Here is a 115343-nt window from a genome sequence, read left to right on the forward strand (position 1 = left end):
GCGGCACCATCCGCTAAGGCTAAATACTCCTGGAAGACCGATAGCGTACGAGTACCGTGAGGGAAAGGTGAAAAGTACTCCGAACAGGAGGGTGCAATAGTACCTGAAACTGTGCGCCTACAAGCGGTCGGAGCCCATACGTTGGGTGACGGCGTGCCTTTTGCATAATGAGCCTACGAGTTGCCCTTATCTGGCAAGGTTAAGTGGTCAAGCCACGGAGCCGTAGCGAAAGCGAGTCCGAACAGGGCGCCATAGTCAGAGGGGGCAGACGCGAAACCTAGTGATCTACCCTTGGCCAGGTTGAAGTTGCGGTAACACGCAATGGAGGACCGAACCAGTATACGTTGAAAAGTGTTTGGATGAGCTGAGGGTAGGGGTGAAAGGCCAATCAAACTAGGAAATAGCTCGTACTCCCCGAAATGTTTTTAGGAACAGCCTCGGGCGAGTTTGGCGGAGGTAGAGCTACCGATTGGACTAGGGGGTGTCACAACCTACCGAATCCAGACGAACTCCGAATGCCGCCAAATGATGTCCGGGAGTGAGGGCAAGGGTGCTAAGGTCCTTGTCCGAGAGGGAAAGAACCCAGACCGTCGGCTAAGGTCCCCAAGTATATGCTAAGTTGAACTAAGGGGGTCCAGTCACAGAGACAGCCAGGATGTTGGCTTGGAAGCAGCCATTCATTTAAAGAGTGCGTAACAGCTCACTGGTCGAGTGACAGGGCATCGATGATAATCGGGCATAAGCATATCACCGAAGCCACGGACTCGAAAGAGTGGTAGGGGAGCATTCCAAGGGCGTCGAAGCCGTCCCGCGAGGGCTGGTGGAGCGCTTGGAAAAGCAAATGTAGGCATAAGTAACGATAAGGCGGGTGCGAAACCCGCCCACCGATAGACTAAGGTTTCCCTGGCAATGCTAATCATCCAGGGGTCAGTCGGGACCTAAGGCGAACCCGAAGGGGGCAGTCGATGGACAACTGGTCAACATTCCAGTACCCGCCATGGGCTAAAAAGTGACGAAGGAGGTTAAGGTACGCGCACTGACGGAATAGTGCGTTGAAGCCCTCGGGCGAGAGTACCGCGAAGCTACGGCGGAGCGGATAGCGACCTGGACTCCTTCCGAGAAAAGCGAACCATGGCGGCCCGTACCGCAAACCGACACAGGTAGTCAAGGAGAGGATCCTGAGGTGCTCGGAAGATTCATGGCTAAGGAACTAGGCAAAATAACCCCGTAACTTCGGGAGAAGGGGTGCTTACCTCATTTATGAGGAAGCCGCAGTGAAAAGGCCCAGGCGACTGTTTAACAAAAACACATGGCTTTGCGAACTCGCAAGAGGAAGTATAAGGCCTGACACCTGCCCGGTGCTGGAAGGTTAAGGGGGGACGTTAGCCTCGGCGAAGCGTTGAACCGAAGCCCCAGTAAACGGCGGCCGTAACTATAACGGTCCTAAGGTAGCGAAATTCCTTGTCGGGTAAGTTCCGACCTGCACGAATGGTGCAACGATCTGGGCACTGTCTCGGCCATGACTCCGGTGAAATTGTAGTTCCGGTGAAGATGCCGGATACCCGCAACGGGACGGAAAGACCCCATGAACCTTTACTATAGCTTAACGTTGGTATTGGGCAAATAATGTGTAGGATAGGCGGGAGGCTTTGAAGCGGTGTCGCCAGGCATCGTGGAGCCAATGTTGAAATACCGCCCTTTGTTTGTCTGGTGCCTAACCCCTTGCCGGGGACAGCGTTTGGTGGGTAGTTTGACTGGGGTGGTCGCCTCCAAAAGAGTAACGGAGGCTTTCAAAGGTACCCTCAGCACGGTCGGTAATCGTGCGCGGAGTGCAATGGCACAAGGGTGCTTGACTGTGAGGCCTACAAGCCGAGCAGGCAGGAAACTGGGACATAGTGATCCGGTGGTTCCGCATGGAAGGGCCATCGCTCAAAGGATAAAAGGTACTCTGGGGATAACAGGCTGATCTCCCCCAAGAGCTCATATCGACGGGGAGGTTTGGCACCTCGATGTCGGCTCGTCACATCCTGGGGCTGGAGAAGGTCCCAAGGGTTGGGCTGTTCGCCCATTAAAGTGGCACGCGAGCTGGGTTCAGAACGTCGTGAGACAGTTCGGTCCCTATCTGTTGTGGGCGCTAGAAGCTTGAGAGATCCTGACCTTAGTACGAGAGGACCGGGTTGGACGAACCTCTGGTGTACCTGTTGTGGCGCCAGCCGCACCGCAGGGTAGCTATGTTCGGAAGGGATAAGCACTGAAAGCATCTAAGTGCGAAACCCGTCTCGAGATGAGGCTTCTTTTAAGGGCCGTGGTAGACGACCACGTCGATAGGCCGCAGGTGTAAAGCCAGAGATGGCAAAGCCGAGCGGTACTAATTGCCCGTCAGCTTCCTTCACGCCGGCAGACCGTTGGCCGAGGGATACCCTTTCTTATCTGAGACATGCCAGGACTAAAGACATATAAAGACAAAATGGCGACGACAGCGCGGGTGCCCACCTCTTCCCATTCCGAACAGAGAAGTTAAGACCCGATGCGCCGATGGTACTGCGGTAACACGTGGGAGAGTAGGAGATCGCCAGCCCACCATGCGGGGGCGCCCGAAGGGCGTCCCCCTTTTTTTTGCCCCTGCCAAACCGCCCCACAGGCAGGCAATGCTCCAGGCGGAACATATGCTTTTTAACAATATAATATGCCTTGCATAGGCACACCGGATATGGTTTTAAGCATAAAAAGCACCTGTCCACGCCCCCCTTTTCCCAGCCTTTACTATCTTTACCTCCCATTCAATAATTTATATAAAATGCATTTAGAAAAATTAAAAGTAGGCGTGATAGGAGGTAGAAGGGGTCTTGGTAGCTGGCTTGTAAAATACTTTGCTGATAAAGGTTTTGAAGTATATTTTTCTTCAAGGAGCGATACATCAATCATAAAAAACAATATAGATCTTGTCCAAAAAACAGACTTGATTTTTCTTAGTGTCCCAATCCAAAACATGGAAGGGGTATTGGAAGAGATATTCCCATACCTTGATGGAAAACACTTAGTGGAAGTCTGTAGTGTGAAAAAGTTTTTAGTGGATAAATATCAATCCTTAAAAGGAGATTACCCTGATATTAATACTCATTTTTATTCTATCCACCCTATGTTCTCTCAGAGAATACGCACATTAAAGGGACAGGTAATCTTATTTAATTACGCAAGTAAAGATGATGGTTCATTGATGCCTGAATTGTGGGATATATTTGCCAGTAATGAAGCTACTTTATATGACCTCGATTATATTACACATGATAAAGTAATGGGGGTTGTACAAGGGCTAAATCATTTTAATATTTTCGTAAGTGCCAAGACGTTGGCTCGAATGAGTCCCCAAATTGGAAAGATTAAAGATTATTCTTCGCCTCCTTATCGTATTTTCTTGATATTTTTTTCCCGATATGTATTGCAAGACCCAGGATTATATGCAGACATACAAATGTACAATGAGTTTGTACCAGAGGTGTTAGGTATTTTTAAAGAGGAGGTCGATAAGTTGTTTGATGTAATTCAAACAAAGGATAGAGATACTTTTATAAAGTATGTTGAAAGCTCTCGTTTTTATTTTGAAGAAAATGAAGAAGACATGGGCATTTCTAATCACTTGATAGAGCAATTAGGTAGATACATCAATAAGTTGAAGAAAGAAAAAGAGTAAACTTAGCCTCTATAAATTAGGTAAATCATATAAGCGATATATAAAAGGACGAATAAAAAACCGTCCCAACGTTCAACTGTATTTCTTTTACTTGTAGCCATTGCAAAAATAAGGAGGCTGCTTGAGAAGATAAGAACGAGTATATCGGTATTATTGATTACGTCGAAGTGCAGAGGTTTAATGACAGAGCTCAGACCTAAAATCCAAAGAACATTGAAAATATTGGATCCTATTACATTGCCAACAGCAATGTCTGTATTTCTTTTATAAGCTGCTATTGCCGAAGTAACTAATTCAGGCAAAGAAGTTCCTATAGCGACTACGGTTAAACCGATAAATGATTCGGAAAGCCCAAAAGATGCTGCCATTTCTTTAGCGCCTTCTACTACCCATTTTCCTCCCAAAAAAAGTCCTGTCATTCCTATTAATATCCATAATATGGATTTCCCCATAGGCATAATTGAAATAACATCCATAGGAACCACATCTTTTCTTTCTTGTGAAATTCTGACGATGTAAACCATGAAAAGAATAAAGAAAAATAGGAGTATAGCACCATCGGCTCTAGTGAGCATTTGGCTTTCAGACTTGTCAAATAGTGCCGCATTAGCAAGAAAGCCGACTAAAATTGCCCCAGTTAGTGAAAAGGGAATTTCAGAGAGCATAGTGTTTTTATGGATCGGGAGAGGGTAAATAATTGCAGCAATGCCTAGAATAAGAAGTACATTGGAAATGTTTGAACCTATGATATTTCCTACTGCTATTTCGGAACTTCCTTGTAAGCTTGAGTAAACATTGACAATAAGCTCGGGCATAGATGTGCCGAAAGAAACAATGGTAAGTCCAACAATTAAATCGGGTATATTATAACGCTTTGCAAGCGAAGAAGACCCTTCTACTAAAAGATCAGCTCCCTTGATCAATATTACAAACCCAATTACAAATAGCACATAAATCAGCATCCTGTATGTTTAAAAGTAAGGTTATTTGTTTTCTAATGCATAGTAGCGAATATAGTCCCTTCAAAAAACGCAAGATTCTTGTCTGATTACACTGTTTCGCTAAAAACTTTTCGAACACTCTATTTCATTTATTAGGGATACTGGTATGGTAGTCTTAATTTTACCATTTCAGTTGGCTTCCATAACTTTTTGGTAGCCTTAGCTTTTAACTATGCAGTTGTTTTTTAAAGAAGTTTGGGTGCTAGTTCAAAAAGAGTTCAAACTAGAATGGCGGCAAAAATACGCATTTAATGGTATTTTGCTCTATGTAGTGGGTGTTGTTTTTGTCTGTTATCTTAGTTTTAACCTTCGTATGGGAGAGCTTACACCTATTACGTGGAATACCCTTTTCTGGATCATCATCCTTTTTTCCGCAATCAATGGTGTTTCAAAAAGCTTTCAGCAAGAGCGGGAAGGAAGATATATTTTCTATTATCAAATAGTAGGGCCAGAGGCTATCATTTGCTCTAAGATCATATATAATACCATTCTTATGTTGGCTGTGTCATTTGCCGGCCTCCTTGTGTTTTCAGTTGTAATGGGTAATCCTGTACAAGATTTAGGACTTTATATTTTGGTGCTTTTTTTAGGGGCAATCGGCTTTTCCTCAGGGCTTACGCTTGTATCTGGAATTGCCGCCAAGGCAAGTAATAGCGGAACTGCAATGTCGATCTTGGGGCTGCCTGTAATTTTACCCATGCTACTTATGCTCATCAAAGTTTCTAAAAATGCCATGGATGGTCTTGATAGGACTGTGAGTTATGACGAAATTTTAACGATATTTGCAATCAATTTAATCGTAATTGTTGTTTCAATTATTCTGTTCCCTTATTTGTGGAGAACATAACCGATTGCCTAATTAATAAATTATTATGCCTTTAAAAATTAAAGGGCTTTGGTGGAAATTGTTGACCATCGCTTTACTCTTATTCACGGTTATTTGGGGTTTTTTCCAAGAAGTCCCTCGTATGTATCCGCTCCAAGAAACTATCCGAAACTTGTACTTCCATGTTCCTATGTGGTTTGGGATGATTATTATTTTAGGAGCGTCGGTGGTTTACTCCATAAAGTATCTCAAGAATCCGTTGCCAAAATATGATAACCTAGCGGTTTCTTGTGTAAATGTGGGAGTGATGTTTGGCGTGTTAGGAATGATTACGGGAATGTTTTGGGCTCAATTTACTTGGGGCTATTTTTGGAGTGGTGACCCTAAGCAAAATGCTGCTGCGGTGGGTTTGCTCATCTACTTTGCTTATGGTATTTTAAGAGGTCTTTTTGAAGACGACTCTCAAAAAAAGCGTATAAGTGCTATATATAATATTTTTGCCTACGCCACGCTTATTCCCCTCATGTTCATTTTACCAAGGCTTACCGATTCTTTGCACCCAGGTAATGGAGGAAACCCTGGTTTTAATGCCTATGACCTTGATTCTAAGTTGAGAATGGTGTTTTATCCAGCGGTAATTGGCTGGACTCTTTTGGGAGCATGGATAGTAGATATAAATGCTCGGATGAAAAATTCGAACGACCAGCTTGATGAAATACAATTTGCCAACGATAAAGTAGGGCAAGTTCAGTAGCAATAAATTTAAAGCTCAATTATAAAATGTCATTTAAAAAAACAGTTGCCTCATTTTTAATCGCTTTCAGTACTATTATTTTAGTACCTAAAAGTGAGATATTTGCACAAGACAAAATTGCTATTACCGAACAAGATTACAATAATGGTGAAGTAGAAATGGCTGACAAGCTAAGAGAAAATGGGAAGATTTATGTAGTAGTTGGATCGCTTACAGCAGTGTTGATAGGCGTTTTTGTCTATTTGTTTAGCTTGGAAAAAAAACTTGGGAAGGTTGAAAAAGAACTTGCCCAGAAATAATAATTACTAGTTGATATTTATCTAAACCGATATTTACTAATGAAAACTACACATATAATAGGCATAGTAGTAATAGCCGTAGCTATTGGAATCATTGTTTCTACAGCAGGAGATGCCAGTCAATATGTTACCTTCGATACAGCCTTCAAAATGGCAAAAAATGGCGATGATTCTAAAATCCATGTGATTGGAGAACTTAAAAAGGATGCAAGCAACCAAGTGGTTGGAGTGAATTACAATCCGTTGAAAGACCCTAATTATTTGTCTTTTAAGTTGGTAGATGATAATAAAGAAGAGCATGAAGTGGTGTGTTTTAACCCTCCTGCGTCTATGCGAGACTTCGAGCATTCCGAAAAAGTAGTCATCATTGGAAATGTACAGGAAGGCAAGTTTGTAGCCAGCCAGATCCTAATGAAATGTCCTTCCAAATACGAGGACAAAGAAGTACAAGCCAATGCTGTAAGCAAACTTTAAATTTTCAGGGCTTCTAGTATTTTGGGGAATTTCACTTCAAAAATTTCCCCACTCAAGTCCAACGTCAACGATTCCCGCAACCTCCTCACTATTTCGAGAAGGTTGTTTTGCAACTGTGAATAGTGAGAGTGTTCATTTTATAAGTCCTCAATTCCCCTTCTTTTAGCTACTCACTGCTTATCAGGGAATCCAACTCCTATCCTATATGGTCGAGTGCATTGTACACAAAATATCTCTCAAAAAATGAGGAATCAATGGTACAAGGGGTAAACCTCGTCTTCTTAAGCTTTTCATCAAAAAAGGAAAGCATCGATCCCATCGCTACCCATGCAGAAAGCAAGCTATTCCGAGAAACTAGCGAAAGGATAAAATCACTTTTTCTCACACATTTCTCAATAAAGCTTTTAATATCTTTTCCTGCTACCATTATTTCAGCATCTATCATTACATAAAAACCTGCTTCTACTAACTTGTTTTTAATCAAGTGTACAACTTCTTTATCTTGGTGATTGTAAGAGATAAAAACAGTCTTACCACTTACTGGTCTAAGTTCTGCCAGAGAAGGTCTGGCAATTCGATGACATACCCAAAAAGATCTTCTTTCCTCTCTGCTCTACATGTAATGAAACCCTTATTTTGAAGTTTAGATAAAGAAATAGTCATACTAGTAGTATCCATTTTTAGTACTTCTGCTTCTTTCGCCAAGTCTATTCGAAAGATGGGATCATCTAATGGTATTTAACTTTGGCGCTTTTCCAAAAGCTATTCAAGCATTTTTTTCTGTTCGGAAAGCATACGCACGATATTTGGGAGAGAAGAAAAGAGTAAATCAGGAGTTTTTACGTTAAGAGAATGCTAAAATGTAAGCAAGCTCTAGTATTCAATATTGGAAAAAGCCCTACAAGGGGCAAGTTTTTTTGAGGGGGCGAGAAAGGGTCGCCCATAACCCAACAAGAAAATGCAACAATTTAAATTGTCGAATAAGAATAAAGCCTATATTTTTCTGTTTGCCCTCACGCTCATGATTTGCGGAGTAGTCACAAGACTTCCCATTGCTTTTTTTGTTGTTAGTATTCCTATTTTGCTTTTTGCGCTATTTTCCAAAGGGGCAATTGTTTCTGTGGAAAAATCAAAGTTAATCATCGATGAAAAACTTGTTTTCCCATTTAATAGCATAGCGATGTTGTGTTATATTTCAAAAGAACATAAATCAGAAATAGAAGATGATCCCACGGCATTGGAAGGAAACGAGTCGCTAGTACAATCTTTCAGAATAGATAATTATAAGGATGATAGTTATTTTTTTGTGGGTCAGAAATATGGAAATAAGGAGGAATTACTAACCTTTTTGTTGAAAAAAATGCCTCCATCCAGAATAGAAATCAAATATTATAGCGAAACCTCTGCTCTTTTTGGGGAAAGTTTTGTAATGGAAAATAATACCAAAGAGCGGTACAAGGTTTAAAAAATTAAATTGAAAATGGTGCCTTCCCCAGGTGCTGAAGAAGCCGTGATACTCCCTTTGTGTTGACGCATAATTTGCCTAGAAAGGCTTAATCCAATTCCAGAACCCAATTTTTTGGTGGTGAAAAAAGGAATGAAAATCCTGTCGAGAGCATCCTTGTCAATACCAGGACCATTATCCTTTACCGAAATCATAGGGCGGTTGTCCTTATTTTGGACTCCAGACAGAATAATTACCTTATCCGAATTTTCCTCTTCGCTCATTTCTTGAAGTGCCTGCACCGCATTTTTGATCATATTGATCAGTACTTGTTCAATTTGTGCTTGGTCGGCGGTCACAATCAATGAGTCTGGCTCTAACTTGGTGAGCAACTTTACCTGATGTTGCTCACATTCGTGCGTCATCAAGATTTTTGTGTGTTGGAACAGTTCGCTCACTTTCACATGCTCAAAGTTAGGCTCGGGCATGTGCGTAAGGTTTCGGAAATCGTTCACAAAGTGGATCAGCGCATCACTTCGCCTCATAATGGTCTGCACTGCTAAATTGATATCTTCCAAATCTTCTTTGGGGACAGTATCCCCCTCCTGCTCTTGGTAATAATCTACTTCCCCTTTTATAGTAGAAGCTAAAGAAGAAATAGGGGCAACGGAGTTCATTATTTCGTGGGTAAGAACCCTGATAAGGTTTTGCCAAGCTTCCATTTCCTGGTCTTCCAGTTCCGAATGGATGTTTTGAACGGTGACCAACTTAAACTCTTCTCCCTTTAGGTAAAGCTCAATGGCATAAATGGCTATTTGGACTACTTCTCCATTATCTCGCACCCTCACCAAAGCTTTTGCGCCCGTGCGTAGCTTGTGCAAATGATCTACTAATTCAGGGCTGTATTCTGCTAAGCGGGAAATGTTTTTGAGGCGGTTTACCTTAAAAAGCCGCTTTGCCGCCGTGTTGATAATTTGGACATCACCATTTCTATCGAAAGAAACAATGCCGATCCCTATATGGTGGATAATATTTTTGAGATATTGATATTCGGCTTCTTTTTCGGAGCGAATGTTTTTAAAGTTTTGGATTACCTTGTTGAACTCGCTGCTAAGCTCATCAAAGCTTCCTCCTTTTCCGCTGAGCTTATAAGTTTGGGAGAAATCATCGTAGCGGATAGACCCCAAAAAATCTAGCAGTTCGCGGTTAGTATTTTCCAATAAGTTGATCATGGTAATCACCTGATAAATGATTACTCCGCCAACAAAGCCCATAGTAATGAAATAGGATTCCGATTGTAGCAAGTACATAAAAAGGAAAATCGAAAACCCTAAACCCAATACACGTGAAATGACTTTTAGGCGAAAATCCTTAAAGCCCATGCTTTTCTAATCGTCTATAAAGTGATGCCCTTGTAAGGCCCAATGATTTTGCTGCTTTCGAAATATTACCCGAATGTTTGCTGATCGCTTTTTGGATCATCATTTTTTCTACAGTGTCCAAATCGTATTCCGAAAAGTCCATGTCGTCCGATTCGCTTTTTTCTACCAGAAAGAGAAAATCATGAGGCTGGAGCAAATCTTCATCGCTCATGATCACCGCTCTTTCCAGAGCATGTTGTAGTTCCCGCACATTGCCAGGCCAGTGGTATTTCTCAAATTTTTTGAGGGTGGAGGGGGATAGGCGTTTTTTCGGTTTGCGATACTTTTGGCAATACATTTCAATAAAATGATCGGCAAGCTTTGGTAAATCTTCAGCCCTGTCTCGTAGCGGAGGGAGGTGGATTTCTACCGTATTTATCCTGTAAAGTAAATCTTGCCTAAAGTCATTGTCGCCCACCATTTCGTAAAGCGGCATATTGGTAGCGCAAACTAAGCGGATATCAATCGGGGTCGATTTATTGGCACCTACCCGTGTAATTTCCCTCCGTTGAAGCACAGTAAGCAGCTTCGATTGTAAGGATAAGGAAAGGTTTCCTATCTCATCCAAAAATAGCGTACCGCCACTGGCAACTTCAAATCGACCAGCTCTGTCTTCTTTGGCATCGGTAAAAGCCCCTTTTTTGTGCCCAAAAAGCTCGCTTTCAAAAAGGCTTTCGGTAATCGTACCCATATCCACTCCTATAAATACATTATCGTTTCTGAGCGACTGTTGGTGAATGGCACGGGCTATTACTTCTTTTCCCGTTCCGTTCTCGCCCAGAATAAGGATGTTAGCATCTGTAGATGCGACTTTTTCGATGATCTTGAACACTTCCTGCATAGGTTGGCTACTTCCTATTATCTCACCAAAGTGCCCTTTTTTATTTATTTCCGAAGCAAGGCTATTTCGCTGTTGCTTTAGCGTGTTCACCTCATTTTTAGCCTGCTTTAACCGTACAGCAGTTGTAAGCGTGGCAATTAATTTTTCATTTTGCCAAGGTTTCAATACAAAATCGGTTGCCCCAGAGCGTAAGGCCCTCACTGCCATTTCCACGTCTCCATAAGCCGTAATCAAGATCACTACCGCATCGGGGTCGATCTCCAAAATTTGCTCTAGCCAATGGAAGCCCTCTTTGCCGCTTGTGATATCCTTGCTGAAGTTCATATCCAGCAAGATTACATCATACGAATCATTGTTGAGAAGGAAAGGGATCTTTTTAGGATTGCTTTCAATCTGCACCAAATCTGCATGCTTTTTAAGTAAAAGTTTTGCAGCTAAGAGTATATCTTCATTATCGTCAATTACTAATATCTTACCTAATGGTTTGCCCATCTATCTCTCAGGTTAAATTGTTTGAGTTATCCAAAGCTATGTGTTTTGCACAGGCTCTAGCCAAAGTTATAAAAAGTTGTGCAATTTCGGACACTTTTCATTTGCTATTCCTCTTTTTCTATCAAACTAAAATCAATGTTTTTGTTAAAAGAAAAAAGGAATATTCCATGCGGAACGCCAAGCTTATAACAGCGGAAGATTTCTTTTTTGGAAATTGTTTTGTGGCGAAAAGTTTAAAAAACGAGTCATTCCTGCGAACGCTGGAATCGCCTTCTTAGGCTCAGTCAAGTAAAAACTAGCGGAAAATTTCAATAGTTATTTCCCTCCCCACGTATTTTTTCCCTCCTAGCCCTTCATTAACAAATTGTAATTTTATATTTGTTCAATGGCATTTTCGAACCTAAACGGCTACTGTGCAGCATACTCTTAAAATATATCAGAAACGGCTGACCAACTTGACGGCAAAAAACAGGGCATTGCTCTTGCTCAAATTGGCAAAGCGACAGTTTATCGACCTGCACGAGCTTGATTATTTGAGTGGAGACCCTTCTTTTCGGATTATTGAGGACTTGATTGCCAGAAAGCCTAAAACGGTTCTTTGCGACACGGTCGATAGCCGAGACGAGCACACCAACCGAGCCAGCCAGCAATTGGGCAAAATAGCCCGAATGGACAAGTTTATTTTTGATGAGCAAGGTGCAAGGGATTTGTACGTAGGCTACCCGTTTGTGCAAGGCAGGATGATGGACGATACGCCTATTCGCTGTCCGCTGTTGTTTTTCCCAGTAAAATTATCGGCTGTCAATAACACATGGGAACTGGAACTGAGGCAAGATGTTGGAGTTTCTTTCAACAAAACACTCTTGCTCGCTTATTCTCATTACAATGGTATTCAGTTTGAAGAAGCTTTTCTCGACCAAGATTTTTCCGAGTTCCCCACCGATAGCCTTGAGTTTCGCACCGAACTTTATGATTTCCTGAAAGCTTCCCCTTTTGAAATCAACTTTGGGCAAGAAACTTTTGAAGATACGCTGTTGCCTTTTTCCGAGTTCAATCGAAGCACTTTTTCGGAAGAAACCTCCACGGGCGAGCTGAAAATTATTCGGGAAGCGGTGTTGGGAATTTTCCCGCAAGCGGGTTCGTACCTCATGCCCGACTACGAGTATTTGCTCAGCCGACCAACTACCCGAGAGCTGGAAAGTTTCTTTGGTTCAAGTGAAACGGAAGAGGATACCATGCACAGCACGGTGCTTTCCAAGGCGGAAAAAGAGGAGGAAATGATCACGCCCTACGCCCTGGATGCTTCCCAAGAAAAGGTGGTAAAAAGTGTGAAAGGTGGCAATTCTGTGGTGGTGCAAGGTCCTCCTGGCAGTGGTAAATCGCAGATGATCTGCAACATGATCATCGATTACATAGCGAGGGGGAAAAATGTGCTGGTGGTCTGCCAGAAGAAGGCAGCGCTTGATGTGGTGTATAAGCGCTTGGGCGAAAAGAACTTTGAGAATTTTGCCGCATTGGTGCACGATTTCAAAAATGATAGAAAAGAAATTTATGATAAAATAGCCAAGCAAATTGATGGGATTGAGGCGTTCCAGCGGGAAAACAATAGTTTGGATGCCATTTATTTGGAAAGGCGTTTCCTGAAACTGAGTAGGGAAATCGACCAAATTACCGAGGAACTTTCCGAGTTCAAAACTGCCCTTTATGATAACCAAGAATGCGGGCTGAGTGCCAAGGAATTGTACCTTTCCAGCAAACTTTCTGACGATGCGCTTAACTTGAAAGAGGAATACCAGCATTTCCACTTTCGTGAACACGAGGATTTGCTCCGAAAATTCCGATCCTATTTCAAATATGCCAACTCGCTCGACAAGTCCTCGCATCCGTGGGCTAGCCGAGTTTCTTTCAAAGATTTTGGGATAGAGGACCTGCAAGAAGCCAAGAGGAATGTAGCGGAAGTGATTCCTTATTTTGAGAAAGTGTCGAGGGAAATTGCCGAGCAGTGGGGGTTCCATCCTTCGTACGACGAGTGCGAGTGGATTTTGGACAGGGAAGAAGCGTTTTACAAGTTTCTTGAGTTGTTGGGGGAGGAATCGGTGTTCAGGTATTTCAAAAATAGTTTGCCACACAGCGAAGCGGATTATTTGTGGCTTGCCAACAAAAAGAAAAACTTGCTCAATGCCTATGGGGTAGAGGGGGTTGAATCAACTATTCCGAAAGAGAAGTTGGGCGAATGCCAAAAGATTTTGAAAGAGGCGCTTGAAGCTCATGAAGTTTGGTATCATCGGCTTAAGTGGAAATACTTTTCCAAAGAAAAAGCCTTTGTAGATGAGCTGATAGCCAAAAATGGGCTGGAAAACGAGGAAGAACCGCTAATGATGCTTTTGCAAAAGTTGGACAACAGGCTAAATCTAGAGCATCATCTTACCATCCTTTCCAAGTCCCCGTTTATTACCGAGCAACCCAATAGTTACGATCCTGAAGTGTTGCGTGACTGGCTCGACTTGCACCTGAAAGCCCTCGATGCCAAAAATATTTATGAGAAGCTTCGGAATATCATAAAGTACATAAAGCTGGATGATCTGAGCTACGACGAGCTGAGCAAAAAAGTAACAAGCTTGCTCCAAACGCTTCAAGATATTCCCGCCAAAAGTGCAGTTTGGAAAAAGTACCTTACGACCAAGCAAATCAAAAGTTTGCTCGATAAAAATGTACTTCCCGAAACACTGGAAAAATCGCTCGACAAAGACTTCGATTCCCTTTGCGAGTTTGACAGGCTAAAAGATACGTTTATGCCCCACGAGCTAGTGGTCGCCAAAAAAGTGAAGGAAAAAGTGGAGAAGGTTCCTGAAGTGGAGGAAGGAATTTACCTGATAGATAACAGCATTCGCTTGGCTTGGCTCAACCATTTGGAATCGAAATATCCAGTGCTTCGCATTGTTTCATCGCTCAAGCTCAGCGATATGGAAAGCCATTTGCAAGAAGCAATGAGCGAAAAAAGGAATATTAGCAGGGAAATAGCTCTGATAAAGTTGCGGGAGCGGACTTACCAAGAGGTGGAGTTCAACCGTCTCAAAAACATGGTCACCTACCGTGATCTTAAGCATCAGGTAAATAAAAAACGCAGCATCTGGCCTCTCAGAAAGTTGATTTCCAACTTCTCTCATGAGCTGCTCAACCTTGTGCCTTGTTGGATGGCTTCACCCGAGTCTGTTTCTACCATTTTCCCAATGGAAGAGTTTTTTGACCTGGTCATTTTTGATGAAGCGTCTCAGTGTTTTGCAGAGAAGGGGATTCCTGCTATGTACCGTGGCAAGCAAGTGGTGATTGCGGGAGATAGCCAGCAGCTCGCCCCGTTCGATTTGTACCAACCTAGATGGGAAGAAGACATGGAAGGGGAAACTGCCCTAGAGGTAGATTCGCTGCTCGACCTTGGCGCACATTATCTGCAAGAAATTCCCCTCACGGGGCACTATCGTAGTAAATCACTCGATCTCATTGGTTTCTCTAACCGACACTTCTACGATAATCGCTTGCAGCTTATTCCGGACTTCCAAAACTTTGTGGGAAGCGGGCCTGCCATTTCGTACCTAAAAGTAGATGGGGTTTGGGAGAAAAACCAAAACTACTTAGAAGCGCAGGAAGTGGTCAGATTGGTTGAAAAACTGATAGGAGAGGGAAAAGACGATATTGGTATCATTACCTTCAACTTCAAGCAACAAGACCTTATTTTGGACTTGTTGGAAGAAAGTGGCATTGCTATTCCTCCTCGCTTATTCGTGAAAAACATTGAAAACGTGCAGGGAGATGAGCGGGATATCATCATCTTTTCCATTGCTTACGCCCCTTCGCCTTCTGGCGTAATGCGGGTGCAGTTTGGTAGCCTGAGCCAAGCCAAGGGGGAAAACCGGTTGAATGTTGCCGTTACGAGGGCTCGCTCTGCGGTGTATGTGGTAAGCAGTATTTTGCCCCACCAGCTCAGAGTGGAAGAGACCAAAAACCAAGGACCTAAGCTGCTCCAGCAGTATTTGCAATATGCACTGGAAGTGTCGGAAGGAAATTTCAAGCCCAATTTGCCAGCTTTGCCTCTCACCAACTCTACTCAGTACCTCAAAGATAAAGTGAAGGAGGAAATGGATGGGAAGCTGGAGATGGATGAGTTTTTGCCTTTTTCTGATCTTACCTTCAAAAAAGAGACGTGGGAAGGGTTGGTGCTTACCGATGATAACCAGTATTTCCAAGGGATTTCTCCCAAAGAAGCACATGCTTATGCTCCCGTTTTGCTGAAAGAAAAAGGGTGGAGGTTTCGTCGTTTTTACAGTCGCCAGTTCTGGATAGACCCGGCAGGTTTCAAAGAAGCCCTGTTCAAATTTACCCAGCTTCCGATGAACGAAGGAGCTGCGGAGGAGTAAGGTTTTTAGTCACTAACTGAACTGACAATTGAACTTGGGGTCAATTCAAGCGAGACGCTTGAATGCATGTTTCGGCACGACAATTCCATTGTGGATCAGACGCTCGCACCAGGTTTTTTCTTTTTATTGAGAAAATATTTTTGACCCCAAGTTAGCGTGTCAGTTCAACTAGCAACCAGAAACTCTCCCTTACCTCACCAACTCCTTCTCTTTCATCCTCTTGATATAATCCTTGGTAGCGGCTACTACTTTTGGAGAAAGCAGTACTGCCGAGGTTACCGTTGGGACTACCATAATGGCGTACATTCCATCAATCAGACCAATAACCGCTGGAAGTGAAGCCGTAGCTCCAAAAACGATGGTACTCACGTAGAAGTAATTGTAGTATTTCTGGTACTTCGCACCAAATAGGAAGCCTGTACATTTTGTGCCGTAATAAGAGTAGGAAAATAGGGTAGAAAAGGCAAATACCAATACACAGAGCACTAAGATATAAGCGCCTACACCAGGCATAGAATCGTTGAAAGCTTGTGCTGTGAGTGAAATTCCATTGTCGCTTCCAGTTGTCCACACGCCAGAGACTAGAATGGCGAGAGCTGTCATTGTACAAACAACCAAAGTATCGATTGCGGGTTCGAGCATCGCTACCAACCCTTCTCTAATAGGCTCATTAGTTTGGGCTGCGCCGTGCATCATGGGTGAAGTTCCCAAGCCCGCTTCGTTAGAGAAAGCAGCTCTTCTAGCACCAGCTACCATTACCGCACCTATAGAACCACCTACTACGGCATTTCCTGTAAAGGCATCTTCAAAAATTAAGAGGAAAGAGGCTGGCACACTTTCTATATTGACGATGAGGATATACACCACTACTGCAACATACAAAACGACCATTACAGGTACCATTTTACCCGCTACATTTCCTATTCGCTTTATCCCTCCAAAAATGACGGTTGAAACGATAAGCACCGTGATAATTCCTGTAGCCAAATCGGTGTTGAACGAGGAAGTTTCACCTACCCAGCCGTTAGGCCTTAAGATTACATCCCGTATTATTTGCGTAAGCTGATTGGCCTGAAAAATAGGTAAACACCCAAATAAACAGGCGACGCAAAACATGATTGCTAAGGGTTTCCACTTTTTTCCCAATCCTTCGGTGATGACGTACATAGGGCCGCCTTGCACATCGCCCGCCGAATCTTTTCCTCGGTACATCACCGCAAGCGAAGAGGTAAAAAATTTGGTGGTCATCCCTAAAAAAGCACTCACCCACATCCAAAAGAGTGCGCCAGGTCCGCCCATGGTAATGGCTACCGCTACCCCTGAAATATTACCCATACCCACCGTGGCGGCAATGGCACTGGAGAGTGCTTGGTATTGATTAATCTCGCCAGGAGCATCAGGATCATCATATTTCCCTCTAAGTACATCTATAGCATGGAAAAAATATCGGTAGGGTAGCAGCCTTGAAAAAAGTGTGAAAAATAACCCTCCTCCAAGGAGAATTATCAATAAGGGCATGCCCCATGCGTAGTTGCCAAACGCTACTAATGCTGTTTCTAAATAATTGCCTATTTCAGTCATATAATGTGATTGTTTTCTAAGAAGTTTCTGCTTTTTCTTCGTCAGGTTGCCTAGCCGCGCATGTATGGAAAATTGCCTAACATTAACTGTGAATGTATTGCTTGGATTGGAAGGGTGAAGGAGTTTGGCGGGTTAACTGCCTGTAATTAATGATGAAGATATGTGCTAAAATAAAGAATTATACTTAGTTCAAAATTCCTTTGAAGTTTTTTTATTTGCCCACCATCGAAATGTTCCCCATATTCGAGCCGTTTTTGAGGAGAATTTCCAAGAAAAATATGAAACTAAGATATCCAATCAGTTTATTGTTTTTTGCCTTGCTTCACCGTTTTGCATTGGCACAAACCCAGCAACAGCCTTTGGAATATGGCTTTACGCCAACCTATGGGGCGGTTTTTCGCTATCAGCCCGATGAGCCAAAAGTCCAAAATAATAATGCTTACGGCTTTGAATTGTACACTGCCAAGGTAACTACAGGGAAAAAATATTGGGAGAAAATTTACAATTACCCCAAAGTAGGCTTTCGCCTTTCCTACTTCGATTACCAAAGAGAGGAGTTGGACAAGGTGATCTCCTTTGCTCCCTATTTGGATTTCACTCCATTTAAAATCAAACGGAATTTTCGAATAATTGTAGGAATGGGAGCGTCTTACTCACCTACAATTTACGATCCGGTGGACAACCCAACGAATGTGGCGATAAGTAGCCATATTAGTTTTGTGGGAGAACTTGATCTCCAATATGATTTTTGGTTAGCTGAAAAGTGGCAGCTTACGGCAAAGGCAGGCTTTCGGCACCATTCCAATGGGCGGGTGAAAACTCCGAATAACGGGATTAATTATTTGGTTTTTGGCCCTGGGATTCGTTATGTTCCGAGTAAAAAGCCGATCTTGAATAGAGAAGTTGAGCCTCAGGAGTTTGATAAGAAAATCCATTTTAATCTACTTGTTTCTGGGGCTATTCGCCAGGTTCGCCCTGAGGAAGACGGCTCGCACAAGGTTGGGGTCGTTTCTGCCTATATAAACAAACAAGTCGGTCGGGTGAGTAACTTGGTTTTGGGATTTGACGGGTATTTTTTTGAGGAAAAAGGAGTGATAGAAGAGCTAGAGTTTACGAATATGCCTTACGATGAAAATGACATTGATACTCGCCAATTCGGGATTTCCTTTGGTCATGAACTACTGGTAGGCGACCTTTCCTTGGCGGTGATTGCTGGGTATCATTTGCATTTGCCCTACAACTTTGAGGGCAAATTCTACCAACGAGTAGGCTTAAGGTACTACCTCTCCGACCACATTTTCATCAATGGGACCATCAAAGCCTATGTCCGCAAAGCCGATATGTTGGATCTGGGGGTTGGGTTTAGGATCTAAGCCTCCCCAAACACATGCCCCAAAATCAGGTCGGCTACCTCTACTGCTTCGTAATTCTCTTTCCCCAAAGCTCCTTTTTTAGAAGAATAGAAAATGGGATGATGGGCTATATCTTCAGTCAGCCTTCCGTGCGAGCCTTTTACCAAACTTGCGTCTAGGGGAATGATGTCGAGCAATTGCCTAAAACCAAGCTTTTTCTTTACCAGCTTGTAACCAATGAGCGGCATGGGCATTTTTATCTTTGGGTCGATGAACATTTCCACGGGGTCGTACCCAGGCTTTCTATGGATATCTACTGTTCGGGCAAAGTCTGGCGCTTTGTCATCGTCTAGCCAATAATAGTAGGTGAACCAAGAATCTTTATCGGCAACCGCAACCAGTTCGCCCGCCCGTTCATGGGCTATGTGGTGTTGCTTTTTTCCCTCTTCATCCAACACCAGCTCAATTCCTTCCATGTTTTCTAGTAGGGATTTTACTTTGTCTTTTACCGAAAGGTCATTTATATAAATATGAGCCAGTTGGTGGTCGGCGAGGGCAAAAGCTTTGCTTGCCCCGGCATCAAACACTTCCAAGCCCATTTCATCTCGCACGGCAATAAGCCCATTTTCTCTTAGCAACCTATTGATATGAATGGGTTGGTTCACATCGGTAATCCCATATTCTGAAAGGAAAATCACTTCCGCACCTTTATTTTCATAATAAGAAACCAAGTCGGCGCACACCTTGTCTATTTCGTTCAAATCCTTAGAAATGATGTCAAAATTCAGTCCGTGCCTTTGGAGATTATAATCAAGGTGGGGGAGGTAAATCAAGGTCAAGGTCGGGTCATGCCATTCATCTACCTTTATGGAAGCATCGGCTATCCATCGGCTGGATTTGATGCTGGTGTTTGGCCCCCAAAAGTTGAAGAGGGGAAATTGCCCAAGCTCTTTTTGTAGCCGTTGGCGCAAGGCTTCGGGCTGTGCATACACATCGGGGAGTTTGCGCCCATCGGCAGGGTACATGGGGCGGGGAGTCACCGAAAAATCGACAGAAGAATACATGTTGTACCACCAAAACATGTTGGAACAGGTGAAGTTGGGGTCTTTCTTTTTTGCCATATCCCACACCTTTTCGCCCTGTACCAGCTTGTTCGATTGCCGCCAAAGCTTCACTTCGCATTCCTCACGGAAATACCAACCATTGGCTACTACCCCATGTTCGGTGGGCCACTTTCCTGTAAGGTAGGTGGTTTGTGCAGAGCAAGTCACTGCAGGCAGTACAGGTTCAACGGTAGCTTTTTCCTTTCCCTCCCTCCATTTTTGCAGAAAAGGAGTGTGTTTCCCTATAAGGGCACTCGTCAGCCCAACCACATTTATGACAACAGTTTTTTGCATTTACTTACTTGTCTAAAGTCTCTTTTACCCATTTCAATTCCCTCACAATGGAGTCCTTCAAGTCGAGCCGAATATCTTTTGGCAGTACTTCCCAAGTGTAAGTTTCCACTTCCAAGTGGTTGGTAACTTCTTCCAGTTTGATGTATTCCAACACTTTTTTAATGTCTTCTTGGGTGGAATAAAGCTTGGAATATTTTTCGAGGAAAACAGGGACATGGAAATGCGTTCGCCACTCGGTTACCTCAGTATTGCCAATGTCGGCTAGGGCAGGGGGCAAATCATTATAATGAAGCAGAGTTTTGTCTTTGGTAAGAGCCACCACTTGGTGCAAATATGTAGACTCTACAAAAGGGCTGAATTCTTTTTCTATCTCTTTCCTATCGGCAGGGTTTTCGGGCAACTGGGCTTTGAGGGCTGCACTTATTTGGATTTTCCCAATCCCAATCCCCTCTTCTTTCATTTTAAGAAATACCTCTGAAGGTTCTTCGTAGCCTACGGCATAGTGGCAAACATCGTAGCAAAGCTGGATATGTTTTCGGATAGCTGCTTCGGCTTGGGCATCGCTTATTCCAAGTTCTTTTTCCAAATAGGGAATTCCTTTGGGCAAAAGCCAGTTGTTGAAATAATCAATTACTTCGGGCGTGTTTTCAATCAACCCATCTGGTTCGGGCTCAATATCGAGATGGAGTATTTTCCCTGTTTGTTGCTCAATTTTGTACAAGTGAGCCACTACTTTAAGAATATTCTTGTTCGATTCATCAAAAGCCTTTTGGGTTTCCGCATCTGTTTTGTGCCAATATTTATAAGAAAGTGGGGAAGTGGAAATTCCTCCGTCCATGCCGTCGGGGAGCAACTCGGCGAGGATGTCAAAAAGCTGTAAGGTATATCGAAGCCTTTCGGACGTAGTCCAATCAGGCTTGTGTACGTCATCCTTCACCACTTGATGGTGAAAACCTCCATAGGGGAAGCCATTCATGGTGAATACATACAGGTTTTCACTTATAAGCCAAGCTTTAAATTCATCCAACTGTTCTTGGTTTGCTAGCTTCTTTCCCGCCTCTCCCGAAAGCCTCAAGCCTATTCCCAAGGGAGCATCTAGTTCAAGGTCTTTTTTAATGGAAGGCAAGTATTCTTTTAGACTTTTCTTTATATCTTGCCAGCTTTCGCCTGCGTGTATATTTGTACAATAGGTAAGGTGGTGTTTATGGTGAAGCATTTGTGAAAAGTTTTGTCGGTTTTAAAATATGGGGCTCAAAAATATAATTTTCAGGCTCAAATTAGCATAATAGCAGCTTAATAAGAAGCTGAACTGGGAAAGGTTCTCGTTTACAGTATGCTAAAGAATGTATTATACAGCTTTGCCCAAGTAAGCAATTGTTTTGTCCATAAGCAGTGAATAGATGAAGATTTGCAGAAAAACAGTTTTTAGAACAAAATAGGGTAGATTTAAGCTGCTATCTAAAAAAAAACACTGATAAAGTGTATTCAGTTTTGCATAAGAAATATTATATCCATATTTTTGCAGTCCTTTTTGGAGGGACATGATAATTATTATGCCCTTTTTATAATAGTTTGGGTTGATACCCAGATGGTTTAATCTTTAAGATAAAGTCAAGCTTTGGATACATTAAGTTATAAGACCCAGTCGCTTAACAAGAGCAACGTAAGTAAAGAGTGGGTTGTCGTAGATGCAGAAGACATGGTATTGGGCAGGTTGTGCACCGAAATCGCCATGCTGATCAGAGGCAAGAGAAAGCCGGGTTACACTCCTCACACAGACTGTGGTGATAACGTGATTGTGATCAATTCTGACAAAGTAAAGTTAACAGGAGATAAGTGGAATAAGAAAGAGTATATCTCTCACACTGGTTATCCTGGTGGTCAACGCATGATTTTGGCGAAAGACCTTAAGGCTAAAAATTCAATATTTTTGATAGAAAAAGCGGTGAAAGGCATGCTTCCAGGCAATCGTTTGGGTAGGGCATTGTTCAAAAACCTATATGTTTATCAAGGTGCGGAGCACCCACATCAAGCTCAAAACCCTAAAGAAATACAATTATAATGGCAGTCATTAACACAGTAGGCAGGAGAAAAACCTCTATTGCAAGAATCTATATGCAAGAGGGTTCAGGTAATATTACCGTAAACAAGAAGGATATCGAAACATATTTTCCTTCTGAGATTTTAAGGACAATCGTAAATCAACCGTTTGCTACAAGTAACAACATTGGTAAATTCGATCTTAAGGTTAATGTAACAGGTGGTGGTACAACTGGACAAGCAGAAGCTATCAGACTGGGGATTGCCAGAGCATTAGTTGAATTTGATGCGGAAATTCGTCCTATGCTTAAGCCAGAAGGTTTCCTTACTAGGGATCCACGTATGGTTGAGCGTAAGAAGTACGGTAGAAGAAAAGCCCGTAGGAAATTCCAATTCAGTAAACGTTAATATTTTCAGGTTGAAACCATTCATGATCAGCCACATTGGCTGGTCATTTGGTATTTATATTAATCTATCTATAATTCCATGCAAAAATTAGAATACAAAGACCTTTTGGATGCGGGTGTGCATTTTGGCCACCTTACAAGGAAATGGAATCCCAAGATGGCTCCCTATATATTTATGGAGCGAAATGGCATCCACATTATTGATTTGAACAAAACACTTGTTAGCCTTGACTCAGCTGCAAATGCGTTGAAAAACATCGTTAAGTCAGGTAGGAAAGTGATGTTTGTAGCTACAAAAAAGCAAGCAAAACAAGTTGTTGCTGCTGAAGCTGCTAGGTTGAAAATGCCTTTTGTAACTGAAAGATGGTTGGGCGGTATGCTTACCAACTTTGCTACAGTAAGGAAATCAATCAAGAAAATGTCGTCAATTGAGAAATTGATGAAAGATGAGGCTTTTAAAAACCTTGCTAAGAAGGAAAGGTTGATGAAGACTCGTGAAAAAGAGAAGCTTGAGCGTGTACTTGGAGGTATTGCCGATCAAAATAGGCTACCTGCTGCATTGTTCGTAGTTGATGTAAAAAGAGAGCATATTGCTATCAAAGAAGCTAATAAGCTTAACATCCCTGTATTTGCAATAGTTGATACAAACTCAGATCCTACATCTGTTGATTTTTCAATCCCTGCAAATGACGATGCGTTTAAGTCTGTAGCTATCATCACCCAATATATTGGACAAGCTATAGAAGAAGGACTCATGGAAAGAAAGAAAGAGCGTGACGAGTCTAAACTTAAAGAGGCTGAGAACGAGAAAAGAGCAGTTGATGAAGCACCTGCTAAGGCAGCAGCGCCAGCAGCTCCTGAAGCTGTAGCGGAAAAAGCTCCTGAAGCACCAGCTGCACCAACAGAAGAGGCAAGCGATGCTCCTGAAAAAGAATAAGGAATTCGCTAGTTTGTTTCTTTAGTTTTATCAAAAGCAGTTCAGGGTTATTTGAGCTGCTCATATTTAGATCAAAGCTTAATTTACCGAGAGCGGTAAAAAATATATATAACAATGACAAAGCTAGAAATTGAAAACAAATTAAAAGAACTAAAGGCTCAGCAGTCTGATGTTTTCAAAAAGAAAAAAGCCGATAGGGATGCAGATGCCTTGGCAGCAATTAGGAAAGAGCTCAATGAGCTAAAAGCACAAGCTAAAGAACTTAGCAAAGTAAAGAAGGTTGTAGCTTAATAATTTTCTTAGTTAGATGTTTAAGCATCGTGTTCAGAAATGGTAATACAAGGCAACTTTTCGAAGGGTCTTCTATTACCATTTTTTTCTACTTACTCTTTTATACTGAGTTTTATAATTAATTATAAATAATAACTTTATTAGAAATGGCCATAACAGCAAAGCAAGTTAATGAACTGAGACAAATCACAGGTGCAGGCATGATGGATTGCAAAAAAGCACTTGTAGAAGCCGATGGTGACCTAGAAGCAGCTATCGATATTCTTAGAAAAAAAGGTCAGAAAATTGCCGCTAAGCGTGCAGACAGAGAAGCAACTGAAGGTATCGCTCTCGCTTACACTAGCGAAGATGGTAGCGAAGGATTGGCTTTTGCCCTTAACTGTGAGACTGAGCCTGTATCTAACATCGATGACTTCAGGAATCTTGGTAACAGCATTTTGGAATTGGCAACTACTAATAAGCCTGCTGACTTGCAAGCATTGCTTTCTTTACCATTAGGAGGAAAGACAGTAAACGAAGTAATCACTGATCTTACAGGTAAAGTTGGTGAGAAAATAGAAGTTTCTAAATATGCTTATATGAAAGGTGAGCGTGTGGTTTCATACCTACACGGAAAGAGCATTGCTGTGCTTGTAAACCTTGAAAACACTGGTGGAGCTGACGTAGAAGAAGCTGGTAAAGATGTTGCTATGCAAATTGCAGCTATGAAACCTGTAGCAGTTGACCAGAGCGGTGTAGATACTTCTCTTATTGAAAAAGAAAAAGAAATAGGATTGGACAAGGCTCGCCAAGAAGGCAAACCTGAGCATATTCTTGAGAAAATTGCTGAAGGATTTGTTCGCAAATTTCTCCAAGAAAACACATTGCTTAGCCAAGCTTTTGTTAAAGACAACAAGCAGTCAGTTAAGCAATACTTGAACAGTGTTCAAAGTGGTATGACAGTTAAAGAATTCGCTCGTATTTCTACTGGCAGATAATTCTTTAGGTTTCTTTGAAAGCCTATAAATATTGTATGATGAGCAGCCTCTATATTGAGGCTGTTTTTTTTACCCCATTCTTTCCTTAGTTTTATTTTTTCTGATGGTATAATCATAGAATAATGAAAATAGACGCAAAACATATAACTGAAAAACAAGAGGTAGAAGCAGCCCTAAAGATTCGTTTTGAGGTATTTGTAGATGAGCAGGGCGTGCCAGCTGAAGATGAAAAAGATGAGTTTGAAGTAGAAGCGAGGCATTTTTTGGCTTTGGTAGAAGGAAAACCTGCAGGAACCGCTAGGTGGCGGTTTACCGATAAAGGGGTGAAATTAGAGCGATTTGCAGTTTTAAAGCCATACAGAGGGAGTGGAGTAGGAGCTTCGTTAGTTGAAGAGGTTCTCAAGGATGTAGCTCAACACAAGCGTATGTGTGACAAAATTACCTACTTAAATAGTCAGGTAAAAGCTGTTCCTTTTTATGCCAAATTTGGGTTCAAACAGACAGGAGAGCCATTTGACGAATGTGGTATTCAGCATTATACTATGCTATTAGATTTAGCCTAGCATATCAAACTGAATAATAATCATGGTGAGGGAAGTGATTCCATAGATCAGAAGTAGTGGAAATCCAGCCTTTGAATAATCTTTTGGGACATAACGACCAGGTGCATAAACCATCCAGTTGGTTTGGTAACCAATAGGTGAAATAAATGCAGCTGATGCGGCAAAGGCAATTGCAAGGTAAAATGGCGTTCCATCTAGCCCAAGTTGTTGTGTAATAGCATATGCTACAGGAAAGGTGATCGATAGGGCTGCAACGTTGGTAATGAAGGAGGTGAGCAAGGCTGTGGTAATGAATAGGCTAATTAACAACCCTATATTGCCAAGAGGTGCAACCGACTTAATAAATAAGCTAGAAATGAGTTCGGCAGTTCCAGTAGTTATCAGCGCATTTCCCAATGTAATTGCCGATACCAAAAGAATTACAAGTTCTATATCCAAGGTTTTGGAGATATCTCTGATGGTAAATAAGTTGAAAATAAAGATTAACCCCATCATGAAAATGAGGGCAGTAAATAAAGAAATAGCACCTGCTATTGCATAGCCAGTGGCTAATAAAATGCCTATTATTAGCAATGAAAACTTCCATTTTTTAGGATAAATTTCCCTGCGAAGCATTCCTCTCACAAGTTTTTCTCTCCTTTCTAAATGGGGGTATTCAAAAAATTGGTCGTCTATAGAAAGTAAAAGAAGATCTCCTTCAACCATAGAGTCTTCATCAAGTTTATTCTTTTTCCTGATTTTTGTCTCCTTGACTTTTACATTGGACGTTTCATTTTTAATTATAGCATCATTCTCTTGTATTTCCTCATCAATACTTGTAGCAGATTGTTTTTCGTGCTTTTTTGTAGGTACCCTTGCAGGGAGTAAGTTGTAGCCAAAAGTACAGAGATATAGCAGCCCTGTTATCAAAACAGCTATTCCTATATGGAAGAAATCGGAGAATACTAGATTGGTGATTCCATTTTTTGATAGAAAACCATTGAGAACAAGGTTGGTAGAAGTGCCAAATGCGGTCAGCATCCCTCCCAAAATAGTAGCATATGAAAGTGGGATTAGCAATTTGGAAGGAGAGACATTGTTTTTCTTCCCCCAGCGGTAAACGTATGGAGTCATCATAGACACGACAGGTGTGTTATTCATGCAAGAGGAAAGGAGAGCGACATATCCTGTCATTCGCCATAAAAAGCCTCTTCCAGTTGCCGCCTTTCTAAACATCCTATCAAAAATATATTCTAGCCCAAGGTTTTTTCTGACCGCCGCAGTCACTAAAATGAGCATGATGATAGTGGCAATATGCTGGTTAGAGCAGCTGACTAAAAATTCGGTAGGAGTAATGGTGCCAAATAGGAGTAAGAGAGCTATTCCAACAAAAAAAGTAATTGCTGGCTTTAGCAACTCAAAAAAAAGGGAGCATATGATAAAAGCTAGTACCAGTAGTACTATTGCTTGGTGAAAATCCATGGTGAAAAGAAGCCAGTTTTTAGCCTAAAAAATGAGAAGTTTCTTGGCAAAGTAATTAAAAACAAAAAATGGTTTTGAAAAGAAACTCCTAATGTTGAATTAAATCTAAAAAAATTAACAGTAAGTTCAATGAAAAAGCTTATTAATTAAAAATCAATATTTTATGCTGGTTGTTATAAAAGTTTTTGCTTAAAAGCTACGCCAAACAACAAGTTAGAGGTAATTCTTTTTGCCTTTTTATGCTCGGCTTGGTATCACTTTTTTAAATTTGTAAACTGTTCATCAGGAAATAAATTCAGCATCTTTTAAATCGTGAATATTATATGTCTTTAGAGCCTACCAAAGAGTTTTTAGAGGAAATAAAGCGGGCACTGGCAGATAAAGATGACGAATTTATCATACAGAACCTTTCCCCCATGCACGAGGCCGATATTTCGGTCTTGCTAGATCAACTTGATTCAGAAGAGAGTAAACACATTTTGGAGCTTCTCGATAAAGAGGTGGGGGCTGATATTATCAGTAATCTTGAAGAAGATACGAGGGAAGAGTTCTTGAAGATTTTTACTCCAAAAGAACTAGCTTCTTATATCGAGCATACTGATTCGGATGATGCTGCCGATATATTGAACGAGCAGCCGGCAAAAGTAAAAGAAGAGGTGCTTGCGCAAATGATAAATCAAGAAAAGGTAGCGCACGTACTTGAATTGCTAAAATATGATGAAGATTGTGCTGGTGGTTTGATGGCAAAAGAGCTTATCAAGGCCAATATTAACTGGACAATTAAGCAATGTATAGAGGAAATAAGAAGGCAAACCCAACAAGTTGAGAAAATTCTGACAGTTTATGTAGTAGATAATGAAGGGCGCCTTTTGGGAAGGGTTTCCCTCAAAAAAATAATCCTTTCCAACGACGATACGAAGGTCAAAGATATTTTCGTGTCCGACCTTCATAGCGTCCAGACTTTTCAGTCTGCGGAGGAAGTTGCCGATATTATGCAGAAATATGATTTGGAAGCAGTGCCTGTTGTAAGTCTACAAGGGAAGCTGGTAGGTAGGATTACCATTGATGATATTGTGGATGTGATTACCGAACAAGCCGAGATCAATCAGCAGATTATGTCTGGTCTGTCGGAAGATGTAGAGGAAGATGATAATATTTGGATGCTTTCTAGAGCAAGGCTGCCTTGGCTTTTGATTGGGATGATGGGAGGTTTGCTAGCGGCACAAATAATGGGCTTTTTTGAGGGCGATTTGGCTAATATTCCCGCAATGGCTCTTTTTGTCCCACTTATCACGGCAACAGGTGGGAACGTAGGTATCCAGTCTTCCACCATTATTGTACAAACTTTAGCGAATAGTTCGGCTATGCTCAATAGCAGCATGAGCCAGAGGCTTTTCAAAGTGTTTTTGGTTGCCATTATCAATGGTCTTGTGATTGCCGCCGTGGTTTTTTGCTTTAATTTATTTTTCTCGGAGTTATCCTTGGCAATAGTGGTGTCCATTGCTCTGTTTTCTGTGGTGCTTTTAGCCTCTTTTATGGGGACTATTACCCCCTTGGTGCTCAGCAGGTTTGGGGTTAATCCTGCAGTAGCTTCTGGTCCATTCATCACTACGGCAAATGACCTTTTGGGCTTGGCAGTTTATTTTATGGTTGCAAGAAGTATTCTTGGATAATCATATAAATCCAAAAAGCCTCCTTTGCATCAAGCAAAGGAGGCTTTTTAGCACCAATCGTAAAAATTATGTTCTAACTGGTAATTGTATCTTTTTTTGTGGTAGCTTTTTTAGCCCTCGATATCAAGTAGATACCTGCAAGTACCAATGGAATACTCAATATTTGCCCCATGTTAAGGGTTAGGTCATCTTCGAACCTAACTTGATTCACTTTGATGAATTCATAAAGAAACCTCAAGCCAAATACCCAAATGAGGAAGATACCTAACATCAAGCCTTCTTGAAGTTGAGCTTTCTTCTTGTTCCAAGTATTTAATAGCAAAAAGAAAAGGACGAGACAAGAAAGAGATTCATAAAGCTGAGCAGGGTGGCGGACAATACCATCGCCTAGTCTGGTGAAGATAAAGCCCCATGGCATATCAGTTTCCACTCCTACAATCTCCGAGTTCATGAGGTTGCCCATTCTGATGAAGAAGCCTCCAAGGGCAACTACGATCGCCATTCTGTCTAATAACCACAAATAGCTTTGCCCAGGTCTTTTTTCTTTCTTTACATCAAATTTATAAGGGATTACCCCAAGGAAAAATGTGCCTTTGATATTGTAATTTACATAGATATAAAGAGCAGTGAAGATTCCTACAGCGCCTCCATGGCTTGCAAGTCCGCCTTCCCATATTTTGAGAATCTGGATAGGGTTGCTTAGGTAGATCTCAGGTTGGTAAAAAAGGCAATGCCCAAGTCGGGCACCTATTATAGTTGCCAATACCATGTAAATAGTAAGGGTTTCAACATCCTGTTCGGGTTTGTCTTCTGCTTTGAAAATCTTAAAAAAGATCCATTGCCCTATCAAAAAAGCGAGGGCAAAAAACAAACCGTACCAACGTACGGTGACAAAGCCAAGAGGAAATATTTCGGGCTTAACATCCCAAGTAATGGCGGCTAACAAATCCATGAATTAGTATCTTTAGATATTTTACGGAAACTAGTTTATATAAAAGCACCTATATATTTGCAGGCTTTTCTGAAGTATAAAATGCATATGCTTTAATAAAGGAAAAACTTTTCAGCTTATTAACGTCAAAAAAGCAATTCCTAGTGGCACAAATATATGATCTTTTGGGGGCTAAAGAGTTTTTTTAATGCATAAAAAAATGGATACGCATTATTGCGTATCCATTAATAAAATCTTACCAATCTAAGATATAAGTTTTAATTTGAATTAGAGCTAGTATAAATCCATTTTCATATTTAGAAGACTAAGGATAAGTATTCTGCGAATTGAAATTGTAGTGTTATTAACATATGCAATCGTTTTAAATCCTTGCCAAATTTAAAAAAAAAATCACTAATAACAACTAAACTCTATGAATATTTAAAGAATTAGTATTGATAAAAGTGAGAATGTTATCGATATACCATTATGTAAGTAGCTTAAATACAATAGGATATATTAGTGGTGATTTTGTTTGGAAAAGCTTCTATACTAAAAAATTAACAAAAAACTTGACATAAATTATTTCATAGTAAACTATAGGTCAATTTTCATGTTGTGAAATGGTATAAATGGTACATAATTCAGTAACCTACACTACATAAAACGTAGTTGGCTAAGCTTTCCCATTTAGTATTATCCATCTATTCCCATACCAGCCGACCATCGGAGCGTAGCCAAAGACTTGGCATATTCGAAGCGCATTTTAAATAGCTTAATTTGAGTGTCGAGCAATTTCCCTTCCCGTACATTTACATAAAAAACAGAACTTTCACCATTTCTGAATTTTTCTCTTTCCCCATCCAAAAGTCGTTGGTAATTGCTCACCATGTCTTCTTGAAGTTGGAGCAGCTCTTTTAAGTTTTGTACTTCATTGTATTGCATCGTGATTTCATTCAATACTGTTCGGTTTAGGTAAAACCTATCGAGGTTGGCTTGGTCAATTTTTATATTCGTTTGCTGGACTTTTGCCCGTTCTTTCCTTAGGAAAATTGGAAAGACAAAGTCTACCCCGAACTTATAGTTTTCAGTAAAGAACTGAGAGTTAATTTCTTGTTTGTCTGAATCTACTGTGCGGGAAAGAAAATTATAATTGAGGTTGAGGACAGGTTTTAAATATTCCCTAGCTAGCCTTCTCTGGATATCGAGCTGGTCTAGCTTATAATTGATCTTTAATAATTCAGGATGATTCTCGTTGGCAAACTCATACAACTCTGCCAAAGTTGCATCTGCAAATTCAGTATCAAGCATTTCCATTGGGGTGAAAAGCGCTGAGAGTTCAAGGGGTTCGCCCTCTTCTCCCCATAGGTGGTTTGAAAGAAGAATGCGGGCATTTTTAGCTTGTACCTGTGCGCGTTTCAAATTTATTTCCCTCTCTTGCAAAATAGATAATGCTTCTACTGAGTCGATAGAGGCCAAGTCGCCTTGGTTGACTCTTATGCGTACTGCTTCAAACCTAAAAAGAGCTAGTTGGTAACCATTTTGTAGCAAAAGCTCTTGGTGGTAGTTGTAGTACCATTGCCAATAATCTTTTGCCACTTGTAAGAAAAGTTTGTTGAGCAGCTTGACCTGTTCGGCCTGTGCAAGGTTTTGGAAAATTTCCGCTTGGCGTAGTGTAGCCCTTCGCTGGTCTATAAAAAGCCCCTGGCCTATTGGTAAGCTAAGTCCGGCATATGCCAATCCATTTCCGCTATCGGTATCTGCTTCAGGGTTGAGGTAATCGCCATCGTTTCGTTCATAGCCAGCTTTCAAGTCCATTCCCGCAAACCATACGGGCACTTTCAATTCTGACTTCCACTTGCTATAATAATCCTTCCCTTTAAAAACCTTGCTGTTGTAGGAAGAAGAAATTTTGGGATCAAAAAAGCCTCTTGAAAGTCTCAGTTGTTGCTGGGCATTTTCTGAAAGTAGGCGAGCTTGCTTAGCCAATGGATGGTTTTGAACTACAATGGCATATAAATCATCCAAATGAAATACAGTGCTGCTATCGTTTTGGGCAAAGGTGTTGGATAGGTGTAGTAATAAGAATATCACTAGAAATGTCAACTGTTTTCCTGGGTATGGCATAAAAAGTGAGTTGTTCGGTAAGTTTTGTTTTGTAATAAAAATAGATATAGGGTTTCTACTTTTTAGGTTTTTCCTGCAAAGCTTCAGCTCCACCTTCATAAGCGTTGAGACTTGGTGGGAAGCCGTTGAGTTGTCTCCAAAGCTCAAAGTAAATAGGAACTTCATCGAGCATCACCCAACCATTTACTCCTGAACCAAGGCGAAGTTCCTCGGGCCAGCCTTCATCATCTCGTTTAGGGTCGGGGGTGATCAGTACCCTGTACTTTCCAGCGTTGCTATCCACCTTGTCAATCACTTCAACCTTTCCCCCAAAAGTACCTACTGAAACACTAGGCCATCCTGAAAACTGTAGCGCTGGCCATCCATCAAACTCAAGCCTAACGTGCCTACCTTCCGAAAGGAGGGGGACATCCATCGCTTTAACATAAAGAGCCACAGCCATTTCTGGTTGGTTGGGCATAATGGACATCAGTGCCTCGCCTTCTTTCACTGTTTGCCCAAGCCCTGTTTTGAGAGCCTGAACTATATACCCAGTTTGTGGCGCTACAATATGATATTGTTGGTTTCTGATTTCCATATTAGCAAGCTCATTTTTGAGCTTCGAAAGGCTTCCTTCCGAATCGTAGATTTCCGCTAAGGTGTTGCTAATATCAGATTCTGCTTTCGAGATTTTATCCAAAGCTGCTGCTTTTATGCCGTTCATATCTTGCATAGTAATGTATAGATCATATTTAGCTGCGTCGCATTTATTTTGGGCAGCCACTAGCTTTGCTTTACCTTGCTGAGCTTTTATTCTGGCTGCTTCTAGCTTGGTGAGCGCTACCAACCCGCTGTCGTATAGGTTTTGGTACATGCTTATTTGGCGTTCGGCTACGGCTATATCAACTTTTGCCGCATTTAGCCCATTGCTGTCAATTTCAACCTTTAGCTTTTTTTGCTCAATCTTGTTTTCCGTTTGCCTAAGCTTCACTTCCAGCCCCGATTTTTGAGCTGTTACTTGTCTTCTGAGGGCAGCTACTTTTTCTTCCTTGTTTTTGATGTTTTCCCGCTTAGCTTCAACTTGTTCGCGTAACCTTACCAAGAGCTCCGGGTCAAAAAACTTTTCCTTGATCTCAGATATGCGAACCAATGTGTCACCCTTCTGCACCATTTCACCCTCTTTTACTCTCCATTCTTCTATCCTGCCCGCAATAGCTGTTTCTACCGTTTGGGGGCGGTCTTGAGGCGATAAGGCAGTAAGGCTGCCATAAGCCCTAATGTTTTGTTGCCAAGGCAAAAAGAGGGTAATAAGCAAAATGAAAAAGATCCCCATCAGCCAGTAAGCCAAAATTCTACTGGCATCGGGTGTATGCAAGGTTTTCAGCGTATTGAGCCGTTCTTTATATGCACTATTATCTATTCTTTTCTGTGGAGAAAGCCTCAACATATATTTGTTACTTTATAATTATCCAAAAACTAAAATGCTTAGCCCTTTATTTCTAATTCAACTCTTGTTTGTAGGGATAAATTAATAAATCTTTAAAATGTTCATTTTCCATAAGAGAGTCGTAAGAACCATCTGCCATTGTTTTTCCCTCGTTGAGTATAATTACCCTATCGCAAGCAGACATCACCACGGGGTCATTCGACACGCATACAAGTGTCCATGGATTGCTGTGGTCTACCATAAAGCCCAACACGTTTAACCTATCTTTTTTCTCTAGTTTAAACAACACATCGTTGAGAATGAGCATTTGTGGGCGATCTACTATGCACCTTGCCAGAATCAGTTTGGTAGTAGTGCTACCAGAAAGCCCCTTTCCCCCTGCAACTATTTCAGTCATCAGCCCTTCAGGCATTGCGTTTATCTTATCCAATAGCCCTAAGTTTCTCAGTGCCCAAGTTACGTCTTCATAGCTCACGTTGCTCTTGCCCATGGTGATGTTGTCGTAGATACTTCCGTCAAAAAGTTCTTCTTCCGATACGTTTTTGGCAATATTATCGCGCAAGCTGCTCAAATTCATGTCTCTAATAGAAATATCGTTTAAGGACAAATACCCTTTGAAGTTGTCGAGCACGCCTGTTAAAATGCTGACTAGCGTATTTTTGCCAGAGTCATTAAATCCAGAGATACAAATTCGTTGGCCTGCCGGTATATGTAGGTCCAAGTTATTGATAGAAGTGGATTTACTGCCATTGTATTGATAAGTAAGGTTCTTTATACTAATATCCATGCCTTTGCAACCTTTTTCTTTACTGACATTTATTCCCCCATTTTTCTCTAAGTCCATATCGGTCACATACCCAATTTTTTCCACAGCGGTAAGTACATCGTAAATATCTGCCATGCTTACAATCAGTTTTTCCACCGCATTCATCACCAATACGATGACAAGCTCCGTAGCAACAAACTGACCTAAGGTAATTTGTCTATCTATCACCAACCAACTGCCTATAATTAGTAACCCGCCCGTAATGATGGTTTTGAAACCAACAAAATTGATGTATTGGATCATGAGTACACGGAAGTGCTTTTTGCGGTAATGGAGGTAGTTGTTCACATACGAATCCATTTTTTGCATGGGCAACGAGGTATGCCCAGCCAGTTTGAAAGAATAAAGCGTTCGGGCTAGTTCTTCCAGCCAATGCACCACTTTGTATTTGTATTTAGACTCTACTAAGCTCGATTTCAATCCTTTCGGCCCTGTTATGTAAAGTACCACCGTAAGAGTGAGGATGGTGAAAATGCCAAAAAAAACGAAGAAAGGGTGATAAAGAGAAAGTAAGAGTAAGCCAAAGAATATTTGCAGTCCTGAGCCTGTTATGTCGATCAACAGTTTGGGTAAGCCTTTTTGGATGGTAAGCACATCAAAAAAGCGGTTCATCAGTTCTGGTGGATAATAGTTTTGTAACGCTTCGTTCCTGATCTTGGGTAAGCGAAAGGTGAACTCCAAAGCTGCTTTCACAAATATTCTACGCTGCAAAATCTCTACAATAGTGTATTGCATTACTTGCAAAGCTCCTACTATGATTACCCCGCCTATTACTATGGCAATAAGCAATACTATTGAATTAAATATCACCCCACCAGTGATCAAGCCAATGATAGCTTGGATTCCAAGAGGTAAGGAAAGCCCGATGAGGGAAGTAATTATTGCATAAAAATAGATATAGAAGATATCTTTCTTTTCCGCGCCCAATAGGTTGAACAACCTAGAAACAGGTGTATTAGATTTCTTTTCTTGGTTATCATTTTCGCTCACCATCGAGTGTAGCGAGTAGGGGATGGCATAGGTGACCTGCCCTTCACCATCAGTATAGATTATTTCCAGAATAGGCTTTAGGTCATCCGTTTCTATTACCCCGTTTTGAGTAAAAAGATATATGCGTTTGAACCCTGGCTTTGAACCATCCATCAGCACAGGGCAGATAGCTCCTTCGTACAAGCAAAAGCTGAGGATAGGATAATTGGAAGCTCTTACAAAACGCTCGAGTTGCTCTTGAGCAATGGTATGCTTAACAATAGCCAAATCTATTTTTTGGGAAAAATCACTCAGTCTGTGTAAAAAATCGCGGTGGTCTTCTATTTCAAAATGTTGGTTGAAGACATCGGTTAAGTTTTCCGCCTTATACTCATGTTTTATTAGTTCTGCTATTTTACTTGCTATCTGCTTTAGCTGTTTATTATTCATACTTTGTTTAAGGAGTTTTTTAGACTGAACAAATCTAGTGTAAGGGAGGGAATAGTTAGTTATATCAGCCTTACAACATCTTTAAGGCTGTGCTTGTTTGACTAAGTTTTGTAAATTTAAATTCAAACCTTAAATATATTATATTCAAACCTGAGTTATATAGCCACTTATGGAGTGTAGTGTACTCATTTTTTGAATATATCATTAGCTTGAACTATCAGTGGACCTGTTAAATAAAACAAAAGAGGAGCTTATAGAAGAAGTACTGAAGCTTAGGCAACAGGCTTCGGTACTAGAGCATGAATTGCAACACGGCAAAGGTGGGCAACTTCCCGATATGGAAGGTATCGATTTGTCCGAATATTTTGTGTACAAACACCACCTTGACGGAAGGATTTTTTACGCTAGCAAAGAGGCAAGGAAGCTTCTTCAGCTTGAAAAAACAGACGGAACTCTCAAAAATGTAAAGGACGTCATTTCTAAGAAAGGCAAAGACACTTTCAAGCAACACATAGAAAAAGTACTTAAGTTCAAGCAGCAAAGAGGGTATCTCAAAACAAATGAAGAAGAAGGCGAATCAAAGGTGATAGAGTTTGTAAGCTCTTTGGTGGATGATGGTACTGGTGAAGCCTATGTTCGGGGGATAGGAAAGGATGTGACCTTTTTTTTTGAATCGAGAAAATGGTTGAGGGCCTCCCACGATTTTTATAAAAAGCTTTTCCAGCACAACAACAACATGATATTATTGCTGGAAGAAACAGGGACTATCATAGATGTGAATGAAACGGTACTGAAGCAATTTGACCTAAAAAGGGCAGATGTTGCTGGCCAAAACATTGCCAAAGTACTTGAAAAGTATGGTATAAAAATAAAGTACCCGCAAGAAAGTTTTTTAGAGGTAATAAAGGAAAAAGGAAAGATCTGGGTAGAAGGTATAAGCGTGAGGCAGAACAACCGCTATTTTGTACATGAATACATGAGCTCGCATGAATTCTATGAGAATCATCGGCTCATTGTGGTGTATGGAAGGGATATTACCGAACAGCAAAAAACAGAAACGGACAACAAGACTAGGTATGAAGAATTAAAGGTTTTTAATGATGCTATCCGGAACGTATTGCGTGGTTATGAGATCAATCATATTCTTATTCAGTCTTTAAAAATCCTTTCAAGGCTCAAGTATGTAGCAGCGGTAGGGCTTTGTACTATTGAGGAAACTGCAGCAGAACTTTTATTCCAATTTAATTTCCCCCAGCCGCTAGCGCAACTTATAAAAGAGTCAAAGCTAGAAGAGTATCAGGAGGCTATAGATAAAAAGGAGGCCTTTGAGGTCCCTTCCAATTTCTTTGGAGACCACCAAGAAGTTCCTTTATTGTTTGTCCCAGTAAATATAGAAGGTGCTATAAATTATTATTTCATCTTTCAACTTACAGATGCACTCGATAGAGCTGATTTGCACTTACAGGTACTTGTAACGGAAATCAGTAGTCACATTAGCCAGGCCAAGCTTAAGAATAAACTTTCGCAAAGTGAGATTAAGTTCAAGACCATGGCTAATAATGCTCCTGCATTGTTGAGAATGGCTACCTCCAAAGGAGAGTTCGAGTTTTACAGCGATCAGTGGATGCGGTTTACAGGGCAAAAAGATGCAGAAAAGTTGAAAAATGGATGGCTTGACAGTGTACATCCGCTCGATAAAGAAAAGGCTAATAAAATCTATGACTTTTTAAAAAGGCGACAAAAGTTTGAGCTGAGCTATAGGTTGCGTAAAAGCAATGGGCAGTATAGCTGGATATTAGAAACAGGAACTCCTTACTATGATGATTATGGTCTTTTCGATGGCTTTGTAGCTTCGGCTATTGATATTACCATAAGGAAGGAGCGAGAGAAAGAAAACAGCTACCGAGAAATGGTACGGTATTCGGAAGAACGCCTTCAGTTTGCCCTTAAAAATGCGTTGATGTTCGCCATTACCATCGACCACCACGGTATGATGATGTATTGTAACCAGTTTCTTCAAGATATTACAGGTTGGCAAGAAGAAGAACTGGTAGGAAAAAGCTTGTTCAATATTTTCAACCCTTCTCTCGAAAATGTCGGCAAGCTTAAAACTCCCGGCTTTTTGGAAACCTTTGAGGGAAAGTTAAAAACAAAAGATGGGGACAAGCTCTCTACAAGGTTCAACTCCATTGTGCTCAACGACCAAAAGGGGGACATCGTCTCAATGACCATTGTGGGGGAAGATATTAGTGAGCAGGTGAAGGTAACGAAGGCGCTCCACGAGACGAACCAACTATTGCAAGATTTGTTCGATAGTGCCAATGACCTTATCATGATTTTTGATGAGAGCGGTAAGTTTTTGTTCGTGAATAATTCTTGGAAATCGAAGTTAGAATTTGATGACGAAGACTTAAAAAAAATCAGAATAGATGATATTATTGATGCTGAAAACCACGAGGCTACTTTAGCCGAGCTACAAAAGGCTAAAATATTTGGTGAGCTACGCCAGTTTGATACAGTATTTAATAATAAGAGTGGCAAGAAGATTAACCTGAGAGGTAGTTTGAGTTGCAATAGAGAGCCAGACAAGCCTTACCTCTACCGAGCTATTCTCTACGATTATACCGATAGGCTGAGGGCAGAAAAAGCCGAACAGTTGTACTATCAGTTGGCTAAGCTGGTGGAGAAAGGAACTCCGCTCGATGAACTGTATTTTAATTTCTACGAGTTATTGAACAGGGCTATTGGAGTGGATAGTTTTGTGGTGGTACTGAGAGAAGAAAAAAGTAATAAAGTAACCTTTGCCTCCTCTTACAGGGGTGGGAAGGAAACAGAAGAGATTCCTTGCAAATATTTTGCTCAGTACGCAACATGGCACCTCGAACGACCCATGTTTTTGTACAACGATAATATATTGCACATTGTAGGGCAAAAAGGGCTTACCAAAGATAGCATGATACCCGAAGTGTGGTTGGGCGTTCCGCTAATGCTGAGAGAGAAGGTAGTGGGGATGTTGATTATCCAATCATTCAAAAATAAAAAACAGTACAACAAGCGTGATTTGGAACTGCTTACGTTCGTATCGGGGCAGCTGGCGGATGCCATTTTGAGGTATCAAAATGAGCTTGAAATCACAAGTCAGAAAGCTAGATTAGAGGCTATTTTAGAAAGTGGGTCACACCTCATGTGGTCCATTGATACGAGCTACAAAGTCACACGTTTCAACCAAAACTTTACCGACACTATTTGGCAATATTTCCATTTCTTGCCCATCCAAGGGGTGCCTGTTTTTAGGGCTTTTGGAGGGCAAGGCGAAGGGTTTTTAAGGTTTTGGTATGAGAAATATAGCGAAGCTTTTTCAGGGATTGCCCAGCAATTTGAAATGAAATTTTTGACCGAAAACGGTGAAGAACACTGGCGGGAGATATTCCTTAACCCGGTCTACGGCTCTGAGTTTGATATAGTGGAAATTTCTGGAGTAGCACATGATATTACCCAGAAAAAAGTGACCGAGCTTGGCTTGGCAGAAAGCGAAGAGAAGTTCAGAAATATTTTTGAATCGTTCCAAGATGTCTATTTCAGGATAGATATGAGCGGGGTCATTACGATGATAAGCCCATCAATTTCTGATTTGATAGGAGAGGGGCAGATTGAGGTATTGGGCAAGCCTATTACCAATTATATGTTGAGCGATTTTAAGCTCCACTACCTTATGAAAGAGTTGCTGAACAAAGGCAATGTGAGGAACTATGAAAGTGGTGTTCGGACGAAGAAAGGTGACCTGAAAATCACCATTTCAAACTTCCGACTTATTCGCTCTCCTGAAAATGGCGATCCGCATTATGTTGAGGGCGTGGCAAGGGATATTACCAGTTTAAAGCATGCTACGGAAGAGCTGAGGAAAGCCAAAGATATAGCTGAAAAGTCGTTGGAGGTGAAAAAACGCTTCTTGTCAAATATGAGCCATGAAATTCGGACTCCTATGAACGGAATCATCGGGATGATTGACCTGCTGAACGAGACTAGGCTTAATAATGAGCAGTCTGAATTTGTCCACACCATCAAAAAATCATCTGAAACCCTGCTCAATATTCTCAATGATATTCTTGATCTTTCCAAAATAGAAGCAGGGAAAATGGAGCTTCGACCGATGCCCCTATCCCTCGAAAAGTTGCTTGAAAAGCTGTATGCACTTTTTGTGCAACAGGCCATGGTACACGATACGCGCCTTACCTACGAAATATCGGAAGGGGTGCATAAGTTTGTAGAGGCTGACGAGACGCGCTTGCTGCAAGTACTATCCAACCTCACCTCGAATGCTATCAAGTTTACCCATGGCGGTACTATCCACATCCGTGTAGATTTGGTGGATACGAAAGAAAATGAGCAAGAACTGAGTTTTTGGGTGGTAGATACGGGTATAGGTATTTCAAAAGAAAACCTCGAATTGCTATTTAAGCAGTTTAGCCAAGTAGAAAATAGCTATACCAAATCGCATGGAGGAACAGGCTTGGGCTTGGCTATTTCGAGGCAGCTTTGCGTAATGATGGGCGGAGATATCCATGTAGAGTCGATATTAGGGAAAGGCAGTACTTTTTGGTTTACCATCAAAGTAGATAAGTGTAAAGAGTCCGACGTAGAGGAAAAAGAACAGGAAAGCCTCGAGTTGCCGGGCAAGGTAAATTTTGAAGTAATACCTAAGATCTTGTTGGTAGACGACAATATGGTGAACCTAAGTGTAGCTGGTAAAATCCTCAAAAAAGCAGGTTGTGATGTTTCTGTATCACTTAATGGGGCAGAGGCCATTGAGATGGTGAAGGCAAAGCAATACGACTTGGTGTTGATGGATATCCAGATGCCAGAAATGGATGGGGTGGCGGCTTCTAATATAATTCGTGGATTGGGACTGGACTATGAATTGCCGATTATCGCCATGACAGCCTTTAGCATGCAAGAGGAGCGTGAAGAATTTTTAGGGTCGGGTATGGACGATTATATTTCCAAGCCAATTAAAGCAAGTATTTTACTGTCAAAAGTGAGCAAGTGGTGTGGGAATAATCACGCAGAAAATGAAGAGGAGATCCCTGCTACAAACGGCATGGGGAATGAGGTGCTGAACGTAGCTACCGCCAACGAGCTGAGAAAGTATGGAGGAGATGAAATTTTGCTTGAGTCTTACCAAGAATTTGAACATAATACCAAAGAAATATTGGGAGACCTTGTAGATGCTATTCTTTCGGCCGACAGGAAAGAAACGCTGAGCCAGCTGCATACGCTGAAAGGAAATGCATCTACTTTAGGAGTAGAAAAGGTAGCAAATATGGCGGCGTTTGTGGAGGGGAAACTCAAGGCAGGTGAATATGTCGATCTTGTGCAATACCATAAAAAACTGACTGAAAATTTTACGGAATTTAAAAAAGTTTACAAAAATATTTTGAAAATTTAATTTTATTGGGCTAATTTATGGTTAGCTCATTTGCCTGTTTTGGGGTAGATGGGCACCACTTTTAACCTATACCTGATTATAAACTATCCTCCTTAGTTAAGACTAATATCATGGGAAATAAAAAAATACTAGTTGCTGAAGATAGCTCGGTAATACAAAATATAACCAAAAGGGTTCTTCAGTTTCAGAACTATCAAATTGTTTCTGTAAAAAATGGAAAGCAAGTGTTGGATAAGATAGAAAAAGATACCTATGCAGCTATTTTATTAGATATAAATATGCCTGTGATGGATGGGATGGAATGTGCTAAAGCTATTCGTTCAAATGCTAGTCCGGCAATAGCTAACATACCGATAATAGCCATTACTGGAAATGCGAAAAATTATTCGATGGAAGATTTCAAAGCCGTAGGCATAAACGAATATATCCCTAAACCGTTAGATTTTGACAAGCTTGTGACTACGGTGAATAAACTTACAGGAAATGAAGAATAAAGCCCTGTAACGGCTTTATTGACCCTCCAACTAACCGATAGCCTTCCTCTCAACGGGAAGGCTTTTTCAATTCCCTTCAAATACCACGTTGGTTGCCCTGGCAGGTAAAGCAGGATCAAAATCCATGGGCACGATCATATTTATACACTGTGGCTCTATATCTATATGTACAGCATGCTTGTCTCCCAGTATTTCCCCATCGGCTTGGAGAGGAAGGCGTTGCTTGTGGCGCAATTTGATAGTTGCCGACCTGCAGCGGATGATTTTGGCAAAGCGAGTGTGGTACAGGCTGCGGGCAAAAAAGCGGAGAAGAATGGAAAGTAGTAGTACTTTAAAGGAAATGTCTTTTATGATGCAAAGCTCAAAATAACCATCGTTGATCCTGCCTACGGGATTGAGCAAAGCCCCTGTTCCGTAGCGACGGGCATTGGCAAAAGCAACCATATGGGCAGATGTTTTGCGCTTGAGCGTATCGGTTTTGATGATGAACTTAGAACTTTGGGAAAATCTCAATTCTTTAAAAAAATGCTTTGCATAAGAGCGCAAACCTCTTTTTTTCTCACTTTCAAAGTGCTTCACCAGTTTTGCATTGAACCCCACATCGCCAATATGCATACAGCAGTGTTTTTTATTTATTCGCAGGTTATCAATGGGTAAAACGACTCCCTTCCTAAAAATAACCTCCATAGCTTGGTCCTTATTTATAGGGACTTCCAACTCTGCGGCCATCCCATTTGCCGAGCCAAAAGGGACAAGCCCAAGTTGCATGTCGGTATGCATCACTACTTTAGCAACCAGTCGCAATGTGCCATCACCACCTACGGCTACTATCACATCTGGCTTGTATTCTTTGGCAAGTTCTTTAATATTCCTTTTGTCGTGCCTGCCTATGGTAAGGTATACCCTATACACGAATTTGTACTTTTGGGCATAAAAATCTAGCTTTCTTCGGAAAGTAGTTTTTTTCTCTCCACCCGCTATAGGATTGATTACAAAAATAGCCTTCACAAGGTTGTTTTTTGGTTATAAAAAAATATAGTTGAAGCCGTCAATAACAAGCAATTGCCTGTTGTCCTATCTAATTCCGTCCTGTTGGAAAACTCTTGTTAAATTTAAAAATCTCCGACTACTTTGGGGCATATTTGCAAAAGAACTCTTACTCAACAAACCATATGAAGAATACAAAAAAATATTTTTTTAGATACCTAAGGCAAATCCTGTTATTAGCGGGAATAGCAACTGGTTTGTACGCTTGTTTCCCCAGTTATTCGGACAGGATCGATGATTTTGACATGGCTGCTACCACTCATGACGAAACGGTTGATTTCCAGTCGTTCAAGACCTATTATGTGCCCGATACCATTATCCATATCAAAGACACGATCAACGTAGGAACCAATGTAGATATTTCTCGTGAGAACGATGATTTTATCATACAGGAGTTTAAGCGGAATATGGAGGTCAACGGCTATACCGAGGTAACTGACCCCGACGATCCGAACCTTGATATTGCTGTGCTAATTTCTATTGCGGCAAGCCAAAATACCGGCATTACAAACTATTACCCATGGTATGGCACTTGGGGCTGGGCTTTCCCCGAATACGGTCCGTCTTTCAACTGGTTTTACCCTTGGGGCGGTGTAAGCCAAGTGTATAGTTTCACCACAGGCACTATCTATTTTGCCATGATCGATTATCAAAATATAGATTCTGGAGAGGAGGAGATCCCCGTAGTTTGGCTTGGGGGAATAGATGGAGTATTTGAAACTTCTACTGGGTTGAGCACCGAAGAACGTCTTACAAAAGGGATAGACCAATGTTTCCGCCAGTCACCTTACCTTAAGCTCAACTAGTCAACTTACCTACACCGAATTTCAACTATGAAATATATATATTCTATTTTATTGATGCTCTTGCTGGCATCCGTTTCTTTTGCCCAGCATAATTATTTTTCGGGAATTTCTTACGATGTAGCTGTCCCTATGGGAAATACGGCCGATTATATAGACAAGACCAGCTTCAGAGGTTTTGGGTTAGAGTTCAGGAAATATGTAAAAGAACATATTACTGTTGGGGGCACGGCCAGTTGGCAGGTGCTCGACCAAGTGCGCCGTGAGGAAAGCTATGAAGTAAATAATGTAGTGCTTACGGGAAATCAGCGTCGTTTCCTTAACTTCTTCCCCATTTTGGCCAATGCTCATTATTATTTTGGAGAGCGGGAAGATGAAGAAGGTAATGCCAAGTTTTTACCCTTTGCTGGCATAAATGCAGGTGTGATTTACAGTATCCAGCGTACAGAGTTGGGGACTTTGGAAGAAGAGAAAAGTGCTTGGCAACCAACCTTAGCACCCGAAGCCGGTTTTTTCCTTCCTATCAATAATTACCTCAACATCATGGTGAGTGCAAAATATAACTATTCTGTAGGAATGGGGGACATGGAGCAGCAGTCTTTTATAGGCTTGCGTCTAGGGTATTATGGTTATTTTTAGCAGCTTGTAGAACTTGAAAGAAGTAAGCATCCGCAATTCTTCAAAGGCTAGTTGCGGATGATTTTTTATGCCATCGTAATATCTTTCATCATCTTTTCCCTATCCATAAACTCCGAACAGGTTACCATAGCGCTGATGGTGACTCCGAGCACGCCGTGCAAGTTAAGGTTTTGCCCTGTTAGGAATAAGTTAGGAACTTTTGTTTTGGCAGAAATGAAAGATTTGATAGGGTTTTTATAGTCTTTAGCATAACCGTACATAGAACCTTCTACCGTGCCAATGTAGTCGCGCAAGGTGAGCGGACTTGAGGTATAGTACGATTTTGTCATACTTCTTATCCCAGATATTTTCTTTTCCAGTTCGGCAAACATCTTTTCCGCCTTCTCTTTTTTAAACGTCTCATAAGCTTCGCCCCTAAAATCCTTTTCCGCAGCGGTATTGAAGGTGTTTTCCCATTGTTTCACTTCATCGTAGTGCATGTAGCTCATCATGATAAGCCCTTCGGAATAATCCTCATTTTTGGAGGTGATTCCCGTGAAAAGGGCATAGTTGGCTGGCCAGCTTTTATCATCGTAAATAGCTCCGTCCCACACATTAAGATCTTTGAAATGATAATAATTATGGTTAAAATAAGGCAAGGCTTCGGGTTTGAGCACAATGTAAAGAATAAAAATGGAGATAGAATTTTCTATGGTTTGAAGCCGGTGCCTGTATGCTTTTCTTACCTTTCCTTGCTCCACCATATCCATTGTTGCGGCAGGGTGGATATTGGAAATAAAGTTTTTTCCTTCTATCTGCCTACCATCTTTTAGTTCTACAGAGCGGACGGACTCATTGTCAAAAATGAATTTTTTAGCCTCCGCATGGCCGATAACCTTTCCTCCATATTTCAAGATATTTCTTTTGAGCAAAATGGCAATTTGCGAAGCACCGTTTACGCAGCGCCACGAGCTTTCTATGTAGGTATTGGTAACTAGGGCATGCACATAAAGTGGCGTTTTGTCTCCTTCTCCGGCATAAAGAGCATTTGAGCCAGCCAGCACACTTTGGAGCTTTGGGTTACTGGTGCAAGAAGCTATGAATTCTTTTGCGCTCACATCGAGGTACTTAAAACTTACGGTAGTTCCTTCCGAGGCTTTCAGGTTGTACATGGGAAAGCTGGCGCATACTTCCTTTATTTTGGCGCAATATTGTCTTAGTGCGGCTTCTTCTTGGGGGAAACTTTTTAAAAGTTCATCGATAAAGCGTTCGTACGATTGGGCATATTTGTACTCGTTGGGGTCGTTGTCAAAAGTGATGATATCAAAACCATTTTCATCCATCTTTTTGAGCTTGAGCTCATCCATTATCCCCAAATACTTAAAATATTTATAAAGGTTTTGCCCTTCGTCCAGCCCACCTATATAATGGATTCCCGTATCGAAAATAGTTTTGTCTCGCGAGAAAATTTGTAGGTTTCCCCCTATTTGGTGATTTTTTTCCAGCACACATACACTATGGCCTTCTTTGCTTAGTACTGAAGCGCAAATCAGGCCACCTAGGCCGCTTCCTATTATCACAAAATCGTATTTGCTCATTTTATGCTTTTGTCAGAATAAAAATAGTGTTGGATGTCCGCTTGGTATTATCAATAACTTCAAAGCTTAACCCTTGTTTTTTTGCTATTTGGGCAAGCCAATCACCCGAAATATAATTCAATTTATTTCTCGATTTATTGAAACCCGAGTTGGTGGAGAATACCTCGGTAAGCACCGTGCCCGTATGCCGCTGTTTTTTAGAACTATCCCCATCTCGGATGATTATTTTTCCACCATCTTCAAGTTTATTAATCAGCAAACCTACTATTTTTTCTTGCTCCTCTTTCTTCAAATAATGGAGAATATCGCTGAGTATAAAGACGTTTGCATCAGGATAATCGAACGTAAGTGCATCGTGATGGAAGAATTTTAGATTTCTGAGTTGAGTAGGGCAGTTTTTTGCTATTTCAATTTTGTGGGCATCATAATCCAACGCTGTTATTTTTCGCCCCGAACCGCTAAAAGCTAGTGCATAGCCCAAAAATCCATAGCCGCAGCCAATATCTATTATATTTCCTTCCTTGGGAATCAGCTCATCAAATAGCTTGTAGTTATTTTCCAGCTTGATTTTTATCCGCATGTACCACTCCAATACAGGTCCTTTAAACAAGTAGTTTTTATGAATTGTTTCCATGAAAAAACTAGGTGTTTCTTGCTGCAACCTCGTTTTGGCAAACTCTTCTTTGAAATAGCGGCTGATCTTTTTCGTCCTTTCTCTGTAGCCTTCACCAAAGCTTTTGTCTGCCAAAGCTATTTTGGGTAAGAACTTTACATGGATAGTTCCTTTTCGGAAACAAAACCCATCTTTTTTGGGCATAAGGTAATGAGGGCCATGTGTAATGATAGGCTGAATATCCAACTGAAGCTCTTCGGCAAGGTAAAAAGCACCTTTGTGAAACCTGCCACAATCAGGCGTCTCAGAGCGAGTCCCTTCTGGAAAAATGACTATGGAATACCCTTGGGCTACCAAGCCTTTTATTTTATCCATCTGATTTTCTATTCCTTCGGTTGCTAAGATGAAATCGGCATAGCGAACCACTGACCCAAAGAAAGGGGAGTTGTATACCCAGTCGTTGGTCACCATCACCACTTTGGGGCTGAACATGAGCATGAGGAGGATGTCCAAAAACGAATGGTGATTGCTGATGATAACAGAAGGTTTGCTATAATCCGCATTTTCTCGCCCAACTACTTCTTTTTTAATGTTCTGCATGAAGTAGATGATAAATCGGCAATAGGCCATCACCAGTAAATGGTAAGTCCGTTTTTTCCACTTAGGGAAAACAGGAATGTAAAATAGGGTTCGTATCCCCATCAGTAGAAAGCAGCCTATCACGAAGATGGAAAAAGCAATGATGGAGCGGATAAAAGATGCCAAGTTATAAGGTATCAGCCCTTTGTCTTTTCTTTTTTGCACGAAAAGATTGAAAAGGAAATCTTGGATGAAAAACGTTAAGAAAATCACCGAAGAAATCCCGATGATGGCGAGTAGCGCAATGGACTTTAGTGCAGGATGCTGGGCAAAAACCAACACGCCTATTCCCACAATGGTGGTGATCCCCGAAAGGAAAATAGATACCCTAAACGATGTAGTATTTGCTCGTCCGTAAGTATATTTCTCGTTTAATCCTTTTAGGTTGAAAATGCTATAATCTACGCCCAAGCCAAAAATAAGAGAGCAAATAATGATGTTTACGATATTGAACGAAAGATCGAAAATACTCATGATTCCGAGCGTCCAGAGCCAGCCAATGGCAATAGGGGCAATAGTAGTCAATGCCATTTCTATGCGGCCATAAATAATGAGCAAAATGGCAAAAACGATGAGCAAAGACCAACTAATGAGTTTGTTGAAATCTTCCGAAAGTATTTCTATCAGTCGGTTGGTGATGTAGCCCCTGTCCAAAAGTTGGATGCCTTTTATCTTTTGCAGTTCTTCTACAACTGCAGCTTTTTTCTCACTTTCAAATTTGATGACGGTGATAAGGGATATTTCATCTTCAGATTCTACCACGAACTTTTCCCCCGCCAAAGCCATCATTTTTTGCATATCGGCAGCTTGGAGTGTTTGGTAGTTTTTGCCCAAATAGGTGTTCAGTCCAGTGTAAACTTTCGTGTTGAGCCCAAGTTTGGTTGCCGCTTCGTTCACGGTTTTGTTGAGGGAAGTAGTGTCTTTTTCTGCCCAAAACTGTTGCCATTTTTCCAGCCTTTTCTGCTGCGTAGCCAAGCTAGGGATAAGTGCATTTACCGAGTTGTAGCCGTTAATAGTACCTTCAGTTTTTAATTCTTCCAGTCGCTTATAGGCTGCTTCGCTTTTGCCCAGTGCTTCCCAAAAGTCCTTACCTGACGAGAGGACATACACTTCTTTTCCTGTATTTCCTAGTACTTCGTTGAGTCGGATTTCTGCTTTCGCAAGGTGCTCAGGCATGTAGTTTAGCGACATCATGTCCTTGTTGAAGTTCATGTTTCCCCAGTAGAAAACACCACCACTGGTCACCACGATGAAAAGCAAAACTGCCCACTTTTTTTTATGGAGTTTTACCGAGGATATCCGTTCAAACGATCGTTCAAAAACTCCTTTTTCTTTTGCAGAAAGGTTTTTAGGCAAAAGGTGGGGAAGGACTATCAAGGAAAATAAAGCCGAAGCAAGTACACTTCCTCCCACAAAAATACCCAAGTCCATCATAGCATTAGAGTTGATGAATACCAAGGCGAAAAATGCTGATGCGGTGGTACAACTACTCATCAGCAAGGGTTGGGTAATGCTCTTGAAAAGTTGTTTTATGGATGAATCCGAGCGATAGTGGGAAAGTAGGTGCAGGGCAAAATCCACGGTAATCCCTACCATTATCGAGCCTACTCCCAACGAGATTAGGGACATAGATTTACCCACAGTAGCCATGATTCCTAAAACAACCAAGACTCCAAAAACTCCAGGAAGTAACACCAAAGCAAATGTGCTAAGGTTCTTGAAATACAGCAAAATAAGGGCAAAAATCACCAGGATAGCGAGGGAAACCGAAATGATGATATCTGCTTTTATACGGTTGGCATTTGCCACAGCAATTGCGGGTGTACCGAAGTATTCGATGTCCATTCCCGAGCTTTGGTAGCGCATTATCAGCTCATCCAAATGGTCGATCAACTCTCCGTTTTTTGCCGTTTCGTTGGCTTGGGTTGCCAGCTCTAAGATGTAGAGCATGTGCTTTCTATCCTTGGAAAAAAGATGGTTTTTGTACAGTTGGAAATTGGTGTCAAACTGACTTTTTTGGAAGTTTTTGAGCGGGATTTGTGTAAGGCCAAAAGGATCTTTCATGACCATTTTCCCTCCAAAAATCCCAATAGGTGAAATTAGTGTTTTGAAATTCCCCTTCACCGTGTTCTTCAGTGCTTCCTCGCTAAGCTTGCTTTCTATCTCGGAATAGTCTTCGTTTTCTAAATAGAGCGGGAGGTATTGCCCAAAAAAATCATAGACTTGGGTGATAAGCGAATCGGGGTAGTCGAGTATCCGCTGTTGGATGAGGTCGCCGTATTGAGCTTGAAGGCAAGAATCGATTGAGTGCCCTGCTTGTATGATGCTGTCGGGCAGAGCTTGGTTTGAAATGGAAATGCTATCACCTATGTAAAAATGGACAACGAGGTTGCTATTGAGCTTCGAGTCGTTTAGGATTTTTTCTACTTGGCTTATCGATTCGCTTTCGGGTAAAATATCTGTGATGTTTTCACTGAAGTTTAGTTGCGAAGTCTGGAAGCCCAAAATGGCAACTAGTGTAGTTGTTACCCCAAAAAACAACGTTTTGTTTTTCGAACAAAACAGAAATATTTTATAGAAAAATGATGACATTCAATCTAAGACTGTAAAGGGAAAAATTGGATTGCTTGTAAAAAGAAGCGGTGTAAGTCATGTTTGGTCAGCTACTTCTTTTGGCAAAGATATCAAAGAAATATTCAGAAATCTGTATCCCTTTCCTTTCTGCCAAAATTATCAGAATTCTATTCTTCACTTTTGGATAAATGGCGTAATATTGAGAAAAAACCAACGATTTTATCTCGATGTCTAAAGAACTGTCCATTATCGAAGCCAAGTACGAAGCCCAAAAACTTGCTTTTGGTCCTATCTATTTTCAAGCGGTTATTACTATGAGGGAATTGGGAATCATGGAGCTGATAAGTAAAAAAAGAAAGGGGATTACGCCTGAGGAAATTACAAAAGTGCTGGATGTGAGCCTATATGGCGTGGAGGTGCTTATAGAAGCTGCGGCAAATGCTGGGGTGGTAGAGGTTTTGGAAAATGGTGCAGTTATTTTGACAAAAGTTGGCGTGATGCTCAATTCTGATGAGCTTACCAAAGTCAATCTCAATTTTGTGAACGACGTTTGCTACGATGCGGCAAAGTTTACTACAGAATCGATTAAAAAAGGAAAGCCAGAGGGCTTGAAAGTATTTGGCGAATGGCCTACGGTGTACGAAGGTTTGAGCCAGTTGCCTCCCAAAGTACAAAAATCTTGGTTTGAGTTTGACCATTTCTACTCTGATGGAGCATTTGGGACTGCTCTCAAAATTGTTTTCAAAGAGAAGCCAAAGCTCTTGTTCGACCTTGGTGGAAATACGGGAAAATGGGCGATGGAATGTTGCGCTTTTGACGAAGGTGTGAATATAAAAATATTGGACTTGGCAGGGCAGCTGAATGTAGCGAAGGAAAATATTAAAAAACGAGGTTTTGAAAACAGGATTTCCTTCCACCAAATAAACTTGCTCGATACTTCACAGCAAGTTCCAGCAGGTGCAGACGCTGTTTGGATGAGCCAGTTTTTAGATTGCTTTTCCGAAGAGGAAATCGTCGCCATCCTTCAAAATGTTCATGCTGCCATCGATGAAAATGCCTATGTATATATTTTAGAGCCGTTTATCAACAACCAAGATTACCCAGCGGCGGCTTATTCGCTTACGGGAACTTCCCTGTATTTTACCTCCGTAGCCAATGGTAACAGCAAAATGTACACGGAAGAGCGCATGCTGGAATTGACCGAAAAAGCAGGATTAAAATTGGTAGAATCTTATCCGCTAATAGGGCATAGCTATCATACAATTCTCAAATTACAAAAAGCATAGAAAGCTTTTTTTACACAGCTTCAATAGCCTTTTTTCGAGTAAAATGGATGATAAGGTAAGATAGCGCAGTTGTAACAATTCCTGCTAAGAAAGAGAAAGCGATGCTGCCAAAAAGGTATTGTTTCAGGTTGAGGTAGATGCTGTCCAAGTCTAAGCTTTTGTTCAAATCAAACTCCTGAACCAAGTGCTCGGGCATAAAAAAAGCACCCATCCTGAAGCTGATGTAAATGAGCAGAGGAATCATGGGCGGGATGGAAATATGCGCTGCCAAAATGAAAATGGCCTTGTTGAGCTTGAGTAAGTGAGCAAGGGAAATCCCTACTATTAGTTGGTAGCCCCAAATGGGGAAAATACCCATAAACACCCCAAATCCGATAGAAAGAGCTTTGATGTGGGTAGGCTCTTCTTGGTCAAGCAAGTTCTTCTTAAGAAAATTCTTTATTTTTTTTTTTGTAAGGTTTTTCAATAACCTTTTGGGCAAGTAATACAGCAAAGTGAGTGTGACCAAGTAAGTATTCAGCACGCTAATACGCGAAAAATCTTGGAAGGGGCGGAAATGCGTCACCCGTTCTTCGGGCGGGTCGTAGTGGATTTGGATGGGAATGTTCACTACATCAATATCTTTCCACGCAGCTTTTACAATTACCTCTACTTCAAACTCGAAGCGGTTGGTGAAATACTTGATTTTTTCCATCGCCTGTACGGGATAAAGCCGAAAGCCCGATTGGGTGTCGGTGAGTTTTATTCCCGTTTCCACCCAAAACCAGAAGTTGGAAAAATTATTCCCAAAATTGCTCTTTCCAGGCACATTCGTTTCGCTCATGTTTCGAGCTCCTATCACCAAAGAATTTGGATTCTCTTTTATCTGCTCCAAAAAAAGTGGGATATCGGATGCGAAATGTTGCCCATCGCTATCCATTGAAACTACATAGTCGAAACCGTGGGAAAGCGCCCATTTGAAAGAAGTGCGGAGGGCTTTTCCCTTTCCTTGGTTTTTGGGAAAGTTGATACAGTGTATTTGCCCATCAAAGGACTGGAGGATCTCTGAGGTGGAATCGGTAGAGCCATCGTTTACCACTAGTAAATCGGAAGTGTAGGGGAGGACATCTTTGATGATTTTCCCAATTTTATGCTCATTATTGTAGGTGGGGATTACCACGCAGCACTTCAATTCCTTTGTTATTTCCCCCCAATTTGTCTCCTCCATAATTATAGAAGCTATTTGAATTGTTTTTTTCGTAAAGAAAATGAGTTGTTTTGTTCTTGAACGAGGCATTTTTGAGAAGAATAGCAGAGCTATTTGCCGAAAAAATAACGAAGTTCTGGGGCAGAATAGCCATTTGAATAGAAACTAAAATAGTTCAAATAGCTTCTGAAAATATTCCGCTAAACTTAATGCAAACTTCGCCGCTTTCCAGTTTTCCAATAGCTTTTACCACCTTGTTTTTTCCATCCTCCTTCACTTGGAGCGAGAAGTTCAAAAGTTTGCTTTTTGTAGGGTCAACTACTGATAAAAACTTAATGTTTTGAGCTTTGTCTAAACGGAAGTTTTGTCCGTAGTTTTTACCTAAAAGCTCTCCAACCATCTCTACTTGGCATGCACCTGGCAACACGGGGTTTTCGGGGAAATGCCCTTCAAAAATGCTGTGCTCGGCATTTATTGCTAGCTCCGCCTCAATACTGCCCTCTTCGGCATTCCAAGTTTTTATTTGGTACAAATCGTCCAATAGCATTTAGTTTCTATTTAAAATTTGTCAGCTTCAAGCGAAGCCCAGCTATTTTATGTTCTACTACAATAGTTTTGGGAATCGCACTTGCTTCGTAAGTATAATCGACCATTACTTTGTCTACTCCTGTGCTTTTTCTTTCGGCTTTTAGAATTCTATTGCGTGTCTCATCTAGCCAAAAGCGGTGAGTTTCCTTGCCCTTTACTTTCGCTAAATGCATTTCCTCTTTTTTTCTTTTTTTGTAAATAACTTCGCCATTGTAGTACCTATTTGCCATAAGTAGCAGCCTAAAGTCATTTTCCAATTGGGTTAAAAATACATCTTTTTGAAGCTGTTCCAAAAGCTTAATCGCTTCCATTTTCTCTTCGGTGAGCCTGAAAGCCATCACCGTAGGCCCCAGTTCGCTCATGAAGCGGATATGGATGCCTTTTTGGTCGGGTTTTACCACCACAAGCCCACTGAAATGGTAGTCTTTAAAATCGACAGTAGTCCTAAAAATAACCCCTTTCGAAGCTTCGTCCAAAAAGCTTTTTGGTAATACTTTGTGGGTGTTTACCTGCTTGCTTGTAGAGCAGCTGGCGCAAAAAAGAAGCAGGCTAATGAAGAATAAACGAGGAGTCATCAATCGGTTTGTTCAGTTTTCTGTTGTGAAAATTGAGGCTTGTATAGTCGCCCGTAGGCTCAATTAGTTTGATGCTTACAACACCAAAATCTGCTTTATCAAAGTAAATTTCAATAGAATTGATGATTTCCTTCATCTGGCTGTTGGTGCTGTTTAGCTTTGCCATGTAGTTTGCCGCTGATTCAAAATACGAAATATCAAACCGCTCGCTATCGAGGATATTTCCCTGCACACTATTGACAATAATGTTGTTGATTTCCTTAAAGGTTTTGCTCGATTCAAGATCAAACGTATTGGTTTTTTCCTCGTCTTTGATGAACATTTTTTGTTGGTTTAGTACGATCATGTACTCAAATGGCTCGCTGTATTCCCACCTCAGTTTATCAGGAGCTTTGAATTTGATTTTCCCTTTGGAAGTCAATGCACTCGACAGGATTTCCATGTGCTTCACCTGCTCAAAATCTGCTTGAATGCTGCTGGTTTCTTTGGAAAGCTTGGTAATACCGGTTTTCAGCACCTCAGGGTTTTGCATAGGCTTTAGTGTTTCATCTTGCGCATGAAGTGCGAAAGAGAAAGAAAAGATCAGCAGTAAAAGCGTAAGTTTATTCATAAGGTTTAGATCAAATTTAAAGCCTAGGCTATGAAAACTGCCTTAGTGTTTAATGGAAACTAATTCATCAAGCCCTACACAAGTATAGCCTTTTTTGGTAGCGATGGTCAATATTTCTTCCAACAACCAATCGCTTTTTTCTACGTGGTCGTGAAATAGAAGAATCGCTCCTGGGCTGATTTTGGACTTGATTTGTTTTACCAATTTCTCATCCTTTTTCCTCAACGTATCGAGCGAGCGAATGTTCCAACCGATGGCTTTATGCCCCGTTTTTTTCAAAGCTTTAGCAATTGGCGGGTTGGTTACGCCATAGGGTGGGCGGAAAAATACAGGTTTTTCCCCTGTGATTTTCTCGATCGCTTCATCCGTATGGCTGATTTCTTTGATCATTCGTTTCTTCCCAAAAAAATCAATGAAAAAGTGATGGGAAAAGGAGTGGTTTCCAATCGTATGTCCCTGCTCGTGTATCGATTTTACAATTTCAGGATGCTTTTCCACATTTTTTCCTATACAAAAGAAGGTAGCCTTAGCCTTATGCTTTTGGAGAATTTCGAGCAGCTTTGGCGTATTTTCACAAGGCCCATCGTCAAACGTGATGGCTATTTTTTTTTCAAGTGTGTTTACTCTCGTTGTTGCATCTAAGAAATAATTGCATTGCATGTTGGCTGCGCCGAAGCCAATATCAGCCATAAAAACAATCACTAAGATGAGATAAGCCCAAAAAGGGGTAAAGAAGTAAAAGTCGCTAAGGGCAAGAGCCGCAAGCAATACAAAAAACATGGGCTTTGTATGAGAATATTTTAGCATTTTTTCAGTAGGATCAGGGAATGATACTTATTGTTAAAGTTGTTGTAGATCAACAAGTTGTCAATCTTGCTTGGGCCATCCCCCAAAATAAGTGTTTTTTGGAAAACCTGTTGGTTCTTCACCATATTTGCCCCAAGGTTTAACCCCAAGGCACTGGCGGTAAAATATTCCCCACTGATATTTTTAAAACTGACAAGGGCTATTTCTCCAAAAAGTTCTTCACTAAGCTTTTTATCAGCCCCTGTTACTACAGCATCAAGCCCAGAAGGCGTTATTTCTGCTTTTTCTAGGCTTGAGCTTATCCAAGCTTTTACTTCTTCGTCACTTTCAGGGTTATAAAGTGTTTCGAATGCACTTATTTGTGCATAAGAACTGGCAGAAGCTTGGTTTGAAAGTATAAAAAACGCCGAGCCTTCTCCCCAAAAAGGAGCTTTGGCAGAAGCTGGGGTGCATGCTAATTTGTTTAAAATACTCAAGCTCGTTGGGATAATTTCGTCCAAACCGCCTACGAGAACTTGTGCGTTTGCCTCCGAAGTTTTCGCAATCGCATCTTCTAAAGCATTTTCAAATGAGTGTCCTCGCTGTGAATAAGTGAAAGCGTAGGAATGAGATTTTAACAAAAGGGAAACCTGCCCTGCAATGGTGTTGTGGGTAGATTGGATGAACGGAGTAGGAGAGAGCAGCCCACCATCGTTTGTCGAAAAGGCATCCAAGAATTTTTCGGTATCGGCTAGGCAGCCAAGCCCTGTTCCCACCAAAATGGCACTCGGGTCTTCCACCTCTGCTTCTTCCAAGCTTTTGAGCGAGGTAGCTACGCCCATCTTTATGATCCTCGACATCCTTCTTAGCAAGCGGGCATTGATCACTTCCTTGTAGGTTGGTTCAAGGCATTTGAAGTACTCATTTTCTGGGGAAACCCATTCCGAGAGGTATTGATTACCATCAAAAGTTGCTTGTGAAGAAATGGCGGAAGTTCCGTTTATAAATACGTTCATGGCGCTAGCTTATTAGGCTTTTGAAAAAAGTAAAGAAGAGCAATTTCCCCCAAACCCAAAAGAGTTGGAAAGCACATGTTTGATGCCTGCTTTTTTCTGTATTTGTTGAAGCGGAGGAGCAGACAATACTTCCATTGGTTGAGTAATTTTTTGGTTGGCAAAAGCAATTCCTTGGCTGATTGCCAACACGCTAAAAACGGCTTCTATTCCTCCGGCAGCGCCCAACGTATGCCCCGTAAAAGATTTGGTGGAGCTATAAGGTGGAAGTGTATCTCCAAAGATATTTTTGATGGCGATGCTTTCGGAAAGGTCGTTGTTTTCCGTGCCGGTTCCATGCGCATTGATGTAGGAAATATCCTCAGCAGAAATTCCTGCCATATCAAGCGCATGCCGAATAGCAAGGGTTGCCCCTGTGCCTTCGGGCGAAGATGCTGTTTGGTGATAGGCATCGCTGGCGTTGGCATATCCTGCCACTTCTGCCAAAATGGTTGCCCCTCGTTTCAAAGCAGAGTTTTCAGATTCTAACACTAAAAAAGCAGCTCCTTCGCCTAGGTTCAAGCCTTTTCGCTGCTCGTCAAAGGGCTTGCACCGTTCTTTGTCCAAGATCATGAGGGAGTTGAACCCGTGGAAAGTGAAGTAAGAAAGGGCATCGGTTCCTCCTGCCAAAGCTCCGTCAACCTTACCTTGTTTGATCAAGTCGGCGGCAAAGGCGATGGAATTAGCCGAAGAGGAACAAGCAGTGCTGATGGTGGAAATATGTTTTTTTATCCCCAATGTGTCGGCTATTAGTTCTGCACTGAATCCGCAGTCATGCGTACCGAAAGCAGCTTGGAAATCAATAGATTCTCCTTTGGCAAATTGGCTGTAATGGATTTCGGAAACATCCATACCTCCTACGCTCGTTCCATTGACCAACCCAAAGTTGCCAAGCATTTCTGAGTTGAGCGAAGCGGATTTTAGTGCCTCGGAGGCTGCTTTAAGCCCAAGAAGTGCTGTTCTTGAATTATGGTGTTGAGAAGAAAGAAGTGTTGCCGCAAGTTGCTCATTGCTGGCTTTCACTTCACCAAAAAGGAATTCGGAAGGCAATCCTTCGACTAAGCGAGCCGAATGCCCAATTCCCGTTTTTTGGTTGGAAAGCGCAGCAAGGTTCTCTTGGGTATCTAGCCCAAGAGCCGAAATGATGCCGATGCCTGTGACAACTATCTTTTCTGCCATTATTTATTTCTCTGCGTGTTGTTCAATAAACTCGCTGATGGTTTTTACCGAATAAAAAACCTTTTTTCCTTCTTCGGCACTGGCTATTTTTATTCCATAGCCTCTTTCCAAAAGCACGATCAGTTCCAAGGCATCGATGGAATCGAGTCCAAGTCCTCCGCCAAATAGCTGCTCATCGTCTTTGATGTCTTCTACGCTCACATCTTCCAGATTGAGCTGTTCTATAATCTCCCCTTTTAGTTTTTCTATAAGTGCTGACATAGCTTGTAAAGTGTTAAAAATTCAAATTTAGTAAAAAAGTAGTGTTTGCTGTTTATTCGGTAGCCCTTTCCACCAACTGCAACTCTGCATGGTAGTCTTTCTCTGTGTAATCCACTTTTCCGGTGATGCAGGCTTGGTAGCCTTCGTCCTCAAAAAGAGCTTGGATGTACTTATCGATAAACTCGGGATCGTCGGAAGGCAAAAAGCAAGTGCCTTCCCCCGTGATGCCGTGGCGGATGCAAAGTTCGCCAATCATGATATTGGGCAGGGTATAAACAAATACCGAAGGGCTTGGGAAGTAATTTTCTTTGTCTTTTATCGAGTTGAAATGCTTGGTGTCGGAAACCAGCGAAGAATGCTGATTTTGTAGAATAATGGCAATTTTTTCAGGAGCATAAGTTGAGAGGGAATGTTGTTTTAGCAAAAATTCCGTCCCGATAAAACATAATTTGCACAGCCCATCCATTTTGAAAAATTTAGGGTAAGCCAGCTCCAATTGCTGGTAGCAAGCTTTCATGTACTTGCCGAAAGTTTCAAATTCGTTAGCCACCACCATTTTATCTTGGTGAAATGCTCCCTCAGCCGTAATGCTGCTTTTGCTTGTGGTGATCAGTTTCATGCTTTTTTGAAAATTACAGCTGCATTTCCCCCGCCAAAACCAGAGGCGGTCTTTAATATATATTCTATTCCTCCTTTGGGAAGGTTTTCTTCTAATATGTTGATGCTTTTCGAAACCCCCATTTCCTCAAATCCTTTGTTTTGAAGTAAAATCCCACTATTTAGCTGGCGAATAGCCAAAGAGGATTCCAGTACGCCTGCTGCGCCAAGTGTATGGCCAAAGTAGCCTTTCAAGCTGTTGAGTGGTGCTTTTTCCAAGCCAAGGCTGCTGAAGGCTATGGCTTCCATCTCATCATTATAAGGCGTGGCAGTTCCGTGGGCATTGATGTAGCCAATTTTTTCAGGAGTGATTTCCGCCTGTTCCATCGCTTTGCTCACAGCTATTTTCAGCCCTTTTCCTTCCCTCGAAGGGCCTGAAATATGGTTTGCATCGTTTGCCTGTCCACCTCCTACTAATTCGCCTAGGGTATTTTTATCTTTGCACAAACTTTTGTCTTTGCTCAACAGAATGCCCGTTACGGCTTCGCCCAAATTAATTCCATCTCGATTTTTATCGTAGGGAGCGCAAAAGCTGCTGCTCAGCGCCATGAACGACTGAAAACCAGCATAGACAAAATGGCTGAATGAATCGCCACCCAATACAAGTGCATGGTCGTAATGACCTTTTTTAATCATTTTTTGCCCAATCAAAAGTCCTGAAATTCCCGAGATACAGGCGTTGGAAACTACCATGGGACTATTGGGGAAATCAAAATACTGGCTGACAGCTTTTGCCATTTCAGGCATGAACAATCTTTTTTTTGGGATATGCGGATTTTCCTCTCCAAGTAATTCAATATTTCCTTTGGTGGAAGAAATGACCAACAGCAAGCGTGAAAAGTCGGATAGCAGTGTTTCTTCCAGTATTTTTTTAGTAGCGAGAATGAAGCAAAGCTCCAGTGAGGTGTAGGATTTTAATTCTTCTGAAGTGAAAAAAGGTTGAACGAGGTTGTTGGGGAAAGTAGCTGCAAAAACTGATTTTTCTTCGGGAATAGCAGGGATATTTTGCTGTTGGATAGCTGTACAGCCATTTTCCAACTGGTGCAAGTTCTCCTCAGCTCCTAGCCCCAGTGGGCTTATGATATAATCTGCTACTGAATAAATCTTCACTTTTTTGCTATTGGGTTAATCATTCAACTTTAAGCTTTTTTGTTGTTGGGTTTAATATTTAATCCCATTTTTTATTACCCTTTAGTTGCTTGTTTCTAGTTACTAGTTTTCAAAAAACGCTTCTTTTAGAATAAATTTGTATCAATGGTTTTAAGATGCAAGTATGTCAATTCTGCTGTACTGACTTTATTAAATATGATAACCAGCAACTCGAAACCAGCAACCACTAATTTAATCCATGCTTCTTTTTCCATTCCTCAAAAAATGGGGGAATGGTGAGATGGAGCTGTTTGTCTTCGGTGAGGAAAACCTGCTCGGAATATCCCGTAGCGTTGATTGCCCCCGTATCTTTGTTTTTTATAATATAGGTAAAAATAACCTTTGCCGCAGGGCTGTTTTGAAAAGTAGTTTCCACTACGATGTTGTCCTCGTACTGTACCGGAAGTTTATAATCACAAGTAACTTTTACTACGGGCATCAAAAAACCTTGAGCATACACTTGCATGTAGCTCAGCCCAAACTCTTTCCCAAAAGCCTCTCTCCCGGTTTCAAAATACTTTATGTAATGCCCGTGCCACACAATGCGCAGGCTATCCACTTCGTGAAATTGTACTTCTATCTTTTTCTCGCTCTTCAGCATAGTTGTTACCCTTTTTGTGTAAAAACTCTCAGCTCACAACGTGCCAAAAGCTCTTGTTTTTCGTCCCAAACCTTCCCTTCAAAAATCTTAAAATCCATCACTTCATTTACGAGGCTCACTTTGGTTGTAATGGTTTCTCCCACCAGTGGCAAGCGAGTTGTTTCCAATCCTTTTACCGAGGAAATAAAGCCAATGGGAATCTCTTGTCCATTTTTTTTGTAAGAATAACCTGCATAAAATGCTGCCGATTGAGCTATATTTTCAATAAGCCCACCTGCTTTTAGCGTTCCATTTTCCTCCAACACATGTCCTTCGGGCACTTCAAAAATAGTAGTGATGTTTTGCTCGTCCACTTCAGTTACGCCAGTTATCAATACAAAAGGCGGGCGCTGGGGTATATATTCGCTAATGTCAATGTCTAGCATGGGGAGTTTATCTTTTTCCACTTGGGGTATTTTCTTGAGCCCAAAAGTCATAGTAATTAAACCATTGTTCCGGGTATTGTTTTACTACTTCTTCCAAGCGAATTACATAATCGTCCATTATTTCGCTCACACTTTTCTCTGTATTTTCCAATGGAGTAGCGTAGAGTTGGTAATGGTCGGGAGTCTTTTTTACACAATAGACAAAAGAATAGGGTACTCGTAATTTTGCCGCCATGGTGAAAGGACCAATGGGAAAAAAAGCATCATTCCCAAAAAACTCCTTGCTTTGCGCCTTCGCCCCTTCTACAAACCTATCTCCATGAATACAGATTAGCTCGTTCCGTGCCAGTGCGCTATTGATGAGGAAAATGTGGCTCAAATCATTTTTGATAGGGATTACCTGCCATTTTTTTTCACCCATCACTTCGCCCAAAAGATCTTTTATTTTTTCATGCTCCGCTTCAAACATCACGATATTCACCTTGGTGTCTAGTCGTTTGAGGTAATGTCCTGCCACTTCCCAGTTTCCCACATGTGCGCTGATAAGAAATCCTCCTTTGTTGAGGTTTTTCATTTCTACCAAGTGTTCCTCACCTGTAAACGTGAAAGAGAAGGATGTTTCCACTCTAGAGATGAGGGCAATTTTATCGATAAGAATTTGCCCTAAAATGAAGTAATTTTTGAAAATGGAGAAAAAAGCCTTCAAAGGACTTGCCTTGTGGGCAGTTCTGAAGTAGCGGTAAATTGAAAGAGATGCCTTGGGAGCAAAAAAAATGTAGTAAAAAATAACAAATCTAAGAACGAAATATGCGGGCTTTATTCCAAGCGACTTTAGTATGAAAATGAAGATTTTATAGCCTAAAAGCCCGCCTCTCGTTTTACCTTTCCATTTAGGCATTCTGATTACTTTTCACCCTGTTTATGATATAAACATAGAAGTCGTCGAAGGTAATGATGCCTGTGAAATCTTCAGGCTTTACCTTGAAACCAAAGTTGTTTTCTATCTCTACTACCAAATCTACATAGTCTAAACTATCAAGATCAAGTGTGGTTTTTAGATCGGCTTCTGGGCTGATTTTTTCCTCATCTACCTCAAACTCGTCTACTATAAACCCGTTTATTTTTTCTATTATTTCTTCGTTGCTCATCTTAAAAAGTATGCTTAAATTTTCCGAACAATTAACGTTGAATTTGTTCCTCCAAACCCAAAACTATTAGAAAGGAACGTATCAATCCGCTTTTCGATTGTTTTCTGGGGCAAATTTAACCCTTTTATCTTTTCATCAGGATTTTCGAGATTTAAATTTTGGGCTATGAAATCGTTTTGCATCATCAAAATAGAATACACAATTTCACTAGCACCTGCCATCCACATCTCATGGCCTGTCATTGACTTGGTGGAACTTACCTCAGGTTTGTAGTCGCCAAATACACTGTCGATAGCCATGCCTTCTACCACATCTCCTATAGGTGTAGAGGTTGCATGTGCATTAATATAGTCGATTTCACTGGTTTTTACCCCACTCAGTCTCAAAGCCATTTCGAGTGATCTGGATGCGCCAGAAATGTTAGGTGATGAAATATGTTCTCCATTTGAAGAAAAACCATAACCTAATATTTCCGCCAAAATAGGTGCGCCTCTTCGCTGTGCCGATTCTAGACTTTCGATGATCACCGTGGCTGCTCCTCCGCTTGGGATAAGGCCATCTCTGTCTCTATCAAAAGGCCTAGATGCTTTTGTAGGCTCGCCTTCCCTTATGGAAAATGTGCCCAAGCCATCAAAGCTACCCATCGACTCGAAGTTTACTTCTTGGGCTCCTCCACAAACAATCATATCTTGGTAGCCATTTTTAATCAGCATATAGGCATTCCCTATGGCGTGTGAGCCGCTTGCACAAGCTGCGCTAATGGTGTAATTGACTCCTTTGAGCTTAAAAATGGTAGAAAGGTTCATGGTCACGGTCGAGTTCATCGACTGGAAAATAGAACCGCTGCCTATGAGTGTAGTGTCATGTTTTTTGCGCAAGGTATCCACCGCATCTATGGCGGGTTTTGCCGAGCTGTCGTTGCCAAAAATGATTCCTACTTCGTTTTCATCAAGGTACTCTTGCGAAATATTGGCATTTCCAAGTGCTTCTACGGTGGACAGGTAGGCAAATTCACCTTGTTGGGGCAAGCCCACTCTGGCCCTGCGGCTTATTTTCCCTTTGAGACTTGCCTCAGGTAAAATAGCTGTAAGAGCAGATCTGAAACCAAGTTCCTTTCTTATTGGGTCTATTCCGATGCCCGATTTTCCTTCGTACAATGATTTTTTTACCTCTTCGAGATTGGTGCCAATACTCGAATAGATTCCTAATCCGGTGATTACTACCCTGTGTTGCATAATAGTTTGTAGTTGTATATAAAGGGCAACGCCTTATCTTGTTAATAGTATTATAACCCTCCGCTTATGGTTATCACTTCTCCTGTGATATATGCAGAATTTTCGGAAGCCAAGAAGCTGACCAATGATGCAACTTCTTCGGGAGCACCAAATCGCTTGAGAGGAATAATCGACTTATGTTCTTTCTCGTCAATATCTTGGGTCATATCAGTTTTTATGAAGCCGGGGGCAACTGCATTTACAGTGATTTTCCTTCTCCCCACTTCTTGTGCGAGTGCTTTGGTAGCACCTATTACGGCTGCCTTTGAAGCAGAATAGTTGGTTTGCCCTGGTAAGCCTTTTATCCCCGAAAGGGAAACTATATTGATGATCCTACCCCATTTTTTGGACACCATGGTGGGCAAAACGGCTTTGGTTACATTATAGAATCCACCCAAACTGATGTTCAATACTTCATCCCAATCCTTGTCTTCCATCCAGATAAATAAATTATCTTTTCTGATTCCTGCATTGTTTACCAACACAGCTATTTGCTTATCAGGATTTGCCTCTACCCAGCCAGAAATTGCTTGGGAGCACTCAGCCCTTTCGGAAACATTGAAAGGAAGCAACTCGGCAACAACTCCATTTGCTTCTACTTCAGCTTTGGTTTCTAAGGCTGCGGCTTCATTGCTGTTGTAGTTTATCAGGATGTTATAACCGCTTTTCGCTAAGTCGATGCAAACTGCTCGGCCTATTCCTCTTGACCCTCCTGTCACTAAAGCATACTTCATGGATAGTTCAGTTTTTGTGTTTATATATGATAATGATTGGATTAATTCAATATAAGTTCTATGGGTTGTGTTCAAATAGATGTGCTTTAACACGCCCCAAATCCTTGTAAATAGGGTAATCTTTTTCAAATTTAGGAACAATCTTCCTCAAGTTGAAATATACCTTTTTTAATTGTTCTGAAAGCCCATCTACCTTATTTAAATGGTCTATTGCCTGCACAATAGTGATGAGTTCGATAGCCAACACCTCAAAGGTGTTATCGACTACTTTTTTAGTTATTAGCGCCGCATTTGTTCCCATACTTACAATGTCTTGGTTGTCATTGTTGTTAGGGATAGAGTGGACATACATAGGGTTTGAAAGAGTCTGGTTTTCTGCTGTGGTTGAAGTAGCTGTAAACTGCATGCCTTGGATCCCAAAGTTTAAACCTAGGATGCCTAGGTTTACAAAGGGTGGAAGCAAATTGTTTAAATTTGGGTTCAAAAGATAGTTTAATTGCCTTTCGGCCAGCATAGAAAGTTTGGTGATGGCAATTTTGAGTTTATCCATTTCAAAGGAAACATAATCCCCATGGAAGTTCCCTCCGTGCAGCACGTTCTGGTTTTCCACATCAACTATAGGGTTATCATTTGCCGAATTGACTTCTTCGAAAAGTAAATGCATGCACTCATCCACTGTTTCTAAGATAGTGCCCACTATCTGGGGTACGCACCTGATAGAGTAATATTCCTGCACTTTATCATCTATCACACCTTGGAGGTCATTACTGTTCCCGTAAAGGTGTTGGTCACGCTTTCTTATATGTTTGCTACCTGCCACATTGCTGCGAATCATGGCTGCTACTTCCTGCTGCCCACGGTGCTTTTTCGATTGGTTGAGCTCTTTGGAGAAATAATCGTCGTAAGCGCCAACAATTTCGCAGATCATGGAAGATGCCGTCACTGACCATTTGATAAGCCTTTGGGCATGAACAGTATTCACGATTCCTATGCCCGTCATCACGCTGGTACCGTTCATGATCGCCAGCCCTTCCCTTATTTTTATTTGGATAGGCTGAATATCCAATTTCTTGAAAACCTCACATGTTTTCTGCCTTTCTCCTTGGTAAAAAACTTCTCCTTCGCCTATTAGAACCAGACCTAAGTGGGCAAGCTGTACTAAATCACCGCTTGCCCCAACTCCACCGTGCTCAAAAATAAGAGGTGTGATATCGTGGTTGATGAGTTTTTGGAGGACATCAATTACGGAACGGTGAACGCCAGAATAGCCAAGTGCTAAGGTATTGAGTCTAGCCAACATCGATGATTTGACATAGATAGGGTCGAGCGGCTTGCCCATCCCCGATGAGTGACTTTTGATCAGGTTCACTTGAAGGTCGTAACGGTCACTGTCGTTTATTTTGTAAGGAGCCATGGGACCAAAGCCCGTATTTACACCGTATATCACCTTGTTTTCGATGAATTTAGATAAAAACGCATGACTCTTATCCACTCGGTCAAATACATTATCGGCAATATTCAGGGGAGCTCCCTCGAACACAACTGATATATAATCTTCCAGCTTCAAATCTTCTCTGCCAAATTCTTTCATAATAGACCGCAAAAGGGGTAAGAATGTGTAATGGATAAAAATTAAGCTCTAAAATTCATAATTTATTTTTTATCCAGTATCATTAAATATAAAAAAGCTTTTTATATAGCTTAATTTACCCTTTTAATTCTGGGATCTTCCAAAATTAAATCGCTGGCTTTCAATATAATCGAAAGCCAGCGATTTAATTAAGTGTTTTGCAGAAGTCTTGATATTATTTCCGCATTGATTTCAATGCTTTTTTATAGTCTTTTTCGCTTACTTTAATCGTTCTTCCTATAGCTCCTGCCCAATAGTTTCTTAATCCAAAACCACCAGGTGCTTCTGTGTATTTTTTGCTGTGAAGAATCTCGCCAGTAGCCAAGTCAAAGAATACAAGATAAATACTACTGGCTTCCTCAGTTTTGTTAAAAGACTCAATTACATAGATGAGCCCTGTACCATCGCCTTCTCCTATTCCTTTGTATTTGCTTACTATTTCCTCCAGCTCACCACTTGAAAAACTATAGTCTTCTTCTGTAACTAGCTCAGAAGCATCTACGGTAGCATTTTGTTCGGTTGCAACAGATAAATCATTGACGACTTTGTCCTTCTTATATGCCTCCCCAAAATTATATTTGCTGGCTTCGTTTACTATCAATTTATTCCATTTGTCAAAATAGTTGTCTGTGATGTCGTCAGGGTCGCTGAAGCCTTCAGAACCGATCATTTTGGCTTTAGAAAAGTCAAGGCCTCCCCAAGTAATAGAGCGGGCAGTCAAAACCTGAACGTTCGTTTGAGCGATGGTTTGAGATGCAAAAAGCAATGTACAAGCAAGAAATGCAATCTTTTTCATTTTAAAATGTAGTTAGGTTAAACTAATAGTTACAGTTAATGATGTTGGTTATTCAATCAAATTATAAAGGATTTGCATTAGTGCAAATTGGAGCTCATATTTTTTTCTTTTTTACCTTAAGTCAGCAAATTTTATAGGCTTACGAAGGCTTTCTTTGAAAATGAGTTTGTTTAGTTCGGAAGGCTGAAGTTGGACTATTTCGGGCGTAACCCTCAAAAGTGCAGCAAGTTGCTCCTTCAGTTCTTGTATTTTATTTTCCTCACTTAGGTTAATGTTCAATACAATTTTATCGTTGCCTACCTCGTCTGCCAGAAGCTGAACTTGATAGAGGCTTAGCCAGCTAAACCCGTCCAAAATATCGAAAATGGCGGGGGGGTAAATAGTCGTTCCTTTGAACTTGATCATTTGGTTTTTCCTGCCCACAATAGGTCCAAGGCGCAAAGTATTTCTCCCACAGCTACATTTGTCGGTATATTTAATGCAAATATCCCCAGTTTTGAACCTGAGCAAGGGAAAGGCCTCGAGCCCCAGCGGAGTGATTACCAATTCGCCTGCTTCTCCATTTCCAACTTCGTTCCCTTCTTCATCCACCACTTCGGCTACGATGAGGTCGGGCTGGAGGTGAGCGCCTTGCCCTGCTTCGCACTCGGTGAAAGCGGTTGCCATTTCCGTAGAGGCGTAGGTAGAAAACAGTTCAATGTCCCATTCTTCTTTGATTCTTTTGCCCAAGATGTTCAGATCCAACTGGCTGTTTCGGAGCGGTTCGCCTATGCAAATCGCTTTTTTCACTGCCGAATTTTTGTAGTCTATTCCATTTGCCTTGGCGTAGTCAACCATTCTTACCAAAAAAGAGGGGACAACGATCAGTGCAGTAGGCTTGAGCGACATGATATTTTGCCATTGCAAAGGAATTGCCCCTGAGCCTACCCGGATGATGCCTGCACCCAATTCTCTGACGCCTAAGAAATACGCTAACCCAGCCATAAATTGCTTGTTCATGGTGGTGGTGAGTTGGTAAATATCGTCTGGTGTTCCTCCCGTGCAGACTAGCGAGCGCATTTCGTTGTAAGCTAATCTTTGTAGGTCACCTTCTGTTTGGGGGATAACCACAGGTTTTCCCTGCGTGCCCGAGGTAGTGGAATAATCGACTATTTGCCGAGGGCTTGCGCAGATGAATTCATCGTGAAACTCTTGTAAATCATCTTTTTGGGTAAAAGGGATTTTTTTCAGATCCTCGGTAGTACGGATGCTTTTCGGGTCGAGGTTATTGGTCTTAAAAAGGTGTTGGTAAAATGCTGAATGTTCCAGCACATACTGTATTTGCTCGCCCAAGGCTTCATTCTGAAAGCGGGCTATTTCTTGTTCTGTTTGTTTTTCTAGCGATGTATGCGTTCTCATACTTCTTTTTCTATCGTTACCATCGCCACAGCATGGCAGCTGCAGTGGGAAATGGATAAGTGAATGGTTAGGTTTTCAAAAATGGGTAAAGTGGGCACGGTAAATTCGGGCTTGCCCTGCTCGTTGTTGGTTACTTCCACTTGGCTAGGTTCTACTTGGAAATAATAGGCTTCGCCCAAGGCTTTTACCAGTGCCTCTTTGGCGGCAAACCTTCCCGCAAAATGCTCATGTGGTCGGGCTTTTTCTTGGCAATAAGCAATTTCCTTTTCGGAAAAAACCTTTTCCACAAAGCCCTTTTTCTTTATAGATTTTTCTATACGAGCTGTTTCTACTATGTCAACTCCTATTCCCAAAATCATTTTTCCAACTGTTTAGTACATTCCAAAACGCCTTCTTCCATGTGTGCTTTTTCAGCGTTTCGAGCAATCTCTTTGGTAAGTCCTTTTTCAAGTAAATCCTTTGCTTTCGCAAATTGCTCTTTTTCCAAATAATAATCACCTAAGTAAAGGTAAGGAAGGTAGCTATTTGGGTTAGACGCTACGTAATGTTCGGCTTCGCTTTCACTAATCTCATCTGGTACACCTGCATGCAAAATTGTTCGTATTCGCTCTGTAGTCTGGGCAAAAAAGCGGTATTCTTCGTAGGCTTTTGTTCCCAAAAAGGCATCGGGCTGGATGCTTAGGGAGTCGTTGTGCAATTCGTGGGGGAGGTTTGTTTCTCTAGCTTGGGCAAATATACTATCGAGGTCGTAGCAAATCATTTTTCCAAGCTGGTAAGGTGGTGCGGAAACCCATGCTTTTCGCTCGTGAGGAGAGAAAATTACCGCATGGTGGGCGATGAGCTGGTTGACAGCTTTTTCATTTCCCAGCCCGATATCTTTTCCGCCTAAGCCGTCTTTATCTCTCAAAATACCGGCAGCTTTTTCGGGCGTCAAGGTATCGACTTTAGCTAGTAATTCTTCCACTCTTTTGTACCTGTACTGAGAAACTCCCTCTTCCAAATACTCTAAGTTTTGTTCGTTATTTTTTAGCTCTTTGCTTTGGAAATGGTTGGTGACCACGGTTTGTTGGTTGGGGCTTACATAGATTGCTGTAGCGTCGGGCGATTTTTCTATCACCGCTACTTTGTTGTCCTTGGCAGAGCTGATCAGGTAGGTTTCCGCCACAAAAGATTCATAGGAAGAAGCAATTTCATAGGCTTCGTCTATGGTGGAAGCGTATTGCAAAATGTGCCTTGCAATGATGGAAACAGGTGTTTTTGCCTTTGCCAGAATCCTTGTTTTGGCAGAGTTGAGCGTAACGGTGAGCCCGTGCTCGTTCATTCCCGAAACTACTCCGCTGAAATCTGCCCAAGTAACGGACATGAATTTGTAGCCCTCTTGAGGAGCTACGAAAGCGACAATTTTATCTTTAGCAAAGTCATCTCCAAAGTAGAAGTCGAAATTTCGTCCGACAATGATTTGGGGTTCATTTTTGCTGTTTTTTCCAACGGTAGCAAAAGAAGTGCAGCCCACCAAGTTCATGTTTTGGAGGGCATGACCAAGGTCGTGGGCAGCGTGGTAGTTGAGTGAGCGATGAAATTTTGGAGCGATGTAATCGAACTCATCGGACATGAACTGAGCCGATCCATATATTTCTTTAAGGTACTCTTCGGGAATGTACTTTTCCAAGTCGCGGTTGAACCAGCCTACAAAGTATTTTAAGAAGGAAATGTAGTTAGGGGAAGGAACCCTGTTGTTTATTTCCGCTACAAAAGCCGCTTCTTTTTGTTGGTGAAGTTGTTGGGTGAGCGCACCAAAAGCCAGCCCTCGCTCAAAGGGTTCACCTTCGAGGTACATTTCCCACAAGCCACTCTCATTTTTTTTGAGCCAGTTCTGTTTGTACCTGTTCAGCGTATCGGATTTAAAGGAAAGGGTTACTGTTTCCTTTAAAGATAAATCGACATTGGGAGCAGGAGTATTTACTTCATAGAAATAAACAACCGTGAGGAGAACAAGCGAGATGACAAATATTAAAAGGAGTTTATGTCTTTTTTTCATAAAGTGCTGGTGTTAAACTTTAAACCCCTCCTGATGCAACACCAGAAGGGGTTTAAAACAGTTGCTGCGAAGGCAAAGATACTGTTTAATGGGTAATGGTCAATATGCTTTTATTATGCCTCAGCTTTCCCTTTGCTTATGGTCACTGGGGTGTTTCTTTTGGCAGCTTCAGTTCTTATTTTGTCGAGGAAATAATCCTTTTTGGCAAAGCCAGCTTCTTGTTTTTCCCAACCAGAGTAAAAGTTGAAATTTACAGGCTCACCACTAGTGGTTTTCATGGTGATGTAGAAAGTTTGGGTAATTCCTTCGCCTTCTTCAGGAGTTTGGCCATTTTCACCAAAAGTGCTTTGGGGCACCATCACCGCCATTCCTAAGTTCTCCCCGTCAAATGCTTGGGCATCGTGTGTAGCTATAGAAACAAAACCAGGGGCATGTTCTTCAAAATGCATTTCTTCGCTATGAAGATTTACAATACCTGTTACCAGCTCAGCTTCACCTTCCATTCCTGTTACCGTTACCTTGCTTTCGTAGCAATATTGCCCAGCCCAAATAGAGATTTCTTCTTGGAGGTCATACATATTTTCGCCCACTGGCCAGTTTTTATAATCGAGTACAAAAATGGAGCGTACCGGACCTTCAATAATAGTTTTGAACTCTGCATCGGAGCAACCAGATAGGCGGTACAATTTATCGCCTTCTTTTATGGCCAAAGCACCTGCTCCAAGTGAATTGCCTACTTTTAGAATGTCCATTCCCCAATATTGCAATTCATGGTAGGTAGTATCAACTCCGGCTACATCAAGCGCTATTTCAGCTGTTTGCTTGCCAAAAATATCTTTCCCGTTTCTTGGATCAAAATACATCCTAAAAGCTACAAGGTCATTTTCCCAACCTGGTCCTTCCATTTGGTAATAAATAGTTTCAGCACCTTTAAAATGATCTTTTGGTCTGATTTCATGCTGTACTTCTTCCAAAGTTTTGTCCTCGCTATTTAATGGTCTTTTTGCAAAGCGGATGTTAGAGCGAACAGGGTAAGAAGGTAGCTCTTCTGGTTTTGCGTAGTCAACAGTGATGTCAATTTTCCTGTTTGCGGCAATTTCTACTACAAAAGCAAGTTCGTCCCAAGTGCCATCTCCATCGAGGTCATCGGCTTGGCTTGGAATATCTTTGCCAGCCTCGGTAAGCTTGGGCACAGTACCCGCTGGTATTTCACCAATGAGGCTTACTACTTTTTCGCGGCTGAGCAAGATAGGTTCGGCGCTGCGAACTAGGTCAGTATCGTTGCTAATTGTTAAAATATTGGCTGTAGGGGCTTTTCCTGATGATTCTTTTTTAGCCCCAGAGCAGCTTGCCACGGCAAAGGCAAAAAGCAAAAAGGTCAGTTTTGTAGGAAATAAATTTTTTTTCATTTTTCGGATTTCATTAAAATGTGAATAGTGATTAGAGCGATGAATATGGAGATATTGGGCACAATAGTGTACCAACATCCTTCATTTACTTGTGTAAAGACTCTCTTGTTTTTACTATAAAAAATCAAGCAATGCTAATGAACTGACTGATATACGCTTCGGCTATGATATGACTTACTCCTGTCCATTCTATTATTTTGGCTATGGCCTCCATTTTCCTGCCTTGGAAGACGAGGAGTTTTATTTCTTCCTCTTGTTCGGGGTGTAGTTGGATATTATCGTGCATGGTTATAGGTTTTGTTCGCATATGATTCTGAGTCCGTCCAGTGTGAGCATGGGGTCTATTTTATGAAACTCTGGTTGGAGGTCGTCAAGCACCGAAGAAAGTCCACCGGTGGCTATTACCATACAAGGTTGCCCTACTTCCTGCTTTATTTTATCTAACATGTGCCGCACAAGCCCTACGTATCCCTCTAAAATTCCAGCTTGCAGGGCATGGATGGTGTTTTTTCCCAAAACAGATTCGGGCACTTCCAAGGGGATTTCAGGCAGCTTGGCGGTATTGCTCGAAAGAGCTTTCATTGCGGTGCGGATACCCGGAGCGATGGCTACTCCTAATAATTCTCCTTTTTTGGTGAGGGGCGTGAAGGTCAGTGCCGTACCAAAATCTACGATAATGCAGTAGTCGAACTCCGTTTGGTCTTTACAGTACTGGTGGGCTGCAACAGCATTGCACACCAAATCTGCACCTATTTCATTAGGATTGTTTATGCTAATCGTCAAGCCCTTATAGGTTTTAGGACCTACCATAAGCGGTTCTACTCCTAGCAGGCTTTCAAGAGCATATTTTAAATTTTTATTGATGGAAGGTACCACGCTGCTAATGGCAGAGGCTGTGAGCTGACTGGTTTTTAGTCCATTTTCCAAAAATGAATTCCTAAGAAAAAGCTCGTAACGACCGGATTGCTGGACTGGGTGCGTCTCAAACCGCCATACATGAGCCCATTTTTCATTATCATAAATTCCGAATACTATATTGGTGTTTCCTATGTCTGCTACAAGTAACATTAAAAGTCTTTTTAGTGAAATCCTAAGCTATTTTAAGTGAACTTGTGGATAATGAAAAGGAAAGTATAGAAATAAATCAATAGAATTGGGAATTCGATCTAAAAACAAATTAATCTGATGGCAAAAACGATTCTTTGCTATGGCGATTCAAATACATGGGGTTACAATCCTCACACCAAAGGACGGTACTCTTTTGAGAAGCGCTGGTCTAGTGTTTTGCAAGCAAGCTTGGGCAGTTCTTTTCGGGTAATAGCTGAGGGGCTCAACGGACGCACAACTGTTTGGGACGACCCTATGGGAGCTTATAAAAATGGGAAAATATACCTGATTCCTTGCCTGCATAGTCATAAACCAATCGACGTGGTAATTATCAAACTGGGTACAAATGACCTGAAAAAGCAATTTTGCCTTACTGCTTCTGAAATTGCCAATGGAGCAAAAACACTGGTAGAAATGGTCATCGGCTCAGAGTGCGGACCGGAAAGCTTAGTTCCAAAAGTTTTACTGATAGCTCCTGCACCATTGGCTACGGTTTCAGGCTTTGCAGAGATGTTTGAAGGAGGAGAAAAAAAATCGAAGCTGTTTGGAAAAGCTTTTTCCAAGGTTGCTGAAGAGCTGGGTTGCTACTTTTTGGATGCGGGAAAACATATCCATAGCAGCGAAAAAGATGGGGTTCATTTGGACGAAGAAATGCAGCTAAAGCTGGGCAAGGCCGTTGCCGATAAGGTAAAAGTGATGCACTTTTAGCTGTTGGCATAAGAAAACTACAAGATAAGTGAGGTAGCGTATAAATACTGCGTTAATAACTCGGGCAGGGGTGTCGCTTTTATAGGTTAGTACTCAAATTGCTCGAAAAGTGTTATTTTTGTACGTTTTTATCATTTAGCTTATAAGATATGGAAAGAGAGGGAGATGTGTTGGAGGGAGTTAGGTTAGAATTCAATGATGGCAATTTGCTGTTGTTGAATTTGAGTATTGCACTCATTATGTTTGGGGTTGCGCTCAGCCTAAAAAAAGAAAACTTCTTAGATGTTGTAAAACATCCACGAGCTGTTTTGACAGGAATTGTTTCCCAGTTTATTTTATTGCCCATTGTCACCTTTCTACTCGTTTGGTTTTCCGACCCACTTCCAGGGCTCGCCTTGGGGATGATTTTGGTGGCAGCTTGTCCAGGAGGTAACCTTTCTAACTTCTTTTCCTTTTTGGGAAAGGGAAATGTGGCTCTTTCCATTAGCCTGACCACAGTTGCTTCTCTTGCTGCTATAATTTTCACCCCGCTCAATCTGCAGTTTTGGGGAAGCATTCTCGGTAGCACCAATTCGTTACTCCGCAAGGTAGATATCGAGTTTGTGGAAATGTTCCAGACTGTGGCAATGATTATCGCCGTTCCTTTGATTTTGGGAGTATTTGTTAACGAGAAATTTCCACGCATTTCAGCCCTTATCCAAAAACCTTTAAAATATATTTCTGTACTGATATTGGTAGCCATTCTTGTCATCGCCTTTACCAAGAACTACAATCTATTTTTGCAATATTATCATTACATCATCATGCTTGTAGTGTTCCACAACGGTTTGGCTTTAGCCACTGGCTACCTTTTTAGCAAGATAGTTGGAAATTCGAGCCAAGATACCCGCTCCATTACCATTGAAACAGGTATTCAAAATTCTGGGCTGGGCTTGGTTATTATTTTCACCTTTTTCGATGGGCAAGGTGGGATGGCGTTGATCACGGCATGGTGGGGAATTTGGCATATAATTTCAGGTTTTGCCATCTCCCAGTTTTTTGCCTACCGAGTAGCGCTTAAAGAGCAGAAGCTAGTAATTGGAAGCTAGAAATTAGATATAAAATAGAGAAACACAAGGCTTTTAGAGCCTAGAACTTGTAACCCGAAATCCGTAAATGAAATTAATTGGACGCATTTTTTATTACTTTTTAAAAGTACGGTTGTTTTTTGGCTATAGGCTCTACTACCGAAAATTTCAGATAGGTGGGATGAAAAACGTACCTACTGGTTGTCCCGTTCTTTTTGCACCCAACCATCAAAATGCCTTGGTAGACCCACTGGTGGCAGGAGGGCCAACCATCCGCTGTCCTTACTTCTTGACCAGAGGCGATATTTTTGAAAAAAAGTTGATTGGGGATTTTATGCGAGGGTTGAAAATGCTGCCGATTTTCCGCTTTCGCGACGGGCTGGTGAATGTGAAAAGGAACTCCGATTCGATGGGGATTTCCATCCAAAAACTGATAGATGGGAATTCGCTCTTGATTTTCCCCGAAGGCAACCACAACCTCCAGTACCGCCTGCGCCCCCTGCAAAAAGGTATAGCCCGAATTGCTTTTGATGTAGAAGAAAAAACAGGTTTTGCTTCTAACTTGAAAATAGTACCTGTGGGCATTCATTACGAAAACCACTTTAAAGGAGGGCAGCGAACGTTGGTGAACTTTGGTGAGCCCATTTCGGTGAAGGAATATCAAGAGATGTACGAGGAAAATGCAAGGGAAGCCTACGATGCTATTTTGGTAGAGCTGTCGGCAAGGATGAAGCCGCTGATGGTGGATATACCCATAAATGAGTATGGCGAAATAGAACGAAAATGGAAGGCAGCAAGGGTGTACCGCCGAGACTTGATGGAACAGCTTGCGGTAGATCAGGAAATCATTTCCCAGTTGGCAAAAGGCGAAGAAATAAAGCCAAGCCTACCTGCACAAAGTAAAGGGCTGAGGGTTTATGACATCTTGCACGTATTGCTTTACCCCTTCAATTTTCTGCCCTCATTGCTTATCAACATCATCATAAAAAAGAAAGTGAAAGACCCCCATTTTTACGGAACCTTCCACTTTACCCTATCGCTGTATCTGTTCCCTGTATTTTATGCGGTGTATGGGCTTATTGCTTGGTGGGTGTTTTTTTAGAAGCTGGGAGTTTCAGCTTACAACCTCCTCATCACCTGCTTCACCATGCTGTCTTTCCATTGGCGGAAGTCACCTGCTATGATGTGCTCCCTTGCTTGTTTTACTAGCCAGAGGTAGAAGCTGAGGTTGTGCACGCTGGAGATTTGTCCACCTAAGTATTCTTTGCTCACGGTCAAGTGCCTGAGGTATGCCTTGCTGTAAAAAGTGGAAACATAGCCGCCAAGCTCTTCATCTATCGGGCTGAAATCGTCTTGCCATTTGGCATTTTTGATGTTGATGATTCCCTGCGTGGTGAACAGCATCCCGTTGCGGGCGTTGCGGGTGGGCATCACGCAGTCGAACATATCTATGCCCAAAGCTATGCACTCCAAAATATTTTCAGGAGTGCCCACGCCCATGAGGTAGCGGGGCTTGTCTTGTGGCAAAATGTTGCAAACCAGCTCGGTGGAGCGGTACATTTCTTCGTGAGGCTCGCCTACGGAAAGCCCACCTATGGCATTTCCTTCTCGCTCAAAACTGGCAATGGTCTCGGCTGATTTTGTACGCAAATCGTCGTAAGTACTTCCTTGCACTATAGGGAAAAGCGTTTGGTAATACCCGTATTTCCCCTCGGTGCTGTCGAAGCGGTCGCAGCAGCGCTTGAGCCAGCGGTGGGTCAGCTCCATCGAATCTTTTGCGTAGTTGTAATCGCAAGGGTAGGGGGTGCATTCGTCAAAAGCCATCATGATATCTGCGCCAATGGTTCGCTGGATATCCATTACGTTTTCGGGTGTGAAAAAGAGCTTTTCCCCAGAAATGTGAGAGCGGAAAGTCACACCTTCTTGTACAATTTTTCTGCTTTCAGAAAGAGAATAAACTTGATAGCCGCCGCTATCGGTCAAGATAGGTTTGTCCCAGCCGTTGAACTTGTGCAGCCCACCTGCTTTTGCCAGTATTTCCAAACCGGGGCGGAGGTACAGGTGGTAGGTGTTTCCTAAGATGATTTGTGCTTTCACATCGTCGTGAAGCTCGCGTTGGTGTACTGCTTTTACCGTTCCAGCGGTGCCTACGGGCATAAAAATCGGTGTTTGGATTTTGCCGTGAGCGGTTTCTATCTCGCCAGCCCTCGCTTTCGATTGCGGATCGGTATGTTCTAATTTGAAGGTTAAACCCATTGTATATAGAAATTAATAGTTCTTTGTAAAGTCCTTTTTACTACAGCTCAATAATGTAGTAGAAAGAGAGGTTAGAAGCTGGATGCTAGAAATTAGTCTTCCTATAGCTGAGCTATAAAACTCGTTAGCTAACAACTTTTTCTGTAGTTCGATTTTCTAGGTAGAAAATTCAAAGTGTTGATCTACAGGTTTTTGTAAAAAGTGTTAGATGATATAAGAAACAGTTCATCACGGTTTAGTTTGTATAGACAGGTTTGTAGTTTAGGCTAAAGCCAAAAAAACTGTTGTGTCAAACGGGGCTTAAAAGCCCCGCCTATTGATTTTTTTATCACTAGCAACGGGCTTTAGCCCGTTGTTTAGTACGAAACCCAATCGGCTTTAGCCAAAATATTCTAGTCAATTGATATTCAGAAAATTCTTGTTGTCAAAACCGTGATATAGTCTATCAATCTGCAAAGGTAAAATTAAACTGAGGGTTACGGCAACTTGAATATCTTTTTTACGAGAGAGAGGGCGATATAGAGAAAAATGATGGCGGGAATGGCGGTGAATTTTATGAAAATGAGCAAGAGCAAAGAAGCGAGCAAAAATACATAGCGGATGGCGTTGTCTTGCAGGCTTATGTTTTTGAACTTGAGGGAAAAAAGAGGGAGTTCGACGACCATGAGGATGGAAAGCACAAAAATCATGGTAATGAGTGAGGGAAGGGAAAGTAAAAGATTGGAAACGAATGGGTTTTGTTGCTGGATGAGGGGCAACGAACCAATGAAAATGGCCATCGCTGGTGTGGGCATTCCCAAAAATGAATCGCTTTGCCTTGTGTCTATATTGAATTTGGCGAGCCTAAATGCTGCTGCTGCTGCCAACAAAAAGGCTAGGTAGAGCCCGGGCATTTGCTCGGGCCCATTGTACATCAATTTCATGATGATGATGGAAGGCAGTACGCCAAAAGTGACCATATCGGCAAGAGAATCGAGTTCTTTGCCTATGGGCGAACTGACTTTCAAGAGCCTTGCAACAAATCCATCTACAAAATCGAACAAGCCTCCGATGCCAATCATGTACGCTGCCATGATGAGGTCGCCGTGGTAAACCATATCGATACCGATGCAGCCTGAAATTAAATTGCCGAGGGTAAATAGGTTAGGAATTTGTTTTTTCATTTTGTGATTGGTGCTTACTTATGGAAAGTTTGGCTCTTCTGGCAAAAATAATCAGACTGTTGGGCTATTTATAAAATTCCTTTTTATCTTTTTTAAAAGGAGCATTTTTGAAAATAATTTACGAAATAGTATTGCTTTGTACAGTAAATGGACTGTGAGTCACAGTCCATTGGGGTTTAAACTTTAAATTGATTGTATTATCATGGCAAAATCGGAAATAGAAAATATAAAAGAAAGGCTTCAGAAAGCGATAAGCGTATTAGAAGCTCAAACTACGATGCTGAAAAAGGATTTGGCAAGGTTAAGTGAACTGGGTTTGGGAGAGGAAAGCGAGGAGGTCGCCCAGCAGGTGGAGGCTACAAAGGAGCAGATTGGGGCAAATGAAGAGGTGATTGAGAAGGTGAAAAGCACAAAAGCTGAAAGTTTGGTTTCTGACCTGGAGCGAGAAGCAGTGGGTATGCTAGAGCGAATGCAACAAAAAATTCAGGCACAGGAAATTCTTTCGGGTTTGTATGAGAAGGAAATAAAGGATGTAGAAGAAGTTGCCGAAAGCGAAAACTCTGGGGAAGCTGAAGCAGTGGAAGAAAAATCGCAGAAGGAAAGTGACGAGGAGTTTTTTAAAGATATAGAGATGGAATCGTTAGTAGATAAGCTCAAAAAGCAAGATGCGCTTGAAACGTTTAAGAAGAAGATGGGGTTGAAGTAGGAGAGGGGGACAGGTCTTTTTTAAAGTATCCTTTAATAAGTCTAGCTTTTGTCTTTGAGCCAGACGGGCTGATACTTTTTGTCTTGACACAAAAAGTATCCAAAAAAGTCAAGGCTGTATCCAAAAAGCTAAAATTCTATCCGTTACGCTGGAAAATCATAAACTCGCTATGCTCAAACAGTATGATTTTCTTAACCGCTTCACTTCTAGAATTTCTTAACGCTTTTTGTGTAAGGCCACATTTTTGGAGCGATAACAATACTTGATGTGCTGTGTGCTTTTTATAATTTTTTAATAATTGGATTAAAAGCTTTGGAGGCTACGAGGACTTTGTCGCCGAGGGAAAGTGCTTGGGCTTCCGCTTCATCGGCTACAACTTTGACCACCTCTTTTCCTATCAAAATGCTTAGGATGTAGATAAAATCTTGTTTTTCTATCCCCACTATTTCCCCTGTGAATTGAAACTTGCCGCTGACTTCATGATGGCCAAATATCTTTGCTGGGCTGCCTTGTTTTATGATTTCTCCATTTTCCAGTTCCATCAAGCTATCCGACATTTTTAGGATTTCTGAAATATCGTGGCTGACGAGCATTGTGGTGAGCTCAAATTCCCGATGTACTTGCAAAATATATTGCTGCAAGGTATGCCGCATCTGGTTGTCGAGCGCGGAAAGAGGTTCGTCGAGTAGCAATATTTCTGGCTTTTGTACCAGCGAACGGGCGAGGGCAACCCGCTGCTTTTGTCCACCCGAAAGTGTGTCTGGTCTTTGGTTTTGCAACTCGCCTAATTTCATGATTTCTATGAGTTCCTCTATAGGTTTTTTATTTCCCTTTTTACCCAAAGCAAACAGGAGGTTTTCCCTTACGGTCATGTTGGGGAAAAGGGCGTAGTCTTGGAAAAGAAACCCGATTCCTCGCTTTTGAGGAGGAAGGTTGAGGCGTTTTTTGGAATTGAACCAAGTTTGATCGTTTACGGAAATTTGCCCAGCATCAGGATGGAGCAAGCCTGCCAGCATTCTTAGCAAGGAAGTTTTTCCCGCTCCCGAATTGCCGTAAAGTGTCAAAAGACTGCCTTTTTGTATTTCTAGCTTTGCCCGAAGTAGCATTTCGCCGGAAGGCGCACCTAGTTTTTTTTCTATATCGATTTTTATGAAGGGGTTCATGTTTTTTTGTTCCGGAAGTAGCCTCCGTTTACCAAATAGACGAGTAATAAAATGGCAAAAGTTAGGGCAAATAAAATTAGGGAATAGGTATTGGCGGCGGCATAATTCAAAGATTCTACCTCATCGTAAATGGCGATGGAGGCTACTTTGGTTTTGCCAGGGATATTTCCACCTATCATGAGTACCACACCAAATTCGCCGACAGTGTGGGCAAAAGCGAGTACAATTCCGGTGAGTAGTGAAGGTTTGATGTTGGGCAATAGGACTTTGGAAAGTGTTTCAGTTTTGGATTTCCCCAATATAAATGCGGCTTCGGAGAGAGAAGGGGGCAAATTGGCCAAGCCAGACTGGATAGGGTGTACCATGAAGGGCAGGCTATAAATAATCGAGGCGAGCAGCAAGCCCTCGAAGGAAAACACTAGTTGAAGACCGAGCCACTGGTCGAGCCATTGCCCAAATGCATTGGAAGGGCTGAATGCGATGAGCAGGTAAAATCCCAATACGGTCGGGGGAAGTACCAACGGCATGCTTACCAAGGTTTCTACAACGGGCTTGAGCTTAGAGCGGGAAAATGCCAACCAATTTGCCAAGGGAATAGATACAAAAAACAGCAGCACCGTGGTGAGGAATGCCAACTGAAATGTCAATATGAGCGGTTGCCAATCCATCATTCTGCCAGCATTATTTCATTCGTTTTTACCATAGCAACTACCTCGCTGCCTATTGCTAATTCGAGTTGCCCCACCGCTCGGCTTGTGATGATGGAAATGAGTTTTCCCACTTCGGTTTGAAGTGTGAGTCTGCTCAGCAGCTCACCGTTTTCTATGCTTTCCACTGTTCCATTTATTTTGTTTTGTAGGCTGATTGTCAATGAATTTCCTTTGCCCAAAATCACCTCTGTTTCTTTGAAAATAACATTAATGGAACTTCCTTCTTGGAGATAAGGAGAATTTTCGGGAGTGTCTATTACAATGGCAGAAAGCCTGGTTTTCCCCACCATCACCGATACGAGGGATAGACTCCCGATGGTTTTTACTGCTGATATGTTGCCTTTTAACGTGTTCAAAAGTGAAGGGGAAGTTTAGTTGTCTACCGAATAGCCGAATTTATTTAATATTTCCTTTCCCTTTGCGGAAAATAAAAAATCATAGAATTTTTGAGCTTGTTCCTTTGAGGCTTTGCCATTTTTTAAGAGTACTATTCCTTGCGCTATGGGCGGATAAAGGCTCGGGTCTATGGCTATCCACTTCCCTTTTCCGAGTATTTGCGGAGAGACTACCACCGATTTGGCGGTGAAACCCATTTCGGCAGCTCCTGTGGAAATAAACTGGTTGGTTTGGGCGATACTTTCCCCAAAAACTAATTTGTCTTTTACTTTTTCCAATAGTGAAAAATGCATCAACACCGCTTCTGCGGCTGAACCATAAGGAGCAGTCTTGGGATTTGCCAAAGCAATATGTTTTACTTTTTCATCCGATAAGTTTTCGATGCTAGGAGGTATCTTGCCCATGCCCCAAAGAACCAACTCACCGTAAGCATAGATGCTTGGCTCGGATAGGCTGAGCTTATTTTCTTGTAGTTCTTGAGGGAACTTCATGTCTGCGGAAAGGAAAATATCGAAGGGTGCGCCTTCTTTTATTTGAGCAGTGAGCTTTCCAGAAGAGCTAATAGAAACTTGACAAGGAATGCTTGTTTCTGCCTCAAAAACTTGGGTGAGTTCTTTCATGACAAATTGCATATTTGCTGCCGTAGCTATCAACAACCCCTCTTTTTGAGGTTGGCAGGAAAGTGTAATGCTGAAAAATAATAGGAGGAGTAATGTCTTTTGCATAGTAGGTTGAAAAATGCTTGAACATGGTAATCGGGTATAAAAAAATTAGATAATCCGGAGTCAGTGGTTACTTTGAAAGTTGTTTTTTGAAACCGATTAAGAACTTCTTTATTTAAAATAAGGCGATAAACCTTGAATTAACTTCGAAACTATAATTTCCAGTTTGGGCTTAGGCGCTAAATAGTGTAAATTTAAGGGATCAATGCTTGAGTATGATTTATTTTTGCCAGTATTTTTATTTGGCTTATAATAAAGTGTTTTCTCAAGAAACAGCATTGCCTATTTGAGCTAAGGGTGCAACGTTTTTAGAGCCAGCTATTTAGTTGGTTTTGGATATCTGTGGAGGTTTGATGGCACCTGAACTTATTTTATTTATTTAACGTGGAAGAAGAAATGACGATCAGCATTTTGGGCTGTGGTTGGATAGGTTTGCCTTTGGGGGCATACTTAAGCAGCAAAGGCATAAAAGTGAAGGGGAGTGTGACTCGTACCCATAAATTAAAGAATTTGAACGAAAATGACATTGAGCCATTTTTGTTAAAATTAAGCCCAAAACCAGAGGGCGATTCGCTCGCTCACTTTTTAGATACGGATGTATTGATAGTGGATATTCCTCCATCGAGGGCTAAGTTTGGCGGGGTTAGTTTTTATCCTGAACAGATGAAAGTACTCACAGCTGCTTTGGCTTCATCTCCGTGTAAAAAAGTAATTTTTGTGAGCTCAACCTCTGTTTATTCCAATCCGAGTAGGGTAGTGACGGAAGAGGAACCGCTTGCTCCTGTGGAAAGAAATAAGCCTTTGATAGATGCGGAAAATCATTGGTTGGCGCAAACAGATCTTCGAGTAACAGTGCTTAGGGCAGGAGGACTAATGGGTTATGACCGTTATCCAGCCAAATATTTTGCTGGGAAAAAGGACTTGACCAAAGGGCATGTGCCTGTCAATTATATCCATAGGGATGATGTAATAGGTATTATAGAACAAGTGCTGGAACAGGAAAAGTGGGGTGAAATTTATAACCTTGTAGCCCCAGAGCATCCTTTTAGGGAAGATGTGTACGTGAAAAATTGTATAGATCTAGGGATGGAGCTTCCAACTTTTAACAAAAAAAACTCTGTAGGTTATAAAATAGTGAGTGGGAAGAAGGTGGTGAAAGACTTAGGTTATGAATTTCAATACCCCGATCCTCTCTATTTTTTGTATTTTAACTAAAGCACCTGAATGATTTTGAACGTGTTCCCATTGAAAGATGTGCTTTCGCCTACTTTCAAGCCTCTTAGTTGCTGGGCGATGGGTGAGGCAGGGGAGATAGCAAAAAAACTAAGTGATTCCGTTTCGATCTTTCCAAGACCTACAGCTAGGTAAAAGAAACCAGTAGTGGTTTGAAAAAGGGATCCTGGGCTTATTTGGGTACAAATCTTTTCGGGATTGAGTTGTATCAATACTTTTTTGAGCTTGGCAGCTTCTTCTAGCTGGGCAGCGTTTTTTTCCTTTTCCAGCATCATCATAGCCCTGCCCGTTTCGTATTTATCGCCTGCACTGCTTTTCGTATCTTCATTAGCGGCAGCTTGGGCAGCATCCATAGCAGACTTAGCCGTATCTACTCGTTCATTTACCATTTCCAAACAAGCAGCATGGGCTTGTTTTTTTAGCTCTATTGTCAGTTCCATTTTGCAAAATAACGAAAATGTGGGAGGAAAAATGATGCATGGCAAAAAACAAAACAGCCCCGCCAAGGCGGGGCTGTCGTTGTAGCTGGTGTAATTATGGTTCTTGTGATATTTTTATTCTAGCATATTAAAAACTAGAATTAGAAATTTTGTAAAACTCTAAAACTGATATCCTTGTGGGTTCCAGACCATTCTAGTGTGCTAGCACCTTCTAAGACATCTTTGCTGTCCTCAAATATTATTTTTCCAGAGGCATCAGTTGTGAATGTTCCAATTTCAGTGATATTGTTTATAAATACTTTGATTTCCATTCCGCTCAATGGGATAGAGTCGATACCCACGTTTTGGTCAAGAATTCCGCTTTTGTCAAGCTCATAGAAAGTAGCTTCTACAGTAAACTTGTCAGCTGCTGAAAAATCACTTCCGTCGAACAAGGCTAGTACAGGTGAGGCTGTTCTTTCAATGGCCATGTCCGATACATCTTCGCAAGAAGTGAAGAGTAAAAATAATGATAAAGGTATGATGATATATCTTGCTATTTTTTTCATCTTATTCTGAATTTTAATGTTCAAACTTAATTTATTCTACCCACCATAATTTGGTTTTCATGTCATCAGCGCCACCGTTTAGTGCAGCACCAGCACTCACGTTAGCACCATTCAAAGAATACTCTGTTGATGGGTAAGCCATACGAGTTGGCAATACACCATCATTCATGAAGATAGCTCTTGGGTCGTGCTCTGGCATTACAGGATAACCAGTTCTTCTAAGCTCAGTCCATGCCTCAATACCTTGCCCAAATAAAGCAAGCCATTTTTGAGTCATGATGTTTTCTTTGGTAGCAGTGCCCATTGCATAACCAGCAGGTACTTCTAGGCCATATTGCGAGAAAGACGCTTCGATACCAGCTTCATAGAAAGCTTGCGCATCTCCGTCGATATCGCCTTCGAGAGCAGCTTCTGCTTTGATGAAAAGAAGCTCTGCATATGTCATTAAGATTGCCGGAGAAGTTAATTGGGCAAAGTTGTCAACATTGATGATAGCACTGTAACCTAAATAAGTAGTTGCTATTTCACCAGGAAGCCCGTTTGGATGACCTAAGTACTCTCCGCCTGAAAGGCTACCAGGAGTTGCATAAATTTCAAGTCTTGTGTCATCTAGCTCCGTCATTTTGTCAACAAGTGTGCTGCTGATATTCCAGTCACTTCTACTTTGCTGAATCAAAACGTCATTCCAAGGGTTGTTGCTGGGAAGGCTTCCGTAAGTTAGTTTAGCAATTTCATCGTTACTATCTATCATAGGATAGGTAGCAGGGTCGGCAAGCATCGCTTTCATTTCTGCAGCAGAAGAAGCTACTTTGTGTGCTTGGCGGTTTAGCAATTTGAAACGAGTAGAGTTGAAAAATTTTTTCCACATCATTATATCGCCACCAAATAGAATGTCACCTGAGATTGAAGGTCCGTCTACGCTAAGTTTACTGTTTGCTATTTTCAAATCTTCAATAATTGCAGCATAAACATCTTCTTGTGAATCATATGCAGGAGAATAAATAGCCTCTTCGGCAGTTCCCGCTAATGCTTGTGAATAAGGAATAGCTCCCCACACATCGGTCATAATAGAATATGTCCAAGCTTTCATGCCCATCCCTATTCCTTCATAATTTGAGTTTGGGTCATCAGATAATTCGCCAGAAAACTGAACTACTTTGTCAAAGTTGATTAAGCCGTCAGTATAGAAAACTTCCCAGTTTGAGATGTTTACAGAAGGTTGCACATTGTAGTTGTCACCCTCAGACTCGTAGATGTTTCTTGTTAGATAACCTACCCAAGACATACCGTGGTCGAAATTAAGACGCTCGTTACGCGTTTTGTTACCCCAGTAATTGTTGAGGGTAGTTTCCAATGCCTGTGGTAGTAAATATTGAGGACCTACAACTGTTGGTTCGTTAGGGTTTGTATTCATTTCTTCAAACCCATCTGTACATGCACTGCTGAGCAAGAGTGACAGTACAAGTATGTATGAATATGTATATCTTATTAGTTTCATAATAAAAGCAATTCTTTTGTTGAAATAAAGAAGGACTAGATAGCATAGCGAAATCCAACTTTCGCTATGCATTCAATAAGTTTTATTAGAAGCTCACATTTAGGTTGAAACCTAAGCTTCTTGAGCTTGGAAGTTGACCGTAGTTGTAACCTAAGCTTGAACTACTAAGCTCAGGATCTGTATGGGTCATGTTTTTGTGTAAAAATGCAAGATTTCTGCCTACTACAGATATCCTAGCAGATTGTAGGAATATGTTAGAAAGCAAGCTAGATGGAAGTTGATATCCAATGGATAGTTCTCTTAGTTTGATGTAACTTCCGTCCATTACTGCAGCTTCGTGGTACTGGCGACCACTGTACCTTCCATAGAAAGTAGTTGCAGAAGCAACCACATCGTTGGTAACATATTCTGGATTCTCATCTGTGCCGATATTCTTGACACCTTGACCAATCACACCTTCTTCACGACCAATTTCTGTTTCTTCAAGTACACCAGTGATTCTAGCAACACTGGTACCCATGTCGTAAACATCTCCACCTTTTTTGATATCGATTAGAGCGTTTAAGGTGATGCCTTTAAAGCTGAAATTGTTGCTTATACCACCAGTCCAGTCTGGAGTGATATTTCCTATCACATGTTGACCGTCAATGTTATAAGGCAATCCATCTTTAAAGATCAACTCACCATCTTCGGTTCTGGCAAATTTATTTCCATATAGGTTACCATAAGCTTCGCCAACTCTAGCTTCAAGCGAAGCTCCCCTGATTGACCACAATGTCAGTGAAGTAAGACCATCTGCCAACTCAACTACTTCGTTTTGGTTTTTGGCAAAGTTGATTCCTAAGTCCCAAGTAAAACCACCGTTTGTTTCAAGAATAGTAGCATTTAACATTGCTTCTATACCTTTGTTAGTGATTTGTCCTGCGTTGAGCACCCTAGATCCATATCCACTAGCCCTTGATATATCTACAGCCAAAATCTGATCTTCAGTAGACTGATCGTAGTAAGTTACGTCCAAATTAACCCTTCCGTTGAAGAACCTGATATCGGCCCCAATCTCTAAGCCAGTTGTTTTCTCAGGCTTAAGAGCAGAGTTGGCGATTTCGCTACTTTCAGCAAATTTTGGAACGCTACCATCCCAAAGGCCTTGAGGAGAAAAAGTTTGACCAAGTAAGTAAGGGTCTGCGTCGTTACCTACTTCAGCCCAGCTACCTCGGATTTTAGCAAAAGATAATACTTTGCCAGAGCTGTTTGGAATGATGTCTGTCAAAACAGCACTCAACGATACTGATGGGTAGAAGAAGGAGTTGTTGGCTGCAGGTAAAGTACTAGACCAGTCATTTCTACCTGTGATATCAAGAAATAACATGTTTTGGAAACCAAACTGAGCTGCTCCAAATAAACTGTTGGTTTCTTTCTCATAAATAGAGCTTTCATCAGTATTTGGGCTAGCATTGTTTCCTGCATTATAGACGCCGTCAATAGTAAGTTGATTTACATCAGTATAGTTTCTCTTTTGGTAGTTTGAGCGGTTGATTCCACCTACTTGGGCATTGAAAGAGAATGCTTTAGAAATATCTTTGTTTATTGTGAAGATGAAATCGGAGTTTGTTTCCTGACGTCGTAATACCTCCTCATTGTAGCTGCCTTGTGCAAAGTTACCTCTTTTCACTCTTTCGTACCCTGTAACATTTATCCTAGTATCAGTCCACATATCAGTACCGCTTCTTACCATTAGGCTTAACCAGTCACTAAATTCATAGTTTAGTGAGATATTACCCAATAGACGGTCTTTGCTGTTCGAGTTTGTCAGTACATCTTCCATGAAGAATGGGTTTGTAAAATAAGTATGCTGCCAGTTAGGTGGCTCAGTGTCTCCATCAGGAGAAATATGAACATCCTCGTACGCTTCATAATTTTTTAGTTGTTCCCATGAGATGTGGCGATGATGCCAGATGAAATTACTAGAGCTTGTATAGCCCCTGTTGTCAGAGCCAGACTTGATATACTCACCCATTGCAGTGATTGTAAGCTTGTCGGTAAATTTTTGAGTAGCATTCAACCTGAAGTTGTTTCTTGTGTACCCATTATTGTGCATAATTCCTTTTTGGTCTACCCTTCCTAGCGCTAAGCGGAATGAACCTTTGTCGTTAGATCCAGAAATTGCAACACTGTTATTAAGAGTGGAACCAGTTTCCCAGTATTCTTCCCAGTTGTCAGGGTTAGGAGTCAAAGGAGCAGTTTCAGTGCCAGTCCACCATTGTCTTACTAACCTGCCGTCCATTGGTGCTCCCCAGCTTTCATCAGTACCAGCAGTACCTTTATATCCATCTACAGTACCACTAAAGCCATCTGCATACCAAGTGGTGTAACCGTTTCCACCTCCGTATGTGTTTTGGAAGCTAGGCTTAAGGGCAGGTCTTTCGAAAGTAGTAGTAGAGTTTATTTCTACGCCAATGCCTTCTTGACCAGAGCCATTTTTGGTCGTTATCAATATAACACCATTGGCAGCCCTAGATCCGTACAATGCGGCAGCATTCGGTCCTTTCAGCACGTTTACTTCAGCAATGTTATTAGGGTCTATTTCGGAAAGACCGCCACCATATGTTTGGTTGTCTGAACGCTCCCCAGATGTAGCATTCGTAGTTTGCTGCATGGGAACTCCATCCACTACTATAAGAGGTTGGTTATTTCCAGATACAGAAGAAAAACCTCTAATAACAAACTCAGGACTACCACCTGGTGTTCCAGCACTGGTTACTTGCAAGCCAGAAACACGACCAGATAGAGAGTTTACAACGTTAGGTGAAGGGGCATTTGCAATTGCCTGAGCATCTACGCCCTGAACTGCATAGCCCAATGCTTTTTTCTCTCTTTCAATACCAAAAGCGGTTACTACAACTTCACTGATCTGCCTTACATCTTCTGCTAAAGTGATATCGATAGACGTTTGAGAACCAATTTCCACTTCTTGAGGGGAAAACCCGATGTAGGAAAACACAAGAGTTGTTTGGTCTGCAGGTACTTTAAGTGTGTAAAGCCCATCCAAATCGGTTACAGTACCGATGGTGGTTCCTTTTACGATTACCGATACACCAGGAAGAGGCATCTTATCACTGCCTGAAATAATGGTGCCCGAAATAGTTTTGTCCTGGGCTGAAGCAGCTGTCCAGAAAAAAACTAATGCAATTAGCAATTGTAGTTTTGAACTCATAGTAAATTATAGGTTTATAAATAAATAATGTGGGTGTTCTGTGTTAAGAAAAGGCAAAACAATGCCACCCGACTTTTGTCGGTTTTTTGAAAAACCATAAATATTCAGATACTTATTAATCACTTTTTGCTGAGAACTAATGACTTATAGGTCTTAGCTATAAAAGCTGATCAATCAAATTAATATATATTGCTGTTTTATTACGTTTATGTATTGAAAATCAATAACATAGCAAATTCTTTTGATTCGCCTAAAAGCGATCTTTGCTTTGGTTTGGAAATGTTAACCCGTGTTTGCGGGTTTTGTAAGGTGAAGGGTGAAATTTTGAGTTGAAAAACTCTCTGGTTCGATAATTTTTGTTTGTGTATCTGTGCGGTTTATTGATTGGGGAGTGGCTTAGAAGTGTGCCTCTCTTATCGGTTATGTAATCAAAGTTAGTAAAATTTTAATAATACTCTAGTTTTGTTTCCTTTTTTTTAAAAAAACATTGGTTTGTTTGAAGATATATTTTTTTAGCCTTCCTGTTATGCTTTATTAACGACTTGAAATCGTGATATTTACAAATATGAGTTTTAACAAGCTCTATTTATATACATAGATATGTATTTGTTTTAGCGAATAATAACAGGGTTTGTGTATTCGGGTACGTGTTGCTAGGGAGGTGGGGAATAGGTATTGCTTCTTAAGCTGAACTTCATAAAAAAGAAAGATGCCTCAGGTAGTTGAAGAAAACAAGGTGAAAAAGAATTCTAGCTAAAAGATTTGCATTTATTCTTATAAACAGAAATAAAAACAGGTTGAAGAAAACATATAGGAAGTGTAAATGTTGTATATTTGTAATTTAGTATTATTCTAAATAAAATAGTTTATAAATGAGTGCCGACAAAGAAACAGAGTTCTTAGAACAAGTTACCTCCAAAGAGTACGAGCATGGATGGTCAGTCGATTTTGAAGCAGACGAAGCTCCAAAAGGGCTAAGTGAAGATATAGTAAGGTTCATCTCTGCTAAGAAGGGCGAGCCAGCGTGGTTGCTGGAATGGAGGCTTGAGGCTTTTAAGACTTGGCAAGAGATGGAGACTCCTGAATGGGCCAATGTCAAATTCCCAGAAATCAACTATCAAGACATTATATATTATTCTGCTCCTAAACAAAAGGTGACTCCTAAGTCTTTGGATGAGGTTGACCCCGAGCTGTTGGAGACTTTCGCAAAATTGGGAATTTCCCTTACAGAGCAAAAGCGTTTGACAGGGGTAGCAGTAGATGCGGTTATAGATAGTGTTTCTGTGGCTACTACTTTTAAGGAGACGCTTTCTGAGCTAGGTATCATTTTTTGCTCGTTTAGCGAGGCGGTAAAGGAGCATCCTGAGCTAGTGAGGCAATACATAGGCTCGGTAGTTCCTGTAAAGGACAACTACTTTGCGGCCTTGAACTCTGCTGTGTTTAGCGATGGATCGTTCTGTTACATTCCCAAAGGCGTTCGTTGCCCTATGGAGCTTTCTACCTATTTTAGGATAAACGCGGCAAATACAGGTCAGTTTGAAAGAACGTTGATCGTAGCCGAAGAAGGTTCGTATGTTAGCTACCTCGAAGGTTGCACCGCTCCTCAGCGTGATGAAAATCAATTGCATGCTGCGGTAGTAGAAATCTACGCTGCTAAAGATGCAGAGGTAAAATATTCTACCGTACAAAACTGGTATCCTGGCGATGAAAATGGCAAGGGCGGTATTTACAACTTCGTGACCAAAAGAGGGATTTGCTTTGGCGATAATTCAAAAATATCTTGGACACAGGTGGAGACAGGTTCTGCAGTTACGTGGAAATACCCTAGCTGTATATTGAAAGGTGATAACTCTATAGGCGAGTTTTATTCGGTAGCCGTAACTAATAATTACCAACAAGCCGATACGGGTACAAAAATGATTCACATTGGTAAAAATACCAAGAGTAGGATCGTTTCGAAAGGTATTTCTGCAGGAAAGAGCCAAAACAGCTACCGTGGCTTGGTAAAAGTGATGAAGCGTGCTGAAAATGCAAGGAACTTCTCGCAATGTGACTCGTTGCTTTTGGGCGACCGGTGCGGAGCGCATACTTTCCCTTATATAGAGGTAGAGAACAAATCTTCTACTGTGGAGCATGAGGCTACTACTTCAAAAATTGGTGAGGATCAGATTTTCTACTGTAACCAACGAGGAATAGGTACAGAGGCTGCTGTTGCACTCATTGTAAATGGCTATGCGAAAGAAGTATTGAACAAGCTCCCGATGGAATTTGCCGTAGAGGCACAAAAACTATTGGCTATCAGCTTAGAAGGAAGTGTAGGGTAATTCTTAACTTTCAAGATAAATATTCAAGGCGATTCCCTAAAGAATCGCCTTTTTTTGTGCTTATTGGTTTTCGGTGAAACTTGATGTGCTCCCGTCCCAATAGCACTTTTTGCACCTGCCATCTACAAAAACATGCTCACAGTTTTCATATCCATATAAATCTTGTGCGCACTGGGGGCAAAGTTCGTTCATCTGAGACGTTCCCAAATAAAACAAGCTTTCGCATTCAACACATTGTATTAGATCTTTTTTTTTCATTTTTAATATCAAATTAAACCTTCATTTCTTTTTCTCATCAAACAGAGCAAATAACCAAATTTACTGATGAAACTCAATCAACAACAAATCCAACATCTTTTTTTGCGAGCAGGTTTTGGTATAAACTATGACTTGCTGCAAAAGTATGATGGGCTTGAAGCAGAGGTGCTTGTGGAAAAGCTGTTTGAAAAGTCAGCGCAGTCAACTTACCTCGACTTGGCAGAAAAAGAGGCTTTTCGCCCACCTATGAACGGCGACCCTGGAGCAAAGAAGGTCTTTCAGAAAAAGTCGAGAGAGATGGTGATAAAGTTGAATGTTGCTTGGCTAAAAAGCATGGCTACAAGTGAGGGAAGCCTTCGGGAAAAAATGACTTTCTTTTGGCAAGGGCATTTTGCCTCGTCTGCCAAAAACCCTTATCTGGTACAACAGCAGCATAACTTGATAAAGAAACATGCGCTCGGCAGCTTTGGCGATCTGCTAAAAGCGGTTTCGAAAGATGCGGTGATGTTGCAGTACCTCAATAACCAGCAAAATAAGAAAAATGCACCCAATGAAAACTTCGCCCGCGAGGTGATGGAGCTGTTTACCTTGGGCAGGGGCAATTATACCGAAAATGATATAAAAGAAGCAGCTAGGGCTTTTACGGGCTGGGGTTTCAACAAAGAAGGAGAGTTCTTTTTTCGAAAAAGGATTCATGATTATGGAGAAAAAACAGTCTTAGGGAAAACGGGAAATTTTGATGGAGATGAGGTGTTGGACATACTCTTGGAGCAAAAACAAACAGCGAAATATCTGACAGGGAAGATATATGCCTTTTTTGTGAATGATCAAGTTGATGAGACAAAAGTGGAGAAGCTAGCGGATAGTTTTTACGCGTCGGGTTATGACATAAGTGCTTTGCTTAAAGAGGTTTTTACTTCAAACTGGTTCTACGATCCCAAAAATATTGGTTCGAAAATAAAAAGCCCTGTAGAACTTTTGGTAGGCAATATGCAGTATTTCTACATGGATTTTGGGAATGAAAAAGCCTTGGTTGGCATCCAGCGGATGTTGGGGCAAATCCTGTTCAAGCCGCCTAATGTGGCAGGCTGGCCAAATGGTGAAGAATGGATCGATGCTTCTACATTGATGTTTCGCCTAAAGCTCACAGAAGCTTCTTTGGCTGCATCCTTAGTTGGTGGAAACGAAGAGCTTTGGGATAAAAAGGCTGGAAAAGGATGGGGCAATCGGTTGAAGAAAATGCATGTTTCTTCCGATTTGGAGGCATTTCAACGACAATTTGGAACCATCCCTGCAAAAGACCTTATAGATAGACTTTGCGCTTATTTCATCCAACTCCCACTTTCCGACGAGAAAAAAAAATTAGTTGGGGTGAGAGGCGACCTTCCTGAAGAGGAAAGATTACTGAGGACAGTTGCCAAAATAAGTAAGCTTCCCGAGTTTCAAATGTGTTAGTTCTTAGCCTTTTTCAAAGGCATCAAAATGAAAAATATTAACCATGCATAAAAGAAGAGATTTTCTTAAAAGATCGGCTTTAGTGACAGCAGGGTCGCTGCTGGCTCCCCAATTCCTTTCGGCAGGTAAAATGCTGTTGGGTACTAATTATCAAGGGAAAAAGTTGGTGGTGGTGCAGCTTGGAGGGGGGAATGATGGGTTAAATACGATAGTGCCTTTCCGAAATGATATTTACTACAAGCTTCGTCCAAATTTATCTATCCCTGCTTCGGAAGTATTGCCACTCAATGATGAACTGGGCCTCAACCCTAGCTTGAAAGCTTTGAAGAAGTTCTACGATAATGGTGAATTGGCGGTGTTGAATAATGTCGGTTACCCAAACCCCGACCGGTCACATTTCCGCTCCATGGATATTTGGCAGTCGGCAAGTGATTCGGACAAGTATTTAAAAACAGGATGGCTAGGACGGATGTTGGATGCTACTTGCCCATCTGATGCAGGAGCATATTTTGGTTTGGAAGCTGGTGAGCAACTAAGCTTGGCCATGAAAGGAGAGCGCATGAAAGGAATGGCGGTGGATGATGTGAATCGTTTGTACCAAAGCACCAGAGATCAATTTTTGGTAGGGGCTAGCCATGCTCACGAACATCATGAACATCAGGTAGATTACCTGTATAAAACGCTGCAAGATGTAAAAAGCTCTGCCGCTTATTTGAAGGAAAAGTCAGGTTTGTATTCTTCTAAAATAGATTATCCTAAAAATCCACTGGCAAAAGAGCTAAGAGGAGTAGCCCAATTGATAAATGCAGGTGCGGAGAGTAAGATTTACTATACATCTATTTCTGGCTTCGATACGCACGCCAGACAGAAAGGTAAACAAGGTAATCTGCTGAAAAGTGTAGCTGAATCTTTGGATGCATTTGTGACCGATTTGAAAGTTGGAGGGCAGTTTGAAAACTCCTTGGTAATGGTATTTTCCGAATTTGGTAGAAGGGTGGAGGAAAACGGCAGCGAAGGTACGGATCATGGTACGGCAAACAACGTATGGCTGATTGGGGGTAAGTTAAAGAAAGCCGGTGTATTAAATACAGCTCCCGATTTGGTAAAGCTGAATAATGATGACCTTATTTATACTGAAGATTTTCGAAGTGTGTATGCCACTATTCTTAACGGGTGGCTGGCAACCAATAGCAATGATGTGCTGGGTGGAGAGTTTAGTAATTTAGGGTTTGTTTAGATGAAATAGTATTCAAGAAAAAATCCCCCGTGCTGCTGCGTGGGGGATTTTTTCTTTCTGCTAGAACCTCTGTTTAGGTATTCCACCATTCCTTCAATTCGTTGTCCATTTCATCTTTCCAAGTAAATATATTATGATCCTCATTGAAAGGGAGCGGCTTGTCCCAATAGTCCCTGATTAACAAGTACCTTAAGTATTCTCCATAGTTTGGTGCTTCTATGTCAATATTCAAATGCATGAGAAACAACTCAAAAGTTTGAGAGAGTTCGATCACATGTTCTGGAATCAGTTTTTCTTTAGGTGGGAGGTATGCCTTGTCTATTCCTGTTAGTTCCTGTAGACTTGTGGTAAAAGGTGTATCATCATCTTCTTCATCGGAATTTTCCAACAAGTCGTCGTCATACGTATGGAAATAATCCCAACCAAGGCTTTCTTTAAAATGGTAGTCGTCAAAATATCCTAACCTATCGAGTAAATCTTCCAGTGTGTATTTTTTCGACATTTCATTTAGGTCATCACAAAATTGGTAGACATATTTTCCTAAAGGATGTCTTTTTGGGTAATCACTATAATATAACTCTAAGTTATAGTGTTCTCCATCTCCCCAATATTCTTTCCAAAGCCCAAAGTCTGTACTTACCATATCGAAGACCAGTTGCATGTCTTCAAATGATGGGACATATTCTTCTTCGGTTTCTTTTTCTGCCATTTTCTCAATGTTTTAATGTTCGGATTCGGTTGAGCTGGTCAGTTAAAAAATCATATTCTAGTATAGGTGGTGTAATAATGTTTGTAACGACAAGGATTGACTTTTCATATTAATAAAACCCCTCATGTAATACATGAAGGGTTTTTGCCTTATAATTTATAACCAGAAATTTAAAGCTCTATGACTTACCAATTGTCGACATTCTCGTCTATTTCGTCTTCTAATAAAATATCATTAAAGCCATCTGCAATAGGTAGTGGCTTATCCCAATTTTCTCTTATAACCAAGTAGTTGAATTCTGCAATGCAGTTTGGTGTATAGATAAAAACGTCAAAATGGCCTAGAAACCGATCTAATGCGGATGATAGGTCTACAACATGGTCGGGACAAATCCTATCTTTGGGAGGAAAGCAAGCTTTATCTATACTGGTAAGTTTTTCCAATGAGATGAAAAACTCATCTTCTTCACTATTGTTTAAATCATGGTAGTAACCAAACCTATCAAGAAGGTCTTCTAATTTGTACTTTTCGGTCAGCTCATATAAATCTTCAATTAAAAGATTGACATATCTAGCTAGTGGATGCCTTTCTGGATGTGCATAATAATACATGTCGATTGTATACTCTTTACCCCAATATTCTCGCCATAGTTCAAAGTCGGTGCTTACCATTTGGTGAACGAGTTTGGTTTCTTCAGTAGAGATTAAATTGTCGGTATTTTGATCTTTTTCTACCATGTTTCCCTTTTGATTGTTTGTATAATTGTAGAAGCTAGTTGAGGATTAAAGAAAAGAGAGGATAACTGAGGGGTTCGTTTATAAATACAAAGGAGGAAATTAATAGCTTTATTCTTTATATAAAAATCCCCCACGTATTTTTTTACGAGGGGCATATGTCTGAGTTTTGGTTTTTGTGTTCTAGCCTGCTTTTTTTTCCATGCTTTCTTCCATTTTATCCATCCAAGTAACATAGTTTCCGAGGTCACTGATGGCGATTGGGCGGTTGTCCCAATGTTTCCTAAGAAGTACATAAATATAATCGTCGCGGTAGCTAGGTGCCATAAAATCGATTCCGAGGCTATTCAAGAGCTTCTGGAAAATGAATGAAAGCTTTTGGATTTGGCTTTCACAAAGTTTTTCCATTGGAGGAAAGGCTATTTTTTCAATCCCAATAAGGTTTTCGAATGTTGTGTCGATGAGTTTTTCCTCAAAAAAACTTTCCTCGTCAAGGAATTCTTCTTCCTCTTCCGCAGGCAAAGAAGAAAGTGTATTCTCGTTATCGTAGTAGCCAAGTTTTTCTAATAGATCGGGGAGGACATAGTTTTTGCGAATATGTTCCAAGTCGTTGACCAATTGGTTTACATACCTATTCAGCGGATGTTTTTCAGGGTGCATTTCATAGAATGTATCAAGGGAGAAACCCTCGCCCCAAAAGCTTTTGGCAAGTTTGTAATCTGTGCTGATCATTTTTAGTACCAGCTCTATTTCTTTTCTTCGAAGAGTTGCGTCTGGTTTCTTTTCTAAATTCTTTGCTCCCACCTCTGTTCTCGTTTTGTTAGTTTGAAGTTTGTCGTACATTATAGCTATGAAGTATGTTCATTTAATAAATGAACTTATGCAAAAAAGATTGTTTGTGTAGGTATACAGGGTTTAGTATGAGGAAGTAAGTTTTTTGTTTAAAAAGTGAAGGTTTCTCAATCTAATGCTTTGCATGCTTCAAAATGGGAAATGTATTGTTTGAAGATGTGCTCGTGGTTTTCGAGTACGAGTAGTACTTCAAAGTTATACCTCAACGACCTTTTGGTAAGATTGGGCGAGCCCGTCAGAATCAATTGTGTCTGTTCCCCATTTACTATTCCATCGATGAGGATATAACGGGTGTGCATGCGGGCTTCTTTTTTATTGAGTACGTTCACTTCGTCTGCCGCATCCTTTATCAATTCTCTCATTTCCTTATCGTCCAACTTACTTATTATTATTTTCATCTCAGTGCCCTTTTTTTGTAGTTGTTCAAGTTTTTCAAGCACTTTGTCTCTTCCTTCGTCCCATTTCGTAATCGATGCAAAAATTTTAGTTTTTGTAGGGTTGTCTATCTGTTTCAATATATCTAAAACCACATCTTTTTTTTCGCTCTTATCTTTTTTTTGTAGTGGTAAAAAATTCGCCGAATAGCCTGATTTATCATCTGAAGCTGTGAAAAAAGCATAAGAGTCCCAGTTGTTGTTTTTTCCAAGTTTTTCCATGATTTTCCAGTATTTCAGATAGCCATCATATATTTTTTTGTTTTGGATGATAAGCAGGTCTTGTAATTTTTCTGCATCTTTTTTCTGAAAATTTGCACTTGTTTGCAAAATTATGTTTGGGATTTTCCCCTTGGTAGTCACTATTTTAGAGCAAATCAAAAATTTATTATGGATGATGGATTTCTTAGAAATATCATTATCAAATGCATAAAATGTATTGATTTTTTCTTCGAGCATGGGGATGGTTGGCAGGTTTGTCTCATTGCTGGTAGAGCCTTCATCTATAATTACATTGACACTAACCCCTCTTTTTTCTGCTTGTAGAAGAGCTCTGATGATGAGGGGCTCATTGAGTTTAAACACCGCCACATGAATAGTTTCTCCAGAAGGAACGGCATTTATCAATTGGCTTATCTCTTCAAAAAGAGAAGGGTCTTTTTTGCCCTCACCTATAATGCTAGGATTGGTAAATGCTACGTGGGGAATTGAAATTGAAATGGGTTGAAGAGTGCTTTGCCCCAAGGCTGTTTCGAGGAAAAGCCCAAAAAACAGAATGATGATTATAAAGCCTTTGAGGACTTTGGTATTCTTGATAATTCGATAAACTGTTTTCATAAATCCAAGCTAAAGAATTTCTTGTTATTAAAAAAGAAGATTAAGTAGATCTATAAAGTCGTATCGGTTGCTTTTTTAGATGTTGGGCTTGATTTGACAAGATACACCTGTATTTAGAGAATCAAACACATGTTTTAATGTCAAAAATAGCTCAAAAGTGCTGTTTTTGGTATGTGTATATAAATACTATTATAGGGTTGTGGCCGTTCTGACCTTGAATTTGATAAACTAATTTATTCAGTTTAGAACTGAACACCTACTATTAATTTAGATGAAAACTAAAGGATTCCCATTTAAGCTTGTTAAAAAACAGGAGCTGATAGATTTAAACAATCGTTATGAAAGTATTTCGGAAGAAATAAGTCAGGCAACTGAATTTATTAAAGGTATAGAAGAAGGCAAGCTAGATAAAGAGTATGATGAAATTAATACTGATAGCCAACTCACAGTAGCTTTGCTGAGCATGCGCGACCAGCTCAAAAAGATAGCAGAAGAAGAAAGAGAGAGAAATTGGGCTACAGAAGGATTGGCAAGGTTTGTTGATATCTTAAGAAATAATACAACGAATATAAATGAGCTGGGTGACCTGATTATTTCCCATGTGGTAAAATACCTAGGAGCAAACCAAGGAGGCTTATTCACTATCAGTGAAGACCAAGTTCAAGAAGAAGATGTAGTGCTCGAAATGGTTGCTTGCTATGCTTATGAGCGTAAAAAGCACATGAACAAAAAAGTAGGTGTGGGCGAAGGTTTGCTTGGGCAGGCTTATTTGGAAAAGGACACTATTTATATGACTGATCTTCCTGAGGCATATATGAGTATTACCTCAGGTTTGGGCAAGTCAAATCCCAAAAGTTTGTTGATAGTTCCCTTAAAGGTAAACGATAACGTATATGGGGTGATGGAGTTGGCTTCTTTCAAAGCATTTCCTCCTTATCAAATTGAGTTCTTGGAAAAACTAGGGGAAAATATAGCTTCTACTCTTTCTACGGTTAAGATAAACGAAAGAACCCAAGTATTGCTAGAAGACTCTCAAATGCAGGCTGAGCAAATGAGGGCTCAAGAAGAAGAGATGCGGCAGAACATGGAAGAGTTGCAGGCGACGCAAGAAGAAATGACGAGGAAGCAACAGGAGACAGAAGCTGCTTTTGAGCAGGCTTATGAACAGACCCAAGCCCTGATGGAGAAGGAAGGTGCCCTGAACGACTCTTACAAAATGCTACAGGCTGTGATCGATAATATGCCTGGTGCTGTATTTTGGAAAGATAAAGACCTTAACTATTTGGGTTGTAATAAATATTTTGCCGAAACGGCTGGTTTTTCTTCTCCTGAAGATATAATTGGGAAATCTGATTATGACTTACCTTGGAAGGAACAGGCTGAGCTGTATAGAGAAGATGATGCGCAAGTAATGACCTCAAATTCAAGTAAAATAGACTTTGACGAGCACCAATCTCAAAAAGATGGCTCCACCTCATGGTTGCGTACTAGTAAAATCCCTTTGGCAAATGAGGAAGGTGTTTTTGCCATACTCGGAATATTTAGGGATATAACAGAGGCAAAAAACCAGCAGGAGGAAGCAAAAAAGCAAGGAGAACGAGTAGACGAAATGGAAGAAGAAATTCAGCGCCTGAAGCAGCAGCTCCAAGAAAAAGAATCAGAAAACGAAGTCCTTAAAAAGAAAATAGCACAATAACTATCATCTAGGTACTTAAAAAAATAGATTCAAAAACACCACGCATTATATGTGGTGTTTTTTGTGTTTATTCCCCCCCTCATAAAGGTCAGGAAAATGATTTAGCACTATCCTAATCGGAATTTTAGGTAAGTAGAAAATAGAAGTATCGCTTTTTTTGCATCAGGAATCCTAATTCTTTCATTTAGGATTTTTGCCGTGGGAGTGGACTTGATCTTATCGAAAAGTCGGAGGTAATAAATATAAGCAAGGTAGACCCCAGCTCTAGCGGAAACGGGTAGTTTCATGATACCTTGGTAAGCATTATCAAAATCTAATTGGATGTCTTTTTCAATAGCTGCCCTGTCCGCTTGGGAAAAGTTCTTGAAGTCTACTCCGGGGAAATAGACTCTTCCCCTGTCTTCGAAGTCACTTTTCATATCACGAAGAAAGTTTACTTTTTGAAAAGCTGAGCCGAGAGCTTTGGCTGCAGGTAGCAGTTCGTCATATTGTTTTTGGTTACCATTACAAAAAACATAGAGGCACATTAGTCCGACTACCTCTGCCGAGCCATAAATATATTTCTTATACCCTTCTGTAGTATAATCTTGCTTGTATAAGTCCATTTCCATACTCACAAGGAAAGCCTCTATGAGTTCGTGGTCGATGCTGTATTGGTTTACAACAAGCTGAAAGGAGTGGAGTACTGGATTGAAACTTACCTTATCTTCTATAGCTTTGTATGTATCTTTCTTGAACTGCTCTAGGTGTCTCTTTTTGTCGTGTTCGTGGAAGGTGTCTACAATTTCATCGGCGTAGCGCACAAAGCCATAAATAGCATAAATGGGAAGATGCAGCTTAGGGTCAAGTGTCTTTATGCCCAATGAGAACGAAGTGCTGTACCTTTTGGTGATAAGCTTACTGCATTCCAGTGCGGTATCGTTGTAGAGTTTAATATGATCCATGGTAATTTTAGAACAGTAATAGTTTTCCACTTTAAAAAAGCCAATTCTAGCCTATCTGCCAAATTCTTTGATAACTTCTTTGGCGACTACCTGCCCAGAAATGAGGGAAGGCGGCACTCCTGGTCCAGGAACTGTAAGTTGACCTGTGTAATACAAATTCTTTACTTTTTTGCTTTTTAAGCTTGGTTTGAGGATGGCTGTTTGCATTAGCGTATTTGCCAAACCATAAGCATTTCCTTTAAAAGCATTGTAGTCTGAAACGAAGTCTTTGTGTGCGTAGCTACGTTTGTATTCTATAGAACTTCGTACCTCTTGTCCAGTTACTTTTTCCATCCTATCCAGCATAATATCAAAATATTTTTCTCTCACCTCATCCCCATCTTGTAAGGCGGGGGCAACAGGCATAAGTAAAAATAAGTTTTCAGAGCCTATAGGAGCGATAGTGTTGTCTGTTTTGGATGCCAGACATGCATAGAACAATGGATCGCTTGGCCATTTTGGGTCTTCGTATATTTCTTTGCTATGAGGGCCAAAGTCCCTGTCAAAAAATAAGTTGTGATGAAGCAATTGACCAAGTTCTTTTTTGACCCCCAGGTAATAAATAAGGGACGAGGGAGCCATAACCCGTTTGTCCCAATAACTGTCGCTGTACGATTGGTGGCTTTTGGGAAGCAAGTTGTGTTCGACGTGGTGATAATCTGCTCCTGCTATTACAGAGTCTGCAGTAAATTCTCCTTTATTTGTAATGACGGTATCAACCTTATTTCCAGTAAGGGCAAGTTGTTGAACGTCTTGCCCAAACTCAAATTTCACCCCTTTTTCCTCTGCAAGCTTTACCATGCCCTCAATAATTTTGTGCATTCCCCCTTTAGGGTACCAAGTGCCGAGGCTAATATCAGCATAGTTCATTAGACTATAAAGTGCTGGGGTGTTTTGAGGGACAGCTCCTAAAAAAAGGATAGGGAATTCCATGAGTTGCAGTATTTTCTCATGCCTAAAGTACTGCCTTATATGCTTGTGAAAAGATTGGAATATGTTCATCCTCACCATATCGGTAAGGAGCTTCATGTCTACAAATTCGGTGAGTGAGCGGCTTGGTTTGTACACTAAATCGTTAATGCCGACTTGGTATTTGTATTCAGCTTGTTGCAAAAATTTACGTAGCTGCTTAGAGCTTCCCGGCTCTAATGATTCGAAAAGCATTTCAAGCTCACCCATATTGGCGGGGATATCCATGAAATCGTCTTGTCCAAAAACCACCCTATAGGAAGGGTCTAGTCTTACGAGCTCGTAATAGTCGGAGGGTTGTTTCCCAAAACGCTGGAAATACCTTTCAAAAACATCGGGCATCCAGTACCAACTGGGTCCCATATCAAACTTGTAGTTTCCTGTCTCAAAATAACGGGCTCTTCCCCCTGGGATATCATGCTTCTCTAGAAGGGTCACGTCTAAACCTTTGTGGGCTAGAGATGTTGCTGCTGCCAAGCCCGAAAAGCCGGCGCCTATTACTATGACTTTCTTTGCCAAGGTAGTTGTAGTTTAAAAATTCAAAAAATAAAGGAAGTGAGTGGGATGTGCTCCTGATAATAAAAACTTGAAAAAATATAATTTGTTTAAAATTAAGATCCTTAGAATATAAAATACAAAAGCCAGCAAAAAAACTTGCTGGCTTTTGGTAATTACTTGCTTATGGCAAATGATATATTTTTGCACGAGCCTATTAATGGCTTGTAATATATTACTAAACAAAATCGACTTTAGTGACTCAAAGAATGTAATTGCTTAGTTAGAAGAGTAAGCTCTCAATTTGCTTTTCAACTCTTTACGAGCAATGTGAATCCTATTTTTTACAGTTCCTATCGGAATAGAAAGTTTGTCTGCTATTTCGTGATATTTAAAGCCACGGAAGTGCATCATGAAAGGTGTTTTGTATGCATCGTCCAACCTATCAATTGCAGTGTACATGTCTGTAAGTGCAAACTGAGAAAATGCCAGGTTTTGCGTGATATTCTCAGTGGAATTGATGTAATGAAGGTTATCTGTAGTATCAATGAACGTATTTCTTCTGACCAAACGCTGATAGTTGGTTATGAAGGTGTTTTTCATAATGGTGTATAACCATGCCTTTAGGTTTGTGCCTTCGGCAAATTTTTCCCTATTGGTATAGGCCTTAAGCATTGTCTCTTGCAACAAGTCATTTGCTTCTTCTACGTCTTTTGTTAGTTTGAGTGCAAAAGGTTTTAGAGAAGATGTCATTTCTTTGAGAGATTGTCCAAAATCAATTGAGGTCATAATTTTATAGTTTAAGTCCTGTTTCCTGTTTTTGTTTAAACAAATATACTATTAGATGAACAAAATATGCAAATTTTTTTTGTTTAATTTTTAAAAAAAAATAATAAACAAAAGCTGTCTATAGTGAATATCTGTCTATACATCGTTTAAATCCTGTTTTTAAAAATGATGTTTTTTGAAAAAAATGATTTTGTATTGCTGGTTTTAGGGCATCCCATATGGACCTATGAGATAGGTGTATTTATAAAAAGCAACGTTACGTGTTTAAAAGTGGTTGATTGTTTTTAAACAAAAGTAACACTTATTAAAAAAGCTATATGTTAAGAACAAGATCTGATAAAAAAAATTCAAGATTTATCATTTTTTAACCTTTGCCTCTAATATATTAATATTGGGATATCGAGTTAGGTTGATTATGACAGGTTGAACTCGGGAGTTTTCTGTTATTCTTGCTTATCTTGTAAGCATAAAGAGTAGAGTTGAAGAACCAAAAAAGTGATATAAATGAATTTGATCTCATCAGAAAATAGTTATGCCGGAAATTTAATAGCTGGCTTAAGAGATATTGAACTGCAAAAAAACCGTTATCAGTTTCGTTTTAACATGGAGCGATTAGGAGAGATTATTGCCTATGAACTATCCAAGTCATTAAATTATGTAGAAAAGGACTTTGTGACTCCACTGGGAAGCTCTAGCGTAAAAGTATGCTCAGATAGGTTGGTGTTGGCGACAATACTCAGAGCCGGCCTCCCGTTTTATCAGGGTCTTGCTCGGTTGTTCGATGGAGCAGCCCATGCATTTATAGGTGCTTATCGTGCTCCTCATGAAGGCTTGGAGGATATCCATATAAATTTGGAATACAGGGCAACGCCTAACTTAGAAGATTCGGTGTTGATAGTTGCCGATCCCATGTTAGCAACTGGAAAATCACTGGTAGAAGCATGCCATTCGCTTATGAAGCAGGGCAAACCATCGAAAGTTTGTATAGTATCGGCAATAGCGAGCCAACCAGGCGTTGATTATGTGAAAGAGCAATTGCCTGATTGCGAGCTTTGGATTGGGGCACTCGATCCTTTGCTCAATGAAAAGGGCTATATAGTTCCAGGACTTGGAGATGCTGGCGATTTGAGTTTTGGCGAAAAATTGTAAAAATAAAAAGAATATAGATGGGAATTAAGCTTTTGATTTTAGTAGTAGGTTTGGTGGTGTTGATAGCTGGAGGCGAGTTTTTAGTAAGGGGAGCATCACGGATAGCGCTCAGGCTTAATATTTCCCCGTTGGTAGTGGGGCTGACCATTGTAGCATTTGGGACTAGTTCACCAGAATTGCTTATCAGTGTGAGTACAGCTCTGTCAGGAAACTCTGACATGACTATGGGCAATGTAATTGGCTCAAATATCTGTAATTTGGCTTTGGTACTAGGGCTTACCGCTTTTTTCTCTCCTATTAATGTCCATAAAAATAGTATCCGAATAGATTGGCCTGTGGTAATGGGTAGTAGTTTATTGTTGTACATCCTTGTGTTGGAAGGTCACCTCAATAGGTATGAAGGTGTTGTGTTTGTACTTCTTTTGAGTATATATATATTCTTCCTAATTAGGCAGTCAAGGAGGGACAATAAAGCAGTACAGATGGAAGAGCATGAGCTAGAAGAACTGAAAGAAGAGGATGGAAAGCCCTACAGGTGGATGCTAGATCTAGGTCTGATTGCTTTGGGGTGCTTAGGGTTGTATTATGGTTCTGATTGGTTCATTACCGGAGCAAAAGATATTTTCTTGGCAATGGGCGTTGAGGAGCGTGTAATAGGAATCGTAGTACTGGCAATAGGGACTAGTTTACCAGAGTTGGTTACTTCAGTAGTTGCAGCTTTTAAAAACAATACAGACTTGGCTATTGGAAACTTGATGGGCTCAAATATTTTTAATGTCCTTTCTATTTTGGGGATTACCAGTATTATTAAAGACATTGAAGTGAGCGAAGCAATTAAAGCATACGATATTCCTTGGATGCTTGGCATTACCTTGCTTTTATTCCCTCTCATGATTATGGGCAAACGCCTGAGTAGGTTGCATGGTAGTATTCTACTTTCTCTTTATTTTATTTATACTTACACCGTGATCATCTAAGCTGCTAATATTCTTTTTTATAGATAAAAGAGCCATTTCCTTACTTCAGGGAAATGGCTCTTTTGCATTATTTTTCTTGTCATATTTGGGTGTTGTTGGTGTAGGTTTCTTGCTGTTTTGCAACATTAGCAAATGTTCACATCTTGGTTTTAAGTGTTTTTTATTTCTTTTTACGTTGTTTTTATGTAAAACCCCTAGTTTGTCTTGTGTAAGGCTGTTGGCTTATTTCCACAATTATTGTTTCGTTTTGGCTAATTTTTATATTTACAGCAGTTACTTGTATTATTTGCAGAAATAATAGGAGAATATATAGTGTAGCAAGCAATTAAATCAGAAAATGAAGACTGCGTTAAGTTTTATACTTTTTACCATCTTCATTCAACCAATTAGCTCCAATGAATTTCAATCGGTTTCAAGAAATGGAACTAACCTCACGTTCAAATTAGATAGGGCTTTTTTGAATGGTTTTTCTAAGGAAAATTCAAAAGGATGGCTAGAAGTGAATGAAGAGATGAAACCTGAAAGCCATCAGGTATTCTGGCTTCCTGTGCCAAGAAGAGCTTCCTTTACCCTATTAAGTAATTCACTCCTTTTATTCATTTCAAGTTTTTTAATAGAAAACCCAACTTTTGAAGATATATCAGCACCATCTCCGTGGTGGAAAAGTTGGTGGTTTGTACTATTGCTGGCACTTTTTCTAGTAAGCATTGGGGTAGCTTATTATAAACATAGGACATATATATACAAAAAGCAGAAGAAAATATTAGAAGTAACTGTTCAGCGAAGGACTGCAGACCTTTTGAGGGCAAATGAAGAAATTCGTTTGCAGAAAGAAGAACTGGAAAAGCAACGTGATTTTTTGCAGGGGTCTAATGTGGAACTTGCAGAAAAAAACAAAGAAATAAAAGCACAGGCGAAAGCCTTAGAAGATTATTCGCAGGCCATAGAGCGAATGAATAAAGAGTTGCAAAAAGCCAATGAGTTGTTGGATACTAAGGTAACTCACCGCACACAAAATCTAGAGAAAGCTCATAAGGAACTTGACAATTTTGTTTACAGGGTATCACATGATATCCGCGCCCCTTTATCTTCTATGCTGGGTTTGCTCCAGCTAATCGATAATAGTTCTTCTGTACAAGAGTCTAAAAATTACCTTGGTTATATAGAGCAAAACATCAATAAGCTCGACAAGTTTGTGAAGGATATTTTGGATTATTCGCAAAACTCCAGAATTCCTTCCAAATGGCACGAAGTTGATTTTGGACTTATGGTAAGCGAATTACTGGAAGAATTGCAGTTTCTAAATGGGTATGGTAAAGTCACTATCAATTATCCAAAGGAAAAAGATGTATTGTTTTCTTCAGATATTTACCGCCTCAAAATTGTGATGAGAAATTTGCTTTCTAACGCCATTAATTATCACAATCCATATGTAGATCAACCAAAAGTAGATATCCTATTTGATCTTACCCCAGGAGGTCCTGTTATTACCGTAAGGGACAATGGACTGGGAATTCCCGAAGAGCTTCTTCCTTCTATATTCAAGATGTTCTGCCGAGCTTCTGATAACTCGAATGGTTCTGGGCTAGGGCTTTACATAGTTAAGGAAGCCTTGGAGAAAATGGGTGGCTCTATAGCTGTAACTTCTCAAGAAGGGAAGGGGAGCTGTTTCCAAATTGCCCTCATGGAAGAAGCTGTTGGAGTTCCTCAGGAAGATTTATTATAGGGAAGGGGTGAGTAATTAAAAAAGCTATATTTGCATCTTGAAAATTTGACCCATTGTATTTTTTCAAACCTAAATGGGGATTATTTAAATTTTGTGAGATACAGATATGCAATTAGTTAAGATATTTTGGTTCATTTCTATCATTGGTGCATTTGCTGTCAATGTGTTGTGTTATGCTTCTTTTCCCCCAGTAGTAAGCTATTATTTTGATATAGCTGGAAACCCTGAGATGTTTATTGGGAAGGAGCTTTTTTTCTATTACACGTTTGCGATCATTTTGATAGCAAATATACTTCTGAGCTTACTGGGGAAAATTCCTGCCTATATTTCCAAAGAGTTGCTAATTGTTCCACGGAAAAAACTGTGGACTCAGGATATCAATACTCGTAAAGAACTCAATAAAAAATTGAAAGAATGGGTAAGGGGCTTGGCAATGCTGATTAATTTTTTTATCATGACCATTCTTGGCTTTATTGCTAATGCCAACACTGAAAATAACTTTAGCATAAGCTGGGTTCAATATTTATTATTGTTTTTAGCTATTTGCTGGTTGATCTTTTTCTTCCCTTTATTCATGAGAAAACCAGAAGTTTTAAGAGACTAAAGTCATTTGATAGCTTTGTCTGTAACAATATTTTGAGCACTTGTGCTTGACGCAAACATTTTTTTCGTGGTGTAGTTTTGCGTATAATGCTGTGGCATTATTTTTTAAGCTGTTTTTTAGTGATAAAATGATTTTAAAAAGAAGGTATTCAAATTCAATAACTATGATCAGAAACATTTTTTTTCTCGTTTTTACCGTCACGCTCACATTTAGTTGTTCGTCGGTTCCTGTTACAGGAAGAAACCAGTTGATCCTTTTTGAATCGTCAGAAATGCAGGCGATGAGTTACCAGCAATATGACGATTTCTTGAAGGAGCATAAAGTGGTGAATGGTACTGCCGATGCCCAAATGATCAAAAAAGTAGGAGCAAGAATCCAAAAAGCAGTAGAGGCGTATATGGCTGAAAAAGGTCTTTCAGATAAACTTGCTGGTTTCAACTGGGAGTTTAATTTAGTAGAAGATGATCTTGTGAATGCTTGGTGTATGCCAGGTGGCAAAGTAGTTTTTTATACAGGAATATTGCCTGTTTGTAAAGGAGAAGAAGGGGTTGCTATAGTAATGGGTCATGAAGTTGCCCATGCCATTGCAAGACATGGCGCAGAGCGTATGAGTCAGCAAACTGTTGCTCAAGGTTTAGCCCAAGGAGTTGGCGTGGCAACTATGTCGAAGTCTCCAGAATATCAAGCTATTTTTAATACAGCTTTTGGAGCCGGTACCCAACTTGGTATGTTAAGCTTTTCTAGGCAGCACGAGTCTGAGGCTGATAGAATCGGTTTGGTGTTCTCTTCCATGGCTGGTTATGATCCTCGAGTAGCTCCTGAATTTTGGAAGCGAATGGCTGAAATGTCGGGTGGAGGAGCACCTCCTGAGTTTTTATCTACTCACCCTTCGCACGATACACGAATTAGCGACCTTACCAAACAGCTTCCCGAGGCTATCAAGATTTACGATCAAAACAAAGGAAAGCAATAAACTATAGAAGAGAGGTAAATACTCTTTAAGAAAGCACAGAATGAAATAGCATTCTGTGCTTTTTATTTTTCAGAGAAAATCAAAATATTGTTGGTCAACGAAAAATCTTCCAACAGGATAGAAAAATCAGCTTCTCTTAAGGCAAGTCCTATCTTACCAACAGAATCTTCATAAATAAGCGGAGCTCCTTTTTCTACATAGCCAAAGCTTTTACAAAAAGGAATCTTTCTTCTAAATAGCTCTACTTCGCCACTCCAGATACTTGTATCTAATACCTGTCCTTCATAGTTCCAGCCTGCATTATTGAACATAGATGTATGAATATTGGTCACCAAGTTGCCAAAGGGGCTTTCTATTCTCATAATATTACCTTCTATGGCATGGTCTGAGTATTTGGCAATTGGGGTAGGCAGCGTAACAAGTTCAATTTTTGGGAGTAATGGACCAACTTTATCAAATTGTGTTTTGTTTGAGGCCAGTTTAGCACCCAAGTGTACAAATAAGTCCCTTCCATGAAAAGTATGAAACTGCTCGGAGTCTTCTCTGCGGTGTAGTTTTTCATCTATAATCCTGACTGCTTCAATCCCGATGTGCTCAGCGACGTAAGTAAGGGTTCCATTATTAGGAGTGATAATAATATGTCCGGTTTTGGTAAGAGCTGCTATCGGTTTTCTAGAAGTTCCTACACCTGGGTCTACCACGCTTACGAATATCGTTCCTTCTGGCCAGAAGGGGATTGTCCCGGCTAATATGTCGCTAGCTCCCAGAATGTCGAAAGGAGTGATTTGGTGTGTTAGGTCAATTATGTTGAGCGATGGAGCTAGAGAATAGGCTACCCCTTTCATATTGGCTACAAAGCGATCTTTCAACCCAAAGTCAGTGGCTAATACCAGAAAATTATTTCCCATATCAAGTAAACAGTTTATGTGTGTTAATTCGGTAGGATTAGATAGAAATTTATAATTTAATGCAATAAAACTGTTTGGTTAGCAATTATTTTGATTTAAAATTCGGTTATGATTAGCAATCAAACCTATTATTCAATTAACTTTAAAATCGATTAAAAGCAGTAAGAAATACTTATTTGGGGCTTTCAGAAAATCTTATTTGATTCTTATTCTGCCGATATTGCATTTTCGCAGGATGATAAGGCTACTTCAAGACTATTGTAAATTGAAGGTCTTTTGGAAGAACTCAAACCATTTTATATTTGAAAATTAAGAAAACAAAGCACCTGCAAATGCAAAGGCTTTTTTTATATTTATTATTCACAGTATTGGTCCTATTTTCCTCTCCAGCTATAGGAGGAGAAATTGTCATTGAAGGGGTATATAGAGGTATTAATTTATATGTTCAAAACCCACACGATGGTGAAGGAAATTATTGTATATCCGAGATTTTTGTAAATGATAAAAAGCTTACGGATGTCCCTCAGACAACTGCATTTGATATCGACCTATCTTTTTTGAGGGATAATGACCCTGTCAAAATCAAAATCATCCATACCGATAATTGTAAACCCAAAGTCATAAATCCAAATGCGATCAAAGCTGAGAAGCAATTTCAGTTTACCTATGTAGATATAGATGCTGATGTGCTTAAGTGGGCTGCTAGAGGGGAAAGAACCTACGGGAAGTATTTTATATTGAAATTTGAAAATAATAACTGGGTTCCAGAAAAAGTGGTTGATTGCAAAGGAAAAGACGGTATTCAAAGTTATGAATATAATCCCCGCTATCACACAGGTACAAATAAATACAGAGTAAGGTATTTAGAAATCACCGGCAAAGTTTATTTTTCAAATGTGATTGCCTTTGAGTCGGATATTGAAGAAGTAACATTTTACCCTAAGAGAGTTTCTTCTCGTTTGAATTTTTCCCGCCCCGTCAAATATGCTATTCTCGACGTATATGGTAAAATTGTCCTCCAAGATATAGGTCAGGAAGTAGACTGCAGTAAGCTAAAAAGCGGTACTTATTATGTAAGTTATGACAATAAAACTGATAAATTTTTTAAGAAATAGTCGCTTTTTGTGTCATTTGCTCTAATTCTCTCGTTACTTTCTAGTGCATCTAATTATCAATTAATTCAATTTAGATAAGAAATGGATAGAAAAGTCATTGATTATAAGTTAATAAGTAGCTCAAACCCTTCATATGTAGAAAAAGAAGTGAAAAAGCACTTAAAAGATGGGTGGGAGCTGCTCGGAGGAATTTCTATGGGTGATGTGAACCGTGGAAGTACAGTCGAGTCATTCTGTCAAGCTCTTGTCAAATACGATAGCTAATGCATTAGCTATCGTATTATTCATTTGCAATAAAAATAGCTAAATGCTCCTTCTCGATAAGAATCATTTACAATCTTACTGTCCTACAATTAAGAATCATTTCGTTTCCTTTAAAAACTAGTAAAGAAGTACTGTGTCTATTACCTACTCTACTAATCATTGTAAAGTGATACTATTTATTGATATCAATACAATGCAACCCTTTTGTGCTTGTTAGTTAAATGAAAATCATTTATAACATATACACTGCTGGTTATTAGAGATTTTCCCATTTATAGATATGGGTTTTAAACAAAGTACTGTAGTGTAATAAGTTGTATTGGTGCTGTCATTTGGTAAGCCGATAAACGTAAGATGAAAATGCTTAAATATTACCTTACTATAATTGTGTTATTGGGAATGGTCAGGAGCGGATACTCACAACAAGAGTATCAGTTTACGCAATATATGTTTAATCAATTTGCGATAAACCCTGCTTTTGCTGGTAACAATGATGCGTTAAGTGTTGCTGCTCATTACAGGAAACAGTGGGCTGGGCTAGAAGGAGCTCCAAACACTCAATTATTATCAGCTCATTCACCTCTCAAGAACGAGAACTTAGGTGTAGGGCTACTAATAGCAAATGATAAAGTTGGTGTTCATCAAGATTTAAATATTTCAGCCTCATTTTCTTACAAAATCAATTTTGATAAAGAGAAGAACTTATCCTTTGGCTTGCAGGCTGGAATGATCAACAAAAGGGCTGATTATACTGGGATTTTCGACGCAACTTCGGATACTGATTTAGCTTTTACCCAAGATAATTATAATACCACTTCTCCAGAATTTGGATTCGGGATTTACTACTTATCCAAAACAGCTTTTGCAGGTATCTCTATGCCAAAGCTTTCGGGAAACATGTTTATGCCTGAATACATTAACAATAATAGACATATATATATACATGGAGGATACGTATTCGAATTGAATGATGTGGTGAAGATACAACCAAGTACTTTAGTAAAAATGGTTGAAAACGCTCCTATCAATATTGATTTAAATACAAATGTGGTATTTAATGATGTACTAGCATTAGGGATTTCATATAGGACTTTAAGCACTTTTAGCTTTTTAGCCCAAGTACAAGTTACTTCTCAGCTTCGCTTTGGGTATGCCTACGATAGTGCTACTAGAAAATATTCTGAGGCTATTGGAGGTTCACACGAAGTTATGTTGAGTTATGACTTCACTTTCTTTAAGTCTAAAGTCATAATACCTAGATATTTTTAATAATCTGCCGATGTACCGCTTTCTAGTAAAAATATTTCTGATTAGTACCGTGCTGTTGTCTACTGCACTTGGGGTGAATGCTCAAGAGAATGTTGTGACAGGATTGAGAAGTGATATGAAAAGAGCCGATGCTTTATATGCTGACTTTTTTTACAAAAAGGCTCTTGATCTCTATTTAAAACTAAACGAAGAAAAAACTGATGATCTTCTAAAGGTTAAGATAGCTTCGTGTTATTTGAATTTGAATAATACAAAGGATGCTATTCATTGGTATGCTGCAGCTCTTGAAAACGGGACTCTTCTCAACTCGAAAGATATCATAAACTATGCAATGGCTCTCACTGGAGAGGGGCGATATAAGGTTGCTCAAAAATGGTATGAAAAATATTTAGAGATTCATGAAAATGATGCTAGGGCAACTAATATGCTAAATGCGAGTAAGGAAATCAGACGCTTTTTTATTGATTCTTTATCTTATTTGGTGCATCCAGTTTCTATTAATACAGAAGGAAGTGAGTTTAGCCCAGCTTTTTATAAAAATGGGCTTGTTTTCGTGTCTTCTAGGAAGAAAACTATTGGTGTGAAAAATAGGAATCAGTTAAGCGATCAGTCTTACCTTGATCTTTATTACAGTGATTTTGCAGAAGAGGCTAATTCATCTCGGAGGAAAACGCTAAAAGAGCCTGTTAAGTTTAACCTTATTAAAAAGGCAAAACTACACGAAGGACCAATTACTATTTCAAAAGATGGAAACACCTTATTCCTCACTAGAAATATTAGTACAAATAAAAAAAATGGTGGTGATGGAGTAAAGCATCTCGGGATTTTTATTTCCCAAAAAGTAGGTGGGAAATGGGTTGAGCCAGTAGCCTTTCCTTTTAATAGTCTTGAACATTCGGTAGGGCATCCATCTATCTCAAATGATGGGAAAACCTTATATTTTATATCGGATATGGCTGGGGGTTTTGGAGGCACTGATCTTTATAGAAGTAAATGGATCAATGGTCAATGGTCTAAGCCAGAAAACCTTGGTAAAGAAGTAAATACCAGTGGTGATGAAATGTTCCCCTTTATTTTCAAGAATTTTGAACTGTATTTTGCCTCTGATGGACATGGGGGAATTGGTGGCCTTGATATTTTTAAAGTGAGGATTATTGAAAAAAGAGCAGACCAGCTAGTGAACTTAGGTTATCCCGTAAATAGTAACAAGGATGATTTTGGCTTCATACTAGAAGAAAATGGTGTAAATGGATATTTTAGCTCAAATAGAAAAAGTGGAGGGTTTGATGATGATATATATAGCGTGTATATCAAGAATGAAAAACTAGGGAATATAAAGTTATTTACCGTTTCGGGTAGGGCTATTCTACACAATACTCCTTATGACCAGTCAAGTCCAAGTGTAATCGATAGTGTAAAAGTTATTGTGCTCGATGAACAGACACGAGAGCCTGTAGGGGAAGGGGTTACTAATGAGAAAGGTATGTTTAAAGTAACTATACCCTATAGTGGAGACTTTATCATGATAGCCTCAAAAAAAGGAATAGGTACACACAATTCAGAATTTAATATACCTGATAACAAACCTTTTGTAGGGAATTTCCAGTTAGTCTTTTTTAGAGATAAAGCAGAAGACTTCAAGGATATACAAGAGGTTTCCTATCTAAGGTATAGAGCTGCTACTAAGCAATAAGCCTATTTTAATTCCTAATGTTTTCCTTTCTTGTATTGGCTTACGGCTAGCTATTTAATAACAAGAATTTAACTTTGCGTAAAGTTATTGTGACCTAAGTTGGCTCTAAATACTTTTTTTATCTTAGAGTTACTCTAGCTTTTATTTTGATTAACAATCTTAAAACAGCCAATTTTTAGCATACATAAACACCATTTTATGCGTTGAGAGAACAGTTAAATTATATTGAGTAAAGCCTCAATGAAAATATAAAACTTGAATATATCAATAAGGCTTTGTTTATCGATGAATAGAGCTATGTTGAATTGAGTATGAAACAAATTTTGTCCATACTTTTGATGGGTTATCTCTTAATGGTTCACTGCTCACTTTCTTTGGCACAAGAAGGCCAAGAGAGGTATGGACATGTGGTTGATGAGACTGGCAGAGGGATTCCTGGTGTTCGAGTATCAATAGATGGCGATGATTCTTTTGTCAGTGACAACGATGGAATATTTAAGCTTCCACAAGAAAATAATGAAGAATTACCTCTCAGTGTATTAGGAATAAAGGAGGGATGGGAAACTGCTTCTTGGAGTTTTTTGAATAATAAAAAACTCCAACTAGTGATGCGAAAAAGTAAGTACAAATTGCTTTTTGGCTATATAACAAAAGCAGATGGAGCACCTGCCGCTAACTACAGTGTCTTTTTACCAGGAACAGAACCTCCCGTTTTAGTAGAAACAGATGATAAAGGGCACTTTAAAATGGTACTGCCTACCAGTGTGCCCCTAGATAATTCAGTCTCTTTCAAAATAAAGGAACATGATGTAGTTGGCCAAACCTTTGAGTTCAAAGGAACTTATAACTATCATTTGTCCATAAAACCGATTCCTGATTTTAGGTTGCCAGGCAGAGTATTTACTGGTGTAGTCAAAAATAGCAACGGAGGCTCTATTGCCAATGCACGGGTAGAGATTGGCAATATTTCTTATATCACTAATCTGGATGGTAAGTTTAAAGCAGTAGTGGTTAATCCAGATGATGGTTTCGATGTAGAGGGCTACAAAGTTACTTCTATTACCCCAAATCAAAAAGGGGATGTGGTGGAAATAACAGTAAATATTACTTCAGTCTTGAGGCAACAAAGAAGGCAGGATTCATTGTTTAGAGTTGAATACCAAAGGTTGCTTACCATAAATAAGAACAGAAGGCTTAATGATACAAGTGCGCTTGAAAATGACTTTCAACAAATTATAAATGCGCCTGACACTGCAAGTGCCCAAGGTTTGAATGGTGATATGATCATTGTAGCTAATAAACTTGAGGAAGATGACGCTCAGCTAACAACTGCAGCTCGAGATACCTTAAAGGCTTATTTGGCAGAGTTGGATCAGTTGCTCATGGAAAAAGATATGATGTCCAAGGAAAGTCAGGAAACACGGACATTAATTAAACGGTTGAGAGAAAATTTACTAGAAAAGGATGAGATCTTAGCATTGCTAGAAAAGGAGAAAGAAAGGCAGGCGAACGAGTTTAAAACACGGATGTTTTATTCTGTGATTGCTCTGCTCTGTTTACTTATTATTATTATTGTAGCCCTCTTTTTTGCAAGAAAATTTAAAAAACAAAAAGTTGAGATTTCATCTGTAAAGCAAAATTTGGAAGATGCTTTTATAGACTTAAAATCACACTCTACCAAGACTATTGACAGTATTCGCTATGCTAAAACAATACAGAGGGCAATTCTTCCTTCTGAAACCCAGCTTAAATCCTTCCTGAAGGATTATTTTATCATTTACAGACCAAAAGATATCGTTTCTGGAGATGCTTATTGGTTTTTGGATACGTCTGAATATACAGGGACAAATTCTGCTATAATAGCTGTAATTGATTGTACAGGGCATGGAGTACCAGGTGGCTTTATGACTATGATAGGAAATACACTACTTAGCGAAATAGTAAAAGAAAGTGAGAATAAACTTGAGCCAGAGGAAATTCTTGAGACGCTTAATGAACGGGTAATAGATGCCCTGAGGCAAAAAGAAAAAGTGAATGATGACGGTATGGATATTTGTCTGTGCAAGCTTGAAAAACTCAATGAAGAAGTTACAAGAGTTAGTTTTTGTGGAGCAAAACGACCTCTTTACTATGTGAATTCAAAAACACAATCTTTACAGTACTCGAAAGGTACTAATAAGTCTATTGGTGGTGTCCTTTACAAAAAGAGGAAGTTTGAGACTGAAAGCCTGTTTTTACAAAAAGGAGATGTTATTTATCTTTCCACAGATGGTATGGTTGACCAGCATAATACTGAAAACAAGAAGTTTGGTAAGCAGAAATTTGCCGACCTAATCCAAGAGCACGCATTTCGTCCACTAACTGAGCAAAAAGAAATTCTCGAAGAAGCGTTGGATGATCATCAGAATGGCCAAGAGCAAAGAGATGACATTACCTTGATGGGGATACGCATCTAATTAACCCAACCGACCTGTAATAATTTCTGGTACATCGGTTCTGCCTTCTTCATTCAAGTTTTCCAAGTTTAGGACTCCTCTTGGGCATACAGCCGAACAAACACCACAACCTACACAGGAAGACCTGACAATGTTTTGTCCTCTTTGAGCATACCATCTTACATCTATCCCCATTTCACAGTACGTAGAGCAGTTGCCACAAGAAATACATTGCCCACCATTTGTAGTGATTCTAAATCTTGACTTGAATCGCTGAACTATACCTAGATATGCAGCTAAGGGGCAGCCAAATCTACACCAAACCCTATTGCCCATAAGTGGGTAAAAACCTGTCCCAACTACTCCTGCAAAACCTGCTCCTATCCATGCCCCGTAGGTTTCCCTTACTTTATAAGTACTGAGCCCCAAAATTTCCGAAGCACCTGTGAAGTAGGTATAAAGCACCCCAATAGTCATTAGTATAGCAAAGCCTAATACTCCATGAATCATCCACCTTTCAACTTTCCATGCTTTTACTGATTTATCGGAAAGCTGACGGTAGGGGTCGCCCAAGGTTTCCGCCAAGCCACCACAGCCACATACCCAAGAGCAATACCAGCGCTTACCGTAGAAATAAGTAAAAATAGGTACTCCAATCATGAATAGGCCAATGCCCCAAACAAGCATAAAAATTCCCAATCCTCCCCCAGACTGTAGCTTGTCGAGCTCATTTCCAAAGAAAAAATCATAATCGAGAGGCCACATGTTTTTGAAATCAAAATAGGGCTGGTTGAGCCGAACCAGTATTTCTGGGATGATAAAAGCAAAAGCTGTCTGAAAGAACATCACCGAAAAAGTTCTTACAATTTGATAGGGACTATGACGATATTTTATCATCATCCTTATGCCCATTACCAGTATACAGAGCGTGTAAATGAATCCGTAAAGGAAGAACTGGCCCGCATCGTTTCCACTCAAAAACTGGCTGATAGGATCGACCATTGCCACCCAATTGGTCATGTATTCTGGGAAATAATAGAGGAAAATATAGAATGCTATCAGAAAAGTCCCTGTCAAGATTCCGAGCCAACCCCTAGAGGTCATGGCTTTGTGGAAAATGTGGTTGTTTTTGATGCCAGGGTTGCCCTCACTTGCTTTAGGCAAAATGTACATGAGTGCTCCAATTATGGAAAGACCAAAAGTGAGAAAAATAAACAATAATGGGTTGGTGTAAGAAGGTCCAGTACCCGATGCTTTTGTGAGGCTAAACTTTAATGCTTTTTGCTGATACCTGTCAAAGCCTTTTGTATTGATTACACCATAAAGTTTGATGCTTTGAGAAACGTTTTCCAAATCGGCAATCAGCTGTTCCTTGGTTTCATATTCCCTTCCATCGAGCCATCCACCGTAGTCTTTGAGGGCTTTAGCTTTAAAAGCATCAGCCTCATCATCCCCAAAAGCACTTGCTGTGGCGTCCATCTTGAAAAGCAATTTCTCTTCGCTTTCCATCTTTCCAGCTATACTTTCAACTTCTTGAGAAGTTAGACTGTATTGCTCTAATGCCTTGTTGTTTGCTGATTCAAAAATAGAAGAAAGTGAGTTGACAAATGAAAAACTACTAGGGGATTCTTGTGCCAGTAAATCGCTACCTCCCATTTCTAAGAACAAATTCTTTTTTGCCTCATCAGAAATTTGCTTAGAAACTATTTTTTCGGTTAACTGGAAACTGCCCCAAAAGAAAGTGGCTAAAAACAAGGAGAACCCAGTAATGAAAGTGAGTAAGCCAGCAGTTTTAATCAGGTTGTGCATTGGAAAGTAGTTTTGTAGTAGAGTGAATAAATTGGTTGAGG

General features: G+C 40.6%; 98 protein-coding genes and 2 rRNA genes (1 of these 100 running past the window's edge). 41 read left to right on the forward strand and 59 right to left on the reverse strand.

The window, feature by feature from the left end; translation table 11 throughout:
• From R9C00_01500 to R9C00_01510, 3 genes are all read left to right on the forward strand, one after another.
• Positions 1-2392: ribosomal RNA gene (locus R9C00_01500) — 23S ribosomal RNA — on the forward strand; it begins 429 nt to the left of the window's first position.
• Positions 2393-2466: 74 nt separating this feature from the next.
• A 5S ribosomal RNA gene (rrf, locus tag R9C00_01505) occupies positions 2467-2578 on the forward strand.
• Between the two features lie 219 nt (positions 2579-2797).
• Positions 2798-3691: a prephenate dehydrogenase/arogenate dehydrogenase family protein gene (locus R9C00_01510; protein WPO36120.1), complete on the forward strand. Its 894-nt coding sequence runs from the start codon at positions 2798-2800 to the stop codon at positions 3689-3691.
• Between the two features lie 2 nt (positions 3692-3693).
• Here R9C00_01510 and R9C00_01515 read toward each other — a convergent pair whose 3' ends face one another.
• Entirely contained in the window at positions 3694-4653 is a 960-nt protein-coding gene (locus R9C00_01515; GenBank protein WPO36121.1) for a calcium/sodium antiporter, read from the reverse strand.
• A 211-nt stretch (positions 4654-4864) separates the two neighbouring features.
• On the opposite strand from R9C00_01515, the gene R9C00_01520 reads away from it, so the two are divergent.
• From R9C00_01520 to R9C00_01535, 4 genes are read left to right on the forward strand one after another with little or no spacing between them, the layout of a single operon-like run.
• Positions 4865-5539, forward strand: coding sequence for a heme exporter protein CcmB (locus tag R9C00_01520; GenBank protein ID WPO36122.1), 675 nt, complete (start codon positions 4865-4867; stop codon positions 5537-5539).
• Positions 5540-5576: 37 nt separating this feature from the next.
• Positions 5577-6272, forward strand: a complete 696-nt coding sequence (locus tag R9C00_01525) for a cytochrome c biogenesis protein (GenBank protein WPO38754.1) — start codon at positions 5577-5579, stop codon at positions 6270-6272.
• A 26-nt stretch (positions 6273-6298) separates the two neighbouring features.
• On the forward strand, positions 6299-6571 hold the full coding sequence (locus R9C00_01530; protein WPO36123.1) for a CcmD family protein: 273 nt from the start codon (positions 6299-6301) through the stop codon (positions 6569-6571).
• Positions 6572-6610: 39 nt separating this feature from the next.
• Positions 6611-7045, forward strand: a complete 435-nt coding sequence (locus R9C00_01535) for a cytochrome c maturation protein CcmE (GenBank protein ID WPO36124.1) — start codon at positions 6611-6613, stop codon at positions 7043-7045.
• A 196-nt stretch (positions 7046-7241) separates the two neighbouring features.
• Here R9C00_01535 and R9C00_01540 read toward each other — a convergent pair whose 3' ends face one another.
• Complete coding sequence (locus R9C00_01540) at positions 7242-7619, reverse strand: toll/interleukin-1 receptor domain-containing protein (protein WPO38755.1); 378 nt, start codon at positions 7617-7619, stop codon at positions 7242-7244.
• 384 nt (positions 7620-8003) lie between these two features.
• Between R9C00_01540 and R9C00_01545 the strand changes: the two genes are divergently transcribed.
• On the forward strand, positions 8004-8510 hold the full coding sequence (locus R9C00_01545) for a hypothetical protein (GenBank protein ID WPO36125.1): 507 nt from the start codon (positions 8004-8006) through the stop codon (positions 8508-8510).
• On the opposite strand, the gene R9C00_01550 is transcribed toward R9C00_01545, so the two are convergent.
• Both R9C00_01550 and R9C00_01555 read right to left on the reverse strand, forming a co-directional pair.
• On the reverse strand, positions 8507-9871 hold the full coding sequence (locus R9C00_01550; GenBank protein WPO36126.1) for an ATP-binding protein: 1365 nt from the start codon (positions 9869-9871) through the stop codon (positions 8507-8509). The two genes, R9C00_01545 and R9C00_01550, sit on opposite strands and share 4 nt — an antisense overlap.
• The gene (locus R9C00_01555; protein WPO36127.1) at positions 9861-11243 is read right to left on the reverse strand and encodes a sigma-54 dependent transcriptional regulator; all 1383 of its coding nucleotides are present in this window, start codon (positions 11241-11243) and stop codon (positions 9861-9863) included. Before R9C00_01555 ends, R9C00_01550 begins: the two co-directional genes overlap by 11 nt.
• 413 nt (positions 11244-11656) lie before the next feature.
• Between R9C00_01555 and R9C00_01560 the strand changes: the two genes are divergently transcribed.
• On the forward strand, positions 11657-15655 hold the full coding sequence (locus R9C00_01560) for an AAA domain-containing protein (protein WPO36128.1): 3999 nt from the start codon (positions 11657-11659) through the stop codon (positions 15653-15655).
• A 189-nt stretch (positions 15656-15844) separates the two neighbouring features.
• On the opposite strand, the gene R9C00_01565 is transcribed toward R9C00_01560, so the two are convergent.
• Positions 15845-17236 (reverse strand): alanine/glycine:cation symporter family protein, encoded by a 1392-nt coding sequence (locus R9C00_01565; protein WPO36129.1) that lies wholly within the window; start codon positions 17234-17236, stop codon positions 15845-15847.
• A 278-nt stretch (positions 17237-17514) separates the two neighbouring features.
• Here R9C00_01565 and R9C00_01570 point away from each other — a divergent pair, with 278 nt between their 5' ends.
• Positions 17515-18609: an acyloxyacyl hydrolase gene (locus R9C00_01570; GenBank protein ID WPO36130.1), complete on the forward strand. Its 1095-nt coding sequence runs from the start codon at positions 17515-17517 to the stop codon at positions 18607-18609.
• On the opposite strand, the gene R9C00_01575 is transcribed toward R9C00_01570, so the two are convergent.
• Entirely contained in the window at positions 18606-19985 is a 1380-nt protein-coding gene (locus tag R9C00_01575; protein WPO36131.1) for an alkaline phosphatase family protein, read from the reverse strand. The genes R9C00_01570 and R9C00_01575 overlap by 4 nt on opposite strands.
• 4 nt (positions 19986-19989) lie before the next feature.
• Positions 19990-21201 carry a metabolite traffic protein EboE gene (gene eboE / locus R9C00_01580; GenBank protein WPO36132.1) on the reverse strand — a complete coding sequence of 404 codons (1212 nt, stop codon included), beginning with the start codon at positions 21199-21201 and terminating at the stop codon, positions 19990-19992.
• A 402-nt stretch (positions 21202-21603) separates the two neighbouring features.
• Here eboE and rplM point away from each other — a divergent pair, with 402 nt between their 5' ends.
• The 6 genes from rplM to R9C00_01610 all read left to right on the forward strand — a co-directional run bounded on the left by rplM (position 21604) and on the right by R9C00_01610 (position 25200).
• The gene (gene rplM, locus R9C00_01585; protein ID WPO36133.1) at positions 21604-22047 is read left to right on the forward strand and encodes a 50S ribosomal protein L13; all 444 of its coding nucleotides are present in this window, start codon (positions 21604-21606) and stop codon (positions 22045-22047) included.
• Complete coding sequence (rpsI, locus tag R9C00_01590) at positions 22047-22433, forward strand: 30S ribosomal protein S9 (protein ID WPO36134.1); 387 nt, start codon at positions 22047-22049, stop codon at positions 22431-22433. Before rplM ends, rpsI begins: the two co-directional genes overlap by 1 nt.
• Before the next feature lie 78 nt (positions 22434-22511).
• Positions 22512-23369, forward strand: a complete 858-nt coding sequence (gene rpsB, locus R9C00_01595; protein WPO36135.1) for a 30S ribosomal protein S2 — start codon at positions 22512-22514, stop codon at positions 23367-23369.
• Between the two features lie 114 nt (positions 23370-23483).
• A complete protein-coding gene (locus R9C00_01600; GenBank protein ID WPO36136.1) occupies positions 23484-23660 on the forward strand; it encodes a hypothetical protein in 177 nt (58 codons plus the stop codon).
• A gap of 146 nt (positions 23661-23806) precedes the next feature.
• On the forward strand, positions 23807-24637 hold the full coding sequence (gene tsf / locus R9C00_01605) for a translation elongation factor Ts (GenBank protein ID WPO36137.1): 831 nt from the start codon (positions 23807-23809) through the stop codon (positions 24635-24637).
• Between the two features lie 122 nt (positions 24638-24759).
• The gene (locus R9C00_01610) at positions 24760-25200 is read left to right on the forward strand and encodes a GNAT family N-acetyltransferase (GenBank protein WPO36138.1); all 441 of its coding nucleotides are present in this window, start codon (positions 24760-24762) and stop codon (positions 25198-25200) included.
• Here the strand turns inward: R9C00_01610 and R9C00_01615 are convergent.
• Positions 25192-26661 (reverse strand): SLC13 family permease, encoded by a 1470-nt coding sequence (locus R9C00_01615; GenBank protein ID WPO36139.1) that lies wholly within the window; start codon positions 26659-26661, stop codon positions 25192-25194. The genes R9C00_01610 and R9C00_01615 overlap by 9 nt on opposite strands.
• A 323-nt stretch (positions 26662-26984) precedes the next feature.
• Here R9C00_01615 and mgtE point away from each other — a divergent pair, with 323 nt between their 5' ends.
• Positions 26985-28334, forward strand: coding sequence for a magnesium transporter (gene mgtE, locus R9C00_01620; GenBank protein ID WPO36140.1), 1350 nt, complete (start codon positions 26985-26987; stop codon positions 28332-28334).
• A 73-nt stretch (positions 28335-28407) separates the two neighbouring features.
• Here mgtE and lgt read toward each other — a convergent pair whose 3' ends face one another.
• The 4 genes from lgt to R9C00_01640 all read right to left on the reverse strand — a co-directional run bounded on the left by lgt (position 28408) and on the right by R9C00_01640 (position 35063).
• Positions 28408-29286, reverse strand: a complete 879-nt coding sequence (gene lgt / locus R9C00_01625; GenBank protein ID WPO36141.1) for a prolipoprotein diacylglyceryl transferase — start codon at positions 29284-29286, stop codon at positions 28408-28410.
• 675 nt (positions 29287-29961) lie between these two features.
• On the reverse strand, positions 29962-31392 hold the full coding sequence (locus tag R9C00_01630) for a TolC family protein (GenBank protein WPO36142.1): 1431 nt from the start codon (positions 31390-31392) through the stop codon (positions 29962-29964).
• Between the two features lie 55 nt (positions 31393-31447).
• Positions 31448-32818, reverse strand: a complete 1371-nt coding sequence (locus tag R9C00_01635; GenBank protein WPO36143.1) for an HlyD family efflux transporter periplasmic adaptor subunit — start codon at positions 32816-32818, stop codon at positions 31448-31450.
• Between the two features lie 52 nt (positions 32819-32870).
• Complete coding sequence (locus tag R9C00_01640) at positions 32871-35063, reverse strand: ATP-binding cassette domain-containing protein (protein WPO36144.1); 2193 nt, start codon at positions 35061-35063, stop codon at positions 32871-32873.
• 220 nt (positions 35064-35283) lie between these two features.
• Here R9C00_01640 and R9C00_01645 point away from each other — a divergent pair, with 220 nt between their 5' ends.
• Together R9C00_01645 and R9C00_01650 are read left to right on the forward strand one after the other, a co-directional pair.
• Positions 35284-40509: a PAS domain S-box protein gene (locus tag R9C00_01645; protein WPO36145.1), complete on the forward strand. Its 5226-nt coding sequence runs from the start codon at positions 35284-35286 to the stop codon at positions 40507-40509.
• Positions 40510-40619: 110 nt separating this feature from the next.
• A complete protein-coding gene (locus tag R9C00_01650) occupies positions 40620-41003 on the forward strand; it encodes a response regulator (protein WPO36146.1) in 384 nt (127 codons plus the stop codon).
• Positions 41004-41069: 66 nt separating this feature from the next.
• On the opposite strand, the gene R9C00_01655 is transcribed toward R9C00_01650, so the two are convergent.
• Complete coding sequence (locus tag R9C00_01655) at positions 41070-42011, reverse strand: YegS/Rv2252/BmrU family lipid kinase (protein WPO36147.1); 942 nt, start codon at positions 42009-42011, stop codon at positions 41070-41072.
• Positions 42012-42175: 164 nt separating this feature from the next.
• On the opposite strand from R9C00_01655, the gene R9C00_01660 reads away from it, so the two are divergent.
• Both R9C00_01660 and R9C00_01665 read left to right on the forward strand, forming a co-directional pair.
• Complete coding sequence (locus R9C00_01660; protein WPO36148.1) at positions 42176-42856, forward strand: DUF4136 domain-containing protein; 681 nt, start codon at positions 42176-42178, stop codon at positions 42854-42856.
• Positions 42857-42883: 27 nt separating this feature from the next.
• On the forward strand, positions 42884-43492 hold the full coding sequence (locus R9C00_01665) for a hypothetical protein (protein WPO36149.1): 609 nt from the start codon (positions 42884-42886) through the stop codon (positions 43490-43492).
• Positions 43493-43557: 65 nt separating this feature from the next.
• Here R9C00_01665 and R9C00_01670 read toward each other — a convergent pair whose 3' ends face one another.
• Entirely contained in the window at positions 43558-45069 is a 1512-nt protein-coding gene (locus R9C00_01670) for an NAD(P)/FAD-dependent oxidoreductase (GenBank protein WPO36150.1), read from the reverse strand.
• Position 45070: 1 nt separating this feature from the next.
• A complete protein-coding gene (locus R9C00_01675) occupies positions 45071-48862 on the reverse strand; it encodes an MMPL family transporter (protein ID WPO36151.1) in 3792 nt (1263 codons plus the stop codon).
• Between the two features lie 260 nt (positions 48863-49122).
• Between R9C00_01675 and R9C00_01680 the strand changes: the two genes are divergently transcribed.
• On the forward strand, positions 49123-50181 hold the full coding sequence (locus R9C00_01680) for a methyltransferase (protein ID WPO36152.1): 1059 nt from the start codon (positions 49123-49125) through the stop codon (positions 50179-50181).
• A 10-nt stretch (positions 50182-50191) separates the two neighbouring features.
• Here R9C00_01680 and R9C00_01685 read toward each other — a convergent pair whose 3' ends face one another.
• The 24 genes from R9C00_01685 to R9C00_01800 all read right to left on the reverse strand — a co-directional run bounded on the left by R9C00_01685 (position 50192) and on the right by R9C00_01800 (position 70745).
• A complete protein-coding gene (locus R9C00_01685) occupies positions 50192-51388 on the reverse strand; it encodes a DUF2062 domain-containing protein (GenBank protein ID WPO36153.1) in 1197 nt (398 codons plus the stop codon).
• A gap of 154 nt (positions 51389-51542) precedes the next feature.
• The gene (locus R9C00_01690; protein WPO36154.1) at positions 51543-51914 is read right to left on the reverse strand and encodes a hydroxymyristoyl-ACP dehydratase; all 372 of its coding nucleotides are present in this window, start codon (positions 51912-51914) and stop codon (positions 51543-51545) included.
• 7 nt (positions 51915-51921) lie between these two features.
• A complete protein-coding gene (locus R9C00_01695; protein WPO36155.1) occupies positions 51922-52530 on the reverse strand; it encodes a hypothetical protein in 609 nt (202 codons plus the stop codon).
• Positions 52505-53140: an outer membrane lipoprotein carrier protein LolA gene (locus R9C00_01700; GenBank protein ID WPO36156.1), complete on the reverse strand. Its 636-nt coding sequence runs from the start codon at positions 53138-53140 to the stop codon at positions 52505-52507. The genes R9C00_01695 and R9C00_01700 overlap by 26 nt, the downstream gene beginning before the upstream one ends.
• A gap of 42 nt (positions 53141-53182) precedes the next feature.
• Complete coding sequence (locus R9C00_01705; GenBank protein WPO36157.1) at positions 53183-53947, reverse strand: polysaccharide deacetylase family protein; 765 nt, start codon at positions 53945-53947, stop codon at positions 53183-53185.
• The gene (locus tag R9C00_01710) at positions 53941-54942 is read right to left on the reverse strand and encodes a beta-ketoacyl synthase chain length factor (protein WPO36158.1); all 1002 of its coding nucleotides are present in this window, start codon (positions 54940-54942) and stop codon (positions 53941-53943) included. Before R9C00_01710 ends, R9C00_01705 begins: the two co-directional genes overlap by 7 nt.
• Positions 54943-54954: 12 nt before the next feature.
• Positions 54955-56157 (reverse strand): beta-ketoacyl-[acyl-carrier-protein] synthase family protein, encoded by a 1203-nt coding sequence (locus R9C00_01715; protein ID WPO36159.1) that lies wholly within the window; start codon positions 56155-56157, stop codon positions 54955-54957.
• Positions 56158-56160: 3 nt separating this feature from the next.
• A complete protein-coding gene (locus tag R9C00_01720; GenBank protein ID WPO36160.1) occupies positions 56161-56418 on the reverse strand; it encodes a phosphopantetheine-binding protein in 258 nt (85 codons plus the stop codon).
• 52 nt (positions 56419-56470) lie between these two features.
• Positions 56471-57037 (reverse strand): hypothetical protein, encoded by a 567-nt coding sequence (locus R9C00_01725; protein ID WPO36161.1) that lies wholly within the window; start codon positions 57035-57037, stop codon positions 56471-56473.
• Positions 57034-58185, reverse strand: coding sequence for a beta-ketoacyl synthase N-terminal-like domain-containing protein (locus R9C00_01730; protein WPO36162.1), 1152 nt, complete (start codon positions 58183-58185; stop codon positions 57034-57036). The genes R9C00_01725 and R9C00_01730 overlap by 4 nt, the downstream gene beginning before the upstream one ends.
• 226 nt (positions 58186-58411) lie before the next feature.
• Positions 58412-58825 carry an acyl-CoA thioesterase gene (locus R9C00_01735; GenBank protein WPO36163.1) on the reverse strand — a complete coding sequence of 138 codons (414 nt, stop codon included), beginning with the start codon at positions 58823-58825 and terminating at the stop codon, positions 58412-58414.
• Between the two features lie 5 nt (positions 58826-58830).
• Entirely contained in the window at positions 58831-59271 is a 441-nt protein-coding gene (locus R9C00_01740; GenBank protein WPO36164.1) for a hypothetical protein, read from the reverse strand.
• Complete coding sequence (locus R9C00_01745) at positions 59258-60148, reverse strand: lipid A biosynthesis acyltransferase (protein WPO36165.1); 891 nt, start codon at positions 60146-60148, stop codon at positions 59258-59260. Before R9C00_01745 ends, R9C00_01740 begins: the two co-directional genes overlap by 14 nt.
• On the reverse strand, positions 60141-60398 hold the full coding sequence (locus R9C00_01750) for an acyl carrier protein (GenBank protein ID WPO36166.1): 258 nt from the start codon (positions 60396-60398) through the stop codon (positions 60141-60143). Before R9C00_01750 ends, R9C00_01745 begins: the two co-directional genes overlap by 8 nt.
• 14 nt (positions 60399-60412) lie before the next feature.
• Complete coding sequence (locus R9C00_01755) at positions 60413-61633, reverse strand: beta-ketoacyl-[acyl-carrier-protein] synthase family protein (protein ID WPO36167.1); 1221 nt, start codon at positions 61631-61633, stop codon at positions 60413-60415.
• A gap of 50 nt (positions 61634-61683) precedes the next feature.
• Positions 61684-62406 (reverse strand): 3-oxoacyl-ACP reductase FabG, encoded by a 723-nt coding sequence (fabG, locus tag R9C00_01760; protein ID WPO36168.1) that lies wholly within the window; start codon positions 62404-62406, stop codon positions 61684-61686.
• Positions 62407-62464: 58 nt separating this feature from the next.
• Positions 62465-63997 carry an aromatic amino acid ammonia-lyase gene (locus R9C00_01765; protein ID WPO36169.1) on the reverse strand — a complete coding sequence of 511 codons (1533 nt, stop codon included), beginning with the start codon at positions 63995-63997 and terminating at the stop codon, positions 62465-62467.
• Positions 63998-64211: 214 nt separating this feature from the next.
• A complete protein-coding gene (locus R9C00_01770; protein WPO36170.1) occupies positions 64212-64832 on the reverse strand; it encodes a hypothetical protein in 621 nt (206 codons plus the stop codon).
• Between the two features lie 111 nt (positions 64833-64943).
• Positions 64944-66230, reverse strand: a complete 1287-nt coding sequence (locus tag R9C00_01775; protein WPO36171.1) for an AMP-binding protein — start codon at positions 66228-66230, stop codon at positions 64944-64946.
• Positions 66227-66589, reverse strand: a complete 363-nt coding sequence (acpS, locus tag R9C00_01780) for a holo-ACP synthase (GenBank protein ID WPO36172.1) — start codon at positions 66587-66589, stop codon at positions 66227-66229. Before acpS ends, R9C00_01775 begins: the two co-directional genes overlap by 4 nt.
• On the reverse strand, positions 66586-68268 hold the full coding sequence (locus R9C00_01785) for a C45 family peptidase (protein ID WPO36173.1): 1683 nt from the start codon (positions 68266-68268) through the stop codon (positions 66586-66588). The genes acpS and R9C00_01785 overlap by 4 nt, the downstream gene beginning before the upstream one ends.
• A gap of 113 nt (positions 68269-68381) precedes the next feature.
• Positions 68382-69677, reverse strand: coding sequence for a DUF4861 domain-containing protein (locus R9C00_01790; protein WPO36174.1), 1296 nt, complete (start codon positions 69675-69677; stop codon positions 68382-68384).
• 124 nt (positions 69678-69801) lie between these two features.
• Entirely contained in the window at positions 69802-69963 is a 162-nt protein-coding gene (locus R9C00_01795; GenBank protein ID WPO36175.1) for a hypothetical protein, read from the reverse strand.
• A 2-nt stretch (positions 69964-69965) separates the two neighbouring features.
• A complete protein-coding gene (locus R9C00_01800; GenBank protein ID WPO36176.1) occupies positions 69966-70745 on the reverse strand; it encodes a type III pantothenate kinase in 780 nt (259 codons plus the stop codon).
• 117 nt (positions 70746-70862) lie between these two features.
• Here R9C00_01800 and R9C00_01805 point away from each other — a divergent pair, with 117 nt between their 5' ends.
• From R9C00_01805 to R9C00_01815, 3 genes are all read left to right on the forward strand, one after another.
• Positions 70863-71492: an SGNH/GDSL hydrolase family protein gene (locus R9C00_01805; GenBank protein ID WPO36177.1), complete on the forward strand. Its 630-nt coding sequence runs from the start codon at positions 70863-70865 to the stop codon at positions 71490-71492.
• Positions 71493-71641: 149 nt separating this feature from the next.
• Positions 71642-72580: a bile acid:sodium symporter family protein gene (locus R9C00_01810; GenBank protein ID WPO36178.1), complete on the forward strand. Its 939-nt coding sequence runs from the start codon at positions 71642-71644 to the stop codon at positions 72578-72580.
• Positions 72581-72647: 67 nt separating this feature from the next.
• The gene (locus R9C00_01815) at positions 72648-73661 is read left to right on the forward strand and encodes a 1-acyl-sn-glycerol-3-phosphate acyltransferase (protein ID WPO36179.1); all 1014 of its coding nucleotides are present in this window, start codon (positions 72648-72650) and stop codon (positions 73659-73661) included.
• Between the two features lie 17 nt (positions 73662-73678).
• Here the strand turns inward: R9C00_01815 and tgt are convergent, their stop codons facing one another.
• Positions 73679-74815 (reverse strand): tRNA guanosine(34) transglycosylase Tgt, encoded by a 1137-nt coding sequence (gene tgt / locus R9C00_01820; protein WPO36180.1) that lies wholly within the window; start codon positions 74813-74815, stop codon positions 73679-73681.
• A gap of 476 nt (positions 74816-75291) precedes the next feature.
• Complete coding sequence (pssA, locus tag R9C00_01825; protein ID WPO36181.1) at positions 75292-75978, reverse strand: CDP-diacylglycerol--serine O-phosphatidyltransferase; 687 nt, start codon at positions 75976-75978, stop codon at positions 75292-75294.
• Positions 75979-76180: 202 nt separating this feature from the next.
• Between pssA and R9C00_01830 the strand changes: the two genes are divergently transcribed.
• A complete protein-coding gene (locus tag R9C00_01830; protein WPO36182.1) occupies positions 76181-76684 on the forward strand; it encodes a hypothetical protein in 504 nt (167 codons plus the stop codon).
• Positions 76685-76965: 281 nt separating this feature from the next.
• Here the strand turns inward: R9C00_01830 and R9C00_01835 are convergent, their stop codons facing one another.
• Genes R9C00_01835 through modA form a run of 4 tightly spaced genes read right to left on the reverse strand, consistent with a single transcriptional unit; the run spans position 76966 to position 79678 of the window.
• Positions 76966-77847 carry an ATP-binding cassette domain-containing protein gene (locus tag R9C00_01835; GenBank protein WPO36183.1) on the reverse strand — a complete coding sequence of 294 codons (882 nt, stop codon included), beginning with the start codon at positions 77845-77847 and terminating at the stop codon, positions 76966-76968.
• Positions 77844-78515, reverse strand: a complete 672-nt coding sequence (gene modB, locus R9C00_01840; GenBank protein ID WPO38756.1) for a molybdate ABC transporter permease subunit — start codon at positions 78513-78515, stop codon at positions 77844-77846. Before modB ends, R9C00_01835 begins: the two co-directional genes overlap by 4 nt.
• Complete coding sequence (locus R9C00_01845) at positions 78515-78913, reverse strand: TOBE domain-containing protein (protein WPO36184.1); 399 nt, start codon at positions 78911-78913, stop codon at positions 78515-78517. Before R9C00_01845 ends, modB begins: the two co-directional genes overlap by 1 nt.
• A 15-nt stretch (positions 78914-78928) precedes the next feature.
• On the reverse strand, positions 78929-79678 hold the full coding sequence (gene modA, locus R9C00_01850; GenBank protein WPO36185.1) for a molybdate ABC transporter substrate-binding protein: 750 nt from the start codon (positions 79676-79678) through the stop codon (positions 78929-78931).
• A 381-nt stretch (positions 79679-80059) separates the two neighbouring features.
• On the opposite strand from modA, the gene R9C00_01855 reads away from it, so the two are divergent.
• Positions 80060-80890, forward strand: coding sequence for an SDR family oxidoreductase (locus R9C00_01855; protein ID WPO36186.1), 831 nt, complete (start codon positions 80060-80062; stop codon positions 80888-80890).
• Here the strand turns inward: R9C00_01855 and R9C00_01860 are convergent.
• From R9C00_01860 to R9C00_01875, 4 genes are all read right to left on the reverse strand, one after another.
• Complete coding sequence (locus R9C00_01860) at positions 80887-81348, reverse strand: 3-oxoacyl-ACP synthase (protein WPO36187.1); 462 nt, start codon at positions 81346-81348, stop codon at positions 80887-80889. The two genes, R9C00_01855 and R9C00_01860, sit on opposite strands and share 4 nt — an antisense overlap.
• A gap of 140 nt (positions 81349-81488) precedes the next feature.
• A complete protein-coding gene (locus tag R9C00_01865; protein ID WPO36188.1) occupies positions 81489-81896 on the reverse strand; it encodes a hypothetical protein in 408 nt (135 codons plus the stop codon).
• Positions 81897-81927: 31 nt separating this feature from the next.
• On the reverse strand, positions 81928-83394 hold the full coding sequence (locus R9C00_01870; protein ID WPO36189.1) for a SusD/RagB family nutrient-binding outer membrane lipoprotein: 1467 nt from the start codon (positions 83392-83394) through the stop codon (positions 81928-81930).
• Between the two features lie 85 nt (positions 83395-83479).
• Positions 83480-86608, reverse strand: coding sequence for a SusC/RagA family TonB-linked outer membrane protein (locus R9C00_01875; protein WPO36190.1), 3129 nt, complete (start codon positions 86606-86608; stop codon positions 83480-83482).
• An 872-nt stretch (positions 86609-87480) separates the two neighbouring features.
• Here R9C00_01875 and sufB point away from each other — a divergent pair.
• Complete coding sequence (sufB, locus tag R9C00_01880; protein WPO36191.1) at positions 87481-88932, forward strand: Fe-S cluster assembly protein SufB; 1452 nt, start codon at positions 87481-87483, stop codon at positions 88930-88932.
• A gap of 60 nt (positions 88933-88992) precedes the next feature.
• Here the strand turns inward: sufB and R9C00_01885 are convergent, their stop codons facing one another.
• On the reverse strand, positions 88993-89190 hold the full coding sequence (locus R9C00_01885; protein ID WPO36192.1) for a hypothetical protein: 198 nt from the start codon (positions 89188-89190) through the stop codon (positions 88993-88995).
• Between the two features lie 66 nt (positions 89191-89256).
• On the opposite strand from R9C00_01885, the gene R9C00_01890 reads away from it, so the two are divergent.
• On the forward strand, positions 89257-90645 hold the full coding sequence (locus R9C00_01890) for a DUF1800 domain-containing protein (GenBank protein ID WPO36193.1): 1389 nt from the start codon (positions 89257-89259) through the stop codon (positions 90643-90645).
• A gap of 43 nt (positions 90646-90688) precedes the next feature.
• Positions 90689-91882: a DUF1501 domain-containing protein gene (locus R9C00_01895; GenBank protein WPO36194.1), complete on the forward strand. Its 1194-nt coding sequence runs from the start codon at positions 90689-90691 to the stop codon at positions 91880-91882.
• A 73-nt stretch (positions 91883-91955) separates the two neighbouring features.
• Here R9C00_01895 and R9C00_01900 read toward each other — a convergent pair whose 3' ends face one another.
• The 4 genes from R9C00_01900 to R9C00_01915 all read right to left on the reverse strand — a co-directional run bounded on the left by R9C00_01900 (position 91956) and on the right by R9C00_01915 (position 95448).
• Positions 91956-92591, reverse strand: a complete 636-nt coding sequence (locus R9C00_01900; GenBank protein ID WPO36195.1) for a hypothetical protein — start codon at positions 92589-92591, stop codon at positions 91956-91958.
• A 185-nt stretch (positions 92592-92776) separates the two neighbouring features.
• Complete coding sequence (locus R9C00_01905) at positions 92777-93328, reverse strand: hypothetical protein (protein ID WPO36196.1); 552 nt, start codon at positions 93326-93328, stop codon at positions 92777-92779.
• A 180-nt stretch (positions 93329-93508) separates the two neighbouring features.
• A complete protein-coding gene (locus R9C00_01910; protein ID WPO36197.1) occupies positions 93509-94168 on the reverse strand; it encodes a hypothetical protein in 660 nt (219 codons plus the stop codon).
• A gap of 116 nt (positions 94169-94284) precedes the next feature.
• Entirely contained in the window at positions 94285-95448 is a 1164-nt protein-coding gene (locus tag R9C00_01915) for a phospholipase D-like domain-containing protein (GenBank protein WPO36198.1), read from the reverse strand.
• Between the two features lie 271 nt (positions 95449-95719).
• Between R9C00_01915 and R9C00_01920 the strand changes: the two genes are divergently transcribed.
• Positions 95720-97144, forward strand: a complete 1425-nt coding sequence (locus R9C00_01920) for a PAS domain-containing protein (GenBank protein ID WPO36199.1) — start codon at positions 95720-95722, stop codon at positions 97142-97144.
• Between the two features lie 107 nt (positions 97145-97251).
• Here the strand turns inward: R9C00_01920 and R9C00_01925 are convergent, their stop codons facing one another.
• The 3 genes from R9C00_01925 to R9C00_01935 all read right to left on the reverse strand — a co-directional run bounded on the left by R9C00_01925 (position 97252) and on the right by R9C00_01935 (position 100380).
• Positions 97252-98088 (reverse strand): phytoene/squalene synthase family protein, encoded by an 837-nt coding sequence (locus R9C00_01925; GenBank protein ID WPO36200.1) that lies wholly within the window; start codon positions 98086-98088, stop codon positions 97252-97254.
• 51 nt (positions 98089-98139) lie between these two features.
• Positions 98140-99615, reverse strand: a complete 1476-nt coding sequence (gene crtI, locus R9C00_01930) for a phytoene desaturase family protein (protein ID WPO36201.1) — start codon at positions 99613-99615, stop codon at positions 98140-98142.
• Positions 99616-99870: 255 nt separating this feature from the next.
• Complete coding sequence (locus R9C00_01935) at positions 99871-100380, reverse strand: RNA polymerase sigma factor (protein ID WPO36202.1); 510 nt, start codon at positions 100378-100380, stop codon at positions 99871-99873.
• Between the two features lie 504 nt (positions 100381-100884).
• Here R9C00_01935 and upp point away from each other — a divergent pair.
• From upp to R9C00_01960, 5 genes are all read left to right on the forward strand, one after another.
• Positions 100885-101529: a uracil phosphoribosyltransferase gene (gene upp / locus R9C00_01940; protein ID WPO36203.1), complete on the forward strand. Its 645-nt coding sequence runs from the start codon at positions 100885-100887 to the stop codon at positions 101527-101529.
• A 17-nt stretch (positions 101530-101546) separates the two neighbouring features.
• The gene (locus tag R9C00_01945; GenBank protein WPO36204.1) at positions 101547-102506 is read left to right on the forward strand and encodes a calcium/sodium antiporter; all 960 of its coding nucleotides are present in this window, start codon (positions 101547-101549) and stop codon (positions 102504-102506) included.
• Positions 102507-102843: 337 nt separating this feature from the next.
• Positions 102844-104232, forward strand: coding sequence for an ATP-binding protein (locus R9C00_01950; GenBank protein ID WPO36205.1), 1389 nt, complete (start codon positions 102844-102846; stop codon positions 104230-104232).
• Positions 104233-104338: 106 nt separating this feature from the next.
• The gene (locus R9C00_01955) at positions 104339-104836 is read left to right on the forward strand and encodes a hypothetical protein (GenBank protein WPO36206.1); all 498 of its coding nucleotides are present in this window, start codon (positions 104339-104341) and stop codon (positions 104834-104836) included.
• A gap of 163 nt (positions 104837-104999) precedes the next feature.
• A complete protein-coding gene (locus tag R9C00_01960) occupies positions 105000-105809 on the forward strand; it encodes a M48 family metallopeptidase (GenBank protein ID WPO36207.1) in 810 nt (269 codons plus the stop codon).
• Between the two features lie 62 nt (positions 105810-105871).
• Here the strand turns inward: R9C00_01960 and R9C00_01965 are convergent, their stop codons facing one another.
• The gene (locus tag R9C00_01965) at positions 105872-106717 is read right to left on the reverse strand and encodes an SAM-dependent chlorinase/fluorinase (protein ID WPO36208.1); all 846 of its coding nucleotides are present in this window, start codon (positions 106715-106717) and stop codon (positions 105872-105874) included.
• 302 nt (positions 106718-107019) lie between these two features.
• Here R9C00_01965 and R9C00_01970 point away from each other — a divergent pair, with 302 nt between their 5' ends.
• The 5 genes from R9C00_01970 to R9C00_01990 all read left to right on the forward strand — a co-directional run bounded on the left by R9C00_01970 (position 107020) and on the right by R9C00_01990 (position 113514).
• Complete coding sequence (locus R9C00_01970) at positions 107020-107832, forward strand: hypothetical protein (GenBank protein WPO36209.1); 813 nt, start codon at positions 107020-107022, stop codon at positions 107830-107832.
• 81 nt (positions 107833-107913) lie between these two features.
• Positions 107914-108096, forward strand: a complete 183-nt coding sequence (locus R9C00_01975; GenBank protein ID WPO36210.1) for a DUF1737 domain-containing protein — start codon at positions 107914-107916, stop codon at positions 108094-108096.
• Positions 108097-108456: 360 nt separating this feature from the next.
• Positions 108457-109365 (forward strand): type IX secretion system membrane protein PorP/SprF, encoded by a 909-nt coding sequence (locus R9C00_01980; protein ID WPO36211.1) that lies wholly within the window; start codon positions 108457-108459, stop codon positions 109363-109365.
• 10 nt (positions 109366-109375) lie between these two features.
• Positions 109376-111058: a hypothetical protein gene (locus R9C00_01985; GenBank protein WPO36212.1), complete on the forward strand. Its 1683-nt coding sequence runs from the start codon at positions 109376-109378 to the stop codon at positions 111056-111058.
• 311 nt (positions 111059-111369) lie between these two features.
• Complete coding sequence (locus R9C00_01990; protein WPO36213.1) at positions 111370-113514, forward strand: SpoIIE family protein phosphatase; 2145 nt, start codon at positions 111370-111372, stop codon at positions 113512-113514.
• Here R9C00_01990 and R9C00_01995 read toward each other — a convergent pair whose 3' ends face one another.
• The gene (locus R9C00_01995; protein ID WPO36214.1) at positions 113515-115302 is read right to left on the reverse strand and encodes a 4Fe-4S binding protein; all 1788 of its coding nucleotides are present in this window, start codon (positions 115300-115302) and stop codon (positions 113515-113517) included. It abuts the gene before it with no gap.
• Positions 115303-115343: the final 41 nt, after the last annotated feature.

It is taken from the genome of Flammeovirgaceae bacterium SG7u.111 (assembly GCA_034044135.1).
In the GTDB taxonomy this organism is placed as follows: domain Bacteria; phylum Bacteroidota; class Bacteroidia; order Cytophagales; family Flammeovirgaceae.

Coding starts and splice junctions, on each gene's coding strand:
- R9C00_01510 (WPO36120.1), top strand. CDS start 2,798: ATGCATTTAGAAAAATTAAAAGTAGGCGTGATAGGAGGTAGAAGGGGT.
- R9C00_01515 (WPO36121.1), bottom strand. CDS start 4,653: ATGCTGATTTATGTGCTATTTGTAATTGGGTTTGTAATATTGATCAAG.
- R9C00_01520 (WPO36122.1), top strand. CDS start 4,865: ATGCAGTTGTTTTTTAAAGAAGTTTGGGTGCTAGTTCAAAAAGAGTTC.
- R9C00_01530 (WPO36123.1), top strand. CDS start 6,299: ATGTCATTTAAAAAAACAGTTGCCTCATTTTTAATCGCTTTCAGTACT.
- R9C00_01535 (WPO36124.1), top strand. CDS start 6,611: ATGAAAACTACACATATAATAGGCATAGTAGTAATAGCCGTAGCTATT.
- R9C00_01545 (WPO36125.1), top strand. CDS start 8,004: ATGCAACAATTTAAATTGTCGAATAAGAATAAAGCCTATATTTTTCTG.
- R9C00_01550 (WPO36126.1), bottom strand. CDS start 9,871: ATGGGCTTTAAGGATTTTCGCCTAAAAGTCATTTCACGTGTATTGGGT.
- R9C00_01555 (WPO36127.1), bottom strand. CDS start 11,243: ATGGGCAAACCATTAGGTAAGATATTAGTAATTGACGATAATGAAGAT.
- R9C00_01565 (WPO36129.1), bottom strand. CDS start 17,236: ATGACTGAAATAGGCAATTATTTAGAAACAGCATTAGTAGCGTTTGGC.
- R9C00_01570 (WPO36130.1), top strand. CDS start 17,515: ATGAAACTAAGATATCCAATCAGTTTATTGTTTTTTGCCTTGCTTCAC.
- R9C00_01575 (WPO36131.1), bottom strand. CDS start 19,985: ATGCAAAAAACTGTTGTCATAAATGTGGTTGGGCTGACGAGTGCCCTT.
- eboE (WPO36132.1), bottom strand. CDS start 21,201: ATGCTTCACCATAAACACCACCTTACCTATTGTACAAATATACACGCA.
- rpsI (WPO36134.1), top strand. CDS start 22,047: ATGGCAGTCATTAACACAGTAGGCAGGAGAAAAACCTCTATTGCAAGA.
- rpsB (WPO36135.1), top strand. CDS start 22,512: ATGCAAAAATTAGAATACAAAGACCTTTTGGATGCGGGTGTGCATTTT.
- R9C00_01600 (WPO36136.1), top strand. CDS start 23,484: ATGACAAAGCTAGAAATTGAAAACAAATTAAAAGAACTAAAGGCTCAG.
- tsf (WPO36137.1), top strand. CDS start 23,807: ATGGCCATAACAGCAAAGCAAGTTAATGAACTGAGACAAATCACAGGT.
- R9C00_01610 (WPO36138.1), top strand. CDS start 24,760: ATGAAAATAGACGCAAAACATATAACTGAAAAACAAGAGGTAGAAGCA.
- R9C00_01615 (WPO36139.1), bottom strand. CDS start 26,661: ATGGATTTTCACCAAGCAATAGTACTACTGGTACTAGCTTTTATCATA.
- mgtE (WPO36140.1), top strand. CDS start 26,985: ATGTCTTTAGAGCCTACCAAAGAGTTTTTAGAGGAAATAAAGCGGGCA.
- lgt (WPO36141.1), bottom strand. CDS start 29,286: ATGGATTTGTTAGCCGCCATTACTTGGGATGTTAAGCCCGAAATATTT.
- R9C00_01630 (WPO36142.1), bottom strand. CDS start 31,392: ATGCCATACCCAGGAAAACAGTTGACATTTCTAGTGATATTCTTATTA.
- R9C00_01635 (WPO36143.1), bottom strand. CDS start 32,818: ATGTTGAGGCTTTCTCCACAGAAAAGAATAGATAATAGTGCATATAAA.
- R9C00_01640 (WPO36144.1), bottom strand. CDS start 35,063: ATGAATAATAAACAGCTAAAGCAGATAGCAAGTAAAATAGCAGAACTA.
- R9C00_01650 (WPO36146.1), top strand. CDS start 40,620: ATGGGAAATAAAAAAATACTAGTTGCTGAAGATAGCTCGGTAATACAA.
- R9C00_01660 (WPO36148.1), top strand. CDS start 42,176: ATGAAGAATACAAAAAAATATTTTTTTAGATACCTAAGGCAAATCCTG.
- R9C00_01665 (WPO36149.1), top strand. CDS start 42,884: ATGAAATATATATATTCTATTTTATTGATGCTCTTGCTGGCATCCGTT.
- R9C00_01670 (WPO36150.1), bottom strand. CDS start 45,069: ATGAGCAAATACGATTTTGTGATAATAGGAAGCGGCCTAGGTGGCCTG.
- R9C00_01680 (WPO36152.1), top strand. CDS start 49,123: ATGTCTAAAGAACTGTCCATTATCGAAGCCAAGTACGAAGCCCAAAAA.
- R9C00_01685 (WPO36153.1), bottom strand. CDS start 51,388: ATGGAGGAGACAAATTGGGGGGAAATAACAAAGGAATTGAAGTGCTGC.
- R9C00_01690 (WPO36154.1), bottom strand. CDS start 51,914: ATGCTATTGGACGATTTGTACCAAATAAAAACTTGGAATGCCGAAGAG.
- R9C00_01695 (WPO36155.1), bottom strand. CDS start 52,530: ATGACTCCTCGTTTATTCTTCATTAGCCTGCTTCTTTTTTGCGCCAGC.
- R9C00_01700 (WPO36156.1), bottom strand. CDS start 53,140: ATGAATAAACTTACGCTTTTACTGCTGATCTTTTCTTTCTCTTTCGCA.
- R9C00_01705 (WPO36157.1), bottom strand. CDS start 53,947: ATGCTAAAATATTCTCATACAAAGCCCATGTTTTTTGTATTGCTTGCG.
- R9C00_01710 (WPO36158.1), bottom strand. CDS start 54,942: ATGAACGTATTTATAAACGGAACTTCCGCCATTTCTTCACAAGCAACT.
- R9C00_01715 (WPO36159.1), bottom strand. CDS start 56,157: ATGGCAGAAAAGATAGTTGTCACAGGCATCGGCATCATTTCGGCTCTT.
- R9C00_01720 (WPO36160.1), bottom strand. CDS start 56,418: ATGTCAGCACTTATAGAAAAACTAAAAGGGGAGATTATAGAACAGCTC.
- R9C00_01725 (WPO36161.1), bottom strand. CDS start 57,037: ATGAAACTGATCACCACAAGCAAAAGCAGCATTACGGCTGAGGGAGCA.
- R9C00_01735 (WPO36163.1), bottom strand. CDS start 58,825: ATGCTGAAGAGCGAGAAAAAGATAGAAGTACAATTTCACGAAGTGGAT.
- R9C00_01745 (WPO36165.1), bottom strand. CDS start 60,148: ATGCCTAAATGGAAAGGTAAAACGAGAGGCGGGCTTTTAGGCTATAAA.
- R9C00_01750 (WPO36166.1), bottom strand. CDS start 60,398: ATGAGCAACGAAGAAATAATAGAAAAAATAAACGGGTTTATAGTAGAC.
- R9C00_01755 (WPO36167.1), bottom strand. CDS start 61,633: ATGCAACACAGGGTAGTAATCACCGGATTAGGAATCTATTCGAGTATT.
- fabG (WPO36168.1), bottom strand. CDS start 62,406: ATGAAGTATGCTTTAGTGACAGGAGGGTCAAGAGGAATAGGCCGAGCA.
- R9C00_01765 (WPO36169.1), bottom strand. CDS start 63,997: ATGAAAGAATTTGGCAGAGAAGATTTGAAGCTGGAAGATTATATATCA.
- R9C00_01770 (WPO36170.1), bottom strand. CDS start 64,832: ATGAAAAAGATTGCATTTCTTGCTTGTACATTGCTTTTTGCATCTCAA.
- R9C00_01775 (WPO36171.1), bottom strand. CDS start 66,230: ATGAGAACGCATACATCGCTAGAAAAACAAACAGAACAAGAAATAGCC.
- acpS (WPO36172.1), bottom strand. CDS start 66,589: ATGATTTTGGGAATAGGAGTTGACATAGTAGAAACAGCTCGTATAGAA.
- R9C00_01785 (WPO36173.1), bottom strand. CDS start 68,268: ATGAAAAAAAGACATAAACTCCTTTTAATATTTGTCATCTCGCTTGTT.
- R9C00_01790 (WPO36174.1), bottom strand. CDS start 69,677: ATGAAAAAAAATTTATTTCCTACAAAACTGACCTTTTTGCTTTTTGCC.
- R9C00_01795 (WPO36175.1), bottom strand. CDS start 69,963: ATGCACGATAATATCCAACTACACCCCGAACAAGAGGAAGAAATAAAA.
- R9C00_01800 (WPO36176.1), bottom strand. CDS start 70,745: ATGTTACTTGTAGCAGACATAGGAAACACCAATATAGTATTCGGAATT.
- R9C00_01805 (WPO36177.1), top strand. CDS start 70,863: ATGGCAAAAACGATTCTTTGCTATGGCGATTCAAATACATGGGGTTAC.
- R9C00_01810 (WPO36178.1), top strand. CDS start 71,642: ATGGAAAGAGAGGGAGATGTGTTGGAGGGAGTTAGGTTAGAATTCAAT.
- R9C00_01815 (WPO36179.1), top strand. CDS start 72,648: ATGAAATTAATTGGACGCATTTTTTATTACTTTTTAAAAGTACGGTTG.
- tgt (WPO36180.1), bottom strand. CDS start 74,815: ATGGGTTTAACCTTCAAATTAGAACATACCGATCCGCAATCGAAAGCG.
- pssA (WPO36181.1), bottom strand. CDS start 75,978: ATGAAAAAACAAATTCCTAACCTATTTACCCTCGGCAATTTAATTTCA.
- R9C00_01830 (WPO36182.1), top strand. CDS start 76,181: ATGGCAAAATCGGAAATAGAAAATATAAAAGAAAGGCTTCAGAAAGCG.
- R9C00_01835 (WPO36183.1), bottom strand. CDS start 77,847: ATGAACCCCTTCATAAAAATCGATATAGAAAAAAAACTAGGTGCGCCT.
- modB (WPO38756.1), bottom strand. CDS start 78,515: ATGGATTGGCAACCGCTCATATTGACATTTCAGTTGGCATTCCTCACC.
- modA (WPO36185.1), bottom strand. CDS start 79,678: ATGCAAAAGACATTACTCCTCCTATTATTTTTCAGCATTACACTTTCC.
- R9C00_01860 (WPO36187.1), bottom strand. CDS start 81,348: ATGGAACTGACAATAGAGCTAAAAAAACAAGCCCATGCTGCTTGTTTG.
- R9C00_01865 (WPO36188.1), bottom strand. CDS start 81,896: ATGAAAAAAATAGCAAGATATATCATCATACCTTTATCATTATTTTTA.
- R9C00_01870 (WPO36189.1), bottom strand. CDS start 83,394: ATGAAACTAATAAGATATACATATTCATACATACTTGTACTGTCACTC.
- R9C00_01875 (WPO36190.1), bottom strand. CDS start 86,608: ATGAGTTCAAAACTACAATTGCTAATTGCATTAGTTTTTTTCTGGACA.
- sufB (WPO36191.1), top strand. CDS start 87,481: ATGAGTGCCGACAAAGAAACAGAGTTCTTAGAACAAGTTACCTCCAAA.
- R9C00_01885 (WPO36192.1), bottom strand. CDS start 89,190: ATGAAAAAAAAAGATCTAATACAATGTGTTGAATGCGAAAGCTTGTTT.
- R9C00_01890 (WPO36193.1), top strand. CDS start 89,257: ATGAAACTCAATCAACAACAAATCCAACATCTTTTTTTGCGAGCAGGT.
- R9C00_01895 (WPO36194.1), top strand. CDS start 90,689: ATGCATAAAAGAAGAGATTTTCTTAAAAGATCGGCTTTAGTGACAGCA.
- R9C00_01900 (WPO36195.1), bottom strand. CDS start 92,591: ATGGCAGAAAAAGAAACCGAAGAAGAATATGTCCCATCATTTGAAGAC.
- R9C00_01905 (WPO36196.1), bottom strand. CDS start 93,328: ATGGTAGAAAAAGATCAAAATACCGACAATTTAATCTCTACTGAAGAA.
- R9C00_01910 (WPO36197.1), bottom strand. CDS start 94,168: ATGTACGACAAACTTCAAACTAACAAAACGAGAACAGAGGTGGGAGCA.
- R9C00_01915 (WPO36198.1), bottom strand. CDS start 95,448: ATGAAAACAGTTTATCGAATTATCAAGAATACCAAAGTCCTCAAAGGC.
- R9C00_01920 (WPO36199.1), top strand. CDS start 95,720: ATGAAAACTAAAGGATTCCCATTTAAGCTTGTTAAAAAACAGGAGCTG.
- R9C00_01925 (WPO36200.1), bottom strand. CDS start 98,088: ATGGATCATATTAAACTCTACAACGATACCGCACTGGAATGCAGTAAG.
- R9C00_01935 (WPO36202.1), bottom strand. CDS start 100,380: ATGACCTCAATTGATTTTGGACAATCTCTCAAAGAAATGACATCTTCT.
- upp (WPO36203.1), top strand. CDS start 100,885: ATGAATTTGATCTCATCAGAAAATAGTTATGCCGGAAATTTAATAGCT.
- R9C00_01945 (WPO36204.1), top strand. CDS start 101,547: ATGGGAATTAAGCTTTTGATTTTAGTAGTAGGTTTGGTGGTGTTGATA.
- R9C00_01950 (WPO36205.1), top strand. CDS start 102,844: ATGAAGACTGCGTTAAGTTTTATACTTTTTACCATCTTCATTCAACCA.
- R9C00_01955 (WPO36206.1), top strand. CDS start 104,339: ATGCAATTAGTTAAGATATTTTGGTTCATTTCTATCATTGGTGCATTT.
- R9C00_01960 (WPO36207.1), top strand. CDS start 105,000: ATGATCAGAAACATTTTTTTTCTCGTTTTTACCGTCACGCTCACATTT.
- R9C00_01965 (WPO36208.1), bottom strand. CDS start 106,717: ATGGGAAATAATTTTCTGGTATTAGCCACTGACTTTGGGTTGAAAGAT.
- R9C00_01975 (WPO36210.1), top strand. CDS start 107,914: ATGGATAGAAAAGTCATTGATTATAAGTTAATAAGTAGCTCAAACCCT.
- R9C00_01980 (WPO36211.1), top strand. CDS start 108,457: ATGCTTAAATATTACCTTACTATAATTGTGTTATTGGGAATGGTCAGG.
- R9C00_01985 (WPO36212.1), top strand. CDS start 109,376: ATGTACCGCTTTCTAGTAAAAATATTTCTGATTAGTACCGTGCTGTTG.
- R9C00_01990 (WPO36213.1), top strand. CDS start 111,370: ATGAAACAAATTTTGTCCATACTTTTGATGGGTTATCTCTTAATGGTT.
- R9C00_01995 (WPO36214.1), bottom strand. CDS start 115,302: ATGCACAACCTGATTAAAACTGCTGGCTTACTCACTTTCATTACTGGG.